Annotated in this window: 110 protein-coding genes and 1 pseudogene (2 of these 111 only partly in view); 68 read left to right on the top strand and 43 right to left on the bottom strand. The window is 71.5% G+C overall.

Translation table 11 applies throughout. The features are described 5' to 3' along the window. From ABD211_RS10850 to ABD211_RS10835, 4 genes are all read right to left on the bottom strand, one after another. Positions 1–415, bottom strand: partial view of a MarR family winged helix-turn-helix transcriptional regulator gene (locus ABD211_RS10850; RefSeq protein WP_344128942.1) — the 5' portion only. Its footprint begins 47 nt before the window's first position; 415 of the gene's 462 nt are visible here — the first part of the coding sequence; its start codon is at positions 413–415; the stop codon falls past the left edge of the window. A gap of 37 nt (positions 416–452) precedes the next feature. Next, positions 453–4,205, bottom strand: coding sequence for an ABC transporter ATP-binding protein (locus ABD211_RS10845; RefSeq protein ID WP_344128940.1), 3,753 nt, complete (start codon positions 4,203–4,205; stop codon positions 453–455). Between the two features lie 125 nt (positions 4,206–4,330). Further along, positions 4,331–4,936, bottom strand: coding sequence for a YdeI/OmpD-associated family protein (locus ABD211_RS10840; protein ID WP_344128938.1), 606 nt, complete (start codon positions 4,934–4,936; stop codon positions 4,331–4,333). 292 nt (positions 4,937–5,228) lie between these two features. After that, a complete protein-coding gene (locus tag ABD211_RS10835) occupies positions 5,229–5,600 on the bottom strand; it encodes a cupin domain-containing protein (RefSeq protein ID WP_344128936.1) in 372 nt (123 codons plus the stop codon). Between the two features lie 280 nt (positions 5,601–5,880). On the opposite strand from ABD211_RS10835, the gene ABD211_RS10830 reads away from it, so the two are divergent. After that, complete coding sequence (locus ABD211_RS10830; RefSeq protein WP_344128934.1) at positions 5,881–6,234, top strand: hypothetical protein; 354 nt, start codon at positions 5,881–5,883, stop codon at positions 6,232–6,234. A 91-nt stretch (positions 6,235–6,325) separates the two neighbouring features. Here ABD211_RS10830 and ABD211_RS10825 read toward each other — a convergent pair whose 3' ends face one another. Together ABD211_RS10825 and ABD211_RS10820 are read right to left on the bottom strand one after the other, a co-directional pair. Beyond that, positions 6,326–7,393, bottom strand: coding sequence for a glycosyltransferase family 2 protein (locus tag ABD211_RS10825; protein WP_344128932.1), 1,068 nt, complete (start codon positions 7,391–7,393; stop codon positions 6,326–6,328). Beyond that, positions 7,390–8,388 (bottom strand): lysylphosphatidylglycerol synthase domain-containing protein, encoded by a 999-nt coding sequence (locus ABD211_RS10820; protein ID WP_344128930.1) that lies wholly within the window; start codon positions 8,386–8,388, stop codon positions 7,390–7,392. Before ABD211_RS10820 ends, ABD211_RS10825 begins: the two co-directional genes overlap by 4 nt. Before the next feature lie 298 nt (positions 8,389–8,686). On the opposite strand from ABD211_RS10820, the gene ABD211_RS10815 reads away from it, so the two are divergent. The 5 genes from ABD211_RS10815 (at position 8,687) to ABD211_RS10795 (ending at position 13,302) form a co-directional block, all read left to right on the top strand. Then, positions 8,687–9,652 carry a UbiA family prenyltransferase gene (locus tag ABD211_RS10815; RefSeq protein ID WP_344128928.1) on the top strand — a complete coding sequence of 322 codons (966 nt, stop codon included), beginning with the start codon at positions 8,687–8,689 and terminating at the stop codon, positions 9,650–9,652. A 120-nt stretch (positions 9,653–9,772) separates the two neighbouring features. Further along, positions 9,773–10,447, top strand: coding sequence for a response regulator transcription factor (locus tag ABD211_RS10810; protein WP_344128926.1), 675 nt, complete (start codon positions 9,773–9,775; stop codon positions 10,445–10,447). A gap of 128 nt (positions 10,448–10,575) precedes the next feature. After that, entirely contained in the window at positions 10,576–10,839 is a 264-nt protein-coding gene (locus tag ABD211_RS10805) for a FeoA family protein (protein WP_344128924.1), read from the top strand. After that, positions 10,836–12,773 carry a ferrous iron transporter B gene (gene feoB / locus ABD211_RS10800; RefSeq protein WP_344128922.1) on the top strand — a complete coding sequence of 646 codons (1,938 nt, stop codon included), beginning with the start codon at positions 10,836–10,838 and terminating at the stop codon, positions 12,771–12,773. Before ABD211_RS10805 ends, feoB begins: the two co-directional genes overlap by 4 nt. A gap of 4 nt (positions 12,774–12,777) precedes the next feature. After that, positions 12,778–13,302, top strand: a complete 525-nt coding sequence (locus tag ABD211_RS10795) for a NifU family protein (RefSeq protein ID WP_344128920.1) — start codon at positions 12,778–12,780, stop codon at positions 13,300–13,302. Positions 13,303–13,322: 20 nt separating this feature from the next. Here the strand turns inward: ABD211_RS10795 and ABD211_RS10790 are convergent, their stop codons facing one another. Next, positions 13,323–14,243 carry a Rossmann-fold NAD(P)-binding domain-containing protein gene (locus ABD211_RS10790; RefSeq protein ID WP_344128918.1) on the bottom strand — a complete coding sequence of 307 codons (921 nt, stop codon included), beginning with the start codon at positions 14,241–14,243 and terminating at the stop codon, positions 13,323–13,325. Positions 14,244–14,350: 107 nt separating this feature from the next. Between ABD211_RS10790 and ABD211_RS10785 the strand changes: the two genes are divergently transcribed. Continuing rightward, positions 14,351–15,037 (top strand): TetR/AcrR family transcriptional regulator, encoded by a 687-nt coding sequence (locus tag ABD211_RS10785; RefSeq protein ID WP_344128916.1) that lies wholly within the window; start codon positions 14,351–14,353, stop codon positions 15,035–15,037. Between the two features lie 69 nt (positions 15,038–15,106). Further along, entirely contained in the window at positions 15,107–17,206 is a 2,100-nt protein-coding gene (locus tag ABD211_RS10780) for a transglycosylase domain-containing protein (protein ID WP_344128914.1), read from the top strand. 34 nt (positions 17,207–17,240) lie between these two features. On the opposite strand, the gene ABD211_RS10775 is transcribed toward ABD211_RS10780, so the two are convergent. Further along, positions 17,241–18,092, bottom strand: a complete 852-nt coding sequence (locus ABD211_RS10775; protein WP_344128913.1) for a hypothetical protein — start codon at positions 18,090–18,092, stop codon at positions 17,241–17,243. Between the two features lie 80 nt (positions 18,093–18,172). Between ABD211_RS10775 and ABD211_RS10770 the strand changes: the two genes are divergently transcribed. After that, on the top strand, positions 18,173–19,207 hold the full coding sequence (locus tag ABD211_RS10770) for a hypothetical protein (protein ID WP_344128911.1): 1,035 nt from the start codon (positions 18,173–18,175) through the stop codon (positions 19,205–19,207). On the opposite strand, the gene ABD211_RS10765 is transcribed toward ABD211_RS10770, so the two are convergent. Further along, positions 19,194–19,682 carry a glutathione peroxidase gene (locus ABD211_RS10765; protein WP_344128909.1) on the bottom strand — a complete coding sequence of 163 codons (489 nt, stop codon included), beginning with the start codon at positions 19,680–19,682 and terminating at the stop codon, positions 19,194–19,196. The two genes, ABD211_RS10770 and ABD211_RS10765, sit on opposite strands and share 14 nt — an antisense overlap. Positions 19,683–19,720: 38 nt before the next feature. Here ABD211_RS10765 and ABD211_RS10760 point away from each other — a divergent pair, with 38 nt between their 5' ends. Next, positions 19,721–20,572: an SMI1/KNR4 family protein gene (locus ABD211_RS10760; protein ID WP_344128907.1), complete on the top strand. Its 852-nt coding sequence runs from the start codon at positions 19,721–19,723 to the stop codon at positions 20,570–20,572. Positions 20,573–20,682: 110 nt separating this feature from the next. On the opposite strand, the gene ABD211_RS10755 is transcribed toward ABD211_RS10760, so the two are convergent. The 3 genes from ABD211_RS10755 to ABD211_RS10745 form a co-directional block, all read right to left on the bottom strand. Continuing rightward, on the bottom strand, positions 20,683–21,075 hold the full coding sequence (locus ABD211_RS10755; RefSeq protein WP_344128905.1) for an ASCH domain-containing protein: 393 nt from the start codon (positions 21,073–21,075) through the stop codon (positions 20,683–20,685). Positions 21,076–21,195: 120 nt separating this feature from the next. Continuing rightward, positions 21,196–21,777 (bottom strand): 3'-5' exonuclease family protein, encoded by a 582-nt coding sequence (locus ABD211_RS10750; protein WP_344128903.1) that lies wholly within the window; start codon positions 21,775–21,777, stop codon positions 21,196–21,198. A gap of 2 nt (positions 21,778–21,779) precedes the next feature. Continuing rightward, the gene (locus ABD211_RS10745; protein ID WP_344128901.1) at positions 21,780–22,730 is read right to left on the bottom strand and encodes an NAD(P)-dependent alcohol dehydrogenase; all 951 of its coding nucleotides are present in this window, start codon (positions 22,728–22,730) and stop codon (positions 21,780–21,782) included. 145 nt (positions 22,731–22,875) lie between these two features. On the opposite strand from ABD211_RS10745, the gene araD reads away from it, so the two are divergent. The 3 genes from araD to ABD211_RS10730 all read left to right on the top strand — a co-directional run bounded on the left by araD (position 22,876) and on the right by ABD211_RS10730 (position 24,694). After that, complete coding sequence (gene araD, locus ABD211_RS10740; protein WP_344128900.1) at positions 22,876–23,583, top strand: L-ribulose-5-phosphate 4-epimerase AraD; 708 nt, start codon at positions 22,876–22,878, stop codon at positions 23,581–23,583. Continuing rightward, positions 23,580–24,149: a hypothetical protein gene (locus ABD211_RS10735; RefSeq protein WP_344128898.1), complete on the top strand. Its 570-nt coding sequence runs from the start codon at positions 23,580–23,582 to the stop codon at positions 24,147–24,149. The genes araD and ABD211_RS10735 overlap by 4 nt, the downstream gene beginning before the upstream one ends. A gap of 152 nt (positions 24,150–24,301) precedes the next feature. After that, complete coding sequence (locus ABD211_RS10730; RefSeq protein WP_344128896.1) at positions 24,302–24,694, top strand: hypothetical protein; 393 nt, start codon at positions 24,302–24,304, stop codon at positions 24,692–24,694. 47 nt (positions 24,695–24,741) lie between these two features. Here ABD211_RS10730 and ABD211_RS10725 read toward each other — a convergent pair whose 3' ends face one another. Then, positions 24,742–25,203, bottom strand: coding sequence for a hypothetical protein (locus ABD211_RS10725; RefSeq protein ID WP_344128894.1), 462 nt, complete (start codon positions 25,201–25,203; stop codon positions 24,742–24,744). A gap of 123 nt (positions 25,204–25,326) precedes the next feature. On the opposite strand from ABD211_RS10725, the gene ABD211_RS10720 reads away from it, so the two are divergent. Then, positions 25,327–26,550: a CapA family protein gene (locus tag ABD211_RS10720; RefSeq protein ID WP_344128892.1), complete on the top strand. Its 1,224-nt coding sequence runs from the start codon at positions 25,327–25,329 to the stop codon at positions 26,548–26,550. A gap of 25 nt (positions 26,551–26,575) precedes the next feature. On the opposite strand, the gene ABD211_RS10715 is transcribed toward ABD211_RS10720, so the two are convergent. Then, on the bottom strand, positions 26,576–27,781 hold the full coding sequence (locus tag ABD211_RS10715) for an SRPBCC domain-containing protein (protein WP_344128890.1): 1,206 nt from the start codon (positions 27,779–27,781) through the stop codon (positions 26,576–26,578). Between the two features lie 134 nt (positions 27,782–27,915). Here ABD211_RS10715 and ABD211_RS10710 point away from each other — a divergent pair, with 134 nt between their 5' ends. Beyond that, positions 27,916–28,512, top strand: a complete 597-nt coding sequence (locus ABD211_RS10710) for an HAD family hydrolase (RefSeq protein ID WP_344128888.1) — start codon at positions 27,916–27,918, stop codon at positions 28,510–28,512. Between the two features lie 52 nt (positions 28,513–28,564). On the opposite strand, the gene ABD211_RS10705 is transcribed toward ABD211_RS10710, so the two are convergent. Further along, complete coding sequence (locus ABD211_RS10705) at positions 28,565–30,022, bottom strand: cellulase family glycosylhydrolase (RefSeq protein WP_344128886.1); 1,458 nt, start codon at positions 30,020–30,022, stop codon at positions 28,565–28,567. A 450-nt stretch (positions 30,023–30,472) separates the two neighbouring features. Then, a complete protein-coding gene (locus ABD211_RS10700; protein WP_344128884.1) occupies positions 30,473–30,829 on the bottom strand; it encodes a hypothetical protein in 357 nt (118 codons plus the stop codon). A gap of 331 nt (positions 30,830–31,160) precedes the next feature. Here ABD211_RS10700 and ABD211_RS10695 point away from each other — a divergent pair, with 331 nt between their 5' ends. The 10 genes from ABD211_RS10695 (at position 31,161) to ABD211_RS10650 (ending at position 40,420) form a co-directional block, all read left to right on the top strand. Then, on the top strand, positions 31,161–31,934 hold the full coding sequence (locus ABD211_RS10695; RefSeq protein WP_344128882.1) for an ABC transporter ATP-binding protein: 774 nt from the start codon (positions 31,161–31,163) through the stop codon (positions 31,932–31,934). Beyond that, on the top strand, positions 31,931–32,650 hold the full coding sequence (locus ABD211_RS10690; RefSeq protein ID WP_344128880.1) for an ABC transporter ATP-binding protein: 720 nt from the start codon (positions 31,931–31,933) through the stop codon (positions 32,648–32,650). The genes ABD211_RS10695 and ABD211_RS10690 overlap by 4 nt, the downstream gene beginning before the upstream one ends. Positions 32,651–32,659: 9 nt before the next feature. Next, positions 32,660–33,538, top strand: coding sequence for a branched-chain amino acid ABC transporter permease (locus ABD211_RS10685; RefSeq protein ID WP_344128878.1), 879 nt, complete (start codon positions 32,660–32,662; stop codon positions 33,536–33,538). Continuing rightward, complete coding sequence (locus ABD211_RS10680) at positions 33,535–34,533, top strand: branched-chain amino acid ABC transporter permease (RefSeq protein ID WP_344128876.1); 999 nt, start codon at positions 33,535–33,537, stop codon at positions 34,531–34,533. Before ABD211_RS10685 ends, ABD211_RS10680 begins: the two co-directional genes overlap by 4 nt. 29 nt (positions 34,534–34,562) lie before the next feature. After that, positions 34,563–35,822, top strand: a complete 1,260-nt coding sequence (locus tag ABD211_RS10675; protein ID WP_344128874.1) for an ABC transporter substrate-binding protein — start codon at positions 34,563–34,565, stop codon at positions 35,820–35,822. Positions 35,823–35,910: 88 nt separating this feature from the next. Then, entirely contained in the window at positions 35,911–36,663 is a 753-nt protein-coding gene (locus ABD211_RS10670; RefSeq protein ID WP_344128872.1) for an SDR family oxidoreductase, read from the top strand. After that, on the top strand, positions 36,660–37,472 hold the full coding sequence (locus ABD211_RS10665) for an SDR family oxidoreductase (RefSeq protein ID WP_344128871.1): 813 nt from the start codon (positions 36,660–36,662) through the stop codon (positions 37,470–37,472). Before ABD211_RS10670 ends, ABD211_RS10665 begins: the two co-directional genes overlap by 4 nt. 97 nt (positions 37,473–37,569) lie before the next feature. Continuing rightward, a complete protein-coding gene (locus ABD211_RS10660; RefSeq protein ID WP_344128869.1) occupies positions 37,570–38,595 on the top strand; it encodes a phosphotransferase family protein in 1,026 nt (341 codons plus the stop codon). Then, positions 38,595–39,815: an acyl-CoA dehydrogenase family protein gene (locus ABD211_RS10655; protein ID WP_344128867.1), complete on the top strand. Its 1,221-nt coding sequence runs from the start codon at positions 38,595–38,597 to the stop codon at positions 39,813–39,815. Before ABD211_RS10660 ends, ABD211_RS10655 begins: the two co-directional genes overlap by 1 nt. Beyond that, the gene (locus ABD211_RS10650) at positions 39,812–40,420 is read left to right on the top strand and encodes a TetR/AcrR family transcriptional regulator (RefSeq protein WP_344128866.1); all 609 of its coding nucleotides are present in this window, start codon (positions 39,812–39,814) and stop codon (positions 40,418–40,420) included. The genes ABD211_RS10655 and ABD211_RS10650 overlap by 4 nt, the downstream gene beginning before the upstream one ends. A gap of 15 nt (positions 40,421–40,435) precedes the next feature. Here the strand turns inward: ABD211_RS10650 and ABD211_RS10645 are convergent, their stop codons facing one another. Both ABD211_RS10645 and ABD211_RS10640 read right to left on the bottom strand, forming a co-directional pair. Beyond that, positions 40,436–42,565, bottom strand: a complete 2,130-nt coding sequence (locus ABD211_RS10645; RefSeq protein ID WP_344128864.1) for a sensor histidine kinase — start codon at positions 42,563–42,565, stop codon at positions 40,436–40,438. 153 nt (positions 42,566–42,718) lie between these two features. Continuing rightward, entirely contained in the window at positions 42,719–43,033 is a 315-nt protein-coding gene (locus ABD211_RS10640; protein WP_344128862.1) for a hypothetical protein, read from the bottom strand. Between the two features lie 266 nt (positions 43,034–43,299). Here ABD211_RS10640 and ABD211_RS10635 point away from each other — a divergent pair, with 266 nt between their 5' ends. Both ABD211_RS10635 and ABD211_RS10630 read left to right on the top strand, forming a co-directional pair. After that, positions 43,300–44,142 (top strand): helix-turn-helix domain-containing protein, encoded by an 843-nt coding sequence (locus tag ABD211_RS10635; protein WP_344128861.1) that lies wholly within the window; start codon positions 43,300–43,302, stop codon positions 44,140–44,142. Positions 44,143–44,165: 23 nt separating this feature from the next. Beyond that, on the top strand, positions 44,166–44,375 hold the full coding sequence (locus ABD211_RS10630) for a DUF397 domain-containing protein (RefSeq protein ID WP_344128859.1): 210 nt from the start codon (positions 44,166–44,168) through the stop codon (positions 44,373–44,375). Here ABD211_RS10630 and ABD211_RS10625 read toward each other — a convergent pair. Then, positions 44,372–45,172, bottom strand: coding sequence for an endonuclease/exonuclease/phosphatase family protein (locus ABD211_RS10625; RefSeq protein WP_344128857.1), 801 nt, complete (start codon positions 45,170–45,172; stop codon positions 44,372–44,374). The two genes, ABD211_RS10630 and ABD211_RS10625, sit on opposite strands and share 4 nt — an antisense overlap. A gap of 272 nt (positions 45,173–45,444) precedes the next feature. On the opposite strand from ABD211_RS10625, the gene ABD211_RS10620 reads away from it, so the two are divergent. The 6 genes from ABD211_RS10620 (at position 45,445) to ABD211_RS10595 (ending at position 50,904) form a co-directional block, all read left to right on the top strand. Further along, entirely contained in the window at positions 45,445–45,792 is a 348-nt protein-coding gene (locus ABD211_RS10620; RefSeq protein ID WP_344128855.1) for a VOC family protein, read from the top strand. A gap of 43 nt (positions 45,793–45,835) precedes the next feature. Then, a complete protein-coding gene (locus ABD211_RS10615) occupies positions 45,836–48,241 on the top strand; it encodes an ATP-binding cassette domain-containing protein (protein WP_344128853.1) in 2,406 nt (801 codons plus the stop codon). 204 nt (positions 48,242–48,445) lie between these two features. Beyond that, positions 48,446–49,213: a GNAT family N-acetyltransferase gene (locus tag ABD211_RS10610; protein ID WP_344128851.1), complete on the top strand. Its 768-nt coding sequence runs from the start codon at positions 48,446–48,448 to the stop codon at positions 49,211–49,213. Positions 49,214–49,246: 33 nt separating this feature from the next. After that, a complete protein-coding gene (gene infA / locus ABD211_RS10605; RefSeq protein WP_344128849.1) occupies positions 49,247–49,471 on the top strand; it encodes a translation initiation factor IF-1 in 225 nt (74 codons plus the stop codon). 39 nt (positions 49,472–49,510) lie between these two features. Beyond that, positions 49,511–50,005, top strand: coding sequence for a VOC family protein (locus ABD211_RS10600; RefSeq protein ID WP_344128848.1), 495 nt, complete (start codon positions 49,511–49,513; stop codon positions 50,003–50,005). A gap of 74 nt (positions 50,006–50,079) precedes the next feature. After that, complete coding sequence (locus tag ABD211_RS10595; RefSeq protein ID WP_344128846.1) at positions 50,080–50,904, top strand: phosphotransferase family protein; 825 nt, start codon at positions 50,080–50,082, stop codon at positions 50,902–50,904. A 9-nt stretch (positions 50,905–50,913) separates the two neighbouring features. Here the strand turns inward: ABD211_RS10595 and ABD211_RS10590 are convergent, their stop codons facing one another. From ABD211_RS10590 to ABD211_RS10575, 4 genes are read right to left on the bottom strand one after another with little or no spacing between them, the layout of a single operon-like run. Continuing rightward, positions 50,914–51,246, bottom strand: a complete 333-nt coding sequence (locus ABD211_RS10590; protein ID WP_344128844.1) for a hypothetical protein — start codon at positions 51,244–51,246, stop codon at positions 50,914–50,916. A 60-nt stretch (positions 51,247–51,306) separates the two neighbouring features. Then, a complete protein-coding gene (locus ABD211_RS10585) occupies positions 51,307–52,380 on the bottom strand; it encodes a zinc-binding dehydrogenase (RefSeq protein ID WP_344128842.1) in 1,074 nt (357 codons plus the stop codon). Next, positions 52,377–53,810: an aldehyde dehydrogenase family protein gene (locus ABD211_RS10580; protein ID WP_344128840.1), complete on the bottom strand. Its 1,434-nt coding sequence runs from the start codon at positions 53,808–53,810 to the stop codon at positions 52,377–52,379. Before ABD211_RS10580 ends, ABD211_RS10585 begins: the two co-directional genes overlap by 4 nt. Before the next feature lie 25 nt (positions 53,811–53,835). Further along, positions 53,836–54,480 (bottom strand): TetR/AcrR family transcriptional regulator, encoded by a 645-nt coding sequence (locus ABD211_RS10575; protein WP_344128838.1) that lies wholly within the window; start codon positions 54,478–54,480, stop codon positions 53,836–53,838. A gap of 83 nt (positions 54,481–54,563) precedes the next feature. Here ABD211_RS10575 and fabG point away from each other — a divergent pair, with 83 nt between their 5' ends. From fabG to ABD211_RS10550, 5 genes are read left to right on the top strand one after another with little or no spacing between them, the layout of a single operon-like run. Then, entirely contained in the window at positions 54,564–55,322 is a 759-nt protein-coding gene (gene fabG / locus ABD211_RS10570) for a 3-oxoacyl-ACP reductase FabG (protein ID WP_344128836.1), read from the top strand. Between the two features lie 18 nt (positions 55,323–55,340). Beyond that, the gene (locus tag ABD211_RS10565; RefSeq protein ID WP_344128834.1) at positions 55,341–56,513 is read left to right on the top strand and encodes an acyl-CoA dehydrogenase family protein; all 1,173 of its coding nucleotides are present in this window, start codon (positions 55,341–55,343) and stop codon (positions 56,511–56,513) included. After that, the gene (locus ABD211_RS10560; RefSeq protein WP_344128832.1) at positions 56,510–56,962 is read left to right on the top strand and encodes a MaoC family dehydratase; all 453 of its coding nucleotides are present in this window, start codon (positions 56,510–56,512) and stop codon (positions 56,960–56,962) included. Before ABD211_RS10565 ends, ABD211_RS10560 begins: the two co-directional genes overlap by 4 nt. A gap of 16 nt (positions 56,963–56,978) precedes the next feature. Continuing rightward, positions 56,979–58,508 (top strand): long-chain-fatty-acid--CoA ligase, encoded by a 1,530-nt coding sequence (locus tag ABD211_RS10555; protein ID WP_344128830.1) that lies wholly within the window; start codon positions 56,979–56,981, stop codon positions 58,506–58,508. 8 nt (positions 58,509–58,516) lie between these two features. Continuing rightward, positions 58,517–59,020, top strand: a complete 504-nt coding sequence (locus tag ABD211_RS10550; protein WP_344128828.1) for a hypothetical protein — start codon at positions 58,517–58,519, stop codon at positions 59,018–59,020. Positions 59,021–59,038: 18 nt separating this feature from the next. On the opposite strand, the gene ABD211_RS10545 is transcribed toward ABD211_RS10550, so the two are convergent. The 3 genes from ABD211_RS10545 to ABD211_RS10535 are packed head-to-tail and all read right to left on the bottom strand — an operon-like array spanning position 59,039 to position 62,499. Then, on the bottom strand, positions 59,039–59,872 hold the full coding sequence (locus ABD211_RS10545; RefSeq protein ID WP_344128826.1) for a hypothetical protein: 834 nt from the start codon (positions 59,870–59,872) through the stop codon (positions 59,039–59,041). Positions 59,873–59,902: 30 nt separating this feature from the next. Then, a complete protein-coding gene (locus ABD211_RS10540; protein ID WP_344128824.1) occupies positions 59,903–61,075 on the bottom strand; it encodes an ARPP-2 domain-containing protein in 1,173 nt (390 codons plus the stop codon). Further along, positions 61,072–62,499, bottom strand: coding sequence for a hypothetical protein (locus ABD211_RS10535; protein ID WP_344129032.1), 1,428 nt, complete (start codon positions 62,497–62,499; stop codon positions 61,072–61,074). The genes ABD211_RS10540 and ABD211_RS10535 overlap by 4 nt, the downstream gene beginning before the upstream one ends. Before the next feature lie 235 nt (positions 62,500–62,734). Between ABD211_RS10535 and ABD211_RS10530 the strand changes: the two are divergent. Continuing rightward, a pseudogene (locus ABD211_RS10530) lies at positions 62,735–63,244 on the top strand (putative immunity protein); the annotation flags it as partial. A gap of 91 nt (positions 63,245–63,335) precedes the next feature. On the opposite strand, the gene ABD211_RS10525 reads toward ABD211_RS10530, so the two are convergent. Together ABD211_RS10525 and ABD211_RS10520 are read right to left on the bottom strand one after the other, a co-directional pair. Beyond that, entirely contained in the window at positions 63,336–64,085 is a 750-nt protein-coding gene (locus ABD211_RS10525) for a DUF899 domain-containing protein (protein ID WP_344128822.1), read from the bottom strand. A 67-nt stretch (positions 64,086–64,152) separates the two neighbouring features. Continuing rightward, complete coding sequence (locus ABD211_RS10520; protein ID WP_344128820.1) at positions 64,153–65,115, bottom strand: sigma-70 family RNA polymerase sigma factor; 963 nt, start codon at positions 65,113–65,115, stop codon at positions 64,153–64,155. Between the two features lie 46 nt (positions 65,116–65,161). On the opposite strand from ABD211_RS10520, the gene ABD211_RS10515 reads away from it, so the two are divergent. Continuing rightward, a complete protein-coding gene (locus ABD211_RS10515) occupies positions 65,162–66,079 on the top strand; it encodes an AEC family transporter (RefSeq protein ID WP_344128818.1) in 918 nt (305 codons plus the stop codon). 3 nt (positions 66,080–66,082) lie between these two features. Here the strand turns inward: ABD211_RS10515 and ABD211_RS10510 are convergent, their stop codons facing one another. Continuing rightward, positions 66,083–66,526, bottom strand: a complete 444-nt coding sequence (locus tag ABD211_RS10510; protein WP_344128816.1) for a hypothetical protein — start codon at positions 66,524–66,526, stop codon at positions 66,083–66,085. Between the two features lie 9 nt (positions 66,527–66,535). Between ABD211_RS10510 and ABD211_RS10505 the strand changes: the two genes are divergently transcribed. After that, the gene (locus tag ABD211_RS10505) at positions 66,536–66,823 is read left to right on the top strand and encodes a hypothetical protein (RefSeq protein WP_344128814.1); all 288 of its coding nucleotides are present in this window, start codon (positions 66,536–66,538) and stop codon (positions 66,821–66,823) included. Between the two features lie 157 nt (positions 66,824–66,980). Here ABD211_RS10505 and ABD211_RS10500 read toward each other — a convergent pair whose 3' ends face one another. Continuing rightward, complete coding sequence (locus ABD211_RS10500; RefSeq protein WP_344128812.1) at positions 66,981–67,652, bottom strand: LysR family substrate-binding domain-containing protein; 672 nt, start codon at positions 67,650–67,652, stop codon at positions 66,981–66,983. A gap of 51 nt (positions 67,653–67,703) precedes the next feature. On the opposite strand from ABD211_RS10500, the gene ABD211_RS10495 reads away from it, so the two are divergent. Beyond that, positions 67,704–68,135 carry a DUF5997 family protein gene (locus ABD211_RS10495; protein ID WP_344128810.1) on the top strand — a complete coding sequence of 144 codons (432 nt, stop codon included), beginning with the start codon at positions 67,704–67,706 and terminating at the stop codon, positions 68,133–68,135. Between the two features lie 41 nt (positions 68,136–68,176). On the opposite strand, the gene ABD211_RS10490 is transcribed toward ABD211_RS10495, so the two are convergent. Then, on the bottom strand, positions 68,177–69,100 hold the full coding sequence (locus tag ABD211_RS10490) for an AraC family transcriptional regulator (protein ID WP_344128808.1): 924 nt from the start codon (positions 69,098–69,100) through the stop codon (positions 68,177–68,179). 127 nt (positions 69,101–69,227) lie between these two features. Between ABD211_RS10490 and ABD211_RS10485 the strand changes: the two genes are divergently transcribed. Next, the gene (locus ABD211_RS10485) at positions 69,228–70,049 is read left to right on the top strand and encodes an NAD(P)H-binding protein (protein WP_344128806.1); all 822 of its coding nucleotides are present in this window, start codon (positions 69,228–69,230) and stop codon (positions 70,047–70,049) included. Positions 70,050–70,091: 42 nt separating this feature from the next. Here the strand turns inward: ABD211_RS10485 and ABD211_RS10480 are convergent, their stop codons facing one another. Genes ABD211_RS10480 through ABD211_RS10470 form a run of 3 tightly spaced genes read right to left on the bottom strand, consistent with a single transcriptional unit; the run spans position 70,092 to position 71,323 of the window. Further along, on the bottom strand, positions 70,092–70,376 hold the full coding sequence (locus ABD211_RS10480; protein ID WP_344128805.1) for a hypothetical protein: 285 nt from the start codon (positions 70,374–70,376) through the stop codon (positions 70,092–70,094). Continuing rightward, positions 70,373–71,041 carry a thiaminase II gene (gene tenA / locus ABD211_RS10475; RefSeq protein ID WP_344128803.1) on the bottom strand — a complete coding sequence of 223 codons (669 nt, stop codon included), beginning with the start codon at positions 71,039–71,041 and terminating at the stop codon, positions 70,373–70,375. Before tenA ends, ABD211_RS10480 begins: the two co-directional genes overlap by 4 nt. A gap of 48 nt (positions 71,042–71,089) precedes the next feature. Further along, the gene (locus tag ABD211_RS10470; RefSeq protein ID WP_344128801.1) at positions 71,090–71,323 is read right to left on the bottom strand and encodes a hypothetical protein; all 234 of its coding nucleotides are present in this window, start codon (positions 71,321–71,323) and stop codon (positions 71,090–71,092) included. A 179-nt stretch (positions 71,324–71,502) separates the two neighbouring features. Here ABD211_RS10470 and ABD211_RS10465 point away from each other — a divergent pair, with 179 nt between their 5' ends. The 11 genes from ABD211_RS10465 to ABD211_RS10415 all read left to right on the top strand — a co-directional run bounded on the left by ABD211_RS10465 (position 71,503) and on the right by ABD211_RS10415 (position 87,365). Beyond that, on the top strand, positions 71,503–71,889 hold the full coding sequence (locus ABD211_RS10465; protein ID WP_344128799.1) for a group I truncated hemoglobin: 387 nt from the start codon (positions 71,503–71,505) through the stop codon (positions 71,887–71,889). After that, the gene (locus ABD211_RS10460) at positions 71,889–73,052 is read left to right on the top strand and encodes a globin domain-containing protein (protein WP_344128797.1); all 1,164 of its coding nucleotides are present in this window, start codon (positions 71,889–71,891) and stop codon (positions 73,050–73,052) included. Before ABD211_RS10465 ends, ABD211_RS10460 begins: the two co-directional genes overlap by 1 nt. Before the next feature lie 57 nt (positions 73,053–73,109). Next, positions 73,110–73,733, top strand: coding sequence for a DivIVA domain-containing protein (locus ABD211_RS10455; protein ID WP_344128795.1), 624 nt, complete (start codon positions 73,110–73,112; stop codon positions 73,731–73,733). Between the two features lie 101 nt (positions 73,734–73,834). Beyond that, positions 73,835–74,572 carry a DUF4097 family beta strand repeat-containing protein gene (locus ABD211_RS10450; protein WP_344128793.1) on the top strand — a complete coding sequence of 246 codons (738 nt, stop codon included), beginning with the start codon at positions 73,835–73,837 and terminating at the stop codon, positions 74,570–74,572. 33 nt (positions 74,573–74,605) lie between these two features. Next, positions 74,606–76,279, top strand: coding sequence for a S8 family serine peptidase (locus ABD211_RS10445; protein WP_344128791.1), 1,674 nt, complete (start codon positions 74,606–74,608; stop codon positions 76,277–76,279). A gap of 350 nt (positions 76,280–76,629) precedes the next feature. Beyond that, positions 76,630–77,604: a hypothetical protein gene (locus ABD211_RS10440; RefSeq protein WP_344128789.1), complete on the top strand. Its 975-nt coding sequence runs from the start codon at positions 76,630–76,632 to the stop codon at positions 77,602–77,604. A 101-nt stretch (positions 77,605–77,705) separates the two neighbouring features. Further along, on the top strand, positions 77,706–79,931 hold the full coding sequence (locus ABD211_RS10435; protein ID WP_344128787.1) for a TOMM precursor leader peptide-binding protein: 2,226 nt from the start codon (positions 77,706–77,708) through the stop codon (positions 79,929–79,931). A gap of 12 nt (positions 79,932–79,943) precedes the next feature. Then, the gene (locus ABD211_RS10430; RefSeq protein WP_344128785.1) at positions 79,944–81,383 is read left to right on the top strand and encodes a SagB family peptide dehydrogenase; all 1,440 of its coding nucleotides are present in this window, start codon (positions 79,944–79,946) and stop codon (positions 81,381–81,383) included. Next, complete coding sequence (locus ABD211_RS10425) at positions 81,380–82,186, top strand: HlyD family secretion protein (protein ID WP_344128783.1); 807 nt, start codon at positions 81,380–81,382, stop codon at positions 82,184–82,186. Before ABD211_RS10430 ends, ABD211_RS10425 begins: the two co-directional genes overlap by 4 nt. Positions 82,187–82,247: 61 nt before the next feature. Further along, a complete protein-coding gene (locus tag ABD211_RS10420; RefSeq protein ID WP_344128781.1) occupies positions 82,248–84,386 on the top strand; it encodes an NHLP family bacteriocin export ABC transporter peptidase/permease/ATPase subunit in 2,139 nt (712 codons plus the stop codon). Between the two features lie 6 nt (positions 84,387–84,392). Further along, positions 84,393–87,365 (top strand): ATP-binding cassette domain-containing protein, encoded by a 2,973-nt coding sequence (locus ABD211_RS10415; protein WP_344128779.1) that lies wholly within the window; start codon positions 84,393–84,395, stop codon positions 87,363–87,365. Here the strand turns inward: ABD211_RS10415 and ABD211_RS10410 are convergent. Then, positions 87,327–88,049, bottom strand: a complete 723-nt coding sequence (locus ABD211_RS10410; RefSeq protein WP_344128777.1) for a MerR family transcriptional regulator — start codon at positions 88,047–88,049, stop codon at positions 87,327–87,329. The two genes, ABD211_RS10415 and ABD211_RS10410, sit on opposite strands and share 39 nt — an antisense overlap. Before the next feature lie 271 nt (positions 88,050–88,320). Between ABD211_RS10410 and ABD211_RS10405 the strand changes: the two genes are divergently transcribed. The 5 genes from ABD211_RS10405 to ABD211_RS10385 all read left to right on the top strand — a co-directional run bounded on the left by ABD211_RS10405 (position 88,321) and on the right by ABD211_RS10385 (position 93,883). Beyond that, positions 88,321–88,683, top strand: a complete 363-nt coding sequence (locus tag ABD211_RS10405; RefSeq protein WP_344128775.1) for a hypothetical protein — start codon at positions 88,321–88,323, stop codon at positions 88,681–88,683. A 123-nt stretch (positions 88,684–88,806) separates the two neighbouring features. Then, positions 88,807–89,178, top strand: coding sequence for a hypothetical protein (locus tag ABD211_RS10400; protein WP_344128773.1), 372 nt, complete (start codon positions 88,807–88,809; stop codon positions 89,176–89,178). A 61-nt stretch (positions 89,179–89,239) separates the two neighbouring features. Continuing rightward, positions 89,240–90,379 carry a YcaO-like family protein gene (locus tag ABD211_RS10395; protein WP_344128771.1) on the top strand — a complete coding sequence of 380 codons (1,140 nt, stop codon included), beginning with the start codon at positions 89,240–89,242 and terminating at the stop codon, positions 90,377–90,379. 79 nt (positions 90,380–90,458) lie between these two features. Further along, positions 90,459–91,757, top strand: a complete 1,299-nt coding sequence (locus tag ABD211_RS10390; protein WP_344128769.1) for a TfuA-like protein — start codon at positions 90,459–90,461, stop codon at positions 91,755–91,757. Further along, positions 91,754–93,883 (top strand): B12-binding domain-containing radical SAM protein, encoded by a 2,130-nt coding sequence (locus tag ABD211_RS10385; RefSeq protein WP_344128767.1) that lies wholly within the window; start codon positions 91,754–91,756, stop codon positions 93,881–93,883. Before ABD211_RS10390 ends, ABD211_RS10385 begins: the two co-directional genes overlap by 4 nt. Before the next feature lie 10 nt (positions 93,884–93,893). Here ABD211_RS10385 and ABD211_RS10380 read toward each other — a convergent pair whose 3' ends face one another. Next, positions 93,894–95,744 (bottom strand): serine/threonine-protein kinase, encoded by a 1,851-nt coding sequence (locus tag ABD211_RS10380; RefSeq protein ID WP_344128765.1) that lies wholly within the window; start codon positions 95,742–95,744, stop codon positions 93,894–93,896. A gap of 126 nt (positions 95,745–95,870) precedes the next feature. On the opposite strand from ABD211_RS10380, the gene ABD211_RS10375 reads away from it, so the two are divergent. Both ABD211_RS10375 and ABD211_RS34025 read left to right on the top strand, forming a co-directional pair. After that, positions 95,871–96,356 carry a GNAT family N-acetyltransferase gene (locus tag ABD211_RS10375; RefSeq protein ID WP_344128763.1) on the top strand — a complete coding sequence of 162 codons (486 nt, stop codon included), beginning with the start codon at positions 95,871–95,873 and terminating at the stop codon, positions 96,354–96,356. 115 nt (positions 96,357–96,471) lie between these two features. After that, positions 96,472–96,834, top strand: coding sequence for a hypothetical protein (locus ABD211_RS34025; protein WP_486336256.1), 363 nt, complete (start codon positions 96,472–96,474; stop codon positions 96,832–96,834). A 29-nt stretch (positions 96,835–96,863) separates the two neighbouring features. On the opposite strand, the gene ABD211_RS10370 is transcribed toward ABD211_RS34025, so the two are convergent. The 4 genes from ABD211_RS10370 to ligA form a co-directional block, all read right to left on the bottom strand. Next, complete coding sequence (locus ABD211_RS10370) at positions 96,864–98,555, bottom strand: RICIN domain-containing protein (RefSeq protein ID WP_344128761.1); 1,692 nt, start codon at positions 98,553–98,555, stop codon at positions 96,864–96,866. Positions 98,556–99,067: 512 nt separating this feature from the next. Beyond that, positions 99,068–99,823 carry a class I SAM-dependent methyltransferase gene (locus ABD211_RS10365; RefSeq protein WP_344128759.1) on the bottom strand — a complete coding sequence of 252 codons (756 nt, stop codon included), beginning with the start codon at positions 99,821–99,823 and terminating at the stop codon, positions 99,068–99,070. Positions 99,824–100,049: 226 nt separating this feature from the next. Beyond that, positions 100,050–100,439, bottom strand: coding sequence for a hypothetical protein (locus ABD211_RS10360; protein WP_344128757.1), 390 nt, complete (start codon positions 100,437–100,439; stop codon positions 100,050–100,052). 151 nt (positions 100,440–100,590) lie between these two features. Next, on the bottom strand, positions 100,591–102,615 hold the full coding sequence (ligA, locus tag ABD211_RS10355; RefSeq protein WP_344128755.1) for an NAD-dependent DNA ligase LigA: 2,025 nt from the start codon (positions 102,613–102,615) through the stop codon (positions 100,591–100,593). Between the two features lie 326 nt (positions 102,616–102,941). Between ligA and ABD211_RS10350 the strand changes: the two genes are divergently transcribed. After that, positions 102,942–105,377, top strand: coding sequence for a right-handed parallel beta-helix repeat-containing protein (locus ABD211_RS10350; protein ID WP_344128753.1), 2,436 nt, complete (start codon positions 102,942–102,944; stop codon positions 105,375–105,377). Here ABD211_RS10350 and ABD211_RS10345 read toward each other — a convergent pair. Further along, complete coding sequence (locus tag ABD211_RS10345; protein WP_344128751.1) at positions 105,366–106,232, bottom strand: DUF72 domain-containing protein; 867 nt, start codon at positions 106,230–106,232, stop codon at positions 105,366–105,368. The two genes, ABD211_RS10350 and ABD211_RS10345, sit on opposite strands and share 12 nt — an antisense overlap. Positions 106,233–106,308: 76 nt before the next feature. Further along, on the bottom strand, positions 106,309–106,512 hold the full coding sequence (locus ABD211_RS10340; protein ID WP_344128749.1) for a cold-shock protein: 204 nt from the start codon (positions 106,510–106,512) through the stop codon (positions 106,309–106,311). 290 nt (positions 106,513–106,802) lie between these two features. Here ABD211_RS10340 and ABD211_RS10335 point away from each other — a divergent pair, with 290 nt between their 5' ends. From ABD211_RS10335 to ABD211_RS10310, 6 genes are all read left to right on the top strand, one after another. Further along, positions 106,803–107,507 carry a CAP domain-containing protein gene (locus tag ABD211_RS10335; protein WP_344128746.1) on the top strand — a complete coding sequence of 235 codons (705 nt, stop codon included), beginning with the start codon at positions 106,803–106,805 and terminating at the stop codon, positions 107,505–107,507. Positions 107,508–107,711: 204 nt separating this feature from the next. After that, positions 107,712–109,055 (top strand): NADP-specific glutamate dehydrogenase, encoded by a 1,344-nt coding sequence (gene gdhA, locus ABD211_RS10330; protein WP_344128744.1) that lies wholly within the window; start codon positions 107,712–107,714, stop codon positions 109,053–109,055. A 75-nt stretch (positions 109,056–109,130) separates the two neighbouring features. Beyond that, positions 109,131–109,553 carry a GNAT family N-acetyltransferase gene (locus ABD211_RS10325; protein WP_344128742.1) on the top strand — a complete coding sequence of 141 codons (423 nt, stop codon included), beginning with the start codon at positions 109,131–109,133 and terminating at the stop codon, positions 109,551–109,553. A 276-nt stretch (positions 109,554–109,829) separates the two neighbouring features. Then, positions 109,830–110,198: a VOC family protein gene (locus ABD211_RS10320; RefSeq protein WP_344128740.1), complete on the top strand. Its 369-nt coding sequence runs from the start codon at positions 109,830–109,832 to the stop codon at positions 110,196–110,198. A 135-nt stretch (positions 110,199–110,333) separates the two neighbouring features. Beyond that, positions 110,334–110,528: a hypothetical protein gene (locus tag ABD211_RS10315; RefSeq protein ID WP_344128739.1), complete on the top strand. Its 195-nt coding sequence runs from the start codon at positions 110,334–110,336 to the stop codon at positions 110,526–110,528. A gap of 109 nt (positions 110,529–110,637) precedes the next feature. Then, positions 110,638–112,248, top strand: coding sequence for an aspartate:alanine exchanger family transporter (locus ABD211_RS10310; protein ID WP_344128737.1), 1,611 nt, complete (start codon positions 110,638–110,640; stop codon positions 112,246–112,248). Between the two features lie 95 nt (positions 112,249–112,343). On the opposite strand, the gene ABD211_RS10305 is transcribed toward ABD211_RS10310, so the two are convergent. Continuing rightward, a protein-coding gene (locus tag ABD211_RS10305) for an endo-1,4-beta-xylanase (protein ID WP_425560393.1) crosses the window boundary here: on the bottom strand, positions 112,344–112,987 show its 3' portion. Its footprint extends 856 nt past the window's final position; the window shows 644 of its 1,500 coding nt (coding positions 857–1,500); its start codon lies beyond the right edge, outside the window; it ends in the stop codon at positions 112,344–112,346.

The following is a 112,987-nucleotide window of genomic DNA, read 5'->3' as shown; positions in this document are numbered from 1 at the left end:
GCGCCTCCAGCGCCGGAAGCGCCGCCATCAGCGCCTTGGCGTCGGCTTCGGACAGCTCGGCGAGAATGCCGGCGAGCACCCTCGTACGGATCTTGCGGTTCTTGTCCCACCGGCGGACCCCGGCCGCCGTGATCTCGACGTGGGCCACCCGCCGGTCCACATCGTCGGTGGTCCGGCGGACAAAGCCGAGCTGCTCCAGTTTGCCCACCACCCGCGACAGCATCGTCGGATTGATGCCCTCGTACTCCGCGAGTTCGGCGAGCCCGATCCGTTTCTCCCGTGCGATCGTGGCCAGGACGGTCAGCTGCGCCCGGGTGATCTCCTCTACGTTGGTGCGTCGGTCCAGCTCACGGACAGTCCGGCCCATGGCGATCCGAAGCCGGTTCACATCGTCATCCGTGAACGGTGCGGGCATGTGCCCACCTCCTTCGGCTACATGATCGACGCCCCTGTCAGGCGCGGTCGGCGACGCTGAGGGCGGGCTGCTGAGCGGTCGCCGCCCACAGCGCGGCGTAACGGCCACCGCGGGCGACAAGCTCATCATGGGACCCGTCCTCGACAATCGTCCCGTTGTCTACCACGAGGATCCGGTGCGACGCGCGGGCGGTCTGCAGGCGGTGTGCGATGAGCAGGGTGGTGCGGCCGCTGGCCACCAGACCCATGGCACGCTGGACCCGCGCCTCCGTCGCCAGGTCGAGGTTGGCGGTCGCCTCGTCCAACAGCAGGATCGCCGGATCGACCAGCAGCGCCCTCGCCAGGCTCAGCAGTTGGCGCTGGCCGGCGGACAGCGACCGGCCCTGCTCGCTGACGGGGGTGTGGTAGCCCTGCGGGAGCCCGGTGATGAACTCGTGCGCGCCGACCGCGCGCGCGGCCCGCTCGACCTCCAGGTCCGTGGCGGACGGGCGGCCGTAGGCGATGTTGGTCCGGATGGTTCCGGAGAACAGGAACGGCTCCTGCGGGACGAACCCGAGCTGGTGCCGGTACGCCGCCAGGTCCAGCGCGCGCAGCGGGACGCCGTCGATCAGGATCGTGCCGGAGGTGGCGTCGTGGAACCGGGCCACCAGCTTGACCAGCGTCGACTTGCCCGCGCCGGTCGTGCCCACGAGAGCGACGACCTGCCCGGGCGGAATGGACAGGCTGACCCGGTCCATCGCGACCAGGCCGGTGCTCTCGTAGGCGAAACTGACGTCGCGCAGCTCGATCGCGCCGCGCAGTCGGCCCGGGGTGACCGGGTCCGCGGCCTGCGGCGTGCTGCTCGTGGTCTGCAGCAGCTCACGAAGCTGACCGACGGCCACCTTCGCCTGCAGCCACTGGTCGAAGACCGTTGACAGCTGCTGGACCGGTGCGAAGAACTGGTCGAGGTAGAGCAGGAACGCGATCAGCAGGCCGGCGCTGAGCGACCCGTCCGCGATCTGCTGGGCGCCGGCGGCCAGCGCGATGGCCTTGGCCACGGTGCTGAGCAACTGCAGGAACGGCAGGTACCGGGCCATGAGTTCCAACGAGCGCGCCCGCGCCTGGAAGTACGACTCGGCCAGTGCCGCGAAGCGCGCCTCGTTCGCCGGCTGCTGGCTGTAGGCCTGGCTGACCGTGACCCCGGAAAGGCTCTCCTGCACGTACGCGTAGAGAAGCGCGATCCGGTGGCGGGCGACGATGTAGGACCGGCCCGACGCGCGCTGGAACAGCCACGTCGTCGCCACCAGCGGCACGAGCACGACCGAGACGGCCAGCGTGAGGGCGGGGTTGAACACCGCCAGCACGATCGCGATGCCGACCATGCTGAGGATGCTCACGACGGCCGTGAGGAGTCCTTGCTGCAGCAGCTGCGCGAACGCCTCCACGTCCGAGGTCATCCGAGTCATGATCTTGCCGGCCTGATGCTGCTCGTAGTAGTTCAGCGACAGGCGCTGCAGGTGCGCGAAGGTGCGCACGCGCAGGGCGAACAGCATGCGTTCCGCGGTGCGCTGGGTGTGGAAGGTCATCAGGCGCTGGTTGGCCCAGATGCCGACCTGCAGGACGAGCAGTACGACACACACCAGGGTGAGTACGCGCTGCGAGTCACGCAGCACACCGTGGTCGACGCCGAAGCGGATCAGCGTCGGGGCGGCCAGCCCGGTGATCGCGTCGAGCATGACCAGCCCCGCGGCGAGCAGCAGCGGGCGGGCGAACGGGCGGAAGACCTCCCGCATGCTGAAGTCGTGGTGCGGCGCCATCGCCGCGTCGAGGTCGACGGCCGGGTCGCCGGCCAGTGGTGGCAGCCGCTCGACGTCCGCCAGCAGCTTCGGTGACACCGTGGCCACGCTGGCCAGCCGGGACGAGTCCCCGCCATGACCCATGCCGCCGCCCGTGCTGGCCACCGAGCGCGCGACCGCGTCGCCGGACATGCTGCTGACCTTGGGTGCGCCGTCGCGGGAGACGTCGGTCGGCCACGCCTTGGCGTCGATCCGCTCGACGGGGTCGGCCGGCGGCGCGGTGTCCTCGGCGTCGGGCCCGGTCAGCAGCTCCCGGAACAGTTCCGAACGCTCCAGCAGCTCCTCGGTCGTGCCCTGGTCGACGACGCGTCCGCGGTCCAGCACGATGACCCGGTCGGCGAGTTGCAGCGTCGAGTGCCGCTTGGCGATCAGCACCGTCGTCCGCTGGGCAAGGACCTCCTCGAACGACCGGTGGATCGCGTGCTCGGTGCGGGCGTCGATCGCGGAGGTCGCGTCGTCGAGGATCAGCACCCGCGGGTTGGTGAGGGCGGCCCTGGCCAGGGCGAGGCGCTGGCGCTGCCCTCCGGACAGGGTGTAGCCGCGCTCGCCGACAACGGTCCCGTACCCGTCGGGTAGGCCGGCGATGAAGCCGTGCGCATGGGCCGCCACGGCGGCGCGCTCGACCTCGTTGTCGGAGGCGTCCGGCCGACCGAAGGCGACGTTGTCGCGGATCGTGGTGGAGAACAGGAAGCCCTCCTCGAACACGATGCCCACGGCGGAGCGCAGCGAGGTGAGCGTGTAGTCGCGGATGTCGCGCCCGTCGACGCGAACAATGCCCGCGGTCGGGTCGTGGAACCGGGCCAGCAGCAGCGCCAGCGTCGACTTGCCGGATCCGGACGCGCCGACGATCGCGACCCGCTCCCCCTTCCCGATGCGCAGGTTGATGTCCTTGAGTACGGCATCGCCACCGGGATAGGCGAAGTCGACGCCGTCAAGTTCGATCGTTCCGTCGGGGTCGGTGAGCGCGGTCGCCGCCGGACTCTCCTTGACGAACGACTCGGCCGAGAGCAGCTCCACGATCCGCGCGGCACCGGCCCGCGCCTGCTGGCTCGTCGTCAGGATGCTGGACAGGAACCGCACCGGCGTCACCAGCTGCAGCACATAGGTGGAGAACGCCAGGAAGACCCCCAGCGTCACCGTGTCATGCATCACCAGCCAGCCGCCGAACCCCAGGATGGCCAGCTGGGTCAGTCCCGGGAACGCGTCCAGCGCCGCGCCGAAGCCGGCCGTGATCCGGCCGGCGCGGAGCCTGGACTGGAACAGCGTCCGGGCAGCCGCGTGGAGGGACTCCTGCTCCTGCCGCTCCTGCCCGAACGCCTTGACGATCCGCACGCCGGTGACGGCCTCCTCGACCACCCCCGCCACGGCGCCCTTGTAGATCTGGTCCGTCCAGCTCGCGGGGAACGAGCGCGTGCGAAACCGCGTGGCGACGATCAGGAACAGCGGCACCGACACCGCCATCACCAACGCCAGCAGCGGTGACAGCCACAACATGACGCCGAGCGCGACGACCAGCAGCGTGACGTTCGCGTAGGCGATGGGGATCTGGTGCAGGAACATCTGGATCAGCGTGAGGTCCGACGTCGCCCGCGACATCACGTCGCCAACGCGAAACCGGTCCCGCCCCGACTCGTCGAGGTACTGCAGGTGATGGTGTACCTGGATCTGAAGATCCCGTTGTACGCGCGCCGCAGCCCTGCTGCCGATCGACCGACGTATGTACTGCACCACGAAGCAGACCACACCCGCGAGCACGAGAAGCGTGCCCCACAACGCCAGCGACCGCCGCTGTTCGAGGATGGTGTCGTCGATGATGACCTGCTGGATCAACGGCAACGTCGCCAACAGGGCCTGTCCGAGGATCGCCAGGGCGATGCCTACGCGGATCAGGCGCACGTTCCGCCGCCCCAACCTCGGGCGCAGCATCCGCAATGCGCCCCGACCAGTGCCGTTCACGCCCGACCACCACATTCCGCCGCGATTAGATGCCTGTCGGCAAGCATATACCTGGAGGGCCGGCGGCGCCTCCGGCGGACAGGCCGGAACCGTTGTCACAACGCGGTCTTGTGCTCCGATGCCGGTTACGGCGAGCTCAGCGGCTTGGCCTTCTGCGGGTAGAACGTCTCGTGGCGGGCCAGCATGGCGACGAGCTCGCCGATCTTCCGCTCGCGGGTCTGCGCCCGTTTGACGGCATTGACCCGGTAGATGAGTGCGAACCGGTTGGCCTTGGTGAGTACGTCGAACATGGCCTGCGCGGCCGGGACGGCGGCGATGGCGGCGAGGAGGTCGGCCGGCGCCTCGGCTTCCGACGGCGGGGCGTAGGCCGCCGCCCACCGCCCGTCCGCTTTCGCGGCGTCCACCGCGGCGCGGCCCGAGGGCAGCATCAGCCCCTGCGCCTCCAGCCGGGCGACGTTGGCGACGTTGCGTTGTGACCAGGCGCTGCGGGGTCTACGAGGGGTGAACCGGATCCACGAGGACTCCTGATCCCGCTTCCGGGCCTGCCCGTCGATCCAGCCGAAGCACAGGGCCTCGTCGACCGCCTGCTGCCAGGTCAGTGTGGTGACCGTGCCGCCCTTCTTGGTCAGGGCCAGCCAGACGCCGGGCGACGTGGCGTGGTTGGCCGACAACCACGCGCGCAGCGCCCCGGCGTCCGCGACGATCAACTCATCCAGCTCGGCGCTCGCCATGACGGCAGGCTAACCGATGCCACGTGGCCGCAGCCCCTGTCTGTTGGCAAGTCGGACCGCTGGCCTGACGCGAGTTCACCGAGCAGGTGCCGCATCCGACCAACGACCTGGCGGTCGGTCTGACCCCGACGCGGGGGAACCAGTTTCTCGTGCCGGCCGTTGCACTTCTCGCGGCTCCAATGGAGGTACGCGGTCAGGTTGGCGGTGCGTGACTCGCGGCGGTTGCGCCAGTACGCCCCGGCCGCTGTCAGGACCGACACGGCCAGCGCCGGGCCCGCGATGTCGGCGTGACTCAGGCTGCCGGCGTGGCGGCAGAGGCGGTTGCGACCGGGGCGTCGAACTCGTACGCGACGACCGGGACCTGGCCCAGCACCCACGCGTCATGGCCGGGCTCGATGACGTAGGCGGCGCCCGAGGTGATGTCGTACTCGGCGCCGTCGGCGGTAGCCACGTGCAGCGTGCCGGATGCGAGGACGCCGAGGTGGCGAACCTGACACGTCTCCGTGTTGACGATGGGCCGGATGGACTGTGACCACCGCCAGCCGGGTTCAAAGGTAAGGCGTGCCACCTTCACCCCGTCGATGGAGACGATGGCGACCGACGCGAGCGGCGGGGTTCGTAGCTCGTCAGGGGTCTCGAAGGTCCTGACCTTGGCTGCTTCCACAGTCACTCCTCGCTCGGCGTTCCGTCCACTTGCTACAGACGCTACGGCCATCTCCCGTGCCGGCCATCGGTCGATCGGAGCCAGCTCCGTGGCGTCAACGTCGTGGGCGACTGCTGATCGGTCGGTGGCGAGCCATACCGCTACATGAGGTGACGGACTACAAACCTGGAGCAGCAGCTCTATCTATGCCGCGGGTTCGCTGGTCAACTGTTTCGGCTCGACGGGCTACACCGGATATGAAGGCACGGTAGCCTGGGCCGGAAGAATACGGATGGATCGGGTGGCAGTCGTGTCCGGCGGGCGCAGAAGAAAAGGCGCGTACTACCTTGCCCAGGACGGGCAGCGTGCCGTGATCGCACCGGAACAGCGGTTCGGCCTGCCCCGCAAGGGGCATGGAACCGTTTACGTTTGCGAGAGCCGCGATGTCAACCGCCAGATTGTCTGGACTGCTGAGTGGATCGACGAGTATGAGCAGCCGGACGCCGATGGCTGTACGGTCGGCATAGCAAAATTCGAAGGTGACTTCGAGGCCGCGGCCCGTTGGGCGCGGACGCAGCCGGCGGCTTCATGGCTCATGGCATCACGGTCTACGCCCGCTTGGTCGCCGCTGCCAGGCATCGCCGATCTTCCCTAGTTCTGCGTGTACGCCGCCAGTTGAGACGGCACGCCACCCAGTCCGGGTAGCGTGCCGTCTCAACATTTCATATGACTCTGAGATCAATCGGTTAGCGGCCGTAAAGGCCATAGGGCGCGGGTACCGCGACCGGCTTGCGCCACGACTCCGCCGGGCGCCGGCGCAGCAGCCAGGCCACCGCGCCCGTGGCCGCCGCGGCGAGCAGCGTCACCTGCACGAGGACGTGCACGACGGCGAAGAAGCCGAGGAAGACCAGCCCGCGCTCCTGGCGGACCAGCTTCACCAGCCCCGGGTCGGCCGCGAACGACGCGACCAGGGCCGCCGCCGGGACGGCCGCGAGCCACGGGGACACCGCGACGGCCGGCAGAGTAGCGACGGCCAGGGCGGTGGCCGCGAGCGAGGCCGGGCGGTGGGCGGTCAGGTTCGGCGCCCGGCTCCCGGCCTTTGCCGCCCCTGTGCCGGCCCGCTTGCGCTCCGCGACCGCCATCGGCACGAGCTGACGCGAGCGGCGGAACTGCTCGCTCAGCACGGCGCGCAGCGTGGCCGCGTCGTCGTGCCGGCCCATCATCCGGTCGGTGAGGATGATCCGGCAGCGGCGGGCGAGCCGGCCGCTGATCTCGATGTCCTCGCCGTCGCGCAGCGTCTCGTCGAACCCCCCGGCGGCCAGCAGCACGTCGCGGCGGACCACCGCGAGTGCGAACAGGGCCGTGCGGACCTCGCCGACGGCGCGCACGCGCCAGTGGTGGTTGTGCAGGGTCTTGTACCGCTCCACCGGGCCGTCGTCGACGAGCGGCTCGGTGTCGTAGATGCCGTGCACCAGGCCGACCGACGGGTCCTCGGCCAGGACGGCCACGCCCTGTTCGAGGGCGTCGGGCGCGAGCGCGATGTCGGCGTCCACGTAGCACAGCAGTTCCCCGGTGGCCGCCGCCGCGCCCGCGTTGCGGGCGGCCGACGGGCCGGCGTTGACGGGCTGGCGCAGCACCGTGGCGGAGTAGCCGGCGGCCAGCTCGGCGGTGGCGTCGGTGCTGCGGTCGTCCACGACGATCACCTCGGTCACCGGGTACGTCTGGGCCCGGATCGCGGTCAGGCAGGCGTCGAGGGTGGCGACCGCGTTGTACGCGGGCACGATGACCGTCACGGTCGGTCGGTGTTGGGTCACGATTCCTCCAATGCGAGGTGGTGGCGCACGCGGACGGGGTTGTCCGCGCGGGTCCTGGGAGTGGTCCGCCGCGTCGCGGCGATCAGGAGCACCGCTCCGCCGAGCAGCACCTCGCTGGCGACGCAGACGAGGCGGCTCGCCACGGCCGCGAGCGTCGCGGCGGGCAGCGGGAGCACGGTGGCGAGGACGAGGCCGAGCAGCACGTCGCGCGCGCCCCAGCCGTCCGGCAGGAAGATCACGAGCATGCCCGCGGTGGCGGCGAACGCGAACCCGCCCACGCACACGGGCAGCGCGCGCAGGGGGTCGGCGCCGAGCAGCACCGCGATGAGCCACAGATGCAGGCCGCCGAGCACCCAGCTGGCGAGCGAGATGGTCAGGGCGCGGCGGGTGGTGCGCGGGTCGGGGGCGCGGTCCGGCAGCGGCCGGCGGACGCGCCGCGCCGCCCAGGCGCAGGCGCGGTAGCCGAGGTCGGGGCGGACGTACCCGACGACCACGAGGGACACGAGGGCGAGCAGCCACACGGCCTGCGGGCCGAGGACGGCGGGCGCGACGACGAGGCCGACGGTGCCGCCGGTGATCAGGCCGACGACGAGGCTGAGCAGGAACACCGTCATGACCTGGCCGGTGCCGAGCCCGGCCCGGCGGCCGATGTCCACCTGGGCCAGCACCGACCAGACGCGTCCGGGCAGGTACTTGCTCAGGAAGCTGATGAAGAAGATCTTCGCCTCGGGCACGAACCCGGGCCGGCCGGCGACGCTGCCGAGCAGGCACCGCCAGGACACCCAGACGAGCAGTACCCCCCCGGCGTTCGTCGCGATCGCCGCGATGAGTACGGGCACGCTCGCGGGGCGCAGCAGGAGGTCCAACGCCTGCGGCGGCACCGAGCGGACGGTCAGCACGATGCCGGCCACGATGGCGGCGGCGAACGCGACCGTGAGGACGCGGCGCCACCACGACGGGCGGCTCTGCTCCGTTGGGCGGATGGTCTCGGTCATCTGCGCTCACCCCGTGACGGCGTAGGAGTTCGTATCGACATCGACCGTACGAACGAGGCCGCGACCAGCACAGGTAGCGACAAGGAGGCGGCGCGAATCGTGTACCGAGGTCGTAGGACCGACTACGACGTGGGTCGTAGGACCCGTCCGCCCACCCGCGCCCGGGGGCCGCCACGTCGTACGACCAAGGTGTGGCAACGACTGCCATCTATGGGCGAGGTACCCGGGGTGGTCCGCGTCGAATGATGTCGCTCAACACACGACGACCCGGCACCACGGACGATGGGAGCCCACCCCCATGAGCATCACGTACCAGCCGACGAGCAGCCCGACCTTCACCCTGCCCGACCTCAACCGGTGGTGGGGCTGCCTGTCCCTGAGCTGGCGCGAGGCCCGGCCGGTCGTCCAGCTGATGTTCCAGCTGCGCTTCCTCACCGCCGCGGCACTGGCCGCGGGCGGCCTGGCCGTCGCCACCGACGCCGACGTGACCGCCGGCGCGCTCGCCCGGGTCCCGCTCGCGGCGCTCGCCTGGCTGTGCGTCACCTGGAACATCTACCTGCTCAACGGCATCAACGACCTGCCGGAGGACCGCCGCAACGGCTCGGCCCGCCCGCTCGCCGCGGGGCGGCTCCCGCTGACCGCGGCGCGCCGCATCGCGGGCGGGCTCGCGGTGGCCGGGGTCGCGCTGGCCGCCGCCCACTCCTGGCCGATGGTGGTCGTGGTGGCCGCCATGCTCGGCGTCGGCTGGCTCTACTCCTCCGGCCCGCGCCCGCAGAAGGCGAACATGGCGGGCTTCGTCGCCGTCGTCACCGCGGGCGGCGTGCTCACCTACCTGGCCGGCGCCCTGTCGGTGGGCCTGCCCGCCGCGCCGGCCGGGATCTGGCTGCCGCTCGTGGTACTGGGCCTCGCGATGTCGTTCTGGATGAGCCTTGCCGGTACGACCAAGGACCTGTCCGATGTGGCCGGTGACCGGGCGGCCGGGCGGCGCACCCTGCCGATCCTGCTCGGCGACCACGCCGCACGGCAGCTCATGGGCGTGCTCGCGATCGGTGTCGGCGTGACGCTGCTGGCCGCGTCCCTGGCGTTCGCGCCGGTCCTGCTGCCGGCGGGCGTCGCGTTGACCGCGGGCGGCGGCGTCGTGGCGGCGCTGCTGATCGCGCCGGTCGCCGGCACGACACGGGCCGCGCTGCGCCGCCCGTACCGGGCGTTCATGGTGTCGCAGTACGCGGTGCACGGGCTCGTACTCGCCCAGTGCGTCGCGTAACGGCCGACGGACACAGTGACGACCGTTGCTAGAGTTGGCCCCTCAGACGTGACATGGTCCGCCGGGGAGGCAACCCATGCAGATCCGCCCACGTGCGGGCCGTCGACTGGCGGTCCGCACGTGACGTTGTCGCGGCGCATCCGGGTCGCCCTCGCCGACGACCACACCCTCTTCCGGCAGGGCGTGCGGGAGATGCTCTCCACCGACAGCGGCCTCGAGGTCGTCGGCGAGGCGTCCAACGGCCCCGCGGCGGTGGCGATGGCCACCGAGCACCAGCCGGACGTGCTGCTCCTCGACGTGGAGATGCCCGGCCCGGGCGCGGGCCCCGTCATCCGCGAGGTGCGCCGGGTCTGCCCGCAGACCCAGGTGATCGTGCTGACCATGCACGACGACGCCGACGTGGTGCACGAGCTGCTCGGCAGCGGCGCCGCGGCGTACCTGGTGAAAACGATCCTGCGCGACGAGCTCGTGGCCGCGGTCCGCTCGGTGGCCCGCGAGCCCGAGACGGTGCTGCTGTCGATCTCGCGCCAGACGGTCTCCCGGCTGGACGCCCAGCGCACCCGCCCCGAGGCCGACAACCCGCTCACGGAGCGGGAGCTGCAGGTCCTCAAGCTCACCGCGCTCGCGTTCAGCAACGCGCAGATCGCCAGCCGCCTGCACATCACCCAGGCGACCGTGAAGCGGCACCTGACCAATGTGTACGCGAAACTCCAGGCGGTCTCCCGCGTGGACGCGATCCGTAAAGCGACGGCCCGCCGCCTGATAGACCCCGACGAGGACGCCCCCGCCGGCTGACCGCGACGGAGTCCGCCGAAGGTCACCGTGATCGGGGGCCGAAAGACCCGTCTGCCGCATCGTTAGCTAAGGCTAGCCTCACTTTCAACGAACGGGGCGGGCTGGCCCCAGCGGCGTGGTGAGGTGCGATGACAACGGGTCCGCAGAACAGTTCCGACCGCGCGTTGGCCGACCTGGCGCCCGGTGAGCAGGGCCGGGTGGTCCGGGTCGTGGCCGCGGTCGCATCGATCGCCGGCCGGATGGTGGACCTGGGATTCTCCCCCGGCACACCGGTGGCGGTGGTGCGCCGGGCGCCGCTCGGCGACCCCGTCGTCTACCGGGTGAAGGACTACGAGGTGTGCCTGCGGCGGGCGCAGGCGGCCTGCGTGCAGGTGACGGGAGCGGACCGGTGACCGCGGCCTGCCACACCGGTGGCGCGGCTACCGTCACGCCGGCCCGGGCGCCCCGGCTGGCCCTGGTCGGCAGTCCCAACGCGGGCAAGACCAGCATCTTCAACGCGCTGACCGGCCTGCACGCGAAGACCGGCAACTATCCCGGCGTGACGGTCTCCCGGTTCGTGGGGACCTGCCGGGTCGGCGCCGACCGGTACGTCATCGAGGACCTCCCGGGCACCTACAGCCTGGACCCGATCAGCGCGGACGAACGGATCCTGGTCGACGTCCTCGATGGCCGGCTGGACGGGGTGGCGCGCCCCGACGCGCTGCTGGTGGCGGTCGACGCCACCACCCTGCGCCGCTCGCTGGGCCTGGTCGCGCAACTGCTGGCCCGGGGACTGCCGACCTGCGTGGTGGTCACGTTCATGGACGAACTGAGCCGACGGCAGGGTCGCCTGGACGTGGCCGCGCTGGGGCAGGCGCTCGGCGTGCCGGTGGTCGCGGTGATCGGCAACCGGGGTCAGGGCATCGCCGAACTGCGGGAGACGTTGACGGGCTGGGACCACTGGCCCGTACCCACGATCGCGCCGCCCACCGAGGCGGCCGAACGCGACGCGTGGGCCGAGTCGGTCCTGGGTTTCGCCGGATACCACCCACCGCAGCCGCACCGCGTCACGCAGCGGGTGGACGCGGTACTGCTGCATCCGCTGTGGGGCAGCCTGGTGTTCCTGGCGGTCATGGTGCTGTTCTTCCAGACGGTGTTCACCGTCGCGGCACCGGCGCAGGACCAGATCGAGAACCTGCTGGGACGGCTGTCCGGGCTGGTCGTCGCGCACGTGCCGGAGCCGTGGCTGGCGCGCCTGCTGGGCGAGGCCGTCATCGGCGGGATCGGCGGGGTCCTGGTCTTCCTGCCCCAGATCGTGCTGCTGTTCCTGCTCATCGCGCTGCTGGAGGGCGTGGGCTACCTCGCCCGCGCGGCGTTCGTCATGGACCGGGTCATGGCGGGCGTCGGCTTGGAGGGACGTGCCTTCGTGGCCCTGCTGTCCTCGTTCGCCTGCGCCGTGCCCGGCATCATGGCCACCCGCACGCTGCCGTCGGCCAAGGACCGGGTGGCCACGATGATGGCCGCTCCCCTGATGACCTGCTCGGCACGGCTGCCGGTGTACGTGCTGATGATCGGCCTGCTGGTCGACCCGTCCGCCAGGGTCGGCCCGTTCGGCGCCCAGGGTCTGGTGATGTTCGGCCTCTACCTGCTCGGCGCCGTGTCGGCGATGCTGGCCGCCTGGGCGTTCAAACGGCTCGGCGACCGGCGCGGGCTGGCGCTGCCGTTCTACATGGAGATGCCGCCGTACCGGCTGCCCCGGCCCCGGTCGGTGCTGCTGATGGTGTGGGACTCCGCGCGGTCGTTCCTGCGTAAGTGTTCAACCATCATCGTGGCGACGTCCTTCGCCCTGTGGTTGCTGCTGAACCTGCCGGTGCACTCGGCCCACCATCTGGGCGCGGCCGGGGTGGACGCCGGCGATCCGGCGGCCGTGGCCGCCTACACGGTTGACCACAGTGTCGCCGCCGGCCTGGGCCGGCTGGTCTCCCCCGTGTTCGACCCGCTCGGCTTCGACTGGCGGATCAACATCGGCGTGCTGTCGGCGCAGTCGGCCCGGGAGACGTTCGTCGCCACGCTCGGTCAGGTCGCCGCCGCCAACGACCCCGAGCACCCGGACGACGCCCTGCGGGCGATGACCGACGCGGACGGCCGGCGGCTGTTCACCCCGCCCACCCTGGCGGCACTGCTGGTGTACTTCGTGTACGCGCTGCAGTGCATGTCGACGGTCGCGGTGCTGCGCCGGGAGACGGGTACGTGGAAGTGGCCCCTGATCGCCTTCGGCTACCTGAACGGGCTCGCGTGGCTCATGGCCTACCTGGCCCGGATGGCCGTCATCGCGCTGGGCGGGTGACGCGATGGTCCCCATCCATCCGCAGCCCTGCCCCGACCAACCGGACCGGGTGCGTTGGGTCATCCCCGCCGGGTGGCTGCCGTGCGTCGGCCCGCTCGCGGCCTGCCCGTCGCCGCTGGACGCCCTCGTCGCCGACGGCACGCTGGTCGAGGTCGCGGCGGAGCCGGCAGCCGTCCTGACCCGGCTCGGGCCGGGCCGGTCGTGGGCGGTCGACGGGCCGCGCGTCAGAACCGCCCTGCACGCCGCCCTCGACGACCCAGCCGGCTGGCACCCGGCGGCAGCCGCCACCTCCGACGCGGCACTCGCCGCGGCGGCGGGCGCGCTGCTCGCCGGCGCGGCCGGTAGGTTCGCCCGATCCCACGGTGGCGTCATCGACCTGGTCGACGTCCGCGACGGCGTCGTGACCGTACGACTCGGCGGCGCCTGCCACGGCTGCCCCGCTGCCCGCGCCACCCTGCGTGAGCGACTGGACCGCCAGTTGCGACGGATGATCCCGTCGCTGCATGAGGTGCGGGAAGCTCGTGGGTAACCGGGACCGGCGGGCCGGCGTCAGGCCGCGGCGCGCAGGCGGGCGGCGGTGGCGCGGAGGACGTCGTCCAGCGGGGTGGGGTGCAGGGCGAAGACGTCCGTCGTCTCGGTCGCGTCCATGATGTACGGGGACGTGAACTGGTAGCGGGTCGTTTCCAGCTCGCGGATGAACGGGGCGAAGAGGCCGATCGCGCGCACCGCCAGGTGCGGGATCTCGGTCAGTCGCGCCTTCGGGGCGCCGTTGACGGCGACGAAGCGGTCGGCGAGCTGGCGGACGGTCAGGGCCGGGTTGCTCGGCACCAGCCACGCCCGGCCGAACGCCCGCTCATCGGTGGCGACGGCGACCAGGGTGCGGGCCGCGTCGGTGGTCGAGGTGAAGGTGTGCGGCACGTCCAGCGGCGCCGGCACGTAGCCGCGCCGACCGGCGAGCAACGGGTTGCCGAGGGCCTCGCTGAAGACGGACCGGGCCTCCAGGAAGTCGCTGGCCCGCACCTCGACCGCCCGGATCTGCCCCGCCTCGTGACGGGCCAGCGCGTCACGCCACATGTCGGCACGCAGCCGCAGCTTCGGGTGCGTCGCGGCCAACGGGGTGTGTGCGGTCATCACCTCGTCGACGGGGCCGTGCCCGTACAGGTTGCCCATGGTGACCAGGGCGGCGCCGCTGCGGGTGGCGGCCGCGAGCAGGGACGACGCGAGCGGCGGCCAATCGGTGAGCCAGCGGTGGTAGAGCGGGTTCGCGCAGTTGTAGAGCGCGACGGCGCCCTCGGCGAGCGCGGCGAGCCGGTCCGCGTCGGTCGCGTCGGCGGCGACAAGCTCGATCGCCGGGTGCGACGGACCGGAGCCGCTGCGGGTGACCATGCGGACACGGTCGCCACGCTCGGCGAGCAACTGGGCGGCGGTGCTGCCGACGGCGCCGGCACCGACGATGACGTGCAGGTTCATGGTTTCCTCCCAATTCGAGAGCACTGCTCTCTATCTGGAGCAATGGTTACACGCCAGGGTCGGTCGACGCAAGAGCAGTGCTCTCGGTTGTGTGCGATACTCCCGTCATGCCTGCTGGATCCATCCGCGCCCGGGTACGCGCCGAGATGCTTGCCGAGATCAAGGCGGTCGCCCGCCGGCATCTCGCCACCGACGGCGCCAACCTGTCACTGCGCGCGGTGGCCCGCGACATGGGCATGGTGTCCTCGGCGCTCTACCGCTACTACGCCAGCCGGGACGAGCTGCTCACCGCGTTGATCATCGATGCGTACGACGCGCTGGGCGAGGCGGTCGAGCGGGCCGACGCGTCGGTGACCGACCGGGCCGACGCGCGCGGGCGGTGGCTAGCCTGCTGCCATGCCGTGCGCGACTGGGCGCTCGCCGAGCCGGCCGAGTACGCCTTGATCTTCGGCAGTCCGGTGCCCGGCTACGCCGCGCCGGTCGACACCGTCCGGGCCGCGCAGCGCACGCCGTTGGTCCTCATCGGGATCGCGCTGGATAGCGGGAGCACTGCCCGCGTCCCGTTCGCGGGCGACGTGCCGGCCGCCCTGGCGGCCGACTTCGCCTCCCTGCGGGCCAGGCTCGGCGTCGAGATTCCCGATCATGTGCTGCTCGGTGGGTCGTACGCCTGGATCCATCTTTTCGGTGCGGTGAGTTTCGAGCTGTTCGGGCAGCTCAACAACGTGGTCAACGCGAGGCGGGAGTACTTCGCCCACCAGATGACCGCGGTGGGTGAGCAGTTGCTCGGGCTCTGACGGACGCGCGCGATCGGCCCGGGATCGACATAATGGGCGGCTCGTGTCCAGATCGGGGAAGGGTCACCGATGGAAACAGCCGAGAGCCCGGACAGCGCCGAGAATCCGGAGGCCGCCGACACGCCAGCGGCCGCTGCCACGCCGGAGCCGGCCGCCACGGACGGGAAGCCGCCGCGTCGACGGCGGCGCAAACTGCTCCTCACCTTCGGAGTGCTGGTCGCCATCCTGGGCCTGGCCGCCGCGGCCGGCGCGGTCTACGTCTCGTCGGTGCCGACGCCCAATGCGATCACCCTGCGGGAGTCCACCGTCGTCTACTACTCCGACGGGAAGACGGTGATGGCCCGGCTCGGTCAGCAGAACCGCACCATCATCGACACGACCAAGCTACCGCCGTACGTCGCGTGGGCCGTGATGTCCGCCGAGGACCGCACGTTCGAGACGAACCCGGGCGTGGACTTCAAGGGCCTTGTGCGGGGCGTCGTCGGCAGCAATGACGGCCCGGGTGCGTCCACCATCACCATGCAGTACGCCCGCATCGCCGCCGACATCACCGGCGCGACCGGCCCCGACGTGGCCGTCATGGCGTGGAAGTTCGACGACGAGTACAGCAAGCAGCAGATCATGGACATGTACCTGAACACCGTCTACTTCGGCCGCGGCGCGTACGGCATCGAGGCGGCCGCGTACGCGTACTTCGCCAAGTCGGCGAAGTCGCTGACGCTGCCGGAGGCGATGGTCCTCGCGGGGGTCATCAAGTCCCCCGGCGACGGGGCGTTCGACCCGTCGGTCAACCTCGACACCGCCAAGGACCGGTGGAACTTCATCCGCGCCGGCCTCAGCGAGGCCCCCCTCAAGAAGCTCCCGGCGGACGAGACGGCGAAGCTCACGTACCCCACGGTGTTCGTGAAGTGGTCGCCCGAGACACCAGCGACGGGCAGCGGGCTCGACGAGCCGACCGGACTGATCGTCCAACAGGTGCTGGCCGAGCTGCGGCAGCTGCCCGAGTTCAAGGGCAAGGAGCCCGGATTCATCGAGAACGGCGGCTTCAAGATCGTCACGACGATCGACGCGGCCGCCGAGGACATCGCGCTCAGCCTCGCCGACGAGACCCGGCGGGGCTCGCTGTTGTACGGGCAGCCCAAGACCCTGCAGGCCGCCGTCGTGGCCATCGAGCCCGGCACGGGTCGGGTGCTCGCCTACTACGGCGGCCACAACGGCATGGGCGCCGACTTCGCCAGCTGGTACTACGACGCCCAGGGCGAGCCGACGGGCTACGGCGCGCACCCGCCGGGCTCCACCGCCCACGTCTACGGCCTGGCGACCGCGCTGAGAAACGGCATCTCCCTGAAGTCGTACTGGTCCGCCGACAAGATCAAGACCTTCCCCGCGAGCGGACGCGACGCCACCCGGCCCGTCCGCAACCGCTCCTCGGCGGCCTGCCAGCCGACCTGCACGCTGCTGGAGGCGACGAAGGCCCAACTCACGGTCCCGTTCTTCGGCCTCACCGAACAGCTCGGCGCCAAGAACGTGATCGACATGGCCCGCAACGCCGGCATCCGGGACATGTGGAGCTACACGGGCGACGAGCGCAAGCGCGTCGACCTCCGCGACGCCGGCGCCGACCTGACGACGTTCGGCACCGAGGTGGGCATCGGGCAGTACCCGGTCACCGTGTTGGACCAGGCCAACGCCATGGCGACGTTCGCGCAGGGCGTGCGGGCCGAGGCGCACTTCGTGAAGCAGGTGACGAAGGTCGGCGCGGTCGTCCACGCGGAGAAGCTGCCGGACGCGGGGGCCAACCGCATCCTCAGCGACAACGCGCTCAACGACCTCGCCTACGCCCTCAAGCAGCCCCTGCCCGACGGGCAGGACGCCGCGCTCGCCCTGGGCACCTGGCAGTACGCCGCCAGCCCGGTCGACAACGCGCACGCGTGGGCGGTCGGCTACACCCGCAACCTCGCGGTGGCGGTGTGGACCGGCAACACGGGCAAGGAGCAGCCGCTGCGGCTCAAGAACGGCGCGCTGATCTACGGGGGCACCATCCCGGGGCCCATCTTCCGCGAGTTCGTCGTGCGGGCCACGGACGCCCTGCACCTGACGCACAAGCCGTTCGGGCAGCCGGTCTTCCTCGGCGACCAGGCGGCGGGCAACACCCCGGCGCCGAAGTAGCGCCACGGTCGGGGCGCGCCGCGCGCCCCGACCGTCAGCCGAGGACCTGGGAGAAGAAGACCTCGGTACGCGCCGGGTCCAGGTCGGCGGGCAGCCAGTCCGTCACGGTGATCGAACCGCGCGCGTCGCCCGGCGGGAAGTACTGGCGGTAGAGGTAGCTGTTGTGGCTGCCCCCGAGGATCTTCCCGGCCCGGTCGCGGTAGACGGCATTGGCGACCGCCGACACCGTCGCCGGATACGCGCTGTGGGCCGTGAACGCGACGATGGAGGCTTCGGGCACGCCGGTGCGGATCAGGCTGACGCCGTCCGCCGTGATCGTGGACCCGGACGCCCGCGGGTCGGCCGGATCGAGCCACACCGCGCCGACCGCGCGGACCTCCACCCGCGCGACCTTACGACCGGAGATGTTGAAGTAGTCCACGATGCCGACCCGCTGCCCGGGACGGAGCACCTCGGCGGTGAGCCGCTTGTCGGCGGTCTCCGCGGCGTACTCCACAATGGCCTTTCCCGCGCGGTCGAGGTAACGCACGACGATCGTGGGTGACAGCGCGACCTGGTCGCGGCTGGTGTTCTCGACGATGAACGCGGAGTGGACCGGCGTGTACGGCTCGGGTCTGCCGGGGCCGTAGCCGGGCGTGAGGGTCAGCGTGGCCGTGATCGACAGCTGGGTGAAGCCGTGCTCGACGATCCGCAGCCCGCCGCCGTCGGACGCCCGGTCGCTCGGCGCCGGCAGCGTGGTCGGCGCCGCGGTGCTCGGCGCGGCAAGGGTCGGCGCCCCGGTCGGTATGACGTGGCCGCCGTCGCGGACGGCCGACACGGCCAGGGCCACGGCCGCGATCAGCACGGCGACCACCCCGGCGACCGTCCACCCGTAGCGTGCGTTCACCGTCGGCTCCTCCCCCGCGGTCCTTGATAGTAGGGCGTAGCCTCATGTCGCCACGATCGGCGGCGGACGGGGGACGACGAATGGCACAGCCGGCGCAACGGCCCCGACGCCGACGGTGGTACGCGTTGGGTGCGGGCGTCTGCGCCGTCCTCGTCGCGGTCGTCGGGGTGCTGGTGGTCACGCGCGGCGACGAACCCGTCGACATGGTGCGCGACTACCTGTCCGCGCTCCGCGAGGGCCGCCTCGACGCCGCGTTGCGGGCGGCGAACGTCGACGGCCTGCCGACCGGCGAGCAGGCCGGGCTCCTCGACGCCGCGACGCTGCGCGGCGGCTGGCGCGTCGGCAGCCTCGAGGCGGAGAGCACGTCGCGGGAGAGCCCGGTGGTCGTGCGCGTGACGCTCCTGGACGACGCCGACCACCCGACGGTCGCACGGTCGGGTGAGGGCCGGTTCACGGTCGTGCGCGACGGCGGCGACTGGCGGATCGAGAACCCGTTCCACGAGGTCACGTTCGCGGACTCGGCGCTGGGCTACATCGAGATCAACGGGTTCACCCGGCCGCGCGGCAAGCACCCGTACCTGCTGTTCCCCGGGATCTACCAGCCCTACGCGGCGGCCAACGGGGCCGTCACCGTGGCCGCGCCGCCGCTGGTCGCCCTGCCCGGTCAGCACACGCGGCGGCCGTACGTCGTGGAGGTGCGGGTAACCGCAGCCGGCAACCGTTCCTACCAGGCGCTGTCGGACATCTTCTTCGACGGCTGCGCGGCCGCGCGCGGTTGCGGGTTCACGCCGCTCGGGGACTACTACCGGGTGCCCGGCGGGGTCGTGCGATCCGACAAGGCGACCGGCGTCCGCGCGACGATCGTCCGGCGCCCGGAGGTGAACCTGCCCGGGGTCATGTCCGGTGGCTCCGGCCTGTTCGGGCAGGTCACCGTGCCCGGCGAGGTGCGGCTGACCGGCCGGGGCGCCCCGGCCGGCGGGAACTGGACGGCCGCGTTCGCGCAGACCTGCCTGATCCGGCAGACGCCGCTGGTGGCGACGATCGCGGCCGACGGCACGATCACCACCAACTGGACCGGCGACAGCGCCCTGCGCGCCGTGGTCAGCTGCTACTGACGGCGGCCTCGACCGCCTCGACCAGCTCGGGCGCGTCGGGCGCGACGCGGGGCCGGAACCGTTGCACCGAGCCGTCGGGCGCGACGAGGAACTTCTCGAAGTTCCACTGCACGTCGCCCGCCTCGCCCGCCGCGTCCGGCGTGGCGGTGAGCCGGGCGTACAGCTCGTGCCGGCCCGGGCCGTTCACCTCGACCTTCTCCGTGAGCGGGAACGTCACCCCGTAGTTGACCTCGCAGAACTCGACGATCTCGTCGGCGGTGCCGGGCTCCTGGCCGGCGAACTGGTTGCACGGCACGCCCAGGACCACCAGGCCCCGGTCGGCGTAGTCGTCCGCCAGCTTCTGCAGGCCCGCGTACTGCGGGGTGAGCCCGCACCGGGACGCCACATTGACCACCAGCAGCGTCCGGCCCGCGTACTGGGCGAGGTCCGCCGAGCCGCCCCGCAGGGCCCCGATCGGCACGTCGTAGATCGTCATATCGGCAGCCTACGCCCCACCCGCTACGATCTTCGACCATGGCGACGATCGATGACCTGACACGGCTGATCCCGCCGCCGGCCGCCCCCGTGCACGCCGACGGCGACTGGGCCGCCGTGGAGGCGACGCTCGGGCTGTCGCTGCCCGCCGACTACCGCGCGCTCGTCGCCGCGTACGGCCTGGGTGGGTTCGACGACATCAACCTGCTCACGCCGTTCGCGGCGGCGGTGTCCGAGCATGCCGACCTGCTGTGGCACGCCGGCCGGCTGCACCAGCTCCTCGGCGAGTCGCGGGCGAAGAATCCCGACGCCGTCCCGTTTCCGCTGTTCCCGGAGCCGGGTGGCCTGCTCGAGTGGGCCGGCACCGGCACCGGCATCGCGTTGTGCTGGCTGACCGGGGGCGAGCCCGACAGCTGGCCCGTCGTCGTCTTCGACTACCTCTACCACAAGGAGCGCTACGAGGTCGGCGCGGTTGACCTGCTGCACGGCCACTTCAGCGGCAGCCGGGTCATCGACGGCCTGGACGAGCCGCCGCGGACGCCGTGGTTCGACGCGCACCGCGACCGCGAGCACGTGTACGTGCGCCTCTCCGACAGCGCCGTCCCCTACGCGGAGCGGCTGCGCATCCTGCGCGCGGCGCTCGCCCCGACCGCCGACCGGGGCAGCTTCGTCGACGAGGACGAGGGCGACGACTCGCGCCAGGACCACTTCAAGGCCATCGACCGCGACTGGCAGGTCACCTACGAGACCGCGTACGGCCACCAGATCCGCGTCGCGTTCCCGCCCGCGGACGCGGCGGCGGCCCGCAGCGTCATCTTCGCCGCCGCGCGCGACATGGGCTGCACGGTGACCCGGACCACCACGCACCGGGGCGAGCCGGTCTGGACGTGACGGACCCGCCCTGGTGCGGGGCGGGCCGCCGTCGGGTCAGAGCCCGAGAGTGCCCGTGCCCGCGCCCGCCGAGACGATCGACTTCACCGAGCTCGCGGTGTCCAGTTGCACTACACGAGACGGAAGCGCAGGCACACGACCGGACTGTCGTCGGTGACCGGGCGGCCCTCGATGTCGCGCCAGTAGCGGCGGTGACCGTCGCGCCATTCGTCGAGCGACTCGTCGCCCTCGCCCTCCGCGAGCGCGAACTCCCACGGCACGTCGACGAAGCGGTGCGTGGTCACCCCGGTCACCTCCACGGTGGCGACCCGCTCCCCCGCGCTGTCGAGCAGCGCGAGACGCTCGCCGACGAACTCCAGCGCCTCGCCCTCCTCGTCGTACTCCTGGGCGAGACCGGCGGTCGCCCGCTTCGCGCCCGCGAGAACGAGCGCGTTCAGCCGCTCGCGCATCTCGCCGGGACTGCCCAGCTCAAGTGCCCGAAGGCCGTCAACCCGAGGCCACACGATCCACCGTACCCGGGTGACCGCTACCGCGGTCCCGGGTCCCACGTAACTGTCCACCATTGGCGGCTCACACGACGTGGACGTAAGGGTCGACGTTCCGCCTGGAACTCGGTCCAGACGTCAGCTCGCTCCGCCGTTCGTAGGGCGTCGCGGGTTCGCCGCGAGCATCGCGCAGAACAGGGCGCCCTGTTCGATCGCGTCGTCTAGCGCGACATGGCTGTGCGGGAGATCCGCGAACCAGGCGCGCGGCATCCGGCGCTTCGTCGTCGCCCGGTAGTCGGTGCCGAGCAACGCCATCGCGTACGTCTTGATGTCGAGCGCCGAGTGGGAGAACGGGCTCGCCCCCGCGAACCGGATCAGGTACCAGTACACGAACAGGAAGTCGTACGCGGCGGGATAGCCGACGAACACGGGTTTGCCGGGCAGCTGGTCCAGCCACGAGCGGTAGGCGACCATCGCGGCAGCGGGATCCTGCTGGTCGGCGCGACACGCCGCCCACGCCGCCGGCTGGGTCGCCCACCACGCCATCGTCGCGTCGTCGCCGCGCGCGTCGGGCAGCGTGGCGAGGTTCGCGCTGAACGTCGCGACCAGCTCGCCGCCCGCGGTGTACGCCGCCGAGCCGAAGCTCAGCATCGAGTGCGGGCCGGGGATCGGGCCGTCGGCCTCGACGTCCGTGCTGACATAGATCTCGGGGCGCGCCATGGTCAGTCGATGGTAACGACGACCTTGCCCTTCGCGTGCCCCTCGCCCACGTAGCGCAGCGCGTCGGGCACCTCGGCCAGCGGGAACCGTCGGTCGATGACCGTGGCGACCTTCCCGTCCCGGATGAGCTCGACGAGCGGCCCGACGTGCCGGGCACCGAGCTGGACGGCGAGCACCCGGATCCGGCCGCGCAACGGGCCGAACACGAGCACCCGCAGCAGCGTCGACACCGGCCCGCCCACCATGAAGTAGCGCCCGCCCGGCGCCAGGGCGCGGGCGCACGCGGCCACCGACCGGTAGGCGACCAGGTCCAGGATCAGGTCGTAGCGATCGCCCGTGGCGGTGTAGTCCGTCTGGCGGTAGTCGAGGACGTGGTCGGCGCCCATGGAGCGCATGAACTCGAGCTTCCCGGCGTTGTCGACGCCGGTGACCTCGGCTCCGTACAGCTTGGCGAGCTGGATGGCGTAGCTGCCCGAGCCGCCGCCCGCGCCGTTGATCAGCACCCGCTCCCCGGCCCGCACCCGCCCGCGGGCCACGATGCCCTGCAGGGCGATCATGCCCGCCTGCGGGATCGCCGACGCCTCCTCGTGGGACATGCCCTCCGGCAGCGGCTCAAGAACCTTCTCGGGTACGCACACGTACTCGGCGAATCCGCCGAGGTAGCTGAGGATGTCGCCGTACACGTCGTCGCCGGCGGCGAACCGCGTGACCCCCGGGCCGACCGCGTCGACCGTGCCCGCGATGTCCGAGCCGAGCACCTGGCGCCGGGGCCGACGAAGCCCGTTGAGCCGTGCGTACCCGGGGCTTCCCCGCAGGGCCTCCCAGTCGGAGAGGTTGAGCGAGACGGCCCGCACCCGGACGCGGACCTCGCCGGCGCGCGGCGTCGGCACCGGCAGGTCGGTCAGCCGGAGCTGGTCGGTGAGCCCGTACCGGGTATAGACGACGGCCTTCATGGCGTCCATCCTCGACCATCGCCGCAAACCAGCGAACGTTGCTCGCGACCCTCCCGCCGCGCCGGTAGCGGGCTGGGGAGCCCCCGCTACGGTGAGGGCTCCCGGCACGCGTCGGGAGCCCCCACCCCAGGAAGCGACACCACCGGTGACACACCACGGATCGAAGTCCCTCCGACAGGCCGTCCTCCGCGCCAACCAGCTGATCCCGAAGGCGGGTCTGGCCGCGTTGACCTGGGGAAACGTCAGCGGCGTCGACCGCGAAGCCGGGCTGTACGTCATCAAGCCGTCCGGCGTGGCGTACGAGGACCTGACCGAGGACCTGCTCGTTCCGGTGGACCTGGCGACCGGCGCGGTGCTCGCCGGCGACCTGCGCCCTTCGGTGGACAGCGAGACGCACCGCGCGTTCTATCTGCGGTGGCCGTCGATCGGCGGCGTGACACACACGCACTCCACGAACGCGGTGGCGTTCGCGCAGGCCGCGCTGGACATCCCGGTGCTGGGCACGACGCACGCCGACACGTTCAACGGGCCCGTCCCGGTGGCCCGGCAACTGACCGTCGAGGAGTGCGCGCGCGACTACGAGCTGAACACCGGCATCGCGATCATCGAGACGATCGGCGACGACGAGGCCGCGTTGGCGATGCCCGTCGCGCTCGCCGCGAACCACGGCCCGTTCACCTGGGCCGCCTCCGCGGAGAAGTCCACCGAGTACGCCATCGTGTGCGAGGCCGTGGCCGAGATGGCCCTCAAGACGCTCGCCCTCAACCCCGCCGCGAGTACCCCCCGGCACCTGCAGGAACGGCACTTCAAGCGCAAGCACGGCCCCGACGCCTACTACGGCAACGCCCGATGACCACGCACCTGTCCGTCGGCTACGGCACGACCCGCCGCCGCCGGCTGGTCCTGCTGTCGATCTACGGCGCCATGCTGCTGCCCGCCGGGTGCTGCCTCGGCGCGCTGCTCAGCCTGATCACGACCAACCTGTTCGTCCGCTCGCAGGCGGAGAACCCCGCGTGGTCGGTCGCCTGCGGGCTGCTGGTCGCCCTGCCGCTCGGCGCGTTCCCCGTGCTCATGATGGTGCGCATCACCCGGCTCGCCGCGTGGCTGGAGGGCACCCGCCTGACGGTGCGGCAGTTCCGTACGCGCAGCGTGGACCTGCGCACCGCCCGGTCGGTGCGGCTGGACACGATCCTCGAGCGGGGACCGGCGAACTCGGCCGTCCGCTCGCCGGTCATGACCGTCGTCGGGCCCGAGGGGTCGGTGAAGCTGATGCTGCGCGGCCGCGACGGCGCTCTGTTGCCCGCGCCCGAGATGATCGCGCTCGCCGACGCACTGTCGACGACGGCGTGCCCCGGCGCCCACGAGTCGGCCACCTGGCTCCGCACCATGGCAACCGACCCCCGCACCATCCTCATGTGACCCGTCCGGGCGTTTGGACAGTTACGTCTGGAACTCAGCGCGTAACTACCTGCGTAACGGTCCAAACGTCGACTTGGTCCGGGTGGGGTGTGGGACAGCGATCGTCGGGTATCACTGTGGGCGGTTCGCCACCATCCAGAGGACGGGTACTTATGATCATGGCGCTGCTGCTCGACCTGGCCAACATCGTCGGCGGCTTTCTGCTGGCCATCGCGCTACTCCGGCGCCTACCGAGAGTCGGGGACGTTCTCGGTCGGGGTGCCGGCGCGGTCGCGCCGTTCGGCTGGATCGTCGGCCTCGTCGCCCTGATCACGGGCGGTTACTGGCTGCTGGTCCACGCGATCTCCGGGCCGCACGTGTTCCACTTCGAGGTCGTCGGGATCGGGGTCGGCATCGCCCTGCTGTGGGACCGGTTGACCAACCGCGCCGCGCCGCGCGCCGACTCCTCCGGTGGCGTCGCGACGGGCGCGGCGCTGGTGCTCGCCGTCTTCGGCGTCATCGCCATCGTGGTGGGCATCCAGGGCCTCTTCACCCCCGACGGCTGACGCCGGGCGGCGCGACGGTCGCCGCCGTGCGCCTCGCGCTCGGTTGATCAGTCGGGGGCGCCGACGCGCAGCTGGGCCGGGGCGCCCAGCCAGGCCCGCCGCGTCCACGGCGGCGGGAGCTCGATGCCGGCCAGGCCGGCCGGCGACGCGTACTCGGCGCGCAGGCGGTGCATCAGCTCCTCCGCCGCGGCGTAGCCGGCCTCGGACTGGTCGGGGTCGTCGATGCTCAGGCCGAGCACGGCCGCCCGGCCCTCCGCGATCGCGATCATCACCCAGGGGTGCTCCAGCCCGCGCACGTAGAGCGTGAACTGGCCGCTGTCGTCGATGCCGAGGTCGCTCAGCGCCTCAAGGTCGCCATCGTCCGGGGTGCCGGCGACGTAGGTGCGCACGAACGCCTCGAGCCGCGTGTCGCCCGGGGCGGCGACGTTGACGTACCGGGCGATGAACGCGCTCAGCACGGCCGGATCACGCTCCGACAGCCAGGTGTAGACATCCCAATTCGGCGGCACATTCCCAGGATACGTCCAGTCTCCATAGACCCTGTCCGATCGGCCGACTTGTTCCCCACCCCGCGCCGGGTCAAAGTGCACGCTGTGGGATTTCGGGGGCTCGCTGTAACGGTCGGAACACGGTTGGCAACCGTCTGGCGGGCCGGGCGGGAGCGGTGGTCCCCGCGCGCGCTCCAGGGCGTACTCGCCGGGATTGTGGCCGTCGCGGTGGCCGGGGTGGCGCTGTCGGATGGACCAGCGCGGGCGCCGGCCCTGGTCACGCCGCTGCGGCCGACGCAGACCCGGTCGACCGAGCCGCCCGCCCCGCAGCCCGCCCCGTTCACGCCGCGCGGGTTCACGGTCATCGCCGCCGGCGACATCCTGCTCCACGACGGGCTGTGGGCGCAGGCCAGGCGCGGCGACAGCTACGACTTCGGGCCGCTGTTCGCGCACCTCGCGCCCGACGTGCGCGAGGCCGACCTGGCCGTCTGCCACCTGGAGACGCCGGTCGGCGGGCCGCGCGGGCCGTTCTCCGGCTATCCCATCTTCAACGTGCCGCCCCAGGTCACCACGACGCTCGCTGACATCGGCTACGACACCTGCTCGACCGCGTCCAACCACTCGCTGGACAAGGGTGAGGCCGGCATCGACCGGACGCTGAAGGCGCTCGACGCCGCCGGCATCAGACACACCGGCACGGCCCGCAGCGCCGCCGAGGCCAAACGGCTCAACCTGATGACGGTGCACGGGGTCGTGGTGGCGCACCTGTCGTACACGTTCTCGTTCAACGGGCTGCGGCGTCCGGAGGGCCGCGCCTGGCGGGCCAACTACCTGACCGAATCGGCCGACGCGGTGCTCGCCGAGGCGCGCCGGGCCCGGGCCGCCGGCGCGCGGTTCACCATCGTCAGCCTGCACTGGGGCACGGAGTACGACCACAACCCGAACGACTTTCAGCGTTCCGTGGCCGACCGGCTGCTCTCCTCGCCCGACGTGGACCTGATCGTCGGTCACCACGCGCACGTCGTGCAGCCCTTGCAGCGCCTGCACGGCAAGTGGGTGGCCTACGGCATGGGCAACGAGGTGGCCTGGCAGCAGCAGGCGGTCAACACCCGCGACGGGATCATGCCGAGGTTCACCGTCACCGAGACGCGGGCGGGGGTGTTCGCGGTCACCCACGTCGAGGTGATCCCGATCCACATGTGGCTCGGCGGCAGCCGCGCCATCGCGCTGACCGTGCCGGACTGTCTGCGCGACCGGCGGCTGAGCGGGGCGGCGCGGCAGTCGTGCCGCGACTCGCTGCGCCGCACCGAACCGATCCTGGGCCGGCTCGGCGCGAAGAAGGCCGGCATGGTCGTGCGGAGCCGCTAACGGTCCGCGGGTGCGGCGCGACGCGTCAGGAGCACGCCCGGTCGTTGATCGTGCAGCCCTTCGGCTCCTTGGGGGTCTTGGACGTCACCGCGGTGAACTGGACGGAGCCGTGCGGGGGCACGACGGCGGTCGGGTCCTCCGGCGTGAACGTCACGGTGTTGCCCTTCTGCGACCAGGCGGCGCCGGTCACAGACTCGATCTTCGCGGAGGGCACCACGAGCGTGACGACCCAGTCCATCCCCGGCACGTCGCCCGGGTTCGCCACCGTGACCACGTACGACGACGTGCCGCTGTCCACGACGTAGCTGGCGGTGAGGTCGGCGGCGGCCGGGTCCGGCGGCGCGCCCGTCGCCGGGGCACTCGGTGGGGCGCCCGGGCTGGGCGGCTGCTGCGACGCACCGACGGGCGGCCGGCCCGGCTGCTGCACCGTCGACTGGCCCGGCGGGGTCGAGCCGGCAGGCCCGGTGGGCTGGGCGGCCGCGGTCCCGCTGAGATCCATGCCGCCCTGACTGGCCGAGGCCGGCCCGCCCCAGCGGTCACCGCCCGGCGAACGGTGGTCCGGGCTGGTGAGCCATGAGATCAGTGCCGCGGCGGTCACTCCCGAGAGCAGCGCTATCGCCGCGTAGCGCACCATCGGCCGGTCGCGCAGGCGCGGGACGGCAGGGACGGAACCGACGCCGGGGAATCCGGCGTCGGCGGGGCGGGCGTTCGGCTCCCCCGGCGGGGGCGCGTCCCACATCGGGTCCTCGGCCAACAGGGTGTGTCCCGCCGGCACGGCCGCGCCGGCGAGCAGCGGTCCGACCGGCCCGGGCGCGGGCTGGCTCTCGAGCGCCCCGAGGACGTCGCGCAGCCGCACGTCGAAGACGTGCTCGTACGTACGGCGCAGGTCCTCGCGCCGGTTCGTCCCGCCGACGCCGAGGAAGCCCGACTGCACGACCTGCAGCACCGTGCCGTCCGCGCTGGGACGCAGCTGCCAGGTCATGCCGAGGTGCGCCTCCCCGGTGCGCCAGATCATGGCGATCCGCTCGCCCTCGACCACGTCCAGGACGTCACCGTTGACGAGCTCGCCGAGCCCGGCCAGCTCCAACGCCCGCATCCGGAACCGGTGCCCGGGGCGGGCGACGAGATCGTTCTCCACCAGCCAGAGCGCGAGAACGTGGGACTCGGTCAACGCCCGCCACACCGTCTGCGGCGGATGCGGGTAGAAGAACTCCAGACGCAACTGCGACACGCGATGACCTTAGGGCCAATTCCCCGAGTACGCCCGTCCTGCGGAACATTTTCGCGTCCCCCTTACCTTTGGCGCACATCACGTGCGGGAATGCCCGCTCCCGCCACGCCCGGGCCGGTCGCTACGCTGCGCCCGTGAACCTGACCCTGCCGGCCGGCCCGTTTCGCGCGTACCTGTTCGACTGCGACGGCACCCTCGTCGACTCGATGCCGCTGCACTACACAGCCTGGAGCGAGACGCTGGCCGAGTGGGGCTGCGCGTTCCCGGAGGACCTCTTCTACGCCTGGGGCGGGCGGCCGGTCACCGAGATCATCGCCGCGCTCAACGACCAGCACGGCCTGGCCATGCCGGTGGACGAGGTCGGCCGGGTCAAGGAGGAACGCTACGGGCAGCTGCTGCCGAAGCTGACCGCTATCGCGGACGTGGTCGCCCACGTCGAGGAGGCGTACGGTCGGATCCCCATCGCGGTGGTGTCGGGCAGCACCCGCGACTCGGTCACCGCGTCGCTGGGCGCGCTCGGGCTGCTCGACCGGTTCGACACGCTCGTGTGCGCCGGGGACTACGCGAAGGCCAAGCCGGACCCGGAGGCGTTCCTGCTCGGGGCGCGGCTGCTCGGCGTGCCGGCGGAGGAGTGCCTGGTGTTCGAGGACACCGACATGGGCATCGCGGCGGCGACCGCCGCCGGCATGGCCTCCGTCCGCGTGCCCCCACCCTGGGAGCGCCGACCCTGAACGGCGCGGGCCGGGTGCTGCGCGCACCCGGCCCGTACTCGTGACTGGTGGTTCAGCTGGCGGTGCAGGAGAGGGTCGGAGCCGAGTTGGTGCCGTTCCACGAACCCAGGAAACCGAACGTGGTGCTGCCACCGGCGCCGAGGCTGCCGTTGTAGCTCATGTTCTTCGCGGTCGCGACCGCGCCGCTCGTGGTGACGGTCGCGTTCCACGCCTGGGTGATGGTCTGGCCGTTGGCCCACGTCAGCGTCACGGTCCAGGCGGTGATGGCCGCGCTGCCGGCGGTGACCTTCACGTCACCCTGGAAGCCGCCGCCCCACTGGCCCAGCACCGAGTAGGTCGCGGTGCAGGACTTCGCGCCGGGGGCCGACGTGGTGGTCACCGGCGCGCGGGTCGTGGTGACCGGCGCCCGCGTGGTGGTGACCGGCGCCCGCGTGGTCGTGACCGGGGCGCGGGTCGTGGTGACCGGCGCGGCGGTGGTGGTGACGGGAGCGCGGGTGGTGACGGCGGGGCCGGTCGTCGTGGACGCGCCACTGTAGATCGTGGCCTCCTTCGACGTCGCCTTGATGCCGTTGGCGCCGTTGACGATCCGCTGGCCCCACGTGGTGAGGGCGGCGGGATCCCAGGTGCTGACCGGCACCATGTCGAGGACCGGGTCGTTGTTGCCCGACCAGGACCAACCGAGGTAGCCGATGCCGCGGGCCTGGGCCTGGGCCATCAGCGTGGCGTCGTCGACCTGGCTGGAGTCGAACTGCCAGCCGAACTCGCCGATGACCAGCGGCCAGCCCTTGGACTTGATGGCGTCCAGATAGCTGATGATGGTCGACGCCTGGGCGTAGACGGAGTACATGTGCACGGACAGCACGGTGTTCTTCAGGACGTCGGCGTCGAGCACGGTCTGGCTCGTGTCGCGCATGATGTTCTGCCAGTCCTGGCCCCAGTTCGGGGCGTCGACCATGAGCAGGTGCTCGAAGCCGTTGTCCCGCATGCGCTTCACGGCGTTGGCCGTCGCGGTCGTCCACTGGGCGGCGTTGGTGTTGCCGATCGGCTCGTTGCCGATGTTGATGACGACGTAGTTCTCCTGGCCGACCAGGTTGGCCTTCTGGGAGACCCAGTAGGTCACGGCCTCGTCGAGCGAGGCGGCGGCGCCGTCCTCGCCGTACCCCGTGGTGTCGTGCACCTCGAGGACGCAGATGAGCTTGTTCGTCTTGCACAGGTTGATCACGTTGGGGATGTCGTTGGACGGACCCCACCGCTTGCCCGTGCCGAGCACCACCCGGATGGTGTTCGCGCCCGTGGCCTTGATGTCGGCGAACGCCTTGGTCTGGCCCGTGAACCAGACGTGCTCGTGGTTGATGCCACGCATGATGAAGTTCTGGCCGTTGGCCTCGACGATGTTGGTGCCGCTGATGTGCAGACCCGTAGCGGCGGCGGCGGGCTGCGCCAACACCACTATGGAGGTCGCGGCAGCGATTGCGGCCGCGCCGAGAATGGCGAAGTGCCGTCGTTTCATGACCTACCTCAGGAGGAAAGGCCCCGGGGTGGGGCTGGGGGGAGCTGAACCACTAAACCTGGACCCCGACGATCCCTGCCCGCCACGCAGCGTGATCAGCGTAGGAGGCGGCCGCAGGGCGGCAAAACCGGTTACGTGGATTTAGTCGTTCGTCCAGCCGAACTGGCTGGTCCCCGCCTACCAGGCACGATGAAACTTACCGGCACGACATGCACTGGTGGTCGTCGATCCGGCGAGATCATTGACGACGGTCACCGACGGGCCTACGTTGACGTCGGACCCCCCGATCCACGCTCAACCACAGAGATTTCCGTCGCAGCCAGCGCGGATACGTGCCAGCACAGTCCACCTCGGACAGCAGCCGCTGTCGCCGGGCGTGCGCCCGTGCCCCTCGACCGCCCGACGCGGAGGGGCGACCCGCGCCCGCCCGGCGACGGCGCGCACCCCGGCTCACCCCGCCGGCGCGGGGTCAGCCGGCGTTTCCTCCACCTGCGACCGCTCTTCGCCCTCCTCCTCGTCTTCCTTGAGGGGGATGCCGGCGACGAACTTCACGTCCGGTTCCGACGCCGGGTTGATCCAGGCGCGCATCGACAGCACGGGCGAGAACGTGTTCGGGTCGGCGGCGAAGGCCTCCTGTGCCGCGACGAAGTCCGGGTTGGCGATGCCGAGCGACAGGCCCGGCCAGGTCTGCACGGTCGTCGCGTTGTCCTCAAGGTACTTACCCTGGGACTTGCCGCATCGGCACGACCGCGCCTCGGGGAAGAGTCGGACGATGTCGTCGCAGTGCGCGCAGTGCATGAGCTTCATGATCAATGAGCGTGGCGGCCCGAGGCACCCACGCGCAATCGGCCGATCGGCACGTCTCGACATCCCCGGGCGGCCCATCTCAGCGTTATGGCGCCATAGAGTCCGAATCCCGGCCCGCACTCCAGCGCTATGGCGCCATAAGCCGATCAGCGACCGCGGGCGGCGGGCGGCGGGCGGCGGGCGGCGGGCGGCGGGCGATCTTTCTTCATTTGTCGTGCGTGAAGATCTCGGAATCCGTCCGGTTGTTACGAAATCATCACGGGCGTATCGCCTCTGAGGCGCTTCTATTTACACTGCCGATGTAAATAGATGGCCCGAGGGGGTGACTGCGATGGGCGGGCTGCGGTTGCGGGGCGTGGACGTGCACTTCGGCGGCCTGGTGGCGCTCGACGGCGTCGACCTCGACGTGACGCCCGGCCAGGTGGTCGGCGTGATCGGACCCAACGGCGCCGGCAAGACCACGCTGTTCAACGTCATCTGTGGCATCCAGCGGCCGCGGCGCGGCGAGCTGACCTTCGAGGGTCGGCCGCTTCCCCGCCGGCCGCACGGGCTGACCAGGCTGGGCATCGCCCGCACGCTGCAGGGAGTCGGGCTGTTCGCCGGCCTGACCGTCCTCGAGAACGTCGTCACCGGCGCCACCGCCGACGCGCGCGCCGGGCTCGGCGCCGCGCTGCTCGGCCTCCCGCGCGCGGGCCGTGACGAGCGCTGTCTGCGCGACGCGGCCCGCGCCCTGCTGGCCGAGCTGGGCGTCGACGACTACGCCGACGCCTACCCGACCACCCTGCCGTACGCCGTGGGCAAGCGGGTCGCGCTCGCCCGCGCGCTGGCCGCCCGTCCCCGCCTGCTGCTGCTCGACGAGCCGGCCGGCGGGCTGAGCGAGGCCGAGGTCGACGAGCTCGGCGAGCTCATCGCCGCCCTGCCGGCCCGCGCCGACGCCGGCTGCGCCGTGCTGCTCGTGGAGCACCACATGGACCTCGTCATGCGGGTCTGCGACGAGGTCACCGTCCTCGACTTCGGCAGGGTCATCGCGGCCGGCCCGCCCGACCGGATCGCCGACGATCCCGCCGTGATCGAGGCGTATCTGGGCGAGGCGGTGACAACGTGAGCGATCCGTTGCTGAAGGTTGAGGACCTCACCGCCGGGTACGGGGCGGCGCCCGTGCTGCGGGATGTCAGGTTCGCCATGTCGGACGGGCAGATCACCGCCGTGCTCGGCGCGAACGGCGCCGGCAAGACCACCCTGTTGCGGACGCTGTCGGGGCTGGTCCGCCCCACGGGCGGTCGGATCCTCTTCGACGGCGAGCCGCTCGACGGGGTCCCGCCGCACCGGCTCGTGCGGCGCGGCCTCGTGCACGTCCCCGAGGGACGCGGCGTGATCGGCGAGCTGACGGTCGCCGAGAACCTGCGCCTGGGCGGGGTGTGGCGGCGCGACCGGGCGGGCGAGGCGCGCAGTCTCGCAGAGGTCCTCGACCTGTTCCCCGAGATCGCCCGGCGGCGCAGGCACGCGGCGCACCAGCTCTCCGGCGGCGAGCGGCAGATGCTCGCGCTGGGCCGGGCGCTGATGGCCCGACCCCGGCTGCTCCTGCTGGACGAGCCGTCGCTCGGCCTCGCGCCGCGCATCACCGCCCAGGTCATGGCGCTGCTGCGGCAGTGGCGCGACGCGACCGGGCTGGCCGTCCTGCTGGTCGAGCAGAACGTGCGCAGCGCGCTATCGGTAGCCGATAACGCCGCGGTCATGTCGCTGGGCCGGGTCGTCGTGACGGCGCCGGCCGCGCAGCTGCGCGACGACGAGGACCTCCGGCACACGTACCTGGGTTTCTAGAGGAGGAGCATGGACCGCTTCGTGTTTCTCACGGTCGACGGCCTGGCCCACGGGGCGGTGCTGGCCGTGTTCGCACTGGCTCTCGTGCTGATCTGGCGGGCGGCGCGCGTCGTCAACTTCGCGCAGGGTGCCATGGCGGTCGCGACGGCGTACGTGGCCGCCTCCATCACCGAAGCGACCGGGTCGTACTGGCTGGGGTTTGTCGGCGCGCTGGTCGCGGGGCTGGCGCTCGGCGTGGCGGTGGAGCGCGGGGTGATGCGGCTGGTGGACCATCGCGCGCCGCTCAACCCGGTCATCGTGGCGCTCGGCCTGGTGCTGCTCATCCAGGCGGTGCTCGGCATGCTCTACGGCAACGAGTACCGGCCGATCGGCGCGCCGCTCAGCCGCACCGCCCTGGACGTGTGGGGAGTGCCGGCGGTGTCGCGGTTCGACCTGTTCGTGTTCGGCACGGTCGCCGCCCTCGTCGGCCTGCTCGCGTTGCTGTTCACCAGGACGGGCCTGGGGCTGCGGATGCGCGCCGCCGCGTTCGCGCCCGAGGTGTCGCGGTTGCTCGGCGTGAACGTGGCCGGCATGCTCACCGTCGGCTGGGCGCTCGCGTCCGCCGCCGGCGCGCTGGCCGCGCTGCTCACCGTGCCGACGGGCCTCGGCCTGCACCCGACCGCGATGGATCTCGTCTTCGTGTCCGCGTTCACGGGCGCCGTGATCGGCGGGCTGGACAGCCCGGTCGGCGCCGTGATCGGCGGGGTGGGCGTCGGGCTGCTGGTGTCGTACGTGACGGGCTACGTCGGTGGCGACCTGGCGTCCCTCGCCGTCGCCGGCCTGCTCGTCGCGGTGCTGCTCGTCCGTCCCGGCGGCCTGGTCGCCACGGCCTCGGCGCGGCGCGCATGAGGGGCGTGGTGGCGGCCGGCGTCGTCGCTTTCGCGCTGGCCAGCATCCTGGAGCCGTTCCGCGCCTACCAGCTCGCCACGGTCTGCGCGTACTTCTGCGCGACCGCGGGGCTTACCGTCCTGACCGGACTGTCGGGGCAGCTCTCGCTCGGCCAGGGCGCGTTCATGGCGATCGGCGCGTACACGGTGGCGCTGTCGCAGAACGCGTACGGGGACGCGGGCGGCTGGATGCTGGCCGCCTCCCTGACGCTGAGCGTCGTCGTCACCGCGGCCGCGGGGGTCGTGGTCGGGCTCGCCGGCGCCCGGCTGCACGGCCCCTACCTCGCCGGCGCCACGATGGCGATCGCGGTGGCGGTGCCGGCCGTGCCGGTCATCTTCCGGGAGACGTTCAACGGCGAGCAGGGCCTGCCGGTCTACGCGGCGCCGGCGCCGGTGGACGTGCCGTTCGAGCGGTGGCAGGCCTGGATCGCCGTGTCCGGGGCGCTGATCATCGCCCTCGGCATGGCGAACCTGCTGCGCAGCCGGTACGGCCGGGAACTGCGTGCCGTCCGCGACGACGAGGTCGCGGCGCGGCTGGCCGGCATCCGCGTCGCGCGGGTCAGGGTGCAGGCGTTCGTGGTCAGCGCGGCCGGTGCCGGACTTGGCGGCGGGCTGCTGGCCTTCCTCGCGCAGACCGTCTCGCCGGGTGCGTTCCCGCTGACCCTGTCGCTGTTCCTGCTCATGGCGATCGTCGTCGGCGGGCTGGGCAGTCTCGCCGGGGCCGCCTGGGGCGCGCTGCTGCTGGTCGCCCTGCCGGACCTGGCCCACGAGATCACCGCGTCGCTGACGCTGTCGCCCGCGACCGCGCAGCGGCTGGCCGGCAACCTGCCGCTGGCCATCTTCGGCCTGGTCCTGATCGTCACCATGATCGTCGCTCCGGGGGGTGTGCAGGGGGCGCTCGGCCGGGCCGCGCGGGCCCTGCGCCGCCGCCGGCGCGCGTCCGCACCACCGTCCTGAAACCCCTCGCGAAAGGTCCGGTGTCCGGCATGTCCCACCCCGCGCGACGCACGGTCGCGATCGTCACCTCGCTCCTTCTGGCGGGCACCGCCGTCGCCGCGTGCGGCGACGACAAGGCCGCCGTTCCCGGCGTCACCGACACCGAGATCGTGATCGGTACGCACACGCCACTGACCGGCCCGGCCGCCGCCGGGTACTCCGAGATCGCGCCCGCCGCGAAGGCGTACTTCGACTACGTCAACGCGAACGGCGGGGTCCACGGTCGCAAGATCACATACAAGATCATGGACGACGGGTACAACCCCGCGAACACCACCCAGGTCGTACGGCAGCTCGTCCTGCAGGACAAGGTGTTCGCGATCCTCAACGGGCTCGGCACCCCGACCCACACGGGCGTGCTGGACTTCCTCAACACCAACAAGGTGCCCGACCTGTTCGTCGCGTCGGGCAGCCTGAGCTGGAACCAGCCGACGAAGTACCCGCAGACGTTCGGCTTCAACACCGACTACACCGTCGAGGGCAAGATCCTCGCGACCCATGTGAAGACGACCTTCGCCGGCAAGAAGGTGTGCTTCCTCGGCCAGGACGACGACTTCGGCCGCGACAGCCTGGCCGGCGTCAAGAAGGTCCTCGGCACGCTCGCCGCCGAGCAGAAGTACACCGTCACCAACGCCAACGTCGGCCCGCAGATCGGCGCGTTCAAGGCCGCCGGCTGCGAGGTCGTCATCCTGGCGACGGTGCCGGGCTTCACGGCCCTGTCGATCGGCACGGCGGCGCGGCTGGCGTTCCGCCCGCAGTGGGTGGTGTCCAACGTCGGGTCCGACTACCCGACCGTGGCCGCGCTGCTCAAGGAGGCCGCCCCGCTGGCCGAGGGCATGATCGGCATCTCGCCGCTGCCCGCCGCCACCGACGCCGCCGACCCGTGGACGGCCCTGTTCAAGAAGGTGCACGACCAGTACTCCCCCGGCACCCCGTTCAACGGCAACGCGATCTACGGCATGTCCGTGGCGTACCTGTTCGTGCAGGCGCTGCAGGCCGCCGGCAAGGACCTCACCCGCGAGGGCCTGATCGCCGCCGTGGAGAAGGGTGGCTTCACCGGCCCCGGTTACGCGCCGCTGCGCTACTCCAGGACCAACCATTCCGGGTACGGCGGGGGACGGCTGACCCGCGTCGCCAGCGCCGCGCAGGCGTTCTTCGGCCCGGTGTACGAGACGGACCCCGCGGACGGCCCGGTCGCCGAGTACACCCAGCAGCGCCCGGCCCCGCCCACCAGCGGCATTCCGGGCTGACGGACTCCTCGGGGCCGGTGGCGACCCCACCGGCCCCGACCGGCGCCAGCTAAGGTCCGCATCAGGAGCGCATCACCGAGGAGCACACATGCGTCACAAGGGCAGAGTCGCCATCGTCACCGGCGCGAGCCGGGGCATCGGCCTCGGCGTGGCCGAGCGGCTCGTCGCGGAGGGCGCCCGCGTGTGCCTCACCGCGCGCGGCGAGGAGACACTGGCCGAGGCGGTCGCCGCGCTGGGCGGCCCGTCGGTCGCGATGGCGGTGGCCGGCAAGGCGGACGACCCGGAGCACCGCGCCGAGACGGTCCGCCGGGTCACCGAGGCGTTCGGGCCGGTGGACATCCTGGTCAACAACACCGGCATCAACCCGGCGTTCGGCCCGCTCGTCGGCCTCGACCTCGGCGCGGCCCGCAAGATCCTGGACGTGAACGTGGTGAGCGCGCTCGGCTGGGTCCAGGAGGTCTGCGCCGCCGGCATGGTCGACCGGGGCGGCGCGATCGTGTCGGTCACCTCGGTCGCCGGCATCGTGCCGCCACCCGGCATCTCCTTCTACGGCGTCAGCAAGGCGGCGCTGGCCCACCTGACCGCGTGCCTGGCCGTGGAGCTGGGCCCCGCGATCCGGGTCAACGCCGTCGCCCCGGCCGTGGTGAAGACCCGCTTCGCGAGCGCCCTCTACGAGGGCCGCGAGGAGGAGGTCGCGTCCCGCTACCCGCTGGGCCGCCTCGGCGAGCCCGCCGACGTCGCCGGCGCGGTGTCCTACCTGGTCAGCGACGACGCCTCCTGGGTGACCGGCCAGACCCTCGTCGTCGACGGCGGCGTGACGCTGACGGGACGTGGGGCATGACGCCTGCCGGGCTGGAGGTCAGGGGCTCCGTCGCGGTCGTCACGGGCGGCGGGTCCGGGATCGGGGCCGCGCTGGCCCGGCGGTTCGCCGCCGAGGGGGCGCGGGTCGTCGTCAACGACCTGGACGCCGGCGCGGCCGCCCTGGTGGCCGACGAGATCGGTGGCCTCGCGTTCCCCGGGGACGCGTCCGACGCGCGGACCGTCACCGACCTGGTCGCCTTCGCCTGGGACCGGTGCGACGCGCTCGACATCTTCTGCGCGAACGCCGGGGTCGCCCCGTCCGGCACGGCCGCCGCGCCGGACGAGGTGTGGGAGCTGGGCTGGCAGGTCAACGTCATGGCGCACGTGCGCGCGGCGCGGGCGCTGCTGCCGCGCTGGCTCGCCGACGGCCAGGGCCGCTTCCTCGCCACCGTCTCGGCGGCCGGCCTGCTGACGCTGCTCGGCAAGGCGCCGTACACGGTCACGAAGCACGCCGCGCTCGCCTTCGCCGAGTGGCTGCGCGCCACCTACGACCACCGGGGGATCACCGTGCAGGCGTTGTGCCCACAGGGCGTGCGTACGCCCATGTTGTCGCAGGCGGACCCGGCCAGCGGCGCGCTGCTCGACGACGCGGCGATTTCCCCGGAGCAGGTCGCGCAGTGCGTCATCGAGGCGATGGCCGACGACCGCTTCCTCATCCTGCCCCACCCGGAGGTCGCGACGTACTACGAGCGCCGCGCCACCGACCCGGACCGCTGGCTGCGCGGCATGAACCGCACCCAGCAGGATCTCGAGAAGGCGGGCCTCGCGGCGGGACGATTGCTGCCATGAGCGAGCACATACACCTCCGCCGGACCGCGGTGCACCTTTGTCGACCGTTTGCTGAACCCCTGTGGAACCGTTGTAGCAACACGGAAGTTCAGCACACATGTGGTCCGGCGTCGTGAGCGACCTGCCTGGGCTGGACCTCGAGCGACTCGCCGGTTACCTGCGCGCCGAGGGAGTCACTGACAAGCCGCTGACCGGCGAGGTGATCGCCGGTGGGCGGTCCAACCTGACCTACGCGGTCACCGACGGGGAGCACCGCTGGGTGCTGCGCCGGCCGCCGCTCGGGCACGTGCTGGCCACGGCGCACGACATGGGCCGCGAGTTCCGGGTGATGGCAGCGCTCGCGCCGACCGGCTTCCCCGTGCCGCCGATGGTCCACCTGTGCCTGGACGACACCGTGCTCGGCGCGCCGTTCTACCTCATGGGCTTCGTCGACGGCGACATCCTGCGCACCGGCGCCGCCCTCGCCCACCTCGGTCCGGACGCGGTGCGCGAGCGCGTACTCGCGTTGGTGGACACCCTCGCGGACCTGCACCGGGTCGACCCCGATGCCTCCGGACTGGCCGGGTTCGGCAAGCCGGACGGCTACAACGAGCGGCAGGTGCGCACGTGGACGCGCCAGCTCGCCGCCTCGCGCAGCCGCGACCTGCCCGGCGCCGAGGAGCTGGCCGAACGCCTCGCCGGGAACGTGCCGCCGACGTCGGAGGCGACGATCGTGCACGGCGACTTCCGCCTGGACAACGTCATCTTCGCCGGCGGGCGCGTCGCGGCCGTACTCGACTGGGAAATGTCCACGTTGGGTGACCCGCTCGCGGACCTCGCGCTGATGCTCACCTACGTCGCCTTTCCCGTGCCGCAGCCGGACGGGGCCGAATCGGCGCCCACGGACGCGCCGGGGCACCCGACAGTCGACGAGATGATCGGCCGCTACGCGGCGGCCTCCGGCCGGGACGTGAGCAGCCTGCGCTGGTACCGGGCGTTCGCCGCGTTCAAGCTCGCCGCCATCCTGGAGGGCGTGCACTACCGGTTCACGCAGGGTCTCACGGTCGGCACCGGCTTCGACACCATCGGCGCTCGCGTCGTGCCGCTCGTCGCCGCGGGGCGCGCAATCCTGGAGGGTGACTGATGGACTTCGCGTTCGACGAAAAGACCGAGGCGCTGCGCACGCGGCTGCTCGCGTTCATGCAGTCGCACGTCCGGCCGGCCGAGGCGGTCGCCGAGGAGCAGGCCCGGCAGGCCCCCGACGCGTGGTCGTTCCCGCCAGCTCTGCGTGACCTGCAGGCCGCGGCGCGCGCTGAGGGTCTGTGGAACCTCTTCCTCCCCGGGGAGTACGGGGCGGGGCTGAGCAATCTGCAGTACGCGCCGCTCGCCGAGATCACCGGGCACAGCCCGGTGCTGGGGCCGGCCGCGCTCAACTGCGCCGCCCCGGACACCGGCAACATGGAGCTGCTGGCGCTGTTCGGGTCGGACGCGCAGCGCAAGGAGTGGCTGGAGCCGTTGCTCGCGGGCGAGATCCGCTCGGCGTTCGCGATGACCGAGCCGGACGTGGCCTCGTCGGACGCGACGAACATCGCGACCCGCATTGAGCGCGACGGCGACTCGTACGTGATCAACGGGCGGAAGTGGTTCACGTCCGGGGCGATGAACCCCGCCTGCAAAATCATGATCGTGATGGGCAAGACGGATCCCTCCGCGCCTCGTCACCTGCAGCAGAGCCAGATCCTCGTGCCGCGCGACACTCCGGGCGTGACGATCCGGCGGGGCATGACGGTGTTCGGCTTCGACGACCGCGACCACGGCGGCCACGCCGAGATCGACTTCGTGGACGCGCGGGTGCCGGCGACGAACCTGATCGGGTCGGAGGGCGAGGGCTTCGCCATGTCGCAGGCCCGGCTCGGGCCCGGCCGCATCCACCACTGCATGCGGCTGATCGGCATGGCCGAGCGGGCGCTGGAGCTGATGTGCCGGCGGGTCGTGTCGCGGGTGGCGTTCGGTCGCCCGCTCGCCGACCAGGGGGTGATCCAGGACTGGATCGCCGAGTCGCGGGTGCGCATCGAGCAGGCGCGGCTGCTGGTGCTGAAGACCGCCTGGCTGATGGACACGGTCGGCAACCAGGGCGCGCACACCGAGATCCAGGCGATCAAGGTGGCCACCCCGGAGATGGCCCAGTGGGTCATCGACCGGGCCATCCAGGCCCACGGCGGCGCGGGCGTCAGCCAGGACACGCCGCTGGCCCGGCTGTGGGTGGCGGCCCGGTCGCTGCGCCTGGCCGACGGGCCCGACGAGGTGCACCGGCGGTCGCTGGCCCGGCGCGAGCTGCGCCGCTACGCGGGGTCGTCGTCATGACCGAGGCCCGCACCGACGGGCGCACCGCGCGCGCCGAGCGCACCCGCGCGGCGATCGTCGAGGCGCACCTCGCGCTCATCAACTCCGGCGACCTGTCGCCGTCCGGCGAGCGCATCGCCGAGCGGGCCGGCATCTCGCTGCGCACGCTGTGGACGAACTACAAGGACATGGAGACGCTGTTCAAGGCCAGCGGCGAACGGATCCTGGCCGACCAGCTCGCCACCTGGCAGCCGATCGACACCTCGTTGCCGCTGCACCGGCGCATCGACGCCTACTGCCGTCAGCGGGTCCGGCTGCTGCAGGCCATCGCCCCGGCGGCGCGGGCGGCCGCGATGCGCGAGCCGGTGTCCCCACAGCTGCAGCGCAACCGGCGCAAGCACATCGCCCGCGTGACGGCCGAGGTGGAACAGCTCTTCGCCGCCGAGCTCGAGGCGGTCGGCGAGGGTCGCCGGTCGCTGGTGCACGCGGTGGTGGCCGCGACCATGTTCCCGGCCTGGTCGATGCTGGTCGACGGGCTCGCGCTCGACGAGGACGAGGCGCGGGCGGTGTTCACCCGTACGGTGACGGCGCTGTTCGCCAGCGCGCTCGCGGCGTCGGCGAGCTGAGCCGCGGCCGGCCCGTCAGGCGGCGACCGCGACCCGGTCGCTGGACGCCCGCGCCCCCGACCTGTGCCGCTGGGCCACCTCCGCCGGCTTGCGGGTGGCCGGCAAGGTGAAGACGAACCGCGAGCCACCGCCGGGGTTGTCCTCGGCGCGGATGGTGCCGCCGTGACGGGCGACCACCCGCTGGCAGATGGCCAGGCCCAGCCCGTTGCCGGAGTAGCCGGCCCCCCGGTGCGCGCGGTGGAAGTTGTCGAAGATGGCCTCGTGCTGGCCGGAAGGGATGCCGATGCCGTTGTCGGCGACGGTGACCTCGACAACGCCGTCGTGGCGCGCGCTCGAGATGGTGAGCTGCGGGATCACCCCCGGCGCGGTGTACTTGATGGCGTTGCCCATCAGGTTGTCCAGCACCTGCCGCACGCCGACCGCGTCGGCGTACACGGCGTCGAGGGCGCCGATCGTGAACCGCGGCACGGCCCTGCCGCCGGCCATCGCGGCGTCCGTGCGGTCCTGGGCGATGTCGGCCACCAGGCCGGCCAGCTCCACCGGGCCCGGCGCGAGGGCCTCGTCGCGGGCCGCCGTGTAGGCGAGCAGGTCGTTGATGAGCCCACGCATGTGCGTGGCGGCGCGGGTGACCCGGATCAGACCCTGCCGGGCCTGTTCGATAGCGGGACCACCGCCGGCGGCGTCGAGCGCCTCGACGGCCGCCTCCGTCCAGCCCTCGACCGTGGTCAGCGGGTTGCGCAGGTCATGGGCCACGACGCCGGCGAAGCTGGCCAGCTCGTCGCGGTTGCGCCGCTCGGCGGTGACATCGTGGTACAGCACGACGGCGCTGTTGGCGCCGGACGCGGACGGCAGCGGCGTCGCGGTGAGCCGGAAGATCCGCGACTCCCGCTCGCCCGGGTCGAGCAGGACCATGTCGACGACCTCGATCCGGTCGCCGGCCAGCGCCCGGATGTGCGGCAGGTCCCTGTTGGCGACGGGGGTGCCGTCGAGGTGGCGGAGCCGCTCACGGATGTCCTTCGCCCTGACGGTGGGCGCGCCCGGGTGGCTGAGCAGGCGCACGGCGGCCGGGTTGTGCATCACGACGCGACCCTCGTCGTTGATCACGGCAACGCCGTCGGCCATGGCGTCGAAGATGGTGGTCATCATCGCGGCGTTGCGGGCCGCCTGCTCCTTCTCGGTGGCCAGTTCGCGCATCAGGGCCGCGCGCTCGTCGCGGCCGAGGGCCAGCGCGAGTCCGACGACGGCGATGATGACGACGAACAACTGGGCCACGAGCGCCTGCGCGTGCGGGTCGGCGATGGTGGCCATCGGGCCGAGGCCGACCAGCGTGAACACGACCGTGGCGGCCCCGAAGATCACGCTGTGCGCCACCACGAAGCCGGTCGACAGGCGGACCGCGACCCACACGATCACGATGATCACGGGGAAGGCCAGCGGCAGCCCGTTGTCGAAGACGAACCCGATGAGATAGAGCCCGACCGAGCACACCGTCACGGCGAGGTACTCGCCGACCCGCCAGCCGGGCGTGGCCCGCAGCGTCCGGTCCACGGCCCGCAACCAACCGGCCGGCGACGAGTGCCGCATGAAGATCGCCGCGACCACCGGCCCGAACCACAGGCCGAGCGCGCTGAGCACGAACATGCCCGCGATCTGACGGGCCATCCAGTCGGCGAAGGCCAGCAGCAGGCTCTGCTCGGTGAACAGCCACACGCCGGTCATGCCGATCACCACGCTGACCGCCGCCGCGGCGACCGTGACGCCCACCAGGTAGCCGAGGTCGCGCGGGCTGGCGAGACGGTCGCGGCCACCCGCGCCCCAGAGGGTCGGCCGCAGCCGGCCCAGCAGCCAGGCGAAAACGACGGCCTGGACGAGGTTGGCGATGGCGAGGAAGGCGCCCAGCGCGAGGCCGGTGCCCCCGCCCGTGGCAACGTTGACCGCGAAGACGATGGTGGTGAGGGCGACCATGTCGACCCACCGGTTCCGGGAGCCGCGCTGCACGCAGAACCACACCGCGGCCACGCCTGCGGCCGGCCAGACCAGCGACAGTCCGTGCCCGTTCATCGCCGTCATCCGCCCCGCGACCGTCGCGACCGTGTACAGCGCGGCAAACACCGTGGTACGCGCGAGCGAGGTGCGAAGACTCATGTGGCAACTCCTCGGCCTGCGGGCAGGCCAGTCGGTGACCCTGGTCACGCGCGGTGTCGCGCCGACGGCCGGCGGCCGGGCACGGGCGACCCGCCGATGAGACGGAGCACCAACCCACCTATCGGCCGGCCCTCCCACCCCCTCAAGGATTTCTCAAGATTTTCTTGAGCTGGGACCCATCGTGATCCAGACGAGGGCAAACCGGTCACCGCTGCGGCTCACCCGCGCGAGGGCACCGACCAGTTGAGCGCCCCGCAGGTCGTACGGGGTGTGGGGATGCCCCAGCGCAGGGGCGGCCCGCGTGGCCAGCTCCCACACCTCGACCTCCGCCGCGAGAGCGTCCACACCCTGCCCACACCGCTCGCACCGGTACCGACGGAGCACGCGGTCGTCGTAGGTCCTACGGGTGATCGGCCACATCGGCACGTCACAGCAGTGCAGCAGGCCATTGAGATAGAAGTCGGTCACGACACCGACCGGCGACACAGCGCACAGGTGAGCGTCTCGCCGTGCGTCGGGCACCAGTGCGACGAGCGCCGCAGCGTCCACATTCCGGCGACCCAACCGAGAAACGTCACGCCCAGATGCGACCCAGCAAGCAGCCAATTCACGTCGCCAACCCTCCGTGCGAGTGACTGTCCGCAACACCGTCTCACGCAATGTAGATCAATACAACTAACGGTTATGCAATTCCCATCCACGTGTTCCCGGTCCGGTCATGGCACACTCTGGGAATGCCGTCGAGGACAGTGCGTGGAAGAAGGCTCGGCATCGCGCTCCGCGAACTGCGCGAGGCCGCCGGACTGACACTTGAGCAGGTCGCGGAGGAAGTGGATCTCACCAAGTCCACCATCAGCAGAATCGAAACGGCGCAGACCCCCGTCCGCCCGGCCATCGTGCGTGTCCTGCTGACTCTCTACGGCGCGTCCACCAAAGACATGGATCTGCTTGTCCAGCTCGCGAAAGAGGCGAAGGTCCAGTCGTGGTGGCAGGGATACGCCGACCTGCTCAACAAGCCAATGCTCGAATGGATCGCCTTTGAATCCGAGGCCACCGCGATCTCGACCTTCGAACCGGTAATCATGCCAGGCCTGCTGCAAACAGCGGAGTACGCGCGCGGCATCATGCGCGCACATCCGACGCTGCGGTCGGACGCGGAGATCGAGAGGCGGGTGGAGGCGCGCATGGCGCGGCAGGAGCGGCTCATCGGGGAGTCACCACTGGAGTTGCTTGCCATCTTCGATGAGACAGCTCTCGTCCGGCCCATTGGCGACGACCCGGCGCAGGTGCTCGCAGGTCAGCGTGAACATTTGTTAAAGATGTCTCGCCTGCCGAATATCACGATCCAGGTTCTGCCGGTGGCGGTCGGCTACCACCCGGCCGTTACGAGCGGCATTCATGTGATGGAGTTCGCGGACCCTGCCGACCCGCCCGTCGTTGGGCTGGGGACCGTCGCAGGGGTCATGGTCCTCGACAACCCGGAGGAGGTTCGTAACTGCGTCGCCGTCATGGGAAACCTCCGTTCGCTTGCGTTGAGCCCGGCTGACTCGCGGGCTAACATAGCCGCGATCAGCTAGTCAAGAGAACGGTGTACTCATTCATGAATGATGTCGCGGGCGCTGCGTGGCGTAAGAGCAGCCGTTCCGACGCGACCAACAATTGCGTCGAGGTTGCCATGGTCGATGACACTGTCGCAGTCAGAGATAGTGCTGACCCATCAGCCCCGGCGTTGCAGTTCACTCGTTCGGAGTGGGCCGCGTTCATCGGTGGCGTCACGGCCGGCGAGTTCGACCTGGAGTCGAGCCGCTAATCACGCCAGCGGACGCGGGCGCTGAGGGCCATGTGGTCGGAGGCGTGGATGCTCCGCCCGTCGTCGGACCGCACCGGGGCCGCGAACAGCACCTCGCTCTCCTCGATCACGAACCGGTCCGGGCTGCCGCGCACCAGCAGGTAGTCGATGCGGTGCGCGGGCCCCTCGTCCGGCAGGTACTCCGCGTGGAACGTGACCGGGTCGGTGGCAGCGAACGGGTCGTGCCACGCGCCGCTGTCCACGATCAGCGGGTACAACGCCGAGTCGGCGGCGATGTTGAAGTCCCCGGCGACGACCGCGCGGTCGGTCCCGACGCCCCGCAGCACCTCGTGCAGCCGGCCGAGCTGGCGCCGGTGGAACGCGTGGTAACGGTTGCCGGCCGACCAGTCGCCGTCCTTGTTGGCGGTGAGGTGGGTGTTGGCGACCACCACGCCGAGGCCGGCCACCTCGGCGGTGAGCACGCCCTGCAACGCGCCGTTGACGGCCCGCTTGATCCGGAAGCGCGGGCTGCCCATGTCCGGCCGGGTCCACCGGTAGGACGTGTACCGGGGCGCGACGAGCGGCAGGCGGGAGAACGTCGCCAGGCCGCCGGCCGGTTGCCCGGCGAGGCCATGCCGCACGGCGACGTGCGGGAATGACGGCAACTGCGCCTTGAGGGTCGCGAGGATGCGGGCGCTCCACACCTCCTGGAACATCACCACGTCCAGGTCGGACCGCTCGACGTGGCCGCCGAACAGCGTGGCGCGCTCCGGCAGCGGGGCGAGCCGCGACGGCAACCCGCACACATTCAGTGTCATGAGATGAAGCGACGCACCCATGCCGGACATCGTCCATGGACATGGCCGGCTCCGCTCGGCAGACCGGTCAGGAATGGAGAAGCACGGGTCACGGTGGCGCGGCTAGCGTCGTCCGCGGCGGGTGACACGCCACAGCGGCCACAGCGGGCCCGCAGGCCACAACCGTGTCGCCGCGCCCCGGCCACCAAAACGGTGGATCGGGACGGACCAGGCCCGCCCACAGCGAAAACTGATATCCGGGGCGATCCGGCCCGGCAACTCGAGGAGCGACCATGACCAACGAAGGCATCAAGACCGTCCTGCACCCGGTGTCCGACCTGGCGGCGGCCAAGGCGGTCTACACCGCGCTGCTCGGCGTCGAGCCGACGACCGACAGCCCGTACTACGTCGGGTACGAGTTCGCCGGTCAGCAGATCGGGCTCCTGCCCGGTGGCGGACCGCAGGGCATGACCTCGCCCGTGGCGTACTGGCATGTCTCCGACATCGAGGCGAAGCTGGCCGAGGTGACCGCGGCCGGCGGCACGGTGAAGGACGCCGCCAAGGACGTGGGCGGCGGCCGTCTCGTGGCCAGCTTCACCGACGCCGACGGCAACGTGCTCGGCCTCGTACAGGATCAGTGAGGCGGTCGTACTGTATGAGCCTGACCGACGGGATGGAGACGCGATGAGCAAGGCCAGGAGTGCGGCGGCGGGGCACGCCGCCGACGTTCACGACCTGATCCGCGTGCACGGGGCGCGCGTGAACAACCTCAAGGACGTCAACATCGAGATCCCGAAGCGCCGGCTGACGGTGTTCACCGGCGTGTCCGGGTCGGGCAAGAGCTCGCTGGTCTTCGGCACCATCGCCGCCGAGTCGCAGCGGCTCATCAACGAGACGTACAGCGCCTTCCTGCAGGGCTTCATGCCGTCGCTGGCGCGGCCCGAGGTGGACCTCCTCGAAGGACTGACGACCGCCATCATCGTCGACCAGGAGCGGATGGGTTCGAACCCGCGCTCCACCGTCGGCACGGCCACCGACGCGAACGCCATGCTGCGCATCCTGTTCAGCCGGCTCGGCAAGCCGCACATCGGGTCGCCGCAGGCGTTCTCGTTCAACGTGGCGTCCGTCTCGGGCGCCGGCGCCGTCACCGTCGAACGCGGCGCCGCCACGACGAAGGAGCGGCGCAGCTTCAGCATCACGGGCGGCATGTGCCCGCGCTGCGAGGGCATGGGCTCCACGAACGACTTCGACCTGACCGCGCTGTACGACGAGACCAAGTCCCTCAACGAGGGCGCGCTGACCATCCCCGGGTACAGCATGGACGGCTGGTTCGGCCGCATCTTCCGCGGCAGCGGGTTCTTCAACCCCGACAAGCCGATCGGCAAGTACACGAAGAAGGAACTGCACGACCTGCTCTACAAGGAGCCGACGAAGATCAAAATCGAAGGGATCAACCTCACGTACGAGGGCCTGATCCCGAAGATCCAGAAGTCGATGCTGGCCAAGGACGTCGACGCGATGCAGCCCCACATCCGCGCCTTCGTGGAGCGGGCGATCACCTTCACCGTCTGCCCCGACTGCGAGGGCACCCGGCTGAGCGCGGCCGCCCGGTCCTCGAAGATCAAGGGCATCAACATCGCGGACGCCTGCGCGATGCAGATCAGCGACCTGGCCGACTGGGTCCGAGGGCTCAACGAGCCGTCGGTGGCCCCGCTGCTCACCGGGCTGCAGCACCTGCTCGACTCGTTCTCGGAGATCGGGCTGGGCTACCTGTCGCTGGAACGGTCATCGGGCACGCTGTCGGGCGGCGAGGCGCAGCGCACCAAGATGATCCGCCACCTGGGCTCGGCGCTCACCGACGTCACGTACGTCTTCGACGAGCCGACCATCGGCCTGCACCCGCACGACATCCAGCGGATGAACGGCCTGCTCCTGCGCCTGCGCGACAAGGGCAACACCGTACTCGTGGTGGAACACAAGCCGGAGGCGATCGCGATCGGCGACCACGTCGTCGACCTCGGCCCGCGCGCCGGCTCGGCCGGCGGCCAGGTCGTCTACGAGGGCACCGTCGAGGGCCTGCGGGCCAGCGGGACGCTCACCGGCCGCCACCTCGACGACCGCGCGTCGCTGAAGGAGACCGTGCGGGAGGCCTCGGAGGTGCTGCAGGTCCGTGGCGCCGACACCAACAACCTGCGCAAGGTGAACGTCGACATCCCGCTGGGCGTGCTCGTCGTGGTCACCGGGGTGGCGGGGTCCGGCAAGAGTTCGCTGATCCACGGCTCGGTGTCCCCGCTGGACGAGGTCGTGACGATCGACCAGGGCGCGATCCGGGGCTCGCGGCGCAGCAACCCGGCCACGTACACGGGCCTGCTCGACCCGATCCGCAAGGCGTTCGCCAAGGCCAACGGCGTGAAGCCCGCGCTGTTCAGCGCCAACTCGGAGGGCGCCTGCCCCACCTGCAACGGCGCCGGCGTCATCTACACGGACCTGAGCGTCATGGCCACCATGGAGACGATCTGCGAGGAGTGCGAGGGCAAGCGGTTCGACGCGTCCGTCCTCGACTACCACCTCGGCGGCCGCGACATCAGCGAGGTGCTCGCGATGTCGGTCACCGAGGCCGAGGAGTTCTTCGGCGCCGGCGACGCCCGCACGCCGGCCGCGCACACGATCCTGTCCCGACTCGCCGACGTGGGGCTGGGCTACCTCACCATCGGGCAGCCGCTGACCACGCTGTCGGGCGGCGAGCGTCAGCGGCTCAAGCTGGCCACCCACATGGGCGAGAAGGGCGGCGTGTACGTCCTCGACGAGCCGACCACGGGCCTGCACCTGGCCGACGTGGAACAGCTGCTGGGCCTGCTCGACCGGCTCGTGGACAGCGGCAAGTCGGTCATCGTGATCGAGCACCACCAGGCGGTCATGGCGCACGCCGACTGGATCATCGACCTTGGCCCGGGCGCCGGCCACGACGGCGGCAAGGTCGTCTTCCAGGGCACCCCCGCCGACCTCGTCGCCGCCCGCTCGACCCTCACGGGCGAACACCTGGCCGACTACGTAGGCGCGAAGCCGAAGCGCCCCACCCGGAAGTCCTGAGCGGTTACTGCGGCGGGAAGTGCCCTCATTGGGCACGTTCCCGCCGCAGTACGTTAGTCTTCGATCGGCCGTGGCACTACGCGAGGAGGTGAGCACCGTGAACGTTGGTACGAAGTGGGTGCTCCCCGCGTCGTCACGGTCGGGCGGCTGAGTTAGTCGTCGCCCGGGAGCGTCTCAACACGGCACTCCCGGAAGGCGACACCTTTGGATCCCGCGCACCTGTCCCTCGCCATCACCCGGATAGCGGACCGGCACTGGCATGCCCTGCATGACGACCGGGTCGTCGGCCGCGGCGAGGTCTCCAGCCGGCCCGACGGACGACGCTTCCTCAGCATCGACGCGTGGCACGACGCGGTCTTCGACCAGCTGGCCGACACCATGGTGGCGGACCTGCCGAGGCCGCTGTACACCGTCGTCGACGAAGCTGACCTCGATCTCCTGTGCCAGTGGGAGCGGGCCGGCTTCGCACCCCGCCGCCGCGAGTGGGAGTACGTCATACCCACCGACCCGCGGCTGACAGGGCTCGGCTCGACGCCACCGCCGCCGGGCGTGACGACGTTGGCCGTCGGCGAGGCCGACGAGGGCCCGTTGCGCGCGCTCGACCGAGCCATCCGTGTCGAGATCGCGGCCACTGTCGGCTGGCAGGAGATGCCGGCGGAGGTGCTGCCCGGCCCTCCCCCGCCGGACCCGGCGAGGTACGCCGTGGCGGCCTGCTCCGGTCAGTACGTGGGACTGGTACGCGTAGCGCCGCTCCCACGGCAGCCGAGGATCGGGCTGATCGCGGTCCGGTCCGATCTGCGCCGCCGGGGCATCGCCCGGGCGCTCCTCGCGGAGGTGCTGGGCTCGGCCCACCGGCGCGGGATCGCCACGGCATCGGCGGATGTCCACCAGTCCAACGGCGCGGCGATCGCGCTGTTCGAAGGCGTCGGCGCCCGACGCACGGGCAGCAACCTCGAGTTGGTGCTCCGTTGACGTTTCTCCCAACCCCGAAGGAGTACCAGGAACATGGCCAAAGCTAACGCCGGCATCCAACTCGAGGGCACCGTTGTCGAGTGCCTTCGCAACGCCACCTTCAGGGTGGAACTTCAGAACGGGCACAAGGTGCTGGCACACATCAGCGGCAAGATCCGGAAGAACTACATCAGGATCCTGCCGTTCGACCGTGTGCTCGTGGAAGTCAGTCCGTACGACCTCGACCGCGGTCGCATCCTCTTCCGCTACCGCAACTGACCACCGGTGGACACTTAACCTAGGAGTAAGGGGGTCGACATGGCGATCGACATCGACGCGATCAACGCGGAACGGGAACGCATCAGGAGCGACTACCTACGGCAACCGTCGGAGCGACCCGCAAGCAGTGCCCGCGGGCTGCATCACTTCGCCCTCCTGTGCTCGGACGTCCGGCGGACGATCGAATTCTACGCGAATCTCCTGGAGTTCCCGCTGACGGAGATCATCGAGAACCGTGACTACGCGGGGTCGAACCACTTCTTCTTCGACATCGGCAACGGCAACCTGCTCGCCTTCTTCGACCTGCCGGGACTCGACCTGGGGCCGTACGCGGAGGTGCTCGGCGGGCTGCACCATGTGGCGATATCGGTGACTCCGGAGAAGTGGGAGCACCTGCGCCGCAAGCTCGATGCCGCCGGCGTGGAGCATATGGTGGAGAGCGGGACGTCGATCTACTTCCGCGACCCCGACGGCGCTCGGCTGGAGCTCCTGGCAGACCCGCTCGGCGAGATGTACGGCATGACGGTCCTGTGACGCACCGCGAGTACCAGCCTCCGACGGCGGAGATCCTGCGGTGGGTGGCACACCACGTTCATCGGAGCGCCCGGGTGACCGCGGTCGTGCCCCTGCTCGGCGGGATCACCGCGGACATGGACCGCGTCACCCTCGACTCACCGACCGGGCTCCAGGACGTGGTGTTGCGCCGCTGGTCGAGCGAGGAGTGGCACGAGGAGGATCTCGTGACCCGCGAAGCGTCCGCTCTCGCGGCCGTCCGCGGGTGCGGGGTGCCCACACCTCAGCTCCTCGCGATGGACGCGGACGGGGCCGAGACCGGGGTGCCGTGCACGCTCACGTCCGCGCTCACCGGGCAGCCCGACCTGTCCCCGGCCGATATGCGGACCTGGCTGGGTCAGCTCGCGACCGCGCAGGCCGCGATCCACGCCGTGCCCGACCACCTGCAGACCCGGTGGGACGGGTGGCATGACGGGGACCTACCGCTGGACTGGCTGGTCGACCGCGGCCTGCGTGCGGCCGCCCGGGAGGCTGCCGCGGGGCCGCTCGTCGGGGAGAAGATCCTCGTCCACGGCGACTACCAGCACTTCAACGTGCTGTGGCAGGACGGTCGCCTCAGCGGCGTCGTGGACTGGCCGAACGCGGCCACCGGCAACCGGGGCAGCGACGTCGGCCACTGCCGGCTCAACCTGGCCGTGCTGTTCGACGCCCGCACGGCCGCGGACTACCTGGTGATGTATGAGCGTGCCGCGGGAGTCCGGGTGGACCGGCGGGCCGACCTGCGCGCGCTGCTCTGCTTCAACCTCGGGTGGCAGAACTTCATCCCGCGCCAGGTCCGCGGGCGGGCACCGATCGACCTGGCCGGAATGCCTGGCCGCGTTGCCGCCGCAGTCCGCGACGCCGTGGACGGGCTCGGCTAGTCCTTCCGCTCATAGCCGACGACGTCGGACTCGTCGGTGTCGGCGCGTCGGCACCTCGCGCACCACCGCGTCCACGCTTGCGCGTTCCGCGGCTGCGTCCGCCCCGATCAGCGGGACGGCCCAGCCGCAACCGGACAACGCGAAGTGCTGCTCCCAGCCCGGCCACGCGCGTGGCTCCGCCAGATCCAGCGACGCCGACCCACCCATCTCGCCGTGGCCGCCGTTGATGGACTCCCCGATCAGGAACGGCTTCGACGCGAACGGCACGACGTAGACGTAGTAGAGATGGTGTGTCGGGTGCTCACGAGTCGGCGCCTGGTTGCGGAACGCGACACGCAACATCGGTCGCTCACCGCCCATAGGGGCAGTTTCCCGCCGCAGTACGAAGTGGATCACATGTGGTCAAGCGTCGGGGAAGGTGACCACGGAGCGGGCGCCTTCGCCGCGGGACATGCGGTCGAACGCGGCCGGCACGTCGTCGAGGCCGATGAGGTCCGTGATCAACGGGGACAGGTCCAGGTCCCCGGCGGCGACGGCGGCCGCGAGCGGCGGGACGTCCCGGTCCGGGTCGGACGAGCCGTAGACCGACGAGCGCAATGCCTTCGCCGAGTGGAAGATGTCCAGCGCACCGAGGCTGAGCAGGTCGTCCTTGGCGCCCATGCCGAGCACCGTCACCGCTCCCCCGCGTCGGGTCGCCCGCCAGGCGGCCCGCATGGTCGTCGCACGCCCCACGCACTCGAACGCGTGGTCGGCCCCGAGGCCCCCGGTGAGCGCCCGGACCGCCGAGGACAGTCCGTCGTCGGAGACGACGTAGTCCGTCGCGCCGGCCGCGAGCGCCAGGGACCGTTTCGCCTCCGACACGTCCACCGCGATGACGGGCGAGGCGCCGGCGGCCCGGGCGGCGACCACGACCGCCAGGCCCACCCCGCCCAGCCCGATGACCAGCACCGACTCCCCTACGGCCACCCTCGCGGTGCGCCTCACCGCGCCCACGCCGGTCAGCGCGGCGCAACCGAGCAGCGCCGCGACCGGGAACGGCACCGACGAGGGAATCCCGATCACCGCCCGGGACGGGACGACGACCTCCTCGGCAAGCCCGCCGACGCCCAGGGTGACGTGCAATGGTTCGCCGGTGGCGGAAAGCCCGCGCGGCGCCGACGGGCCACCGGACCGCGCGCACAGCCACGGTTCGCCGTGCCCGCAGAACCAGCATTCCCGGCACGGCGGCGCCCAGTTGAGGACGACGTGCTCGCCGGCCCGGGGTCCGTCGACGATCACGCCGGCCGCCTCATGACCCAGGACCAGGGGGTACGCCGGCGCCAGCGTGCCGTTGACCATCGACAGGTCGGAGTGGCACACGCCGGCCGCCCGGATGCGCACCCGCACCTCGTCCGGCCCCGGCGACGGCAGCGAGATGTCCTCGACGCCCACCGGCGCGCCGGCGCCCCGCGCGACGACGGCCCTGACCGTGTTCATTGCTGGATCGCCTTGAGCTGCTGGAACTCGGCGAGCCCGTGGGCGCCCAGCTCGCGACCGAGGCCGGACTGCTTGTACCCGCCGAACGGCGCGAGCGGGTTGAACGCGGCGCCGTTGATGTCGACGGCGCCGGTGCGCAGCCGCCGCGCCACCCGCAGGGCCCGGTCCGGGTCGCCGGACCAGACCGCGCCGGCCAGGCCGTACCGGGAGTTGTTGGCGATGGCGACCGCCTCGTCCTCGTCGTCGTAGGCGATCACACTCAGGACCGGCCCGAAGATCTCCTCCTGCGCCACGACGCTGTCCGGCTCCACGTCGGCGAGCACCGTGGGCGCGACGAAGTAACCCGTCGAGGGAACGTCAGCGTCGAGACCACCCGTCACGACCCGGGCGCCGTCGGCGACGCCCTTGGCGAGGTAGCCACGCACCCGTTCGCGCTGTCCGGCCGAGACGAGCGGTCCGAGCCGGGTCGCGTCGTCGAACGGGTCACCCAGGCGGTAGCCCGAGGCCGCCGCGGCGGCCAGTGCCACCGCCTCGTCGTAGCGGCTGCGGTGCACCAGCATGCGCGTCCACGCGGTGCAGGTCTGGCCCGAGTTGAGCAGGCAGTTGCCCACGCCGACCTTGACGGCGGCGGTGAGGTCGGCGTCGTCGAGGATGACGTTGGCGGACTTGCCGCCGAGCTCCAGCGCGACCCGGGCGATGCGGTCGGCGGCGGCCCGGCTGATCTGCGCGCCCGTCGCGGTCGACCCGGTGAAGGAGACCATGTCCACGTCGGGGTGCGCGGCCAGCGCCGCCCCGACGACCGGCCCGGTGCCCGTGACGAGGTTGAGCACCCCAGGCGGCAGCCCGGCTTCGTGCGCCGCGTCGAACAGCAGGTAGGCCGTGAGCGGCGTCAGCTCGGCGGGCTTCACCACGACCGTGCAACCGGCCGCGAGGGCGGCGCCGACCTTGGCGACGATCTGGTGCAGCGGGTAGTTCCACGGGGTGATGGCCGCGACCACGCCGACCGGCTCGCGCACCACCAGCGAGTTGCGCACGGTCTCGGTCGCGTCGACCGTCGCGGCGAGCGTCACGTAGGACCGCAGGACGACGAGCGGCAGCCCGGCCTGCACCCGCTCGGCCACCTTCAACGGCGTGCCCAGCTCCCGGGCCACCGTCGTCGCGACCACGTCGGCCCGGGCGGACAGCGCGGCGAGCAGCCGCGACAGGTGCTCGGCCCGCTGCGCGGGCGCCAGCGAAGCCCACGGTTCGAACGCCGCCCGGGCAGCCGCCACTGCGGCGTCCACGTCGGCCGGCCCGCCGGCGGGCACCGTGCCGATGACCTCCTCGGTCGTGGGGTCGGTGACCTCGATGGCGTCGGCCCCGGCCGGCGCGACCCACCCGCCGTCGAGGTAGAGCCGGTCACGGCCGGCGAGATGGGGACGGTCAGTCATCAGCGACTCCTTCTAGCACTGCAAGTTAACGGGCGGGCGCGGCCGCGCGCAGCGTCTCGAACGTGGCCGCCAGGCCCGCCAACAGCGCGTCCAGGCCCAGCTCGAACGCGCCGTCGTCGACGCTGCGCTGGTGGCCGGCGAGCCGGTGGGCCTGGCTCAGGTGCGGGTAGTGCGCCGCGTACAGCTCGGGGTCCTCGACAAAGCCCCGGGCGAACGACCCGAGCGCGGAGCCGGCCACGAAGTAGCGCATGAGCGCGCCGACATGCGTGGCCCGCGCGGGCGGCCAGCCGGCCTTGACCAGCGCGCCGTAGACCACGTCGGCCATGGCCAGCGACGCGGGCCGCCGGCCGGGCCCCTGGGCCAGGTACGGAACGATGTTGGGGTGCGCCGCGAGCGCCGCCCGGTACGAGTGGGCCCAGGCGCGCAGCGCCGCCGACCAGCCCAGCGACGCGAACATCGACGTGTCCACGGCGCCGACCACCTCGTTGGCCACGGCGTCGAGCAACTCGTCCTTCGTGGCGAAGTAGTGGTACAGCGACGGGCCCGCCACGCCGAGTTCGGCGGCGAGGCGTCGGGTGGACAGCGCGTCGAGGCCCTCCGCGTCGACGAGCGCGGTGGCCGCGGCGACGATGCGCTCGTGGGTGAGCAGCGTGCGGCGCGGTCTCGCCACGGCGTCCTCCCGACTCTGGACATCAAAAAACTAACAGCGCTAGATTATAGGCCTCGCAACCGAGGCGCTAGGAGAACACTCGCATGGACCGATTCGCCGGCAGGGTCGCCGTCGTCACCGGCGCGGCGCAGGGCATCGGCGCCGCCACCGCCCGGCGGCTCGCCGCCGAGGGCGCGGCGGTGGCCGTGATCGACCTCGACCTCGACCGGGCGGAGCCCGTCGCGCAGGAGATCATCGCGGCGGGTGGCGCCGCGAAGGCGTACTCCTGCGATGTGACGGACGGCGCGGCGGTGACCGACACGATCGACCGGGTGGTCGCGGACCTGGGCAGCCTGGATGTGCTGGTCAACAACGCCGGCATCACCCGCGACAACCTGCTGTTCAAGATGCCCGCCGACGAGTGGAACGCGGTCCTCACCACCAACCTGACCAGCATGTTCCACTGCTGCCAGGCGGCCCAGAAGCACATGGTGGGCGCCAGGTACGGCCGGATCGTCAACCTCAGCTCCCGCTCGGCGCTCGGCAACCGGGGCCAGGTCAACTACGCGGCCGCCAAGGCCGGCGTGCAGGGCCTCACCGCGACCCTCGCGATCGAGCTGGGCCCGTTCAACATCACCGTCAACGCCGTCGCGCCCGGCTACGTGGCCACGGCCATGACCGCCGCGACCGCGCAGCGGGTGGGCTTCACCCCCGAGGACCACCAGAAATGGGCGGCCGAGCAGACGCCGCTGCGCCGGGTTGCCCAGCCCGAGGAGATCGCCTCGGTGATCGCGTTCCTGGCCAGCGACGACGCGTCGTTCGTCAGCGGCCAGACCCTGTACGTCAACGGCGGAGCCCGTTAACCAGAAGGAAGGAACACGATGGACTTCGCGCTCAACGATGAGGAGAAGGCGATCCGGGACACCGTCCGGGCCTTCATCCGCAAGGAGGTCATGCCCCTGGAGCAGGAGACCCTGCGCCGGGAGCGGGCCGGCCAACCCGGCCTGACCCACGACGAGCTGCGCGAACTGCAACAGCGCGCCCGCAAGTTCGGCTTCTGGGGCCTGGACACCCCCGCCGAGTACGGCGGCATGGAGCTGCCCGCCGTGCTCCAGTCGCTCATCTGGACCGAGGTCGGCCGCTCGTGGGTGCCGTTCCGGTTCGGGGGCGAGGCCGACAACATCCTGTTCCACGCGAACGAGCAGCAGAAGCGGGAGTTCCTCGTCCCGACGATCGAGGGCGAGCGGATCTCCTGCTTCGCGATCACCGAGCCGGGGGCGGGGTCGGACGCCGCGAACATCAAGCTGACCGCCCGTCAGGACGGCGACGACTGGGTCCTCAACGGCGAGAAGACGTTCATCACCAACGGCAACGACGCCGACTTCGCGATCGTCGTCGCGCGCACGGACCGCGAGCGCAAGGCCAGCGACGGCGGTGCGACCGCGTTCCTGGTGGACCGGGCGATGGGCTGGCACTCGGAGCCGATCCGGACCATGGGCGAGGCCACGCCCGCGTCGCTGGTCTTCGAGGACGTCAGGGTGCCGAGCCGGAACATCCTCGGCGAGGTCGGTCAGGGGTTCGCGCTGGCCATGCAGTGGATCGGCAAGGGCCGCTACCTCATCCCGTCGCACGCGCTGGGCTACGCCGAGCGCGCCCTGCAGATGGCGATCGACTACGCCAACACGCGGGAGACGTTCGGCGCGAAGATCTCCACGTACCAGGCGATCCAGTGGATGATCGCCGACGCGGAGACGGAGCTGGAGGCGGCCCGCTGGCTGATCCTGCGCGCCGCCTGGACCGTCGACCAGGGCCTCGACCCCCGGCACGCCAGCTCGCACGCCAAGCTGTTCGGCGCGAACATGGCCAACAACGTCATCGACAAGGTGCTGCAGATCCACGGCGGCATGGGCTACACGCGCGAGCTGCCGATCGAGCGCATGTACCGCCAGGCCCGCCTGCTGCGCATCTTCGAGGGCACCGACGAGATGCAGCGCCTGATCATCTCCCGCGACCTGCTCCGCGGCTTCACCTCGATCGGGGGTCACCTGGCGTGAGAACCTTCACCTCGATCGAGGATCTTGCGGGCGCCGTCGGGGAGCCGCTGGGCCCCACCCCGTGGTTCCTCATCGACCAGGACCGGGTCAACGCGTTCGCCGAGACCACCGGCGACCCGCAGTGGATCCACACCGACCCGGTGCGCGCCGCGTCCGGCCCGTTCGGCGGCACGGTCGCCCACGGGTACCTGACCCTGTCCCTGCTCCCCCTGCTCGCCAAGGACCTGTACCGGGTCGAGGGCGCCACGATGGGCGTCAACTACGGGCTCAACCGGGTGCGCTTCCCCGCGCCCCTGCTCGTCGGCTCCTCCATCCGGATCGCGGGCGAGATCCTGTCCGTCGAGCCCGTCCCGGGCGGAGCCCAGCTCACCGCGCGGATCACCGTCAGCACCGACCGCGGCGACAAGCCCTGCTGCGTCGCGGAGACGGTCAGCCGCGTCTACTTCTAGTTCGCTTGGAGGCGTCGTGACCACCCTGTCCCTGGCGACCGTCCTCGCCGAGGCCGCCCGCAAATACCCTGATAGGACCGCGGTGGTCGACCACGCGGGCCGCTACAGCTATGCGCAACTCTGGCAGGAATCCCTGGAGTACGCCGGGAAGCTCCGCGAACTGGGCGTGGCCCCCGGCGACACGGTGGCCCTCGTCGCGCCGAACGTGGTCGAGTTCCCCCGGGCGTACTACGGGATCCTCGCGGCCGGCGCGGCGGTCGTTCCGGTGCACCTGCTGCTCACCGCGCCCGAGATGGCCTACGTGTTGCGCGACAGCGGCGCGAAGCTCGTCGTGGCGCACTCCAGCCAACTCGCCACGGCCGCCGCGGCCGCCACCGTGGCGGGCATCGACGTGGTGAGCGTCGGGCCCCGCCCCGACGGCGGCCCAGGCTCCCTGGAGAGCGTCGACGCGGCGCCGCTGCGCTCCTATGTCAGCCGTCGTCCGGAGGACACGGCGGTCGTCTTCTACACCAGCGGGACCACCGGGGCGCCGAAGGGCGCGGAGCTGAGCCACCTCAACCTGGTGATGAACGCGCTCATCAACACGGCCGAGGCGCACGAGGCGCGCACCTCGGACGTGGTGCTCGGGTGCCTGCCGCTGTTCCACACGTTCGGGCAGACCGTGAGCATGAACGGCACGTTCCGGATGGGCGCCACCGTGGTGCTGCTGGCCCGGTTCACCGGGGACGCCGCGATCGACCTCATGGTGCGCGAGGGCGTCGACGTCTTCCACGGCGTACCCACGATGTATCTGGCCATGCTCGAGGCCGCAGCGGGCCGCGAAGCGTTGCCCGCGCTGCGGTTGTGCATCTCGGGCGGGGCGTCGCTGCCGCTCGCGGTGCTGGAGAAGTTCAACGAGGCGTTCGCCACCACCATCTACGAGGGGTACGGCCTGTCGGAGACGTCGCCGACGGCGACGACCAACCAGCCGCACTTCGGGGCGAAGCCCGGCACGGTCGGGCCGCCCATCTGGGGCGTGGAGGTCGAGGTCGCGCGCGCCGAGGTGGAGGAGGCCATCGAGCTGCTGCCGCACGGCGAGCTGGGCGAGATCGTGATCCGGGGGCACAACGTGTTCACCGGCTACCGGGGGCGGCCGGAGGCGACGGCGCAGGCGGTCGTGGACGGCTGGTTCCGCACCGGTGACCTGGGCACGAAGGACGACGACGGGTTCATCACGATAGTCGACCGCAAGAAGGACATCGTGATCCGGGGCGGCTTCAACGTGTACCCGCGCGAGGTCGAGGAGGTCCTGGCGCGGCACCCGGCGGTGGCTCAGGTGTCCGTGATCGGCGTGCCGGACCAGGTGCACGGCGAGGAGATCTGCGCGGTCGTCGTGCCGGCCTCCGCTGATCTCGATCCGTCCGCGCTGGTCGAATGGTCGAAGGAGCGGCTCGGGCGGCACAAGTACCCACGGCAGGTGCGGCTCGTCAGCGAGCTGCCCGTGGGGCCGAGCCTGAAGGTGTTGAAGCGGGAGCTGCGGGCACGCTATAGCGCCGGGACGCTATAGAGGAGGGCATGGACCTAGCCGCCCTCGAAACGGATGTGGCCCGGCTCGATGCCGTCTACCGGCCGGTGGCGACGGCGCCGATTCCGCTGGACGAGGTCGACGGGCTCGGGGAGCGCATCGCGGCGGAGCTCGCCGCGCTCGGGGTGGAGGGCGAGGCCGAGGCCGTGCTGCGGGCGGTCATCTCGCGGTACGCCGAAGGGTCGGACGACGATCGGGCGGTGATCCGAGGGCTGTTCCGGCGGTACACGTCGTTCCGGTGGGCCGCGCCGCTGCCAGGCGAATGGCATGGCGCGGCCGAGTTCCGGACACACGTGCTGCGCATCTCGGCCTGCGATCAGGGCGCGGACACCCGCGACGACCTGTTGGCCCTGCGGGCCCTGTGCGACCAGGCGCGAAAGGCCGGCATCGACCCGGCCCCGATACTCGCTGAGGTGGCGGCCCTGTCCTGCGACGAGGACCACTACGGCATGGGTTCCACGCGCGACATACTCCTCCGCTTCGCCAGCCCGTGACCTCGGAGCGCGAACTGCTCACACCGCCAGCAGGCGTGCCGCGCGGCGCTCGTCGAGACCGCCCCGCCACCCCGCCAGCGGGACAGGTATGTCTGAGCGCGGCGCGCCCCGCAGCCCCCGCGACGCCGCGTGCCGTTCGACGGTGGGGATGAACCGGTCCCACATCGGTGACAGGGCCGGACTCGGGAGCACCCCGAACTCCGAAAGGCCGATCAGAATGCCGTACCGCTGGTATTTGTCGGTGCCGGGCACGAGCTTCGCCTGAGCCAGCAGTTTCTCCAGTCCACCCGGTGTCGTTCCGGCAGGTGCCGACCTGACGAGGTCCAGCAGGGCGCGCAGCCGTGCACGGTCGGCCGCGTCCGGCTCGGGCAGCCCTTCGCTGGCCGCGGCCTCGAGGTCCGGCAGGTAGCGAACAGGAATCTCGTTCCATGCCCAGCCCAGCGACAGCCGCAGCAGCACCTCCGTCACATCGACATCCGCTGTCGGATAGAGACCGCAGTCGGGCACCCCACCCGCTTGCCGGGCCGGGGCGCCGAGGAAACGCGCCCAACCGTACGAAATGATCGTCTGGCGTCCGCGCGGGGCACTGCCCAGCCCGGCGACGAACGCCGCGAGCACCGCGTCCTCGTGCAACCTGTCCGCAGCCTCAACGGCCCGCTCGACCACCTCACGCGCGCTCCACCGGTCGATGTGGCGCACCGGCCACCCGGCGTCGCGGGCAGCGGCGAGGTCGGCGGGTGCGTCGGACGGGTCGGCTGCCTTGATCGTGCCTGCCGAGGTGAACCGGTAGCCGTAGCACCGCATCAGAACGTCCCGGTCGATGCCGCACGGAACGCGGCGGGCGACAACCATCTGGGGAGCGTACCCGATCTTGGGCGCAGCCTAGCCGCGCTCCGCTTCGCCGGTGCGGCGAGCGCGTAGGTTGCGGGCGCGGTTGCGGCAGGCGTCGAGGATGTCGGGCCGGAGCAGGTGACCGAAACCGCTGCGGTCAAGGCGCTGGACCAGCCCGTCCCGGTCGGTCCCGAGGGCCGCGGCGGTCGCGTCGAGGTCCCAGTCGTGCGCCGCGAGCTGGGACAGCAGATGGCCGCGCTTGGCCTGCGCCGCCGACAGTCGGAACGTCTTGAGGTACGCGAGCCGGCCGGCGTCGTCGGTGATCGTCTCGCCGACGTGGTTCTCTGCGTGGGGGTCGAAGGCGGGCACGAACCGGGACAGCGTGTACCTGCCCATCCGCTGCACCGGCGTGACCGTCAGGGGCCCGGTCGCCAGCAGCCCTCCGGCCATGAGGTCGTGGAACGCCGCCCAGTCGGCGCGGGCCCGGGCGAGCTGCGCACGCAGATCGGCGACGCTGTCGACCCGGCTGTCGTCGAGCCGGGCGGCGAACTCGGGTACGGCCGCGTACAGGTAGGCGTAGTGGAAGATCAGTTCGCCGTAGAAGTCCTGCAACAGGGTGGGGTGCAGCGCCCGGTAGTCGTCGGGATGGGGGACGACGAACGCGGCGGCGAGGGCGTCGGCGACGTAGAGCATCATGCCGCACTGGTCGGGGTGGATCTCGAAAACACGGAGGGCGTCGTCGAGACCGGCGATGGCCGCACCGGAGTAGCTGGCCTCGACCCGGGGCGACAGGCCACGGGTGACGGCCTGGCGGGTCCACTCCTGCCACGCGATGGTGGGGCCACCGAACTGCAGCGCCAGGTAGCCCTCCATGGCCATGTGCAGGGGCAGGAACCGCAGCCGCTGCCTGTCCTCGCGGCGGGCCATCCGGCGACGGAACGCCAGCGTCATCGCCGTGGGCGTGCCCGTGTCGAGCAGTTGGGTGCCGTAGGCGGCGGCAGGGGTGGCGTCGGTGGTCCAGGTCGCCACGAACGCGTGCGGGACGAACGACAGGTACGCCCGGCGCGGCGCGGTCCGCACCACCGACAACCAGTCCTCGTAGAGGCGGGCGTGCAGGCGGAGGTCGCTGATGGGGTCGGCGCGCAGCAGCGGGACGAGGCGCACCCCGCCCCACGTCTGGGCGGGCGCGACCGTCAGCCCGGTGAGTGCGATCCCGGTGCTCACGGCGCGACCTCCGACGCGACGAGGAAGCGCTCGACCCGGTCGGCGAGGTGGCGACGCAGCTCGGCGAAGTTGGCCTGGCCGGTGGCGAAGCGGGCCAGCTCGATCAGCGCCGGGGCGTCCTCGGCGTCGCGGATACCGACGGTCGCCACGGTCGGCGCGAGGCGGCGCACGTCGAACGTGTCGGCGTCGTACACCGGGTTGAGGTGCACGACGTCCGTGGCCCGGTGGGGGTCCAGGCGGGTGGCCCACACGCGCAGCACCTCGGCGGCCGCGCCGGGCGGGGCGTTGTCCCAGCCGTCGGAGACGATGACGAGCCGTTCGGGACGGCGCTCGAGGCCGTCGAGGAGACGCTCGCCCAGATTGGTGGCACCCAGCGGGTGTACGAGCAGCGGGTCGCCCCGGTGGGTCAGCCACAGGCCGGCGTACTCGGTGGCGAGCACCTCCAACAGGTAATGGGTGGCCAGGGCGACGGCGAGCGGCCGGCGGCGCTTGGTGCCGGAGCCGGCGGCGGAGTAGCTGTCGTCGAGGACGGCGACGACCCGGCCCCAGGTGCCCGCCTGCCGGCGGGCCGCCCGCCGGGCGGCCGCGCGCAGCGCGTCGGTCAGCTCGTCGCGGCGCCGGACTCGCTCGGGCCGCGACAGCGACAGGACGTAGGTGGCCAGTCGGGTCAGCGGCGCCGTGGCGAGGTCCATGGTGACCGCGTCGGCCCGGTGCCGCTCGGCGCTCGCCTGCAGCCGCAGGCGCTCGGTGTCGGTGAGCTTCGGCGCGATGCCCGTCAGGAAGCGCCTGCGGTCGATACCGTGCCGCGCGGCGAGCCCTTCGGCGACGGTGTACGGCAGGTCGTACAGGGCGCGCTGCTCGTAGTGGGCGCGCCGCCAGGACTCGAGCAGGGGCGTGTCGTAGCGCTTCGGCCGGCGCCAGTCGAACAGGACCGTGCCCACCTCGGCGGGCAGCGCCAGGTGGGCGTGCCGGGCGACGACGGACAGCGATCGGCGGTACTTGACCGCGTCGAAGGCCGGGTCGGGCCGGGCGTTCACCCAGTCCCGCATGATCGCCCGGGTGCGCCGGTTGTTGACGCCGTGCCGGCGCAGGTCACGGAACGCGGCGTACACCCGCTGCGGCGGCAGCGTACGCAGTCGCGCCGCGATCAGCCGCCCCTCCACCGCCCGCTGGCCGGCCGTCGCGGACCGCGCCGTGCGCAGCAGGTTCGTCACGACCATGGCGGCGTTGCGGTCGTTGATGTCGAGGGCGAGCGTCGCCGTGTACAGGTCGCGGTAGTTACCCAGGACGTACTCGTGCAGGAAGTCCAGCGACAGACGCTGTTCGGCGGCAGTGGAGCGGAACTCACGCTGGCCCGTCGACGCGATCGCGGCGTTGACGAACATGACCACGTCCTCGCACGCGACCCGGTCCGCCTGCGACATCACCGCCACCAACCTCCCACGGGTGCCGCGGCGCCGGCCGGGGAATGGCGGCACGAACTGCGAAGCATCGCTTCAGAGGCGGGTTCCGGAAGTCGCACCGGAGTCCCGCGGCCGGCCGGGCCACGATACCGACAACCGTCGCGACGCCGCGACGAGATAACCGGCTTTGCACCGTCGTCGAATGTGTCCGTAAGGTCGGCTAAGAACGCGGTCGCAGCGTAAGGAGTGCCCGACCATGATCCTTCCGAAGGTCCGGGACCCCCGCTTCATCACGATCCGTCGTGGGGGGACCCTCACCGATCCGGATCATCACCTGCTGGCCCTGTGGGCGGCGACCTGCGCCGAGCATGTCCTGCACCTGTTCGCGGCAGTGCGGCCGCACGACCGGCGACCGCGGGAGGCGATCGAGTCCGTCCGTGCCTGGGCGCGCGGTGAGGTCCCGATGACGCAGGCGCGCACGGCGGGCGGTCACGCCATGGGTGCGGCCAGGGACCTGCGTGGGGCGGCACGGCACGCCGCGTACGCCGCCGGCCAGGCAGCGGTCGTCGCGCACGTGGCCGCGCACGAACTCGGCGCGGCGGCCTATGCGATCAAGGCCGTCCGCGCCGCCGTGCCGCCCAGCGAGAGCGAGGCCGCCGGCCAACGGGAGTGCCGCTGGCAGCAGGCCCAGCTCCCGCCGGCGATCCGCGACCTCGTTCTCGACGACCAACGGCTGCGCAACGACATCTGCTGGTCCGTGTTCGACGTCCCGAACGACGTTCAGTCATCCGGCAGCCCGATGTCCGCCTTCCACGCGTCGAGCGCCGCCTTGAACTCGGCCTCGGCGGTCGCGCGCCCTACTCGGTGAAGTCCGGGGCCGAGCGGCGGGCGTGTTCGACGCGCCCCTTCGGCTCCTCCCACTCCTCCTGCCGCCCGAGCGCGGTCAGATCGAGCAGCCCGTACGCGCCGCCGCCCGCCTCCGTGCCGCGCCCGAACGTCGAGTACGTGTGGAAGATGTCGTCGCCGTCGCGGAGGAAGCAGCTCAGGCCGGGCTGCTCCGACGGCTGGTTGGCGGTGTCGAGCAGCCACTCCATGCCGTGCGTCTGCAACTCCTCCGGCCCCCGGTAGTTGAACATGACCGGCCGGACCGACGCGTCGATGGTCACGTGGAAGTCGTAGTTGAAATCCGACCCCAACGACGAGTACCAGGGCACCGTCCAGCCCTTCTCCGTGCGGTACTTCTCGATCTTGTCGAGCGGGGTGCGGGACACCAGGACGTACCGGGTCCGGCGGTTGCGGAGGTTGTTGAACAGGCCGTCGGAGAGCTCGTTGATGCCGGCCGTGCACGAGGGGCACGCGGCGTCCCAGTCGGGGCCGAACATGACGTGCTGGACGATGAGCTGCCGCATCCCCGCGAAGAGGTCCGACAGGCGGGCAGGCCCGTCCGGGCCTTCGAAGACGTAGTGCTTGTCTATCCGCACCATCGGCAGCTCGCGGCGGGCGGTGTTGAGCGCGTCGCGCGCCCGGGTCAGCTGCTTCTCGCGGGCGAGCAGCTCCTTGCGGGCCGTCAGCCACTCGTCGCGGGACACCACTGTGGGCAAAGCCATGATCGAACCTCTCTGCGTCGTGTCGTTCAGACGTTGCGCAGATACCGACGATCGGGCGGTCGCTGAATCATCGGTGCGGCGGCAGGTGATCCGGCAGGCCGAACGCCGGGTACAGCTCGGCGGTGTCGAGGAAGGCGTGGATCTCGGCGACCCGGCCGTCGACGACCTCGAGGACCTGCAGCGACCAGGGCCTGTGACCGCCGTCCGGGTCCGGCCGGTACTGCCCGAAGGCGGGCGCGCCGTTCGCCGACGTGGGCACCAGGCGCGAGCCGCGGCACTCGGCGCCGGGGCCGAGCAGGAACCGGCCGATGCTGTCGGCGCCGCGCAACCACAGCGCGTACGGCGGCATGGCGTGGATCGCGTCGTCGTGCAGCAGTGTCACGAGGGTGTCGATGTCGTAGCGCTGGAACGCGTCGACGAAACGGGCCACGAGGTCCCGCTCCGCTTTACCCAGGTCCGGCTGGGCGGCCCGCGCGGCCGGCAACACCCCTCGGGCGCGCTGCAGCGCGCTGTTGACGGCGGCCACGCTGGTCTCCAGCAGGGCGGCGGCCTCGACTGCCGGCCAGCGCAGCACGTCGCAGAGGATCAGCGCGGCGCGCTGCCGGGCAGGCAGGGCCTGCAGCGCCGCGACGAACGCCAGCCGCACACTCTCGCGGGCCTCGAACAGCTCGGCGGGGTCGGCGCCGACGGGCAGGACCCGCTCGTCCGCGATCGGCGACACCCAGGAGCCCGCTGGCAGCAGGTCCAACACCGCGGGGACCGCGTCCACGGCCGGCCCCAGCTCCATGGGCAGTGCCCGGCGGCGCCGGCCGCGCAGCATGTCGAGGCACACGTTCGTGGCGATCCGGTAGAGCCAGACCCGCACGCTGGAGCGACCCTCGAACCGCTCCTGCGCCTGCCAGGCGCGCAGCATCGTCTCCTGCACCGCGTCGTCGGCGTCGAACCCCGACCCGAGCATCCGGTAGCAGTAGCCCGTCAGCTCCCGCCGATAGGTCTCCAGATCGTCCGTCACCCGCGCGCTCACCGTCACGGTCGCGATGCTAACCACGGGGTACGACACGGTAGGCTCGCCTGCCGTGTCCACCGACCTGCTGCTGAAGCTGGTCGCGATCTTCGCGGTGATCGCGATCGGGTTCGCGGCCGGACGCGCCGGCGTGGTCGGGCCGAACGCGGCCGAGACGCTCAGCGCCGCGACGTTCAATATCTTCGCGCCGGCGCTGCTGTTCCGGACGATGGCCGGGGTGTCGCTGGCCACGCTGCCGTGGCGGATGCTCGCGGTCTACTTCGTGCCGACCGTACTCCTGATGTTGGGGGTTTACGGGTGGCAGAAATGGCGCGGGGGCGACGGGGTGGGGCCGGTCGTGCGGGGCCTCTCGGTGACGTTCAGCAACATGGTGCAGCTCGGCATCCCGGTGGTCACGGCGCTGTTCGGCACCGCGGGGCTGACCCTGCACATCGCGCTGATCAGCCTGCACGCGGTCATCCTGCTGACCACGGCCACGGTGCTCGCCGAGATCAGCCGCAACGACGGGCGGTCGCTGATCGGGCAGACCGTGCGGCGCAGCCTCATCCACCCGGTGACGCTGCCGATCCTGCTCGGCCTCGCCTACCACGCGACCGGCCTGCCGATCCCGGGCGTGATCGACGACGTGCTGGCCGGCCTGGGCGTCGCGGTCGTCCCGCTCAGCCTGGTCACCATCGGTCTCAGCCTCCAGCAGTACGGGCTGCGCGGCTCCGGCCGGACGGCGGCGGGCCTGGCGCTGACCAAACTGGTCGTGCACCCGCTGCTGGTGCTCACCACGGCCTGGCTGGTCGGGCTGCGCGGCCTGCCGCTGACCATCGCGGTGCTGTGCGCGGCCCTGCCGACCGGCGCGAACGTGCTCCTGTTCGCGGGCCGCTACAGGTCCCACCAGGGTGAGGCCACGGCGACGATCGTGTTCGCCACCTTCGCGTACGCCGTGACGGTCACCGCCTGGCTGTTCGTCGTGACGTAGCGGTCAGGCCCGCCGACGGACCGTCCGCACGGTCAGCACGACGGTCGTCACGCCCGCGACGAGGCTGACGACCAGGTAGGTCACCCACGTCGCGTCGGTCACGCCCGTGTCGGAGAGCAGGCCACCGACCGACCAGAGGGTGCCGACCAGGCCGGCGAGGAACACATACGTCCCGAACGCGGCACCCGTTCCCAGGCCGACCACACTGCGCACCCGGGCCGGCGGCCGCAGCGCCAGCGTCACCACGACGACGGCGACGGCCAGGCACAGTCCGATGACCAGCGTGCCGAAGACGAACAGGAAGTACGGAACAACCTCGCCCATCCCGGCGCTCGCCGACATGGTCGCGATCGAGACGCCGCACCAGACGTAGAGCGCGACCAGGAACAGCGCGTTCCAGGCGAACACCGTCCTGATGGCTACGGCGAGGGGTGTCCGAGCTGACATGGCGCGAGCATGACCAGGAAAACGATCACTGTCAACGCCGCCCTACAGTTCATCGTCGCGGACTCCGCCGCCGTGCTCGACCGACGCCACTGGATCCCGAAGGATGTGGTGACACGTCTCATCGAGTACGGGCACGTCGACGTGGTGCGGCGGCTCGCCGGTGAGGGCGAGTGGACCTGCGTGGTCGCCATGGCACGGCTGCTGTGTGACGAGGGTCAGGGCGACGCGGCGGTCGGCCTGCTCCGCCCGTTCGCGGACACCGGATGGTGGACGGCGACGAAGACTCTCTCGCCGTAACTCTCGCGGATCTGGGCCGCGCGGACGAAGCGATCGCCGCCATGCCGCCTGTCGACGTCCGCCCACGGCAGCCGGACTTCACGCTGTTCCTCCGTCGCGGGGACGGCGTCTGGAAGGTGTGCGCCCCGGCCGAGGACGAGATGCCCGCCGGATAGCGCTATCTGCCGCGCCGGCGCGGCGGCGTGCGCCGGTCTGCGCCGGCCCTGGCCTTCGCCGGCGGCAGCTTCGGGGTCGGCTCGGTCCGGCCGCGCGTGCTGTTCGCGGTGCGGCCACGGACGATGCCGATCATCTCCTCGACCAGGTCGGTATGCCCGTCGCGCGGCCAGACGAGCCCGACCGAGGAGGTCGGGGCGTCGGTGAGGACCCGGTAGGTGACGTCCCTACGGTGGTGCAGGCGGGCCAGCGACTGCGGGACGACGAGGACGCCCGCCTCGGAGGCCACCCACTCGACGGCGGCGGCCGTGGTCTGCGGCCGGTCGCCGGCGGTGTTGGCGGGCGCCCAGGTGAGCACGTCGTCCAGCGGCCGCAGCACCGTCTCGTCGGCCAGATCGGCAATGGTCAGCTCGTCGGCCGCGGTGAGCACATGCTCGCGGGCCACGACGACGACCGTCGTCTCGGTGTACAGCGGGATGGCGTGGAACGTGTCGGGGTCGACCGGCAGCCGGACGAGCCCGGCGTCCGCGCGCTCGGTCAGCACCGACCCCGCCTCGGCGGCCTCGGCGGTAACCAGCGTCAACGCCACCCCCGGCTGCCGCTCCGACCACATGCGGCTCCACTTGTCCATGGTCACGCCGGGGACGATGAGCAGGCGGAACGTCGAATCGGACATCCCGCTCAGGGTACCCGTGGCCCGTCCGGGCGCCGCCGCTAGGCTGACGTGGTGACCAAGCCGAAGAAGTCCCAGGTGATGAAGCCCGCCACGGCGGCGGAGAAGCTGGACGTGTACCTGCCGGCGACGCCTCGGGAGTTCCAGGACGGCATGATCTCCCGCGAGGAGCTCGACGAGCTGCAGCGCAACCCGCCGCAGTGGCTGTCCGACCTGCGCCGGGACGGGCCGCACCCGCGCAATGTGGTCGCCGCCCGGCTGCGCGTGTCCAACAGCGGGCTGGCGCGTGGCGGCATCACCGAGCCGCTCACCACGGCGCAGATCGCCGACCTGACCGCCGACCCGCCGGAATGGCTCCTGCGCGAGCGCGAGACCCACGCCGAGACCCGCCGCGAGGAGCAGCGCCTCCGCGAACGCCGCGAGAACGACGACCGCGCCCCGACGAGCCGTCCCCGTGGACGCCAGCCCTCGGTGCGTGGCGAATAAGGGTCGCTATACGGTCCACAATCGCCACACCCGGAACCCGGTCAGCGGACCGATTCGCGGTAGCGGGCGGGGCTCACGCCGGTGTGGCGCTTGAAGGCCTTGGAGAACGCGAACGCCGAGTCATAGCCGACCTCGCGGGCGACCGTGTCGAGCGGCGCTGAGTTGGCGCGCAGCACCTGCTGGGCGCGCACCATGCGCCACCGCGTGAGGTAGGTCAGCGGCGGCAGGCCCACCTGCTCGGCGAACCGCCGCGCGAACGCCGCCCGCGACAGGCCCGCGACCGACGCGAGCTGGCCGACGGTCCACGGCGCGGCCGGGTCGGCGTGCACGGCGACCAGCGCGCGCCCGAGCACCGGGTCGGCCAGCGCGGCGAGCCACTGCGGACACGCGCCCGGATTGGTCGCGCACCAGGTACGCAGCAGGTACGCGAACATCGCGTCGACCAGCGACGACACGATCGTGGTGGAGCCCGGGCCGGGCCGCTCGACCTCCGAGGCGAGCAGGTCGACGAGCGCGCGCAGCTGCGGGTCGGCGCCCCGGCTGGCCGGCAGGTGCATAACCGCCGGTAGGGAACCGAGCATCGGGTGCTGCGGGGCGGCCTGGGTGAGCAGGTAGGCCCCGCACAGCAGGGTGCTGCGCGCCCCATCCCCGCCGAACTCGGCGGAGGCGATCGCCTGTCCGGGCGGGTGGGCGTCGGCGAGCGAGCCCAGCTCCACCGGCGGCGTGGCCGGATCGTCGCCCAAGGTGTGCGTGGATCCGTGCGGCAGCAGCGCGACGTCACCGGGGTCGAGGCGCAGCGGCGCGTGGCCGTCCACCGTGAGCCACGCGGAGCCCTGCATCGCCACGTGGAACACAGCCGCCCCGGGGAAGATCATGCGCAGCGCCCACGGGGTCCGGCCCACCGTGCGCGCCGAAACGGGCCGGCCCACCTGTCCCGCCGCCAACACCTCGCTGAGCGCGTCCATGGACTACACCATAGCGCTTCCCAGAAAAGACGATCAGACATGGGTACGCGCGAAACTGCCATGGCACGTCTCGCCTACAACGGCAATGGTGGACGTCGTAAAGGTAACCAAGGGGAGGCGGAAACACATGGGCAGCGAATACCTCGTCGTAGGGGCGACCGGGATGGTCGGCCGGCACGTGGTGACGGAGTTGGAGCGCCGCGACGTGGCGGTGCGCCCGGCGGGCCGGGCGGGCGCCACGGTCTTCGACTGGGACAAGCCCGGGACGTGGGCGCCGGCACTGGCCGGGGTCGAGCGCGCGTACGTGCTGTGGCCGCAGGGCACCACGCAGCCGCAGCACCGGATGGCGGAGTTCGTCTCCGCCGCCGCGGACACATCGCTGCGCCGGCTGGTCCTCCTGTCGGCGTACGGGGTGGACCGGGCCGACGGGTCCGGCCCGCGCAAGGCGGAGCAGGCGGTGCAGGACAGCGGGCTGGACTGGACGATCCTGCGCCCCAACTGGTTCCTGCAGAACTTCTCGGACGGCATCTTCGCGCCGGGCATCCGGGAGCGCCGCGTCATCGAGGCGCCGGCCGGCGACGGCCTCGTGTCCTTCGTGGACACGCGGGACATCGCCGCGGTCGCGGCGACGGCGCTCACCGGCGACGGGCACACGGGCGAGGGGTACACGATCACGGGTCCGACCGCGGTCACGTTCGCGGACGTGGCCGCGGCGATCTCGGGCGTCATCGGGGAACCGGTCGGCTACCGCGACGCGGACCCGGCCGGGACGCGGGCGGGCCTGCTCGCGGCGGGCGTCGCGCCCGACTACGCCGACCTGCTGCTGGGGCTGTTCGCCGGCATCGTCGCCGGGCACAACCCCACGGTGACCGACGTGGTGGAGCGGGTCACCGGCCGGCCGGCACGCGACGTCGCGACGTACGCCCGGGACAACGCCGCGGCCTGGTGACGTCGGATGCGGGGGTGTGGCGGTGCCGCACCCCCGCACCGGTCACGGTCCGTCCGAGGTGAGCACCCACGCCGTGGGCAGCAGCCCGGGCGGCACGCCGTCGAGGACCAGACCGGCGTTGCGGCCGGGCTCCACGACCCCGGTGGCCCCGAAACGGGTGCACACAGAGGTCCTGATGTCGCGGACGGTCACCTCGTGCCGGGCCGTACCGTCGCCGAGCCAGAGCCGGTCGCCGAGGCGGACCGGGCCGTCGGCCACCCGCCCGGTCACGATCAGGCCGAGGCCGGGCGCGACGAACGCGTCCTCGACCACCATCCGGGCCGTCACCGACCCCGCCAGGCCATCTCCCAGAACGCCAGCTCGTACTCGGTGGAGATCCGGAACGCCGCGGTGGCCGCCGCGCGGTCCGCGTCGCCGCCGGCGGACACGAGCCGGTCGAGCAGTACGCGGCACCACTCGGCCTCGGCCAGCATCTCCGGGTCCACGTAGGACTCGATCCACGGCCGGTAGCGGTCCGCGACCCCCTCCGGCCGCGCCAGCAGGTGCTGCCCGATGTCCGTGTAGGCCCAGTAGCAGGGCAGCATGGCGGCCACCAGCTCGACGAACGACCCCGAGTACGCGGTGCGCACGAGGAAGTCCGTGTACGCGCGCGCCGTGGGCGCCAGCGTCACCGCGTCCAGCTCGGCGGCCCCGACGCCGAGTCCGGCGGCCAGGCCGCGCAGCGTCGCCATCTCCACGTTCAGGGTGATCCGCGCAAGGTCCGTGAAGTGCCGCATCGCTTCCAGGTCGGTCGCCCGGGCGGCCGTGAGCAGCAGGAACCGCGAGTACTCCCTGAGGTAGCCGTAGTCCTGGCGCAGGAAGAACGCGAACCGCTCGGCCGGCAGGCTGCCGTCGGCGAGGCCGAGGACGAACGGGTGCTCGAACTGCGCCCGCCAGGTGTCCGCCACCGCGTCGCGGATCTCCAGGCTCGGGCGGAGTGCGGTAGTGACCAAGATGACCTCCCCGCACCTCACCCTACCGGCCCGTCCGGGTGGACATCCTCACGCGAGGGTCCCCAGTCGGTAGGTGCGCGCGGCCGTGCCCGCGAAGACGTCCGGATCCGGCGCGACTACACCGTCGTCGACCTGTGCGGCAACCTGCGCGCCGCCCGCGTGGAGCGCACGGTGCTCGTCGAGACGGGCAGCTGCGACCTCGCCGAGACCCGCGGTCCGCGCCGGATCGGCGAGCCAGGCGTAGTCGGCCGTCCAGAGGTGGTGGTGCGCATCGATGATCAAGGGGGTTTTCCTCTGGGCGGGGATTCTGCCGCGCGGACCGCAACAGGTTGGTGACCACGGCAAAGTCACCCGATCGTGTCCTATCGAGAGACTGGAGTCGATTCCATCCACAATCGACGCTAGAGTGTGTCGCCGCCGTATGGCGCGACCAATCGCCGCAAGGCGCCCGGGAGGACATCATGACGAGTACGGCGGAGCCGACCTACTACGAGCAGGTCGGCGGCGGTCCGGCCGTACAGCGCCTGGTGGAGGTCTTCTACGACCTCGTCTGGTCCGACCCGCAGCTGGCCGGCTACTTCGTCGACGCCGACCGCGACCGGCTCAAGGTGCACCAGGCCAGGCTCATCGCGGGGGTGCTCGGCGGCCCGAAGGAGTACACGGGTCGCGAGCTGGCCGAGGCGCACCAGGGCCTGCACATCACCAGCGACGACTACGACCGCGTGGTCGAGCACCTCGTCGCCGCCTGCGCCAAGCTCGACGTGCCGGGCCACATCGTGGCGGCGGTCGGCGACGTGCTGGCCGACGTGAAGCCCACCATCGCGACCGGTGGGGCGGGTCGCCCGTAGTGGACGTCGACCGGTTGCGGGCATCGTGGGCCGCCGTCGCGGCGCACGGCGCTCAGGTCCCCAGCTACTTCTACTCGTACCTGTTCATCGCCCATGAGGAAGTGCGGGCGATGTTCCCGGCGGGCATGTCCGACCAGCGCGTCAAGCTGGTGACCGCGCTGGGTGAGATCGTCTCCAACGTGGACCAGCCCGAACGGCTGGTCCGGTTCGTCGAGGCGCTCGGTCGCGACCACCGCAAGTTCGGCGCCGAGGTGGCGCACTACGACGCGGTCGGCGAGGCGCTCATCGCCACGCTCGCCCACTTCCTCGGCGAGGACTGGACGCCGGCCCTGGCCGACGACTGGACGGCCGCCTTCGGCGTCATCGCGCGCACCATGCAGGACGCGGCCGCCCGGGCCAACCAGGTCTCGCCGGCGTTCTGGATGGCCGAGGTGGTCGAGCACAGCCGCCGCAACGCGCACCTGGCGGTGATCACCGTGCTGCCGGAGTCGCGCATCCACTACCAGCCCGGGCAGTCGGTGTCGGTCGAGTCGCACCTGCGCCCGAAGGTCTGGCGCCACTTCTCCCCCGCCAACGCCCCGCGCCGCGACGGCACGATCGATTTGCACGTGAGCAGCATCCCGGGCGGCGAGCTGAGCCCGGCGCTCGTGGTCAACCTACGCAAGGGCGACGCGCTGCGGATCGGGTCGCCGATCGGCGACCGGCTCACCCTACCCGCCGAGGAGGACCGCGACCTGCTGCTCATCGCGGGCGGCAGCGGGCTGGCGCCGCTGAAGGCGGTGCTGGAGCAGGTGGCGTCCACCCGGCCACGCCCGGTCACCCTCGTCATGGGCGTCCGCCACTCCCGCGACCTGTACGACCTGGACTCCCTCGTCGCCCTCGCGCAGGGCCGGCCCTGGCTCACCGTGCGGCCGGCCGTCAGCCACGAGCCGACCGCTGACCCCGGCGTCGAGCTCGGCGACGCGGTGGACGTCGCGCTGCGCTACGAGCGCCCCCGCAACAACCTGATCACCTACGTGTGCGGCTCCGACCCCATGGTCCGGGGCACGCTCAAGTCGCTGGCCGAGGCCGGCTGGCCCACGAACCCCGACGCGGTCCGGCACGAGGACTTCGACGCTCGTGGCTACCGACCGTCGCCGGCGCCGGCTGAGATCCATGGCTGACCGAACCGTCCACCCGACGCCCGTGCGGCGCCCCGGCCCGAGCGAGGTCCACCCATCATGAGCCAGAACCACGACGGCTACCGGCGACCGCGCGTCCGGCCGGATGACGTGATGCACCGGGAGTTCACGCTGAGCTCCCGCCTCGGTGGCCGCGGCTACGACCTCGGCGAGGTACGCGACTTCCTCCTGATGGTCGGCGACGAGCTGCGCTCGCGCGACGAGGAGATGGCCATGCTGCGGCAGGAGAACCGCCGCCTCAAGGACTGGTACCGCCAGCGTGGCGAGGACCCGGCGATCCGCAGCCAGCGCGAGGTGACCGCGGAGGCCATCGGCATCATCGCCCGGGCACAGGAGCAGGCCGAACGCGAGTTGGGCGCGGCCCGCGCCCAGGCGGCGGCCGAGATCAACGACGCGCAGACCCAGGCCGCGTTCATGATCGCCGAGGCGCGCGAGGAGGCGGACCGGGCCGCCGCGACGTACCGCCGCGCGGCGGGTCCGTCCTACGAGGCCGGCGAGGAGTCGCGCCTGCGGCTGCACGCCATGCTCAACGTGATCATGCGCAACGTGGTGGCGTTGGGTGACAATGCCCAGGCCATCGCCGAGGTGATCAAGCACGACATGAACCTGCTGGTCCAGGACCAGAACCAGTCGGCTCCGGCGCGCGGCCACGCCTGGCAGTAGGGCTAGCCACAGTCCAAAGAGGCCGGTCTCCCGCATGGGCGCGGTGCCCCGCGCTGCCTAACGTTTCTCCTGGTAGGAACATCCACTGACCAGGAGGAACCATGCGCGTCATCCCCGGACTGGCCGTCGTCACGGCGGGCGTCCTGACCCTCGCTCTCACCGGCTGCGCGGTGGGCGGGCCGCTCCAGACCGAGAACCAGAGCCAGGAGTACGCGGAGAAGATCACCCGCGTGGAGCTGACCGCCCACTCGGGCGACGTGAGGTTCGCCCCGGCCGCCACGGAGACCGTCTCGGTCGCGCGACAATTGCGCTGGCGGGCCGAAAAGCCCAAGGTGACCGAGACAGTGAACGGAAGCACGCTGCGGATCTCCGTCACGTGCCCGAAGATAGGCACATGCGAGGTGGACTACGACCTTAAGGTCCCGACCGCCGCGTCGGTTCAGGTCCGCACGGACTCGGGCGACATCACGCTCGCCGGCATCACCGGCGACCTCGACGTGGGCACCGACTCGGGCAACGTGACGGTCGACGACGCGGCCGGCACAGTGCGGGCGGAGACCGACTCGGGCGACGTCAAGGGCGGAGGGCTCCGGTCGGCCGACGTCGCGGCCCGCACGGACTCCGGCGAGGTCAGGCTCACGTTCGTGGCCGCGCCGTCGGCGGTGACCGCGACGTCCTCGTCGGGCGACGTCACGGTCGCCGTGCCGGCGGTCGACGGCGGGTACCGGGTGCGGGCCGGGACCGATGCGGGCAGCCGGACGGTCACGGTCGTCGGGACGGCCGCCTCGACGCGCGCAATCACGGCGCAGACCGACTCCGGCGACGTGACGGTGCGTTGAGCGGACTGACCTCGATAGTCAGGAGGCGCACGTATGAGGCCGCGCGAGCGCGTTGTCGGGACCGCCACCACGGCGGCGGTCCTGGCTCTCACCTTCGGCATCCCGGCGACACCTGCCGGCGCCGGACCCGCGACCGAAACCAGGTACACCGTCCTGGCCGAGGAGAACGTCAGCCTCGCCGACGCCGCGACCGCCATCGAGTCCGCTGGTGGCACAATCCTCGCCGCCAACGCCGGCGTGGGCATGTTCCGGGTGGTGTCCACCGACTCGGACTTCGCCGCCGCGGCGGCGGCAGCTCCGCAACTGGTCGGGGCCGCCACGCAGACCGTCATCGGGCGCTGGCCGCGCAAGCCCACGACGGTGGAACGGGAGCGCGCCACGGCCGGTGCGGCCGGCGCCGCACGCAAGGCCGGAACGGGGGCCGATCCGCTGGACGGCCGTCTGTGGGGCCTGCCGATGATCCGCGCCACCAGGGCACACGCGGTGAGCCGCGGCGACAAGCGCGTCACGGTCGGCATCCTGGACACCGGCATCGACGCCAGCAACCCGGACATCGCGCCGAACTTCAGTTGGTCGCTGTCGCGCAACTTCGCCCGGGACATCGTCGACGTCGACGGTGAGTGCGAGGTCGCGAGCTGCCTCGACCCGGTCGGCACCGACGATCACGGCCACGGCACGCACGTCGCCGGCACGGTCGCCGCCGCGGCCAACGGCGTGGGCATCACGGGGGTGGCCCCCAGGGTGACGTTGGTGGAGCTCAAGGGCGGCCAGGACGCCGGCTTCTACTTCCTGGAGCCGGTGATCAACGCGATCACCTACGCGGCGGACGCCGGCATCGATGTGATCAACATGTCGTTCTTCACCGACCCGTGGCTGTTCAACTGCGCCGCGAACCCGGCCGACTCGCCGCAGGCGCAGGCCGAGCAGCGCGTCATCATCGCCGCACACGTCCGCGCGCTCACGTACGCGCACCGGCGCGGCGTCACGCTCGTCGCCGCGCTGGGCAACGAGCACATGGACCTGGGCAGCCCGCGGACCGACGTGACCAGCCCGAACTACCCGGTGGACACCGCGTACCCCCGCGAGATCGACAACAGGACCTGCCAGATCATGCCGACCGAGGGTCCGTTCGTGATCGGAGTGTCCTCGCTCGGCCCGTCGGAGAGGAAGTCCGACTTCTCCAACTACGGAAAGGAACAGATCACCGTCGGCGCGCCGGGCGGCTGGTTCCGGGACGGCTACGGCACGGACACGTACCGCACCAACGGCAACATGATCCTGTCGTCGTACCCGAAAAAGGTGCTACAGGAGGAGGGCAGCGTCGACGCCGACGGCAACGTGTTCCCCGAGGCCGAAGGGGCGGTCTTCAAGAACTGCACCAAGGACGGCAGGTGCGGCTACTACACCTTCCGGCAGGGCACCTCGATGGCGTCCCCGCACGCGGCCGGCGTGGCCGCGCTCATCGTGAGCCGGTTCGGCCGCAGGGACCACCGGCACCCGGGCCTCACGATGGACCCGAACCGGGTCGAGCGGGTGCTGACCGGCACCGCGGCAGAGCATGCTTGTCCCGAGCCGCCGCTGCAGAGCTACGCCAACGAGGGACGCCCCGCCGAGTTCGACGCGCTCTGCGTCGGCGGCAAGGCCTTCAACGGCTTCTACGGCTCCGGGATCGTCGACGCGTACGCGGCGGTCACCTACCGCGGCTGAGACAGTGCGTCCGTGACAGGTGCGCTCCTTACGCCGTACGAGATGGTCTTTGACGGGCCCGCGGACGGCAACCCGTTCGCGGACGCCGAGCTCACGGTGGTTTTTCAAGCCCGTCGTCGTCGACGAATGCCGTCGGTCGCTGGTCCCGCCCGGAAGATCGCCGTTTCGGGGCAGAAACCCCTGCCACAGCGCGGTTCGTACCCCGAACGCCGATCATCCCTGCCAACCACGTGCCTCCCCTGACCTTGGGTGTCCAACGTTTGCACCGAGTCGTGTCAGGGTGACAGGGACGGTGGCAACATCGATGGCCATCGTCTCGGGGCGGGGTGTGGACATCACATACTTCCGTCATGACGAAGCTGGCGGCGGGGTTCATGGCGGTGGCTCTGACCGTGCTCGTCGCCGGCTGCGGGGATGACGAGCCCGCCACCGAGCCGGCCGCGGTAGCGCAGCCCGGGCTGCCGGTCGCGGCCGCGGAGGCGGTCCTCGCCGCGTTCGACCAGGCGGACTCGGCCGCGTCGAGCGCCGCTGACCCGAACGGGCTCAAGGCGCAGGAGATGACCCCGTCGCTGGACATCAGCCTCGCCGCCGCCAACCGCGCCAGACATGCCAAGCGGACGCCGCCGGCCTTCCGGCACACCGAGCCGGGCTTCGCCATCCCGGCCGGCGACGCGACCTGCTTCCTGGTCGTCGCCTCGCTGCGGGTCACCGGCACCGAACTGTCGCTGGCGGACGTCACCCAGTTCGTCCGGCAGGACGGCGGCGGCTGGAAGGCCAGCCACAACGTCAGCATCAACCAGGCGACGACCGCGCAGGCCCGGACGCTGGCCGGGCGACCCGCGCTGCCCACGACCACGCTCCTCGACGAGCCGCGCCGGCAGGGGCTGGTCGCCGAGGTATTCAACCGCACCATCGGCGCCGACGGCGCCAACCTGTCCGTACTGGCCAGCAGCAACCTGCTCGACCGGCAGTTCGCGGCCGGGTGGGAGGTCTACCAGCAGCAGCTCGGCGCGCACGGCATGACCGCGACGCGGAAGCTGGTCGGCGCCGAGTGGTCGCAGTGCGCGGCGCGGACCGACGCGGGCGTGTTCACGTTCCTGACGATCCGGGCGGCCGACACGGTCGCCGGCAGCGGCGGCAAGCCGGCCACCCTCGCGCCGCCGAGCCCGGACCTCATCGGGCTGGGCAAGGACGCGCCGGTCACCGCTCCGAGCATCACCATCTCGCGGGTCCAGGTGTTCCTGCTGTTCGTGCCCACGGCCGCCGGGCAGGCGGCGACCCTGCTCGGCCTGGGCGACGCCCCGACGACGATCAGCACGGGCTGAGCGGGCCCGGCCTGAGCACGGCCGAATGTCGTGCCATCCATGGTTGCGGGCGCCGCCGGCTTCTCAGAATGAACGTCCACCCCTCATAACGGAGTTGGTCGATGCGTCGTCCGAGAGTCCGCGCGGACTACCTGCCCGTCCGGCTCAGCGCGCCGGCCGGAGATTACCTGGTCGTGGTGGGCGAGGCCCGCAACCTGCTGGTGGAGGACCCCATCGCGGCGGAGCTCATGGACCACCTCGACGGCCGCACCGAGACGGCGGCGGCAGTGGCGGCTCTCGCGAGCCGCTACCCGCGCCGGGACGTGGCGACCGCGCTGCGCCGGCTGATCCGGCTCGACCTGCTGGTCGACGGCGCGACCACGGCGCCGGACGCCGCGGCGGCGGCCTGGGACGCCCGCGGACTCGACCCGGACGAGGCCGGCCGGCCGCTGCCGATGTGCCTGGTGGACGCGGGCGCGCCGGACATCGCGGCGCTGGAGAGCCAGCTGCTCGAACTCGGGATGAAGGTGACCGCGGGTGAGGACGGCGACGGGCCCCTCGTCGTCGCGGCGAAGAGCCCCACCGATCCCCGGCTCGCGGCGATCAACCGGGCGCGCCTCGCCGACGGCCGCGGCTGGACCATGGTCCGTCCGCACGGGACGACGCTGCTGCTCGGCCCGCACTTCCTGCCCGGCGAGACGGCCTGCTGGGACTGCCTGCGCCTGCGCTGGACGGAGAACGAGCCGGTGCTCACCTTCGTGGACAGCCGGCGACCGGGCGCGCCGCCGGTCGATCCGGCGCGGGCCAGCATCCCGGCCACGGTCGCGGTCGCGGCCGGGCTGCTCGCGGCGGAGCTGCCGGTGCTCGCCGTGCACGGTCGTTCGCCGCGACTGACCGGTCGGCTGGTCACGTTCGACACGCTCACGCTCACCGGCGAGGGGCACGACCTGCGGCGCCAGCCCTACTGCCCGTCCTGTGGCGGCCGTCCGGAGGCCGACGGGCGCATCGAGCTGGTGCCGAGCCCGGTGGCGGTGTCGGCGGACGGCGGGTCGCGGTCGGCCAGCGCCGAGGAGACCTACCGCCGGCTCAACCACCATGTGGACCGCTACCTCGGAGTGGTCAACAAGCTCCAGCCGATGGTCGACTACCACAACGGGCTGACCTACAGCTTCGGCGCCGGGCACAACTTCGCGCTGCCCAAAGGGCCGGCGATGCTGCGGACCAACCTGCGCGGGCTCTCCGGCGGCAAGGGGCGCACCGAGGTGCAGGCGAAGGTGTCGGCGATCGGCGAGGCGATCGAGCGCTACTGCGGCGTGTGGCGCGGGGACCGGCCGACCATCCGCGCGACGTGGCCGCAGGTCGCTCACGCCGTACTCCCAAAAGATCTTCTGTTGTTCTCCGAGGCGCAGTATGACAAGCGTGAGCCGAGGGGGCACTTTCACCGGGTGCCGTCGCGGCTCGCCGAACATCACGCGATCGCGTGGACGCGGGCCTGGTCGCTGACGTTCGACGAGCCGCGGGAGCTGCCGGCGGCCTACTGCTGGTACGGGCATCCGGACCTGGCCGACATGGACGTGTGCGGGGCGGACTCCAACGGGTGCGCGGCCGGCGCGACCCTGCCCGAGGCGATCCTGCAGGGCTTCTGCGAGCTGGTCGAACGGGACAGTGTGGCGCTGTGGTGGTACCACCGCACGCGCATGCCGGGCGTGGACCTCGCGTCGTTCAACGACCCGTGGATCGACGCGCTGTGCGACTTCTATCCCCGCAACCTGGGGCGGCGGCTGTGGGCGCTCGATCTGACCGCCGACCTGGGCATCCCTACCTTCGCGGCGATCTCGCCGCGGGTCGACCGGCCCGTCGAGGACGTACTGGTCGGCTTCGGCGCGCACCCCGACCCGGCCGTCGCGGTCGGCCGGGCCCTCGCGGAGGTCAACCAGTTCCTGCCGATGGTGGCCAGGTCGGTGGGCGAGCGGACCCGCTACGCGGTGCAGGACGCGGAGACGCTCGCCTGGTTCACCTCCGTCCGGGTCGCCGAGCAGCCGTGGCTGTCCCCCTCGGACGCCCCGCGGACCACGGCGGCCACCCATCCGAACACGGCCACCGGCGACGCGGCCGAGGACGTACGGCGCTGTGTCGAGCTCGCGCGCGACGCGGGGCTGGACGTCATCGTGCTCGACCAGTCGCGCGCCGACCTTGAACTGCGCGTAGCAAGAGTGGTCGTGCCCGGCATGCGCCACTTCTGGCGCCGGCTCGGGCCGGGACGCCTGTGGGACGTGCCCGCCCGGCTCGGGCGCGCCGGCCTGGCCGCCGACGAGGCGGCGATGAACCCGCTCAGTGTGTTCTTCTGAAAGGGGACGGCGATGGTCCTCGCACAGGTACCCGTACGGCGGATGACCGGCCTCGTCGAGGCCCTGCGCCTGCGCCGCGACGCCACGCTGACCACCTCCGACACCGGCGGGCTGACCCTGCGGCAGAGCCGGTTCGAGCTGGTCATGGGTTCGCCGGGAGTCGGGCAGCGGGCGCTGCTGCTGCGCCTGGCCGAGCACTGGCTCAGCCACCTCGACGCCAACCGGCTCGTGTCCGAGATCGAGGGTGAGGCCCAGATCATGCGGGCGCAGGTGCTGCTGCGCCGGCTCGTCATGCACCGCTGGCTGGACCGGCGGCTGTCGCTGCCCGACCGGCCGCTGCTGGAGGTCATGCCCAAGGGTCTCGGCCAGCTCGGCGCCGAGCCGGAACGCCGGCACGAGCCCGGGTGCGCGTACCGGCTGTCGCGGTTCGTGACCCTGCGCGCCGGGAACGGCCGGATGGTGGCCCAGTCGCCGCTGTCCACGATCGCCATCGGGTTGCCCGACCAGCGCGTCCTCGGCGCCCTCGTCGCGGCGGCGGGCGACGACGGCTGCGACGCGGCCGCGTTCGCCGCGGCGGCCGGGGTCGACGCGACGGTCGCCGGCCGGCTGGTCGACGAGCTGCTCACCGCCGGCCTGGTCGTGGCCGTCGCCGACCAGCGGGCCGAATCCGAACAGCTGCCGCAGGCGCTCTGGTCACCCGAGGACCTGGAGGTGCACGGGNCGCGGGCCGGCCGGCACGCGCTGCCGATCGGCGGCACGTGCCGGTTCGCCGGTCAGTTCCCGCCGGCGCCGCTGCACGCCACGTTCCCGGGGCGGCAGGTGGTGCCGTTACCGGTGCCGGAGGCCCGGGACGAGCCGTCGTTCGCCGAGGTGCTCGCCGCGCGGCGCACCGTCCGGGAGCACGACACCGAGAATCCGATCACCCTCGACCAGCTCGCCGAGTTCCTGTACCGCGTGCAGCGCACCACGGACGTGCGCGAACTGGACGGGCACGAGGTCGGGCGGCGGCCGTACCCGACCGGCGGCGGGCTGTGCGAGCTGGAGGTGTACCCGATGATCACCGACTGCGACGGGCTCGCCGGCGGGCTGTACCACTACGACAGTCTCGAGCACCGGCTGGAGCTGCTCGCCCCGCGCAACGGGGTCGCCGACCGGCTGCTCGCCTACGCCAGCGCCGCCGCGTCGATCTCACGGCCGCCGCAGGTGCTGCTCGTGGTCACCGCCCGCGTCCACCGTCTCATGTGGAAGTACGAGGGCCTCGCGTACCCGCTGATCCTGAAGAACTCGGGGCTGATGACCGAGCTGATGTACCTGGTCGCGGCCGCGATGGGGTTGGCGCCGTGCGCGCTCGGCGCGGGCGACTCGGCCGCGTTCGCCGCGCTGTCCGGGCTCGACCCGCTGGTCGAGCCGAGCATCGCGGACTTCCTGCTGGGCTCGAGGGCCGCCGCATGATGTTCCGGCGGCAGGCGCTGCGCCAGCTGGAGGCGCCGGAGGAGCTCGACGACGTGGTGCGGCTGGCCACCGTGCCCGGCTGGCTGCTCACCGTCGCGCTGCTGCTCGCCGTCGGCACGACCGGCGCGTGGGCGACGTTCGGCACGGTCGACCGGACGGTCCGGGCGGCCGGGGTGCTGATCCACTCCAACGGGGTGTCCGGGCTCGACGCGGTGTCGAGCGGCCAGATCGTCAAGGTGTGGATGGCCGCGAACGTGCGGATCGCCAAGGGCACGCCGATCTACAGCGCCCAGCGCGCCGACGGGACGGTCGACACGGTCAACGCGCCCTGGGACGCGTACGTGGTCAGTGTCGCGATCAACGAGGGTCAGCTCGTTCAGCCCGGCACCCGGGTCGCGGAGATGGAGCGGCTGGACACCCCCGGCGACGCGCTGCAGGCGGTCGTGTTCGTGCCGGCCCGGTCGGCGCCGCTGCTGCGCCTGGGCAACACGGTCGCGGTGTCCGCGGCCGCCGCGCCGTCCACGGTGTTCGGCACGATGGTCGGCGAGGTCAGCTCGGTCGGCGCGTTTCCGGAGACGCCCGAGTCGATGCGGGCGTTCCTGGGCAGCGGCCCGGACGTGCAGGCCCTGCTCGCCGGCGGCACCGTGGTGCGGGTCGTGGTCCCCCTACGCGTCGACCCGGCGACACCGAGCGGCCTGTACTGGACGAAGGCCTCCCCGCCGTACCAGCTGAACTCCGCCAGCGAGATCGCGGCCGTGTTCACGATCGCGCGCGAACACCCGATCACCTGGTTGCTCGGATGAGTGGGCGAATCATCAACGTTGTTGTCACTCATCGCGACGCCGAGCGAAGCGGGGTGGCGGGATGAGGCCGACGACAAGGCGCGTCCGGACGCCCACGGTGATCCAGATGGAGGCCGTGGAGTGCGGGGCGGCGTCGCTCGGGATCGTGCTGGCGCACTACGGGCGGCACGTGCCCCTCGAGGAGCTACGCCAGACGTGCGGGGTCAGCCGCGACGGGTCCACCGCCGTGAGCGTGATCAAGGCGGCCCGCACGTACGGGCTGGAGGCCAAGGGCTTCCAGATGGACGTCGGCGCGCTCGCCAAGACGGACCTGCCGGTCATCCTGTTCTGGCGGTTCGCGCACTTTCTCGTCCTGGAGGGCTTCGGGCGGCGCGTCCACCTCAACGACCCGGCCACCGGGCCGCGGACCACGAGTTGGGAGGACTTCGACGGTTCGTACACCGGGGTGGCGCTGACCCTGCGGCCCGGTCCGGACTTCCGGCGCGGGGGCACCCGCTACCGGGTCATGCGGGCGCTCGCCGCCCGCTGGCGCAACCTCGGCTCGATCGTGCCGCAGACGATGCTGCTCGGCGTCATCATCGCGCTCGTGGGCCTCATCATGCCGGTGATGACGGCCGTGTTCGTCGACCGGGTGCTGCTCAGCGACGGCCAGGACGCGCTGCGCGGGCTCGTCGCGGCGATGGCCGTCGCGGTGGTCCTGACGATGGTCGCCGGCCTGCTGCAGCAGCAACTGCTGGTGCGGGCGGAGACGGCGGTGGCGCTGGGCAGCGCGGCCCGCTTCATGCGACATCTGCTGCGCCTGCCGCTGTCGTTCTTCGACCAGCGCCAGGCGGCCGACCTGACCAACCGGGTCCGCAGCAACGACACGATCGCCGCGCTGCTCACCCGCCGCGTCGCGACCACCGTGGTCGACCTGTTGCTGCTGGCCGCGTACGGGGTCCTGCTGTGCCGGTACGACGTGCTGCTGGGGCTGTGCGCGGTGGCGTTCTCCGGGGCGAACATGGCGGTACTGCGCTACGTCTCGGCGCAGCGCACGAGCGCGGTCGCGGGCCTGGTCGCCGACCGGGGCAAGCTGTTCGGGACGGTCTACACGACGATCCAGATGATCGAGTCGATCAAGGCGGCGGGCGAGGAGCAGAAGGGCTTTCAGCGCTTCGCGGCACGCGGCGCGGCCGTCATCACGAGCCAGCAGAAGCTCGGCGTGCCGACCGCCGCCCTCGCCGTCGTCCCGGCCGTGCTCGCCGCGGTGAACACGGCGGTGCTGCTGAGCGTCGGCAGCTACCGGGTGCTGTCCGGCAGCCTGTCCGTGGGCGTCCTGCTCGCCATGCAGGGCCTGGTGGCGATGATGAACCGGCCGGTGGCGAGCCTGACCGCGCTCGGCGGGCAGCTGCAGGACATGAGCGCCGACCTGAGCCGGGTGCGGGACGTGGAGAACTACCCGCTGCCCGCGCCGATGGTGACAGACGACGAGGTCGCGCCGATGGAGGGGCATCTGCGCATCCGGGGGGTGACGTTCGGGTACAACCCGCTGACGAAACCACTGGTCGAACGCTTCGAGCTGGACGTGCCGCCGGGCGCGCGGGTCGCGCTGGTCGGTGGCTCGGGCAGTGGGAAGTCGACCGTCGGGCGGCTCGTCGCCGGGCTGTACCGGCCGTGGTCCGGCGAGGTCACCATCGACGGGCGACGCCGCGAGGAGATCGACCCCGACCTGTGGGCGGCCACGGTCGCCCTCGTCGACCAGGACCAGCTGCTGTTCGAGGGCACCGTCCGCGACAACGTCACGCTGTGGGACCCGACGATCCCCGACGAGACCGTCATCGAGGCGCTCACCGACGCCGGCATCTACCCCGACGTCGCCAGCCGACCCGGCGGCCTGGCCAGCAAGGTGGCGGAGGGCGGTAGGAACTTCTCCGGCGGCCAGCGCCAGCGCCTCGAGATCGCCCGCGCCCTGGTCCGGCAGCCGAGCGTGCTCATCCTCGACGAGGCGACCAGCGCGCTCGACGCGGAGACCGAGCGGCTCATCGACAACAACCTGCGCAAGCGCGGTGCGACGTGCCTGGTGGTGGCACACCGGCTGTCGACGATCCGCGACGCCGACCTGATCGTCGTGCTCGACCGGGGCGGCGAGGTCGAACGTGGCACCCACGAGCAGTTGATGGCGGCCGACGGCGCGTACGCGGCGCTCGTCCGCGACCAGTGAGGGGGCATGGTGGACCGCGACTGGGACCGGCTGTTCGGCCACGGCGAGCCCGAGCACGAACGGGTCGTGGAGCTCGGCGGCGCGCACCCGGCATACCTGCTGGACGGACCCGCCGACCTGTTCGCCGTGCGGGTCCGCCCCGACGGCGCCCGGTCGCGGCGGCACTTCGTCGCCCGGTTGCCCGCCCACGGCCTGGTGCCCAGCACCCCGCTCGCCGGGCCGTGGCGGCTCATCCTCGTCCCGTTGGTCGGCACCGGCGTGCGGCACCTCACCGCCGAACGGCTGGCCCTCGCGGAACGCTCGGCCGGCGACCAGGCGACGGTCCGGGCCGCCCGCGGGCCGGCCGCCGCCGTCGACCGCACCCTGCTCGTCCTCGCCGACGCCGTACGGGAGGGGCAGAGCCCGCGCGGCGCCCGCACCCTGCAGCCCGGCAAGCCGGCCACGCTCACCGAGGGGGACGCGCTCACCAGCAACACCGACGTCCGCTGGGTCCGGCCCAGCGGCGGCGACCTGGTCCACAACGGCGGCACCGCCGGCACGATCGGCGACGGCGAACTCGCCCCGCTCGCCGGCCGCGACTGGGTGGTAGCGGCCGGCCCGTGCCGGGTGACGAGCGTGTCGACGTGGCAGCTGCTCGCCGCGGGCGAGCTGCGGCCCGTTCTCGACGCCCACGTGCACCGCCTGCTGGGCGTCATCGACGTACGCGTCGACCGCCTCGCCGAGCGGTTCGTCGGCGGCATCGGCGAACGCAAACGGGTCAACACGGCCGCGCTGCGCGGCGCGGCCCGGTCGGCGCTGCGGGTCGTCGGCGGCGGGGCACGCGTGCCCGACGACGAGCACGAGTACCACTTCGCGCGGTACCGCCGGGCGGCCGACGTCCTGGAGATCGTGACGGCGGACGGGGTCGCGGTCGTGGAACCGGCCGACCACCGCCACCCGCCGGCGGACGACCAGGAGGCCCTGCAGGCGGTCGCGCGCAGCTCCGCGCTGCACCTGCGGCCGGTGAAGCTGCCGGCGGGCTGGTGGCGCCACGATCTCGGCCCGCTCATCGGCTGGCGCGGCGGCGCGGCGGTCGCGCTGCGCTTCCAGGGCGGCCGCTACCACGAGATCGAGCCGCAGGCCCGGACCGCGACCCCGCTCACCAGCGCGGGCGCTACAGCATTCGAGACGACTGCCGCCCAGGTGCAGGCGCCGCTGCCCCGCCGGGCCGGGATGCGCGACGCGCTGCGCCTCGGTTTGTCCGGTGGCCGCCGGGACCTGCTGGCCCTGCTCATCGTGGGCCTCGTCGTCGCATCGCTGGGCCTCGCCACCCCGCTCGTCGTGGGCCGGGTGCTCGCCTCCATCTCCGACACTGGCAGTACGGGCGGCATGCTCGCGCTGGCCGGGCTGCTCGTGTCCGCGGCGGTCGTCGCCGGGCTGGTCGGCGTCGCCCAGGGCCTGCGGCTGCTCCGCCTGGAGGGCCGGGCCGAGATCGGCACCCAGCTCGTGCTGTGGGACCGGCTCATGCGCCTGCCGGTGCGGTTCTTCCGCTCGACGAGCAGCGGCGAGCTGGCGAACTCCGTACTCGGCATATCGTTCATCCGACAGGCGCTGTCGGGGCTGCTCGCGCAGGCGGTCAGCGCCATCCTGACCATCGTCGCGGACCTGACGCTCATCTTCTGGATCAGCGCCCCGCTCGGGTTCGCCTGCCTGGGCGTCACCGCCGTCGCGGGCCTGCTCGTGTGGGTGTTCGGCGGGCTGATCGTGCGCCGGCAGCGGGCGGCGCTGCCGGCCGAGCACCGGGCCGCGGCGCTGACCAACCAGCTCCTCGGCGGCATCACGAAGATCAAGCTGGCGCGGGCGGAGGACCGCGCATTCGCGCGGTGGGCGCAGGTGCACGCGGGGGCGCGGGCCGACCTCAACCGGGTCCGCGAGGTGCAGAGCGTGCTCGTCGCGGTCGCCACCGTGCTGCCGATCGCGGGGCAGCTCGCCCTGTTCGGGATGCTCGCCGGCCCCCTGTCCGGACAGATCCGGCCCGAGCAGTTCTACTCCGTCAACGTCGCCTACACACTCCTCCTGGGGGCCGTGCTCGTGGTGGTGGCCGGCAGCGTCGAGTTCCTCGCCGCACTGCCCCGGCTGGAGGTCCTGGCGCCCGTGCTGGAGGCCGACCCGGAGCGGCTGCCGGACCGGGTCGACCCCGGCGACCTGCGTGGGGAGATCCACATCAACGACGTCACGTTCGCGTACTCCCCCGACGAGGCGCCCGTACTCAACGGGGTGTCGTTGCTGGTGCGGCCGGGTGAATTCGTGGCGATCGTGGGGCCGAGCGGCTGCGGCAAGTCCACGTTGCTGCGGCTGCTGCTGGGGTTCGAGCGGCCGACCACCGGCGCGGTGCTCTACGACGGGCAGGACCTCGCCGAACTCGACGTGCAGGCGGTCCGCCGGCAGTGCGGGGTGGTGCTGCAGGACGGCATGCTCTTCGCCGGCAGCGTGCGGGAGAACATCGCGGGCGCCGGCACGTACCCGCTGGAAAGGTTGTGGGAGGCGGCCCGGATGGCCGGCCTGGACGGCGACATCGCGAGCTTCCCGATGGGCATGGGCACCAACGTGCCGTTCGGCGGCGGCACCCTGTCGGTGGGGCAGCGCCAGCGGGTGCTCATCGCGCGCGCCCTGGTGGACCGGCCCCGGATGCTGTTCTTCGACGAGGCGACGAGCGCGCTGGACAACCGGACGCAGGAGATCGTCACGCAGAGCACCCGGGCCCTGGCCGCGTCGCGGATCATCATCGCGCACCGGCTGTCGACGGTGATGAGCGCCGACCGCATCGTCGTCATGGACAAGGGCGCCATCGTGCAGGACGGCGCGTACGCCCAGCTGATGGCCGACAAGAACGGTCTGTTCCACCGGCTGGCCCGCCGGCAGCTGCTCGTCGCGCCGGAACGCACCCCGGACGGCGACGAGCTAGCCGTTGTCGATCGTCGGGCTGCCGGTCAGGTGTAGCTGGGCGCCGCCGGCGCTCTCGGCGATGAGGTCCGGCATGGCGGTGGTGCCGAAGTTCTCCAGCGCCACCCGGAACGCCTCCGTGAGCAGGGCGATCATGCTGGCTGCCAGGGCGTCGGACCGCGTGTCGACCTCGTCCCACGTCGCGGCCGCGCCCGCGCGCAGGGCGGGCGTGGCGCTGACGATGCGCTGGCTGGTCGAGCGGACCAGATCCTCGGCGATGAGCCGCAGCCGGTCCAGGACCTCGGAGAGCACCTGCAGCGACGGCACCGCGTGCACGCCGGCCCGGTTGAGGCCGAGGACGGAGCGCATGAGGCGGGCCCGGACCATGTGCACGCTGCCGTCCTCGCCGCGGATCAGCACGCCGTGGCGGGCCAGGGCGTGCACGAGGCCGGGCTGCTCGCGGCCGAGGCGCTGCAGGAGCGTCTGGAGTGCCTCGGTGACCGGCTCGGGACTGCGCACGCCGAGGATCGCCTCGATCGCCACGAGGTTGTAGCCCTGACGCTGCAGGGACTTGATGGCCTCGAGGCGGCGCACGTGGCTGTCGTCGTAGTAGGCGGTGCGGCCGCGCCGCACGGGCGGGCCGAGCAGCGACCGGGTCTGATGGGCGCGGATGTTCCGCGGCGACATGCCGACCTTCGCGGCAAGCTCGTCCACGGTGTACCGCGCACCCTCAGCCGTCATCGTCGCCTCCCGAATGTGTTCGGATGCATGCGTAGCGTAGTTGGCCGGGCCGTGCGCGGGCAGACGTCGGATCATCCAGGAAAAGTGTGACAACATGCTCTATGGCAAATGCGAAATGACCTCGCTAAAGTGAAAAGCTTCAATTATTAGATCGATTGCACCGATCCGTTCCCGCCGATCTTCGCGGGCTGCCCGGCTCGGTGGAACCCGGCTCGGTGACCCCTTCTCCGGCGCACGATGTGGCTTTCTGGCACCACATCGAGGAGGAGCCGTGAGCCCCGGAGACCGGGCGATATTCATCGCCGCGTACGGGCGCCTCGTGGTCGAGGTCTGGTCCGACCCGGCACGCGAGGCGCTCCTTGAGCGCGACCCCAGACAACTGCTCAGCGAGTACGGCGTCACGGTGCCCGACGACGTGACGGTCACCGTGCGCCGCGACACCGGCGACGCCGAGCCCGACCTGGAGGCCCAGGTGGCGGCCTGGCGCGACGCGCCCGCCCTGGGCGAGCTGGTCCTGTTCGTGCCGGCCATCGAGGTCGAGGGCGAGGTCGAGATCAACGAGCAGGAGCTGGAGAACGTCGTCGCCGGCCTCGAACCCGGCACCGCCTGCTGCTGCCCGTGCTGTTGCACCTGACCGTGTCATCGGCCGGGCCTCGCCGGCCGACAACGGCCAGGACTGCTGCCATTTTCGTTCGACGTCCGTCAATGCTCGTAGCGTCTTCCAGCACAGCCACCCAGCATCCGAAATGAGGGTCCGATGACCGGAGAAGTCGAGCACACCGAGTTCACCCGCAAGTACGTCGACCTGCTCGTGAAGGTCTGGCGCGACGAGGACGAGCACAACCGGATCGTGGCCGACCCGACCGCGTACGCCATCGAGGCGGGCCTGCCCGTCGGCCCCGGCGAGGTCGTCGTCCTCGACCGCAGCGACCTCGAGCACCTGCCCACCAAGGACGACGTCATGGCCAAGTGGGACGAGAGCGCCACGACGCACGTCCTCATCGTGCCGCAGACACCGCTCATCGACACGGCCGAGCTGACCGACGCCGAGCTGGACATGGCCGCCGCGTTGGCCGACAACAACACCAACGTCAACGTCTCGCTCTGTTTGTGGTCCGAGTCCCGCTGAACGCGCCCCGGCGGGCCGCCCGAACCCGGGCGGCCCGCCACAAGGTCACCGAGGAGCGACGATGACTCTCGTCCGGGGCATCAACACCTACCGCAGTACGACGGCCGAGGCGACCTGGGACCGGATCCGGCCGCTCCTGCCCGCGATCGGCGTGACCCGGGTGGCCGACCTCACCGGCCTCGACGACATCGGCCTGCCGTCGCACGCCGCGTACCGTCCGGTCAGCCGGACGCTGACGGTGAGCCTCGGGATCGGGCTCACCGCGACGCCGTCGAAGGTCAGCGCCGTGATGGAGGGCGCCGAAGCGTGGCACGCGGAGAACCCGGTCCTGCCGATCGTGGCCCGCTGCGGCGCCGCCGACCTCGACCTGCCGTACGACGTGCGCGACCTGCAGCTCGCCCCGAACTCGCCGCTCACCGACCGGACCGTCCTGGACTGGGTGGCCGGCCGGGGCCTGATCACCGGGCGCGCGGTGCCGGTGCCGCTGGACACCGCGAGACTCGACTTCACCGCCCGCCGCGACTGGGCCCGGGTGCTGTTCCGCCCGACCAGCAACGGCCTCGCCGCCGGGAACACGCTCGCCGAGGCCACCCTGCACGGGTTGCAGGAGCTCATCGAGCGCGAGTGCGTCACCGAGCACACCGACACCCCGCCCGAACAGCGCGCGTACGTCGACCCCACAGCCGCCACCGTGGACAGCACGGTCGCCATCGTCGCCGCGCTGCGCGCCGCCGGCTGCTGGATGGAGGTCTGCGACGTCACCAACGACCTCGGGGTCGCCTGCTACGGCGCCATCATCTGGTCGCCGAGCCTGCCGGTGTTCTTCGGCGGCTTCGGCTGCCACGTGGAGCCGGAGATCGCCGTGGGCCGGGCCATCGCCGAGGCCGTGCAGTCCCGGATGGCCGGCGTCTCCGGCGCCCGCGACGACATCAACCCCAAGGTGTACGAGCAGGCCGACCCGCTGTCCCGACCGCCCGTCCCGGTCGAGCGCCCGCTGCGGCCGCTGCGCCCGTCACCCGCCCTGCCGGAGAGCATCGAGGGGGTCATCGCCGACTACGCGGCCCGGGTCATGGCCCGCACCGGCGTCGAACCGTTCGTCATCGACCTCACGCACGCCGACCTGGGCCTGCCCGTCTGCAAGGTGTACGCCCCCCGCCTGCGCATGTTCCAGGAGTCCAAGGTGACAAGGCCGACGTCATGACCGGTCCGGAGCGAAGCGGAGGGGCCGGTCACATCGGCTCAGTCTCAAGGTCAGGCGGCCGGAACGAAGTGGAGGACGCATGACCGACTTCGTATTCGTGGGACCGTCGCTTTCCGCGAACGCCGTCGAAGACCTGCTGCCCGGGGCCGTGGTGAGACCGCCCGTCGCGCACGGGGACCTGCTCGGCCTGCCGGCCGCCGGCGGGGACCGGGTGTTCCTCATCGACGGCCTGTTCATGCAGGCCGCGCCCGTACGCCACCGGGAGATCCTGGCCCTGCTCGAACGTGGCGTCGCCGTGGCCGGCGCGAGCAGCATGGGCGCCCTGCGCGCCGCCGAGCTGTGGCGCTTCGGCATGCGCGGCGTCGGCGAGATCTTCCGCCTGTACGCCGAGGGCGTCATCGACGGCGACGACGAGGTAGCCATGGCGTACGCCCCCGCCGAGGAGGGGTACCGGGCGCTGAGCGAGCCGCTGGTGAACATCCGGCTCGCGCTGCGGGAGGCAGGCGCGGCGGGCGTCATCACCGTCGACGAGGAGACGGGCCTGGTGGAGACCGCCCGGCGGCTGCCCTTCCGGGACCGCAGCTACCGCGCCCTGCGCGACCTCCCGATCGCCGCGCCGTTCCTCGACTGGCTGGCCGCGAACCCCCGCGACGCCAAGACCGCCGACGCCCGGCTGCTGCTGCGCAGCGCCGCGACGATCACCCCGGCCGGCCCGGCCGACGACGCGGTCGCGCACGTGGCCACCAGTTTCCTCGTCTCCTGGCAGGCGCGCAGCACCGGCCGCCGGGCCGGCGACGTCTGGGTCCGGGGTCACGAGCTGATCGCCGCGATCATGCTCCTGCACCCGGACTATCCCGCGCTGCACCGGCGGGAGACGCTCGCCGCGCTCGTCGGGGTGTCCCCCTCGGACCCGGCGGTCGAGCGGCTGGCGCTGGCAGCCGCCCGCCAACGGGGCGAGCTCGACCACGCCTGGGCGCCCGAGCCGGGACTCGACGACGACGAGCGGCTCCTGCGCGTACTCGCCAGGGGTTTCGGCACGGTCGGCGACCAGACCATCGCGGCGCATCTGCTGCCGGACGAGCTGACCGACGAGGCCACCCTCCGGGCCGCGGCCGGGTTCGTGGCCGACGCCGAACTCGTCAACGCGCGCCTGCCGCGCCCCGACCCGCACGTGCCGCAGACCCGGCGGCGCTTCTCCGACGAGCGCATCGACGCCACCTACGCGCGGGTGTGGGGCGTGGCGGTCGAGGACCTGGAGCCGGCGGTGTGGGACCGCGGCCTCGGCAGCCTCGAGGAGTTCCGGGTCGTGGCCGAGCAGTTCGTGGCCGGCCTGCGGATGTTCGGCGCACCCAGTTTTCCGAGGACGGAGCACTCATGACCAAGGTTGCCCTGCTCTACCCGCCGATCACCGACCCGACCTCGGGCTACCACTCGCTGAGCTACATCGACTCGTACGCGCGGGCGCAGGGCCACCCGGCCGCCGACCTCATCGACGTCAACATCGAGGCGTTCCACCACTCGTACTCCCCCGCCGGCCTCGCCTGGCTCGACCAGGAGCTCGCCGCGCCGCGCGACTACGTCGACTACGGCAGCTACCGGCTCAACAAGGACCTGGTCGACGCGCACCTGCTGCGGGTCGGCGACCCGGACCCGGAGCGGGTCCGCAACGCGGTCGCGACCCTGCGGGATCCGGAGCGCTTCTACGACTACGGCCACTACCAGGAGGCCGTCGACGGGATCATCGCCTGGATGAACGTGCTGGCCACGACCGGTTTTCCCGGCCAGTTCCGGGAGGGCTTCCACCTGGAGCCGCCGCCGCCGATCGCCGTCGGCTCCGTGCGGGCGCTGACCGACCACGCGCTGCTCGACCGGCTCAACCGGCCCTACCAGTCGTACTACGACACGATCCTGCGCTCGCGCCTGGTCCGGGGCGGCTACGACGTGGTCGGCATCAACATCACGTACCAGTGGCAGCTGCCGTTCGCCCTGTGGCTCGCGCGCCTCGTGCGGTCGTGGCTGCCCGACGCGTTCCTCGTCGCCGGCGGCACCGAGGTCTCCGACGTGTGGAAGGCGGCCGCCGAGCGGCAGATGGTGTTCGAGGTCTTCCACGACCTCGACGCGATCGTCATCGGCGAGGGCGAGACGGCCTACGTCGAGCTGCTCAACGCGCTCGGCGCCGGGTCGCTGCCGGTCACCCACCCCAACATCAGACTGCATCCCAAGTACGGGGCGGTGCGCGCCCTGCCGATGCTGCACTACGAGAAGCTGGCGACCGTCCCGACGCCCGACTTCAGCCGGCTCCCGTGGGATGCGTACCTGAGCCCCGAGCGGTTCGTCTACTACTCCCCCAGCCGGGGCTGCTACTGGAACAAGTGCACGTTCTGCGACTACGGCCTCAACACCGACGGGCCGACCAGTCCGTGGCGGCAGGACACCGTCGACACGATGATCCGGGACGTGACGGAGCTGTCCACGTTCGCCAAGTTCATCTACTTCTCGGTGGACGTACTCGCGCCTGCCACGATCCTGCGTTTCGCGGAGCAGGTGGTCGACCGCGGCCTCGACTTCCGCTGGGGCGCGGAGATCCGCCTGGAGAAGTACTGGTCCGACGAGCGGTGCGAGCTGCTCAGACGCAGCGGCTGCACGGCCATCTCGGTCGGCTTCGAGTCGGCCAACCAGCGCGTGCTCGACCTCATCGACAAGGGCACCCGGCCCGCCCAGGTCAAGCAGACCATCACCGCGATGACGAAGGCCGGCATCGGGGTGCAGATGATGGGCTTCACCGGCTTCCCGACCGAGACCCGCGACGAGGCGCTGGACAGCATCAACTTCCTGCTCGACAACCGGGACCTGTGGACGTTCGGCGGGCTCGGCGACTTCGTCCTCACGCCGGGCGCGATCGTCGCCAAGCAGCCCGACCGGTTCGGCATCAGCAACCTGCGCCGGCCGCCGCAGGGCGACGTGTCGCCCGTCCTGTTCTACGACGAGCCGGTCACGGAGGCGGCGCGGGAGGAGATCGGCGAGGCGAAGAAGCGCCTCAACCGGGCCCACTACGACCGGCCCTGGCTCGGCGCGGTCGACACGCCGCACACGTTCTTCTACCACGACCGGTACGGCACGGCGGTCCGCGAGCTGCTCGAACAGGACCGCGACCTGCGCGAGGACGACGACGACACCCCGTTCGTCGTCAACGGTTCCTTCGTCTCGACGCCGGACCCGGCCGTGCTCGACCGCTACTGCGAGCTGTACGGCTCGTCGGGTCAGGACCTGCCCGCCGGCCGGGTCGCGTTCCGGCGCGACGACGGCCGGGTGTTCCTGCTGCCGCCCAACGCGAAGCTGTACCTGAAGCTGTTCGCCGAGCCCACGACGCTCGCCGAGGCCCGCAGCCGGGCGTGGATCCTGGCCGCGTTCAACACCGACCAGACGTGGCGGTCCCTGGTACGCCTACGCCTGATCCGCCGCCACTCCCCGACGCCTGTGGGCACTGCCGTCCCGACCCGCTGATCGAACATCCTCACGTCTGTTTGTACGTCGACCTCGCCCGAACCGCGTCGAGGAGCTCGACGTCGCATAGCCTCGGGTCAGCCTTCGCCAGCACCCTGTCGAAACTCTGCCCGGCCGTCCGCGCGTCACAGACCAGCATGTTGCCACGCTCGAAGTACCTGGTACGGACCTCGACCGAGTCGGGACGCGCCGTGTTGGTCACCACGATCGCCTTCGTGAAGTCCACTTCATCGGGAAACGGCGGCGCCGTGACATGAGGCCGCGGGTCGGGAATGACCGCGGCCGCTCTCGAGACTTCGCTCAGCAGCGTCGTGTAGCCGCGAAAGTGTCGACGCCCGGCGCTGACCTCGAAGTTCTCCGCGATGGTGTAGCTGCCGGGTTCCCAGTCGACGACGGTGACCAGGATGACGTGCCCATCGGCAACGACGGCGTAGGGGAAATCCTTGTCGGGCAGTTCGAAGATCCAGACGCAACGCTCGTTGTTGAGGACGTTCCGCAGCCACTCCGGCAATCGGCCGGCACCGAACCAGCCTTTGTCGCCGCCGGCATAGCGGGCGAAGGACCTCTTCCGACGCTCGTTCGCCGACTCCGCGTCGGTTCTTCGTGTCTCGTGTTTGTTGGCGCGCGCGGCGAGGCGAACCGCCACGAGACAGGCTATTGCGACCACAGCGGTCGCCGCGGCACGTGCCCCGTCCCTGCTGCCGAGATGGCCGAGGGCCGGGATGCCGTGCGCGATGCCGGCGGCCCAGAAGGCGCCCGCCCGGAGCTCGTCGCCGATGTACAACGCGGTCAGGAACGCGACGCACGCCGCGAGGATCGCGGCCGGCCACAGCCACGGCCACAGCTGGCCGCCGAAGGCGAGCAACAGGACCGCGGCGAAAAGCCAGACACCGGCTGCCCGCCACGCGTTGCGGCGGAGCTCGGGTCGGGCCTCCGGGACTTTCAGCAGTCGCGGTGCGAGATCGACGCGCGGTGCGCCCGCAGGCGACGACCCTTCTTCCTTCACCCGGGTCCTGACCTGAGGCTCGGTTGTCCCGACGCCGATGTCGTCCGCCCCCGGTCGGTGGGCGCTGCTCCTGCGCGCCGCGGCGATCGCCCGCTTGAACGCCGTCGCCGATTCGTAGCGTTCGTCGGGCTCGGCCGCCGTCGCCCGGGCCAGCATCCGGGCCACCGCAGCGGGCACGTCGAGCTCCTCGGCGGTCGGCAGGCCGCCGCCCGGGGTAGGTCCGTGGATCAGCACGCAGATCGTCCGGCCCAGCGAGTAGATGTCCGACCGGACCGTAGCCCGGTGGTGCTTGAAGATCTCCGGCGCCGTGTACCCACCCGAATGCATGGCCACCGTCGTCGGGTACGTGCCGTTGGCGCCGAGGAACACGGCACTGCCGAAGTCACCGAGCGCCACCTGATCCGGCTTGCGGCCATCGATGATGAAGACGTTGCCGGGCTTGATATCGCGGTGCAGGATCGGGCGGTCCCCGCCGTGCAGGGCGATCAGACCATCGGCCAACTGCTCACCGACCTGGAGCGCCTCATCCAGCGACATCGGCCCGAACGTCCTGAGGTGCTGGGCGAGCGAGCGCTCGCACAACTCGGTCACGATGTACGGTCGCTGGTCGGCTGTGTAGTCGGCGGTGAACACCCGCACGATGTTCTGGTGACGCAGACTCCTGAGCGCCTCGACCTCACGGTCGAACCGACGCCCCTGGGCGTCCGCCACAGCATCGCGATCAGTCCGGTAGACCTTGACGGCAACCCGGAACGCGGCCGCACTCTCCTGTCGCCCTGAGTACACGTCGGCCTGACCACCACTGCCGAGCCGTCCGTCGATCTTGTACCCCGGAATGATCGGAAAGTCCGCCATCGGCACTCCTGCGCCCGCGAGTCTGGGAGATTGAACTGTAGCGACTCGCTTCAGCCCGCTCGTTGCTGACGAGTACGTGACGAACTCGATTGCCGCCCGGTCCCCGGCGACCTACCGTGTCCAGTCGTGCAGAGGTCTGATCTCCGAGCCGACCTCGGTCTCGTGCTGCGGCCGCTCAGCGCTGCCGACGCCGGCAGGTATCACCGGGTCGTCCAGGCCAACCGGGCGCACCTCACGCAGTTCGGCAACTACGAGGAGGAAGTCGCCGGCACGGAGCGGGACTTCGCCGAAGGGTTCGCCACGCCCGGCCACCGGTACGGCATCTGGCGCGGCGGGGAGCTGATCGGCCGCATCGACCTGGTCGCCGTCGACCCGCCGCGGTACGGGTTCGGGTTCTGGCTCGCCGCGCACGCGACCGGGTGCGGCTACGCGACCGCCGCGGGCGCCGCGCTCCTGGCCCACGCCCGTGATGAGCTGGGAGCCTCGGACGTCTACGCCGGGGTGACCCACGGTAATGACCGGAGCGTCGCCGTGCTTCGTCGCCTCGGCTTCCAGCCGATCGTCGACTTCGACGACTACACCCGCTTCCACCGCCCGTTGGCAGGAGTGTGATGGCGAAGGTCCGGCAGGTCCGCTTCATCCAGGGCGACGGCGCGGGCACGCACGACGAGTGGGACGACAGGCTGTGTGACAGCCTGAGGAGCACACTCGGCGACGGGTTACCCGCATGCCAGACGAGGACGACCCGAGCTACGCCCGCTGGAGCGCGGCCATCCGTCGGGAGCTGGCGCCCCTGGACGACGGCGCGGTCGTCGTGGGCCACTCGGTGGGCGCGACGATCCTCGTCAACGCGCTCGGCGAACAGCCACCGGAGCAGCGGCGGGCCTTCGGACGAGTTCGCGTCGCCGTCAGACCTCGGCGCGAGACTGCCACGAAGCGTCGCGGTGCATGTGTTCCACGAGCTCTGGCGGTCCCTGGTCCGCCTGCGGCTGATCCGCCGCCAGGTCCCTGCGCCCGTAGGAATGGTCGCACCGACCGGATGAACCCCGCTTCCACCACGACCAGGCGGTGCGAGGCCGCCGCGGGTTAGCGGCGGCCTCGCACCGGTCGGTCGTCGGGTCAGGCGACGCGGTTGAGCGTCCACCTGTGGCTGGGCTGCTGTGACGAGCAGGTCGCGAGCACGAGCGGTGCCGCGTTGTCCAAGCTGTTGTTCTCCGCGCCGATGCAGAGCCCGTTGGACGTCTTGACGTTGTAGACGAGGGCGGGGTCGCTGGCCGCAGTGAGCTTGGTCAACGTCCACTTCTGCGCCGCCGCGCCATCACAGGTGTGCTGCACGATGCGGGTCCCCACCGTGGTCGAGTTACCCAGCGGGGCCAGACACTTGCCGCTGTGGTGGTTGGTCAGCGTATACGTTTGACCCCCCGTCGAGGTCATGGCCCAGATCTGGTTGTTGAGGTTCTTCCGGTAGTGCTGCACGACGCCGGCGTCCTCGTCCCGGCTCTCGAAGTACACGTCGATGACGAAGTCGGTGCCGAAGCCGTCCTTCAGGCCGTTGTTGAGGATGAAGGAGGCGTTGGTCTCCGCGGCGCCGGCCCACGCGGTGCTGTTGTTGGTCGCCTGAATCAACGGCATCGACTCCGCCGAGATCTGGGTGGTTCCGTTGTAGACGAGCTTGGCCCGCACCGTGTACCTCGAAGAGGAACCAGTCGGCAAGCCGGTGACCCGGGCGTCGTTCTTGAGCCCGTCCACCGTGGCGATGATGTACTTCGCGCCGTCCTTCTCGCGCAGAATTTCATAGGTCAGTGTGTAGTTGTGGTCGCCGACCGGCGTGGATGACGGCTTCCACGTGAAGGCGATCGACGAGCCTTCGACATCAACAGCCTTCAGCAGTTGCGGGGCGAACAGCTTCGGGATCGGCTGCGCCGTGACGCTCTGACCGGCCTCGAAGTAGAGGCTGTCCTTGGCGGCGTTCCAGTGGGTCGGCAGCCAGGTTCCGTTCGGCGTCGTTTTGGTGCTGAAGTAGTCATCGCCGTTGCAGTCCCACCGCTGCCCGTCCAGCGGGTGGCCGCACACGAGGTTGGGTGGGTTGACGGCACATAGCGACTCCATGCCCTGGGCGCAGTGTCCCCAGGCATCCCCGCTGGTGCCCGGCATCGACGACGTCGTGGCGAACATGGCGTGGGCGAGCTCGTGGCTCAGGTTGTGCGGGGTGAAACAGCCGGGAACGATGGTCGAATAGAACGGATGGTAGTTCTGGAAGTTGCCGGTGCCCGGCGACGGATCGAAGACCGGTTGATCGGTCCAGGTGATGCCGCAGTCGGTGGTGTCGTTCTCAGCGAAGATCGCGTAGATGCGGTCGTTCCGGTTGAGGCCCGCGTTCCTCAGCGTGGTCATCCAGGAGTCGGAGCTGCCGTACTCCTGCCCCTTCGGCACCTGGATCTTCAGAACGCTGATCGTACAGTTGCTGCCGGTCCCGGACCCGGTGGTGACCCAACGGATCCAGCGTTCCTTCCCGTCGCGCCTGCCACTGTCGTTGACGTGCTGCTCGGCTCCCCAGGCGGAGAACTTGATCTGCGCGTCCCGCTCGGCGGAGCGGTCTGCCTGTTCCGCCTCGTACGCGTACACCAGCTGCACCCGGTTGCCGGCGGTGGCGGAGTTGTCGCTGGTGCAGTGGACCTTCGGCACGGCCGCGGACCCGCCCGCCGCCGCAGTCGCCGGCGACGCCGGCAGCGCTGCCAGCAGCCCGACCGCGAGTGGCAGTGCCGCGACCGCGGCCAGCCACCGCCTGCCCCTGAGATTGACAGTTGCCATTGCAATTCCTCCCCGTGCGACCCCGTGTACGCCCACGCGACATCGCCCGGACACTCGAACAGCGCCGAGTGCACGGTTAGACATCGCTGAAGACGCCGTGGCGGTCGCTCATAGAACCGCCAACGGCCGCAAGCCCCGTTGGTTGGACCAGGCCACCGTAGCCCACTTCGATTCCACTATGGAAGCCCGATGTGGATGGTCATCTACCCTCGGCGCGCCGATGGACACGCATAGCCAGCCGACGATGTCAATTCAGCGCAGGAAACGAGCTGAGTTCTTCGCGATTCCACGAGGCGCTGGTCGACCTGCTGGGCAAGCCGGTCGCGGAGGCCAACGCCCTCTTCATCCCCACGGCCATCTACCCGTTCCCCGGTGGGCCCGGCATGGCGTGGCGGGCGATCTCCGGTCAGGCGTCATCGCCGTGTGCGGCCTGGGCTGGAAGTCGCCGTCAGCGTGGTCGACGGCGTCGCCCAGGTCGTCTCCGAGGGGCGCTGGAAACTGTTCCAGCAGCGCTAACGTCGAAAAACGAGCAGGTCGCTGGTCTCGTACTGCGGCTCGTCGCCGAGTGCGGGCAGCGCCGCATCGATCCGGGCGAAGGCCGCTGCGATGGTCTCCTCGCTCATACGCTCGAAGGACGAGACGGCCCGCAGCTTCAGCCGCTCGTAGTCCTCGGTCAGGCTCGCTGAGCGACACCACCTGACCTCGTCGCGGGCGGCGAACGTCCAGCCGGCACCCGTGAAGTCGCTCGTCACCTCTGCCTCGGTCCGGAACTGCGCCCGGTCGGCGTCCGCCCACTCCGGCACGACGCGGAACCACCACGTGTCGGGCATCCGGTCGGCGAGGTTCACCTGCACGAAGAGTATGCCGCCCGGCTTGAGAACCCGGCGCAGCTCGGCCGCGGCCGCCTCGCGGTCAACGACGTGGTGCCAGACGAAGAACATCAGGGCCGCGTCGCACGAGGCGTCCGGCAACGGGATTCGCTCGGCGGACCCGGCCGCGTACGCGACGGCCGGATGGCCGGCATGGGCAATGGCCTGAGCCCGCATCCGGTCCGACGGCTCGACTCCGTGGACCGGCCCGCCGAAGGCTTCCGCCAGAGCGGGGGTCATGCGGCCGGTCCCCGATCCCAGATCGAGCCAGGTCAACGGCCGCGTCCCCGGCAGGTGCCGGGCGAACGCCGCCATCCACGTCTCGTGCGCGCCCGGCGACATCCGTCGACCGGCGACATATCCGACGTGCAGCCGCTCGTCGTAGTCGACCTTCTCCACGACGCCTCCCCGGTGTCTCGACCGACCCAGCGTAGGACGCACGCGCCTGCCGGGCCCGCAGAAAGTTCAGGTCACGTCACGTTCCGCACTGCACAAAACGTGCAGCACGGGTTCCACAACGTTTCAGCATTCGTACAGTGACCCGTCGCCGCGACAAGCCCTCCACGAACGAACGCCGCCACGTAGCGTCGCGCGGCCCCGGTCGGGGCCGCGCGACGTTCGCGGGTCAGAACTGGTCGCCGCCGGTGAGCTCCCGCTCGAGGCGGTCCGCCGTGGTAGTGACCAGGGCGAGCGGGCGCTCCAGCTCGTTGATGTTCAGGTTGTCCAGCGGCACGGCGTGCCGGTAGGTGACCATGTTGCCGAACAGGCCGATGCCGCCGCACACCTTGTCAGCGACCTGCTGCAGGGCGTGCGCCAGGTTGAGGTTGCCGAGCTCGCCGAACGGCGACTCGATCTGCACCCACTCCTCGGTGTTGTTCAGGGTCAGGTGCCAGAGCACGACCACCTGGGTGCGCAGGTCCTCGGTCTCGAAGACGAGCTTCAGCTTGTTGGGTCCTTCGTCGGAGACCTTGTAGTTGGCCCGGACGTACGAGACCACGTCGTTCCATGTCGCCATATCGGTAGAGCCTTCCGGACTGGGGGTGCGACGGCACATCGCGCGCGATGTCGCGCACGACCGTGCACCGCCCAGCCGGAAAGTGCAGCCGTGGACCCGACTGCCCGATACCTGTCCCAGTACGTCGCTCAGCGGCGTGGGATGCTAACGGTCACGCGGGAAAGGTGGCCGCGTAGAAGGCCGCGAAGTCCTCCGCGGCCATGACCTCGACGCCGAGCGACTGCGCCTTGGCCAGTTTGCTGCCGGCGCCGTCGCCCGCGACCAGGAGGTCGGTGTTCTTGCTGACCGAACTGGAGACGGTGGCGCCGAGGCGGGCCGCGGCCTCCTGGGCCTCGGTGCGACCCATCCCGGGCACCGTGCCGCTGACCACGACCTTCCTGCCGTCCCAGGGCCGGGCGCCGCCGTCGTCGACGACCTCCATGGTGAGACCGTGCGCGGCCAGCCGGTCGATCACGGGGGCCATGGCGACCAGCCCGTCCACGACGGCCTGCGCCTTGATCAGGCCCATCTTGTCGATCTCGGCGATCTCCTCGACGGTCGCGGCGCGCAGCGCGGCCATGGACCGGAAGCGGGCCGCGAGCCAACGACCGACCGACCGGCCGGTCATCCGGATGCCGAGGCCCGTGATGACGCGGTTGAGCGGCTGCGACTTGCTCGCCTCGAGCTGGGTGACGATCTCGGTCGCGTTGGCCAGGCCAAGGCGCCGCACCGACCCGGTGGAGGTGGTGCCCATGGGCAGGTTCGCGAGGTCCTCGACGGTCAGCTCGTAGAGGTCGGCGACGGTCGTCGCGAGGCCCTGCTCGACGAGCGCCTCACAGATCGAGTCGCCGATGCGCTCGACGTCTAGGGCCTCGCGGCTGCACCAGTAGACGAGTGCGTTCACCGCCGCGCACGAGGCGGTGTGGCACCGCCACAGCAGGCTGCTGGTGTCCCACGCCTCGTTGCACTGCGGGCAGGCGACGGGCGGCACCCACGCGGTGAGGCCCTCGGGCTGCTCGCCGACGGCGGCGGTGACCCGCGGGATGACGTCGCCGGCCCGGATGACCGCGACCTTCATGCCGATCGCGAGACCCTGCTCGACGATCCAGGGCGCGTTGTGCAGGCTCGCGTATGTGATGGTGGAACCACCCACGAACACGGGGTCGATCACGGCGCGGAACGACGCCCGGCCGGTGCGCCCCACGTTGACCTCGATGGCCCGCAGCACGGAGAAGCCGGTGTCCGGCGGGTACTTGAACGCGGTCGCCCAGTACGGCGTGCGGCTGGCCATGCCGAGGCGGTCGCGGGCCGCGTCGGCCTCGGCCTTGATGACCGCGCCGTCGATCTGGTAGCCGAGCGTGGGACGGGCCTTCTCGATCGCGTCGATGATGCCGAGAACGTCGTCCACGTTGCCGGAGACCACCTCGCCACTGCTCGCCTCGCGCGTCAGGTCGTACGCCGTGAGGAAGCCGAGGGTCGCCGCGTAGGTCATCCGGCTGGCGTGCCCCGTGTGCTCTTCGGACCCCTCGCCGGTGATCTCGTAGGCGGCGAAGGTCATCGGGGTGGCCGCGACGGCGGTCTGGGCGCGCAGGCTGCCCGCGGTGGCGTTGCGGGAGTTCACGAACGCCTTGCCGCCGGCGGCGACCCGGTTGGCGTTCGCGGTCACGAAGTCGGCGTCGGTCATGTAGACCTCGCCGCGCACCTCGCCGGTGAACGGCTGACCCAGGTCGATCGGCATGCCGGCGATGCCGCCGTCGCGCATCGCCTGGACGGTGACGTCCTCGCCGGTGGTGCCGTCGCCGCGGGTGGCCACGAGGATGAGCCGGCCGTCCCGGTACTGTGCACGGACCGCGAGGCCGTCGAGCTTGACCTCGACGACCGCCTGGTCGGCGAGTCGGCCGACGAACCCGGCCAGGTCGTCGCGGGTCTTGACCTTGTCCAGGGACAGCATGGGGGTCGGGTGGACCACGTCGCCGCCCGCGGACGCCCCGGCCGCGACCGCGGTGGTGATGCCCTGATCGTCCCAGTCGGGGTAGAGGGCGAGGGTCGCCTGGATGCGGTCGGACAGCACGTCGTATTCCGCATCGGGCATGACCATGACCGCCGTGTCGTAGTAGGCGGTGGCGGCTTCGCGGGCGGTGGCGACCGCGACGTCGAACTCGGCGCGGTCGGCGAACGGGACGATGGGGGTGGTCATGGCCAGAGAATTTATCGCCCGGGTCCGACACGATGGGGGAGGGTCGGCGCGGTGATTCCGTCGGCCCGCCGCAGCGGCTCTCCCGGCCGGGCCTGCTGCATCTGCACGACCCCAGCGTCGCGACGAACATAACCAACCCCGGATTCGAGGCCGGCACGCTGAGCGGCTGGAGCTGCGGCCTCGGCGCAGTTGTCACGAGCCCGACGCACTCCGGCGCCCACGCCCGCGCCGGCGCACGGATCTCCCCTCGGGCACATATGCTTCGCGTCGGGTCTGCCACGCGGGGTGAGGTCCATGGGCGGGTGGGAGGCTGACCGACGATGGCCGTGCCGACGTTGATCGTCTCCCAGAGCCGGTGGGGCGCGCACCGGACGATCGCGGAGGCGGTCTCCCAGGCCCCCAGCGGCGCGCTGGTGCTGGTGGAGCCAGGCCGGTACGAGGGGCAGATCGCCGTACGGTCCAAGGGTCTCACCGTGCAGGCCGCCTCGGGGGCCGGCACGGTCGTGGTGGAGACGCGCGGCGCCTTCGCGGCGGTGCACTGCGAGGACGGCCACGTCATACTCGACGGTCTCCAGCTGACCACGTGGGACTCCGCCACGCCCGCCGCGGTGTCGGTGCTCCGCGCGCGGCTCGACCTGCGGTCGTGTTCGGTCACCGGGCAGGCGGAGGCCGGCGTCCTGGTCGAGCGGGGCAACGCCGACCTGCACCGCTGCCACATCGGCGGCATGCGACGCGGCGTCGCGTTCATCGACTCGCGCGGCACCGTCGAGTACTGCACGTTCCAGGACCTGAGCGAGTACGCGGTGCTGTCCAAGCGCGACAGCGACCCGGTCGTGCGCCACTGCGTCGTCCGCGACGTCGGGTACGGCTTCGAGGCGTTCGAGGGCGGCCGCGGGACGATCGAGGACAGCCAGTTCACGGGCGTCCGCACGGCGGCCTTCTTCGCGAGCGCCCGCGCCGAGCCGGTGGTGCGCCGGTGCCGGGTGTCCGACGGGCGCGGGGCCGCCGTCAGCGTCGAGAGCGCCGCCCGCGGGCTGTTCGAGGACTGCGACGTCAGTGACCTCGCCGCCAGCGGCATCGTCGTGTTGAGCGGCGCCGACCCGGTGGTGCGCCGGTGCCGGATCGACCGGGTCGCCAAGAACGGCATCCATGTCAGCGCCGCCCGCGGCCTGTTCGAGGAGTGCACCGTCAGCGGCGCGGGGCTGCCGGGGTTCGCGGCCCTCGAGAACGCGACACCGGTCGTACGCGACCTGACCCTGCGCGACGGAGCCGAGGACACCGTGCTGGTACGCGGCGCGAGTGGACGCTACACGGGGGTGCGCGTCGACCGGCCCACCCGCTACGGCGTACGCGTGGACGGCGGCGATCCGGTCTTCACCGACCTGACGGTCACCGGCGGTGAGGCCGGCGTGGTGATGGAGGGACCGGCCGGCACCAACGTGCGGATCGAGGGCGGCGAGCTGCGCGACGCCACGGTCACCGGCGGCGCCGCCGGCGGCGGCGGACGACTGACCATGTCGGCCGTCCGGGTGGCGAGCCGCGGCGTCGGCCTGACGGCGGCGGAGACGGCGTCGGTGCACCTGTCCGAAGTCGTCGTGACGGGCGGGAGCGTCGGCATCTACGGCTGCGGGCAGGCGAGCCTCCAGGCGGTCCGGACGAGCGTCACCGGCCCTGACCGCGCCGGCGTCAACGCCCGTGACGAGTCGGTCCTGACGCTGCAGACCTGCACCATCAGCGGCTGCGGCGGTGACGGCGTGCTCATCGAGACCGACCGCCCCGTCCTCATCGACGGCTGCGACATCACCGACGTCGCCGGGGTCGCCGTCCAGGGTGCCGACCGGCGCACCGTGACGACGCGCCCGGCGCCCGGCGCCTCCGTCGAGGCGGCTCCCGTAGGGCTGCGCGCGGAGGCAGACGGCGGCGCGGCACGGACCGGGTCCACCCAGGTGGACGCGCTGCTGTCGGAACTGGACGCGATGATCGGTCTGGCCGCCGTCAAGCGCGAGGTGCGCTCCGTGATCAACCTGCTGCGCGTCGGGCAACAGCGCAGAGCGGCCGGCCTTCCCTCGCCGCCGCTCAGCCGCCACCTCGTGTTCACCGGCGCGCCCGGCACCGGGAAGACGACCGTCGCCCGGCTCTACGGGCAGCTCCTCGCCGGCCTGGGCGTGCTGGCCAAGGGCCAGGTCGTCGAGGTCGCCCGGGCGGACCTCGTCGGGGAGTATCTCGGCAGTACGGCGATCAAGACCACGGCGGCGTTCGAGCGGGCTGTCGGCGGCGTCCTGTTCATCGACGAGGCGTACACGCTCGCCCGCACGTTCGGGACGAACTCCGACTTCGGGCAGGAGGCCATCGACGCGTTGGTCAAGCTCATGGAGGACCGGCGCGAGGAGGTCGTGGTGATCGCCGCCGGCTACCGCGACGAGATGTCCGACTTCCTCGCCGCCAATCCGGGCCTCTCGTCACGGTTCACCAAGACGATCGAGTTCGCCGACTACTCGCCCGCGGAACTGCTCGCCATCACCGAGTCGCTGGCGGCCGAGCACGCCTATGACCTCAGCCCTGACACGCAGCCGTTGCTGCTGGAGCACTTCACCGCGGCCGCGCGGGACCACACGTTCGGCAACGGACGCCACGCCCGGAAACTGTTCAACGCGATGGTGGAGCAGCAGGCGGTACGGCTCGCCGACGTCCCCGCCCCCACCGCCGAGCAGCTCCGCCTCCTCCTGCCGCAGGACATCCCCGGCGGGGCCTCAGCTCAGTAGGTCGATGAGGGTGCTCGCGTTGCGTTGCGCGTAGTCGGAGTAGCAGTTGTTCATCAGCACATGGGTCCGGCCGACGCCGTCGGCGAGCTCGCGCAGCCTGGGTGCCCAGTCCTTCAGCTCGCGCTTGCTGTACTCATAGCCGAACCGCTCGTAGATGTCGCGGCTGTCCCATTTGTCGCTGTGGCCATGGAAGCGGACGACGGCGAGGTCCGACGTGGCCTCCACCACCGGGGGCACCGACGACCGGTGCCCCTGCGGCATGTCGACCACGACGTAGGGAAGCTCATGGCGGCGCAGGAACTCCATCGTCTCCGCGCGGTTGTCCCCGTCGAACCACGTGGCGTTGCGGAACTCGACCGCCACCCGCAGCGGGCTGCACCGGTCGCGGACCTCGACCAGGTACTCCTTGTTGGCCTTCCTGATGGTGAACCACGGCGGGAACTGGAACAGGACGGCGCCCAGCTTGCCGGCCTCCACGAGCGGGTCCAGCGCGGACAGGAACCGGGTCCAGACGTCCTCATAGGCCTGCGGTGTCAACGCGTCCGGGTAGACGTTCTTCTTGTCCGTGTCCGGCCGAAGGTCCTTGTAGAGGGCGGAGACCTTGGTGGGATGCCCGGTCAGCAGGCTGAACGCCTTGATGTTGAAGACAAAATCCTCGGGGGTACGCGCCGCCCACAGCCTGGTGGTCTGCTCCGCCGGCGGGGAGTAGTAGGTGGCGTCGACCTCCACGAGCGGGAACTGCCGCGCGTAGTAGTTGAGCCGCCGCTCAGGCGTGTCGGCCGACTCCGGATACCAGCCGGAGTCGAGCAGCGTCCTGTCGGTCCACGAGGCGGTCCCCACGAGGATCTCCCCCACCCGCCCATTGTGCCCGCCCGGGGGTGGCTGCCACGCACCCGGCACGCGGGGCGCGCCGGGTGCGTGGGAAAAGACGTCAGATGACGCGGATGTCCTGGGCCTGCGGGCCCTTGGCGCCCTGCGTGATCTCGAACTCCACGTGCTGGTTCTCGTCCAGGCTACGGAAGCCGTTGGACAGGATGGCCGAGTAGTGGGCGAACACGTCGGGGCCGCCACCATCGGGCGTGATGAAGCCGAAGCCCTTGTCCGCGTTGAACCACTTCACAACTCCGGTAGCCATGTCATCTCCCTTTCAGGGGTTGCGGAGCACGCACCGTGCGAGCTCCCCGTCACGCTTTGATCACCCTGTCCGGTTAGACCGGCAATGCAAAAAAGCGCCTGAGTCGAAACACCACAGGCGCTTACATGACATCTGGTAAACCACACCGCAACGTATTACTCCACCACCCTAGCACAGCCGGCCCGGACCGCCTGACGCGCGCCACGCCGCCGGACCGACCCCGCCGACGCGCCGGACTTATGTCCCCATTAGACTAGATAAATCCATGTCGATGCTGCTAGGGTCGTCCGGTGCGTCCTTCGCGACCCGCCCATCGACAACTGCGGACAGCCCAGGTCGCCGCCGCCGGCGGCAGCACACTCCTCGCGTTCGCCATCATGTCGCTGGTCGGCACCCTGGTCTGGGGTCCCTCGCTCACGAGCACCGGCAACGAGTCGGCCCTGCCGACGGGCAGCCCCGCCCCATCCGAGCCAACGCCGGACGTCAGCCCGCCGGTCAGTCCCACGACCCGCCCGCCCGCGGCCCCGACCCCCACGAGGCCGCAGGCCACGCTGAAGCCCGCGAAGACGATCACCAGGCCCGCGCCCCCACCCGCCCTCGACGGGAACACCGGCTTCGAGGGCACGGTGCTGACCCTGGTCAACAAGGAGCGCGCCAAGGTCGGCTGCGCGAGCCTGACCAGGGACTCCCGCCTGGCCAAGGCCGCCCGGGCGCACTCCGCCGATATGGCGTCGCGCAACTACTTCGACCACACCACCCCCGAGGGCGTCACCTTCGACAAACGGATCATCAACGCCGGCTACCGCTACTCGCGGGCGGCCGAGAACATCGCCGCCGGCCAGTCCAGCCCGGCCTCGGTGATGGACACGTGGATGAACAGCAGCGGACACCGCGCCAACATCCTCAACTGCAAGCTGAAGCACCTCGGCGTCGGCCTGATCTACTCCGCTCGCGGCCGCCCCTACTGGACCCAGGACTTCGGCACCCCGCTCTGACGTCCGGATGAGAAGTGCGGCACACCTGCCCTCGCCAGGCACCACCGTCCAGCAGCGGAAATGGCACACTGCCCGCATGCCGGAGCGCCGTCACGGGATAGGGTCCGCGAAAAGACCCCTGCCCGTCCGGGGCTTCCCGCTCAACACGCCCAGGTCGCCGACGTGCCCTCAAACCGGCCAGGGTGGCACATCAAGGAGCACAACATGTCGGTACAGGACAAGCTAGAGGCAATCTTCGCGTCGGTGAAGCGGCGCAACCCCGGTGAGGACGAGTTCCACCAGGCCGTCCGGGAGGTCCTCGACAGTGTCGCGCCGGCGCTGAGGAAGCATCCCGAGTACGCCGAAGCGAAGATCATCGAGCGGATCTGCGAGCCTGAGCGGCAGATCATCTTCCGGGTGCCGTGGGAGGACGACCGTGGCGAGGTCCACATCAACCGCGGCTTCCGGGTGGAGTTCAACAGCGCCCTGGGTCCGTACAAGGGTGGCCTGCGCTTCCACCCGTCGGTCTATCTGGGGATCATCAAGTTCCTCGGCTTCGAACAGTTGTTCAAGAATGCCCTGACCGGCATGCCCATCGGCGGCGGCAAGGGCGGGTCGGACTTCGATCCGAAGGGCCGCTCCGAGCGGGAGATCATGCGGTTCTGCCAGTCGTTCATGACCGAGCTGTACCGGCACATCGGCGAGTACACGGACGTGCCGGCCGGCGACATCGGGGTCGGCGGTCGGGAGATCGGCTACCTGTTCGGGCAGTACAAGCGGATCACCAACCGGTACGAGTCCGGGGTGCTGACCGGCAAGGGCCTCAGCTACGGCGGCGCCCAGGTGCGCCGGGAGGCCACCGGCTACGGCGCGGTGTTCTTCGCCGAGGAGATGCTGCGCGCCGACGGCGACAGCTTCGACGGCAAGCGGGTGGTGGTCTCCGGCTCGGGCAACGTCGCCATCTACGCGATCGAGAAGGTCCACCAGCTCGGCGGCACCGTGGTGGCGTGCTCGGACTCCTCCGGCTACGTCCACGACGACAAGGGCATCAACCTCGAGGTGCTCAAGGAGGTCAAGGAGGTCCGCCGCGCCCGGATCCACGAGTACGTCGACGCCCTCCCGCACGCCTCGTTCGTCCCCGGTGGCCGGCTCTGGGACGTGCCCTGCCAGGTGGCGATCCCCAGCGCGACGCAGAACGAGCTCACCGCCGCCGACGCGCGCACCCTGATCGCGGGTGGCTGCACCATCGTGGTGGAGGGGGCCAACATGCCCACCACGCCGGACGCGGTGCGGGCCTTCGCCGACGCCCGGGTGCGGTTCGCGCCCGGCAAGGCGGCCAACGCCGGCGGCGTCGCGGCCAGCGCGCTGGAGATGCAGCAGAACGCGAGCCGCGACTCGTGGACCTTCGCCCATTCCGAGGAGCGGCTGCGGGAGATCATGCGGACCATCCACGCCCGCTGCTACGCCACCGCCGACGAGTACGGCATGCCGGGTAACTACGTCGCCGGCGCCAACATCGAGGGCTTCCGGCTCGTCGCCGAGGCGATGCTCGCCCACGGGCTGATCTGACCCTGCGGCAGCCGACCGCACCGGATACTCTCCGGTGCGCCGGCGCCGGGCACGATCTCGCCTAGACTCCGCCGGATGATCGTGCGGAAGTCCGGCGTTGCGGACGTGGCGGTGCTCGCGGAACTGCGCGACATCGATGGGGACCAGCTCGACGCGTACGCCGCCTGGGTGGCCGCCCACGCGCGGACGCACCTACCGTTCGTCGCCGAGATCGACGGGTACGTCGTGGGCGCAGCCTGGCTGCTCGTCGCGGAACGGGTGCCCGGCAACGGGTCGTTGGACCGGCGCTACGGCGACATCCAGGCGGTCATGGTCCGCGAGGAGTACCGCGGCCGCGGCGTCGGCCGCGCCCTGATGACCGCGATCCTGGCCGAGGCCCGTACGCGAGGGCTGCGGCACGTCACGGTCCACTCCGGCCGCCGGGCGGTCGGCTTCTACCTGCGCACCGGCTTCAGCCACCACCGCCAACTCCTGCTCTGGGAGCCACCGCCCTCCTGATCTTGGTACCTGCTGGCGACCGCGTTGGACGCCGATGGCGAGCACACCGGCCGCAGCGACGCCGACCGCCCGCGCGTCGTAGGAGTGCGCGACCTCGTCCCGCACCCACTCGAAGGCGGCCCGCGCGTACTCCGCGTCATCCGGGTGGCGGTCGCGCAACTGGGCGGCGAGGGCCACCACATCGCCGTGCGTGGCGTCGATGACGTCGTCCGCGCCGAGATACATGCCGTGCCCGTCCGCGGACAGACTGCTGCTCATCTCTGGCAGACTACCGGGATGCTTGATCACATTTCGATCCAGTGCGCGGATTTCGCGGCGAGTGCGGCGTTCTACGACGCGGCCCTCGCGCCGCTCGGCGGCCGGCGGGTCCTGGAGTTCGACCAGGCCATCGGGTACGGCATCGACGGTCCGGACTTCTGGATCGGCCAGCAGGAGACCGGCGAGGGCTTCCGCGAGACGCACATCGCGTTCCGGGCCCTGACCCGCGAGGCCGTCGACGCCTTCTTCGCCGCCGCCACGGCCACCGGCGCCGAGATCCTGCACGAGCCCCGCGTCTGGCCGGAGTACCACCCGGACTACTACGGCGCGTTCGTCCGCGACCCCGACGGCAACAACGTCGAGGCCGTGTGCCACCTCCCCGGCTGACAGCCCACCGCTGTACGCGAAGGTCGATGTCGGATCTGCGCCGGTCACTTGTGGCCCACCGGGTATCGCCACGAGAGTCTTCGGGGCACGATGATCCCTGGCCGACGCGGCCGTTGGAGACACGGGAGTACCAACATGAGTGAGAATCCGCTGTACGCCTTCGACACCGATGGCGACGGCCAGGCTGACGTGGTCGGGCACGACCGCGACGGCGACGGGCGGGTCGACAAGGTCCTGGTCGACGAGGACAAGGACGGCAACTTCGACGCCGCCATGTACGACGACGACGGCGACGGCACGATCGACCGCCTGGTCCGCTCCGCCGAATAGGACCGCGGTGTGGGCGCGGCGGACCCGCGGCGCCCACACCGACCGGCCATCGGAGCGAACAAGTATGATCAACCCGTGACCGCGTCGCCGATATCGGCCGGACGTACCCGTGATAGTTGATCTACTTGCCGAGAACGCGCTGCTCCTGCTGTTCGTGGTCGCGGCGGGCGGCTACCTTTTCGGACGCATCCGGATCGCGGGGTTCAGCTTCGGGGTCGCCGGTGTGCTGTTCGCCGGGATCGCCGCGGGGGCGATCGACCCCCGACTCCGCCTACCGGACATCGTGTACCTGCTCGGGTTGGCGCTGTTCGTCTACACGATCGGCCTGTCCACCGGGCCCGGCTTCCTACCGTCGTTGCGCCGGGCGGGGCTGCGGTGGAACGCGCTGGCCCTGGCCGCGATCGTCGCCATGGCCCTCGCGGTGGTGGGCGTCGCCGTCCTGCTGGACCTCAACGGCCCGCTGCGCGCCGGCTTCTTCACGGGCGTACTCACGAACACGCCGGCGCTGGCCGCGGCGGTGGAGCGGCTCAGCGGCCACGCCGCCGACCTGCCGGTGGTGGCGTACTCGCTGGCATACCCCGCGAGCGTCATCGCCTGCATGCTCATGATCGGCATCCTCCAGCGGACCTGGCGCGTGGACCACGCCGCCGAGGCGGCGAAGGCGGGCCTGGCCGAGGAACCCCTGCTCACAGCGACGGCCCGGGTGCGACACCCGCTCACGGTCGACCAGGTGGTCGAGGCGTACGCCGGGCGGGCCATCATCGGCCGGGTCCGCCACGACGAGCAGGACCGGGTCGCCGAGCCGGACCAGCGGCTGGAGCCCGGCGACCTCGTGACGATCGTGGGCACCCCGGACGCCGTCGCGGAGGCCACCAGGATGGTGGGCGAGGCGCGCGTCGAGCCGTTGGAAGCGGCCCACTCGACGCTGGCGGTACGCCGGATCTTCCTGTCGAACCCGAGGCTGATCGGTATGCGGGTGGAGCAGCTCTGCCTGGCCGACCGTTACGGCGCGATCGTCACACGCGTCCGGCGCGGCGACACGGACCTGCTCGCCAGCGGCGACACCGTCCTCGAACTGGGTGACCGCATCCGGGTGGTGGCGCCGCGCACGCGGATGAAGGACGTCAGCCGGTACTTCGGCGACTCCTACCGCGAACTGGGCGAGGTCAACATCGCCTCGCTCTCCATCGGCCTGTGCATCGGCCTGCTGGTCGGCGCGATCAGCATCCCGCTGCCCGGCGGCGGCCACTTCAGCCTCGGCTCGGCGGGCGGCCCGCTGCTCGCCGGCCTGGTGCTCGGCGCCCGCCGCCGCACCGGCCCGTTGGTGTGGCAGCTTCCCGCCTCGGTGAACCAGCCGCTGCGACAGATGGGCCTGGTCCTCTTCCTCGCCGGCATCGGCACCCGGGCCGGCCACGCGTTCGCGGCGACGATCACCACGGGCGATGGCTGGCTCCTGCTCGCCGTCGCGTTCGGGCTGTGTCTGGTGATGGCCGCGTCCGTCCTGGTCGTCGGCCACAAGCTGATGAAGCTGCCGATGGGCGTCACCGCGGGCATTCTCGCCGGCCTGAGCACCCAGCCGGCGGTGCTCGCGTTCGCCAGTGAGCAGGCTGACAATCCGCTGCCCGAACTGGGCTACGCGACCGTCTTCCCGGCCGCGATGATCAGCAAAATCATCATCGCGCAGGTCCTGCTCAGCGCGTTCCTCGTACAGGCGACCTGAGGCGGGTAACCATCGCGCAGACCCTCGGACCCGTCCGGGGGTCATCCCCCGGTTGTCCGGGACGGGCGGCTCGCGCCCGTCCCGGACAGCGGTGCTCAGGAGGCGGTGCAGACCGGGGTGAGGCCGGTGGCCGTCCCGGTGCCCTGGAAACCGAACTCGGTGTACTGGCCGGCGTTCACCCGGCCGTTGTAGCTGACGTTCGTGAACTGCACGGTGCCGCTGTTGGCGCTACGGTTCGCGCTCCAGGCATTGGTCACCGTGGCACCGGACGGCAGGGTGAGCCGGACGTTCCACCCGTTGATCGTCGAGGCGCCGGCCGTGACCCGAACGGAGACGACGAAGCCGCCGGTCCAGGCGTTCACCGAGACCGAGGCCGAGCAGCCGCCACCGGTCGGAACGCTCGACGTCGGAACGCTCGACGTGGGAACGCTCGACGTCGGGACCGACGAGGTCGGAACGGACGATGTCGGAACGCTCGACGTGGGAACGCTCGAGGTCGGGACCGACGAGGTCGGAACGCTCGACGTCGGGACCGACGAGGTCGACACCGTGCGGCCCTTGTTCAGCTCGTCGAGGACCGCCGTGTACGCGGCCTTCTTCTGGTAGCTCCCGTTGCCACCGGTGAACAGCAGGCCACGCTCCGAGGAGCGCCACGACTCGCTGTCGGAGATGCCCCACACGGTGATGCCGGTGCACTTCGCGACGTTCAGGCAGGCCCGGACTACCTTGCGGTAGTTCT

Origin of the sequence: Luedemannella flava (genome assembly GCF_039528515.1) — a bacterium.
Lineage (GTDB): Bacteria > Actinomycetota > Actinomycetes > Mycobacteriales > Micromonosporaceae > Luedemannella > Luedemannella flava.
Note: the sequence above shows the minus strand (reverse complement) of the source record. Positions and strands in the feature narration are given on the sequence as shown.

Excerpts from the sequence above, each read along its gene's own strand:
- ABD211_RS10840 (WP_344128938.1), bottom strand. The coding sequence starts at position 4,936 with ATGGCGAGCGCCGAGCTGGATGAGTTGATCGTCGCGGACGCCGGGGCG.
- ABD211_RS10820 (WP_344128930.1), bottom strand. The coding sequence starts at position 8,388 with ATGACCGAGACCATCCGCCCAACGGAGCAGAGCCGCCCGTCGTGGTGG.
- ABD211_RS10815 (WP_344128928.1), top strand. The coding sequence starts at position 8,687 with ATGAGCATCACGTACCAGCCGACGAGCAGCCCGACCTTCACCCTGCCC.
- ABD211_RS10805 (WP_344128924.1), top strand. The coding sequence starts at position 10,576 with ATGACAACGGGTCCGCAGAACAGTTCCGACCGCGCGTTGGCCGACCTG.
- ABD211_RS10795 (WP_344128920.1), top strand. The coding sequence starts at position 12,778 with ATGGTCCCCATCCATCCGCAGCCCTGCCCCGACCAACCGGACCGGGTG.
- ABD211_RS10790 (WP_344128918.1), bottom strand. The coding sequence starts at position 14,243 with ATGAACCTGCACGTCATCGTCGGTGCCGGCGCCGTCGGCAGCACCGCC.
- ABD211_RS10785 (WP_344128916.1), top strand. The coding sequence starts at position 14,351 with ATGCCTGCTGGATCCATCCGCGCCCGGGTACGCGCCGAGATGCTTGCC.
- ABD211_RS10780 (WP_344128914.1), top strand. The coding sequence starts at position 15,107 with ATGGAAACAGCCGAGAGCCCGGACAGCGCCGAGAATCCGGAGGCCGCC.
- ABD211_RS10770 (WP_344128911.1), top strand. The coding sequence starts at position 18,173 with ATGGCACAGCCGGCGCAACGGCCCCGACGCCGACGGTGGTACGCGTTG.
- ABD211_RS10765 (WP_344128909.1), bottom strand. The coding sequence starts at position 19,682 with ATGACGATCTACGACGTGCCGATCGGGGCCCTGCGGGGCGGCTCGGCG.
- ABD211_RS10760 (WP_344128907.1), top strand. The coding sequence starts at position 19,721 with ATGGCGACGATCGATGACCTGACACGGCTGATCCCGCCGCCGGCCGCC.
- ABD211_RS10750 (WP_344128903.1), bottom strand. The coding sequence starts at position 21,777 with ATGGCGCGCCCCGAGATCTATGTCAGCACGGACGTCGAGGCCGACGGC.
- ABD211_RS10745 (WP_344128901.1), bottom strand. The coding sequence starts at position 22,730 with ATGAAGGCCGTCGTCTATACCCGGTACGGGCTCACCGACCAGCTCCGG.
- ABD211_RS10735 (WP_344128898.1), top strand. The coding sequence starts at position 23,580 with ATGACCACGCACCTGTCCGTCGGCTACGGCACGACCCGCCGCCGCCGG.
- ABD211_RS10730 (WP_344128896.1), top strand. The coding sequence starts at position 24,302 with ATGATCATGGCGCTGCTGCTCGACCTGGCCAACATCGTCGGCGGCTTT.
- ABD211_RS10705 (WP_344128886.1), bottom strand. The coding sequence starts at position 30,022 with ATGAAACGACGGCACTTCGCCATTCTCGGCGCGGCCGCAATCGCTGCC.
- ABD211_RS10700 (WP_344128884.1), bottom strand. The coding sequence starts at position 30,829 with ATGAAGCTCATGCACTGCGCGCACTGCGACGACATCGTCCGACTCTTC.
- ABD211_RS10695 (WP_344128882.1), top strand. The coding sequence starts at position 31,161 with ATGGGCGGGCTGCGGTTGCGGGGCGTGGACGTGCACTTCGGCGGCCTG.
- ABD211_RS10685 (WP_344128878.1), top strand. The coding sequence starts at position 32,660 with ATGGACCGCTTCGTGTTTCTCACGGTCGACGGCCTGGCCCACGGGGCG.
- ABD211_RS10680 (WP_344128876.1), top strand. The coding sequence starts at position 33,535 with ATGAGGGGCGTGGTGGCGGCCGGCGTCGTCGCTTTCGCGCTGGCCAGC.
- ABD211_RS10675 (WP_344128874.1), top strand. The coding sequence starts at position 34,563 with ATGTCCCACCCCGCGCGACGCACGGTCGCGATCGTCACCTCGCTCCTT.
- ABD211_RS10670 (WP_344128872.1), top strand. The coding sequence starts at position 35,911 with ATGCGTCACAAGGGCAGAGTCGCCATCGTCACCGGCGCGAGCCGGGGC.
- ABD211_RS10665 (WP_344128871.1), top strand. The coding sequence starts at position 36,660 with ATGACGCCTGCCGGGCTGGAGGTCAGGGGCTCCGTCGCGGTCGTCACG.
- ABD211_RS10660 (WP_344128869.1), top strand. The coding sequence starts at position 37,570 with ATGTGGTCCGGCGTCGTGAGCGACCTGCCTGGGCTGGACCTCGAGCGA.
- ABD211_RS10655 (WP_344128867.1), top strand. The coding sequence starts at position 38,595 with ATGGACTTCGCGTTCGACGAAAAGACCGAGGCGCTGCGCACGCGGCTG.
- ABD211_RS10650 (WP_344128866.1), top strand. The coding sequence starts at position 39,812 with ATGACCGAGGCCCGCACCGACGGGCGCACCGCGCGCGCCGAGCGCACC.
- ABD211_RS10645 (WP_344128864.1), bottom strand. The coding sequence starts at position 42,565 with ATGAGTCTTCGCACCTCGCTCGCGCGTACCACGGTGTTTGCCGCGCTG.
- ABD211_RS10635 (WP_344128861.1), top strand. The coding sequence starts at position 43,300 with ATGCCGTCGAGGACAGTGCGTGGAAGAAGGCTCGGCATCGCGCTCCGC.
- ABD211_RS10630 (WP_344128859.1), top strand. The coding sequence starts at position 44,166 with ATGAATGATGTCGCGGGCGCTGCGTGGCGTAAGAGCAGCCGTTCCGAC.
- ABD211_RS10625 (WP_344128857.1), bottom strand. The coding sequence starts at position 45,172 with ATGACACTGAATGTGTGCGGGTTGCCGTCGCGGCTCGCCCCGCTGCCG.
- ABD211_RS10620 (WP_344128855.1), top strand. The coding sequence starts at position 45,445 with ATGACCAACGAAGGCATCAAGACCGTCCTGCACCCGGTGTCCGACCTG.
- ABD211_RS10615 (WP_344128853.1), top strand. The coding sequence starts at position 45,836 with ATGAGCAAGGCCAGGAGTGCGGCGGCGGGGCACGCCGCCGACGTTCAC.
- infA (WP_344128849.1), top strand. The coding sequence starts at position 49,247 with ATGGCCAAAGCTAACGCCGGCATCCAACTCGAGGGCACCGTTGTCGAG.
- ABD211_RS10600 (WP_344128848.1), top strand. The coding sequence starts at position 49,511 with ATGGCGATCGACATCGACGCGATCAACGCGGAACGGGAACGCATCAGG.
- ABD211_RS10590 (WP_344128844.1), bottom strand. The coding sequence starts at position 51,246 with ATGTTGCGTGTCGCGTTCCGCAACCAGGCGCCGACTCGTGAGCACCCG.
- ABD211_RS10585 (WP_344128842.1), bottom strand. The coding sequence starts at position 52,380 with ATGAACACGGTCAGGGCCGTCGTCGCGCGGGGCGCCGGCGCGCCGGTG.
- ABD211_RS10580 (WP_344128840.1), bottom strand. The coding sequence starts at position 53,810 with ATGACTGACCGTCCCCATCTCGCCGGCCGTGACCGGCTCTACCTCGAC.
- fabG (WP_344128836.1), top strand. The coding sequence starts at position 54,564 with ATGGACCGATTCGCCGGCAGGGTCGCCGTCGTCACCGGCGCGGCGCAG.
- ABD211_RS10565 (WP_344128834.1), top strand. The coding sequence starts at position 55,341 with ATGGACTTCGCGCTCAACGATGAGGAGAAGGCGATCCGGGACACCGTC.
- ABD211_RS10550 (WP_344128828.1), top strand. The coding sequence starts at position 58,517 with ATGGACCTAGCCGCCCTCGAAACGGATGTGGCCCGGCTCGATGCCGTC.
- ABD211_RS10545 (WP_344128826.1), bottom strand. The coding sequence starts at position 59,872 with ATGGTTGTCGCCCGCCGCGTTCCGTGCGGCATCGACCGGGACGTTCTG.
- ABD211_RS10535 (WP_344129032.1), bottom strand. The coding sequence starts at position 62,499 with ATGTCGCAGGCGGACCGGGTCGCGTGCGAGGACGTGGTCATGTTCGTC.
- ABD211_RS10525 (WP_344128822.1), bottom strand. The coding sequence starts at position 64,085 with ATGGCTTTGCCCACAGTGGTGTCCCGCGACGAGTGGCTGACGGCCCGC.
- ABD211_RS10510 (WP_344128816.1), bottom strand. The coding sequence starts at position 66,526 with ATGTCAGCTCGGACACCCCTCGCCGTAGCCATCAGGACGGTGTTCGCC.
- ABD211_RS10505 (WP_344128814.1), top strand. The coding sequence starts at position 66,536 with ATGACCAGGAAAACGATCACTGTCAACGCCGCCCTACAGTTCATCGTC.
- ABD211_RS10500 (WP_344128812.1), bottom strand. The coding sequence starts at position 67,652 with ATGTCCGATTCGACGTTCCGCCTGCTCATCGTCCCCGGCGTGACCATG.
- ABD211_RS10490 (WP_344128808.1), bottom strand. The coding sequence starts at position 69,100 with ATGGACGCGCTCAGCGAGGTGTTGGCGGCGGGACAGGTGGGCCGGCCC.
- ABD211_RS10485 (WP_344128806.1), top strand. The coding sequence starts at position 69,228 with ATGGGCAGCGAATACCTCGTCGTAGGGGCGACCGGGATGGTCGGCCGG.
- ABD211_RS10465 (WP_344128799.1), top strand. The coding sequence starts at position 71,503 with ATGACGAGTACGGCGGAGCCGACCTACTACGAGCAGGTCGGCGGCGGT.
- ABD211_RS10455 (WP_344128795.1), top strand. The coding sequence starts at position 73,110 with ATGAGCCAGAACCACGACGGCTACCGGCGACCGCGCGTCCGGCCGGAT.
- ABD211_RS10450 (WP_344128793.1), top strand. The coding sequence starts at position 73,835 with ATGCGCGTCATCCCCGGACTGGCCGTCGTCACGGCGGGCGTCCTGACC.
- ABD211_RS10445 (WP_344128791.1), top strand. The coding sequence starts at position 74,606 with ATGAGGCCGCGCGAGCGCGTTGTCGGGACCGCCACCACGGCGGCGGTC.
- ABD211_RS10440 (WP_344128789.1), top strand. The coding sequence starts at position 76,630 with ATGACGAAGCTGGCGGCGGGGTTCATGGCGGTGGCTCTGACCGTGCTC.
- ABD211_RS10435 (WP_344128787.1), top strand. The coding sequence starts at position 77,706 with ATGCGTCGTCCGAGAGTCCGCGCGGACTACCTGCCCGTCCGGCTCAGC.
- ABD211_RS10425 (WP_344128783.1), top strand. The coding sequence starts at position 81,380 with ATGATGTTCCGGCGGCAGGCGCTGCGCCAGCTGGAGGCGCCGGAGGAG.
- ABD211_RS10420 (WP_344128781.1), top strand. The coding sequence starts at position 82,248 with ATGAGGCCGACGACAAGGCGCGTCCGGACGCCCACGGTGATCCAGATG.
- ABD211_RS10415 (WP_344128779.1), top strand. The coding sequence starts at position 84,393 with ATGGTGGACCGCGACTGGGACCGGCTGTTCGGCCACGGCGAGCCCGAG.
- ABD211_RS10410 (WP_344128777.1), bottom strand. The coding sequence starts at position 88,049 with ATGACGGCTGAGGGTGCGCGGTACACCGTGGACGAGCTTGCCGCGAAG.
- ABD211_RS10400 (WP_344128773.1), top strand. The coding sequence starts at position 88,807 with ATGACCGGAGAAGTCGAGCACACCGAGTTCACCCGCAAGTACGTCGAC.
- ABD211_RS10395 (WP_344128771.1), top strand. The coding sequence starts at position 89,240 with ATGACTCTCGTCCGGGGCATCAACACCTACCGCAGTACGACGGCCGAG.
- ABD211_RS10390 (WP_344128769.1), top strand. The coding sequence starts at position 90,459 with ATGACCGACTTCGTATTCGTGGGACCGTCGCTTTCCGCGAACGCCGTC.
- ABD211_RS10385 (WP_344128767.1), top strand. The coding sequence starts at position 91,754 with ATGACCAAGGTTGCCCTGCTCTACCCGCCGATCACCGACCCGACCTCG.
- ABD211_RS10380 (WP_344128765.1), bottom strand. The coding sequence starts at position 95,744 with ATGGCGGACTTTCCGATCATTCCGGGGTACAAGATCGACGGACGGCTC.
- ABD211_RS34025 (WP_486336256.1), top strand. The coding sequence starts at position 96,472 with ATGCCAGACGAGGACGACCCGAGCTACGCCCGCTGGAGCGCGGCCATC.
- ABD211_RS10370 (WP_344128761.1), bottom strand. The coding sequence starts at position 98,555 with ATGGCAACTGTCAATCTCAGGGGCAGGCGGTGGCTGGCCGCGGTCGCG.
- ABD211_RS10360 (WP_344128757.1), bottom strand. The coding sequence starts at position 100,439 with ATGGCGACATGGAACGACGTGGTCTCGTACGTCCGGGCCAACTACAAG.
- ligA (WP_344128755.1), bottom strand. The coding sequence starts at position 102,615 with ATGACCACCCCCATCGTCCCGTTCGCCGACCGCGCCGAGTTCGACGTC.
- ABD211_RS10340 (WP_344128749.1), bottom strand. The coding sequence starts at position 106,512 with ATGGCTACCGGAGTTGTGAAGTGGTTCAACGCGGACAAGGGCTTCGGC.
- gdhA (WP_344128744.1), top strand. The coding sequence starts at position 107,712 with ATGTCGGTACAGGACAAGCTAGAGGCAATCTTCGCGTCGGTGAAGCGG.
- ABD211_RS10325 (WP_344128742.1), top strand. The coding sequence starts at position 109,131 with ATGATCGTGCGGAAGTCCGGCGTTGCGGACGTGGCGGTGCTCGCGGAA.
- ABD211_RS10320 (WP_344128740.1), top strand. The coding sequence starts at position 109,830 with ATGCTTGATCACATTTCGATCCAGTGCGCGGATTTCGCGGCGAGTGCG.
- ABD211_RS10315 (WP_344128739.1), top strand. The coding sequence starts at position 110,334 with ATGAGTGAGAATCCGCTGTACGCCTTCGACACCGATGGCGACGGCCAG.